This window comes from Agrobacterium tumefaciens, from assembly GCF_009649785.1.
GTDB classification, from domain to species: domain Bacteria; phylum Pseudomonadota; class Alphaproteobacteria; order Rhizobiales; family Rhizobiaceae; genus Agrobacterium; species Agrobacterium tumefaciens.
Map to the genome: position 1 here is coordinate 1 of NZ_WJOK01000012.1, position 112,188 is coordinate 112,188.

The window sequence follows — 112,188 nt, forward strand, 5'->3', positions numbered from 1 at the left end:
ATTTTATTTAAATAAAAGATGCGTATGATAATTTGTGGAAAAAATATTCAATAACGAGATTTTTGCAGGTATTTTAGTCCAAAATAAGATCGGGCGACGATTGGATCGCCGCCCGTTTCTGCATTCAGCGTGTCAGACGGTGTCCTTGCCCGCGACCTTCAGTGCGAAGGCATATTCGAAGGCAATTTCTTCCAGCCGCTGGAAACGGCCCGACTTGCCTCCATGGCCAGCCGCCATGTTGGTCTTAAGCAGGATCGGGGCTTCCCCCGTCGTCTTTTCGCGCAGTTTCGCCACCCATTTGGTCGGTTCCCAATAGGTCACGCGCGGGTCGGTGAGGCCGGAAAGCGCAAGCAGCGGCGGATAGGGCTTTTCCCCGACATTGTCATAGGGGCTGTAGGCGGCGATCCACTGATATTCCTCTTCCGATTCCAGCGGATTACCCCACTCCGGCCATTCCGGCGGGGTTAGCGGCAGCGTGTCATCAAGCATGGTCGTCAGCACGTCCACGAAGGGAACCGCAGCGATGATGCCGGCAAATTTTTCCGGGGCCATGTTGGCGACGGCGCCCATCAGCATTCCCCCTGCCGAACCGCCTTCCGCGATGATGCGGTCGTAGGAGGTAAAGCCTTCCTTGACCAGATGATCGGCAGCCGCGATGAAATCCTTAAACGTGTTCTGTTTGTCTTTCATCTTGCCGGTTTCATACCACTCGAAACCCTTGTCCTTGCCGCCGCGAATGTGGGCGATGGCATAGATGAAGCCACGGTCTGCCAAAGACAGCGTTGTGGTGGAGAAGGAAGCGGGAATGGTGATGCCATAGGCGCCGTAGCCATAAAGCAGGCAGGGGGCCGAACCGTCGAGCGCTACATCCTTGCGGTAAAGCAGCGAGACCGGCACCAACTCGCCGTCATGGGCAGGCGCCATGATGCGGCGGGTAATGTAATCGTCGGGATTATGGCCGGAAGGCACTTCCTGCGTTTTCAGCAGCGTGCGGTCGCGCGTCACCATATTGTAGTCGAACAACTGGCTTGGCGTCGTCATCGAGGAGTAGGAGAAGCGGATGACATCGGTGTCGTATTCTGCAGCGCCATGCAGGCCAAGCGAATAGGCTTCCTCGGCAAAGGCGATGGAATGTTCCTCGCCCGTGCGGCGATCGCGGATAACGATGCGCGGCAGGCCGTCGCGGCGCTCCAGCCAGATCAGATGGCGGGCATAGGCATCGACGGAGAGAATGAGGCGACCCGGCTCGTGCGGCACGACCTCCTTCCAGTTTTCCTTGCCCGGCGCGGTCACCGGCGCTTCCATGATGCGGAAATCCTTGGCATCGCCGTCATTGGTGAGGATGTAGAAGACATCGCCGCCTTCGCACATCGAATATTCGATACCTTCCTCGCGCTCCGCAACCACGACAGGCTCGGCCATCAGGTCCTTGGTGGAAAGAATGCGGTACTCGCTGGTCTCATGGTCGTGAATGTCGATGAAGATGAAGTCGTCGAGCACGGACGCGCCAACGCCCATGAAGAAGCCGGGGTCCTTTTCCTCATAGACCAGCCGGTCGGCCGACTGCGGCTCGCCGATGATGTGGTGGAAGACCTTCGAGGGGCGGTGGTTTTCGTCCTGTAGCGTATAGAAGAAGCTCTTGCCGTCAGGCGCCCATGCCCCGCCGCCGCCGGTATTTTCCACGACATCGGCAAGGTCTTCACCGGTTTCGAGATTACGGATGCGCAGCGTGAAATATTCCGAACCCTTGTCGTCATAACCCCAGATGCCGTGACTGTGATCGGAAGACTGGTCGAGGCCGGCAAGACGGAAATAATCCTTGCCTTGCGCTTCCCTGTCGCCATCAAGCAGCACGTGCTTTTCGCCGCCATCACGCGGGGTGCGGAAATAATGCGGTTGCTCGCCGCCGGTCACGAACAGCGTGCCATAGGCATAAGGTCCATCATTGACCGGAACAGAGGAATCATCCTGCTTGATCCGGCCTTTCATCTCCTCGAACAGCTTTTCCTGAAGCGCCTTGGTGTCGCCCATTGCGGCTTCCATATAGGCGTTCTCGGCCTCCAGATGGGCGCGGATGGCAGGGTCGAGCAGGGTAGGGTCCTTGAACATGGCCTGCCAGTTATCGGCCCGGAACCATGCGTAGTCATCGGTGCGGGTAATGCCGTGATGCGTATCCTGGACGGGCCGTTTTTCGGCGGTCGGGGCGGCGGGCAGGTTCTTGAAAATCGGCAAGGGAAACTCGCTTTCGTATGAAAAATGCGTGGGCGGCACCCAAGATGTAGAGTGCCCCTCACCACCGATCAAGTTTCAAATCTCCACAGGTGAAATGAGGCTTGGGCACAATTTCGTCAGTTTTCGATCACATTTTGGCAATATCCGGCAAATCAGCGATGATACGCGCCTGCCACCGGCCTGCCGTGCATCGATAAGAACAAACGAAAACTGACAGGATCCCATGCGAAAGTTTCTTCCCGCTGCTCTTTCTGCGTTTTTCCTTGCCTTGCAGGCATCTACACCCGCTTTCGCAATAGACGCCAACGTCATGCGGCAGCTGAACGTGCTCGCCCCCGAGGAGCGTCTGGAGCAGCGTTGCGACATAGAGGCGATGGAGCGGATCGCGACGGAGCAGAAGGGCATGAAGCCGGATAAGGTCATTGCCTATACCTTCGGTGATCCCGAGGTTGGCAAGAATTCGATCAAGGCGTCGGGTGCAGTCTTCAGAAGCGCCGGTGAATGGTACAAGCTCAAATACAAGTGCCAGCTGAAAAGCGACAGCCTCTCCATCCAGTCCTTCGATTACCGTGTCGGCGACAAGATTCCCGAAGAGCAGTGGAAGAAGTTGTATCTTTATGACTGATCGGAGAATTCTTCGTCCGCGGTCGCCGGTTTAAACCCCGCTTTTCTTGCCGCCCTGCCAATGGGTCTGTAACGCTGTCCTTCGATCGAATTGAGGGGCGAGAACATGGCGAAGCAATTCAAGGGACTTTCGGCTTTTCCGATCACGCCCGCTGACGAGGCCGGGCAGGTGGATAGCCAAGCCTTTTCCGCCCTCGTCGAGCGGCTGGATGCGGCGGAGGTCGATTCCATCGGTATTCTCGGCAGCACCGGAACCTATATGTATCTGTCGCGTGCCGAGAGGCGGCGCGCGGTCGAGGCGGCCCATGCCGTCCTCAAGGGCAGGCGCACATTGATTGCAGGCGTCGGCGCGTTGCGCACCGATGAGGCCGTGGCGCTGGCGAAAGACGCCGAAGCTGCCGGTGCCGATGCGCTGCTTCTGGCGCCCGTTTCCTATACGCCGCTGACTCAGGAAGAGGCCTATCACCATTTCGCCGCCGTCGCCGGCGCAACCGATTTGCCGCTCGCCATCTACAACAACCCGACGACGACGCGATTCTCCTTCAGCGATGAGCTTTTGGTCAGGCTCGCCTATATCCCGAATATCCGTGCCATAAAGATGCCGCTGCCGGCCGATTCCGACTATTCGGGAGAGCTTGCGCGGCTGCGGCCGAAACTGACGGATGATTTCGCCATCGGTTACAGCGGCGACTGGGGATGTGCGGAAGCAACGCTTGCCGGTGGCGATGCCTGGTACAGCGTCGTTGCGGGCCTGCTGCCGGTTCCGGCATTGCGGTTGATGCGCGCCGCTCAGGCCGGGGATGCGGAGGAGACGCGCAGGCTCGATCTGGCCTTCCAGCCGCTCTGGGCGCTCTTCAAGGAATTCGGCAGTATCCGCGTGATCTACGCCGCCGCCAATGCTTTGTCGGTAACGGCATGCGAGCCGCCCCGGCCAATCCTGTCGCTCACCAGCGCGGAGCGCCAGCGGGTGGAAGAGGTGCTGAACGCTCTGTCAACGCTGGAAGCCGCGCCATAATTCGGGCGTTTTGCAGGCGGATTGCCACATCTTACCCTTCGGAAACTGAAAAATGCTGCGTAGCCTGCCCTTTGCCGCTCTCTTCCTGTCGCTCTCCACGGCCGCCTTCGCGGGGACGGGTCTCGTCGAGCCGACGCTGAAAATGACGCCGAGGCATGACGGCAGGGTGCGGGTGGCGATGACTCTGGACGCCTGCATGGGCAAGACCGACCATCGCATTCTCGATACGCTGGTGCAGGAAAAGATACCGGCGACGATCTTTGTCACTGCCCGCTGGCTGAAGCACAATAGCGAAGCACTTGCCGTAATGATGGCGCATCCGGATTTGTTCGAGATCGAAAACCACGGCGAAAACCATGTGCCAGCGGTGGACAAGCCCGTTGCCATCTACGGCATTGCCGCTGCCGGTTCGGAAGCGGCAGTCGAGCAGGAGGTCGAGGGCGGCAGGCAGGCAATTGTCGCCATGACCGGTCTTCAACCGCAATGGTTTCGCGGTGCGACGGCGAAATATACCACCTCGTCCATGGCTACCATCAACAGGCTCGGCATGCGGGTGGCGGGTTATTCCGTCAATGGCGATGGCGGCTCGCTTCTGGGCGCGGCCGCCACGGCAAAGCACATCGCTTCGGCCAAGGACGGCGACGTCATCATCTCCCACATCAATCAGCCTACCCACGAAGCGGGTGAGGGCGTGGTGAGGGGACTTCTGGCGCTGAAGGCGCGCGGCGTGGTGTTCACAAGGCTGGACGACCCGTCGTTTACGCCGCCGGGTAATTGAGCGGGGCGGCTCTCTCCTCATTCCTGTAACAAGCACGGGAGCGAGGGAAATGAGCATCTCACATCCACGCCCGTTTTTCGGCGGCATACCGCGCAAATTTGCGCTAGCATCCTCCCATGCTGTTCAAACGCCCCGACACCGAAACCCTATATTCCGCCCTTGTTAACAAGGACCCCGCCTATGAGGGCGTGGCCTATGTGTGCGTGACCTCGACGAAGATTTTCTGTCGCTTTACCTGTACGGCGCGAAAGCCGAAGATCGAAAACTGCCGGTTTCGCGAAACCATCGCCGAATGTCTGGAAGCTGGCTTCCGCCCCTGCAAGCGCTGCAAGCCGATGCTTTCCTATGGCACGGCGGATGAAACCGTCACCACCCTTCTGACGGCGCTGGAAAGCGAACCGGCGCGGCGCTGGCGTGAGGAGGATGTGGTGGCGATGGGCCATGACCCTTCCACCGTGCGCCGCACCTTCAAACGCCGTTTCGGCATGAGTTTTCTGGAAATCGCAAGGTTGCGGCGGCTGGGAGATGCGGCGACAAGCCTCGCATCAGGAGAAGCCGTGATCGGCGCGCAGATCGATGCCGGATATGAATCCGGCAGCGGTTTCCGCTCGGCCATCAACCAGTTCTTCGGCACCTCTCCCGCCGCCATGAAGGGCAAGGGGTTTCTGAAGGGCGACTGGATCGACACGCCGATCGGTCCGATGCTGGTGGTTGCCGATGATCACGCCCTGCATCTTCTAGAATTTGCTGACCGGCCAGCGCTTCCGGCCGAATTGAAGCGGCTGAAGGCCCGCACAGGCGCGGATATGGTGCTGGGCAGGACGCCGGTCACCGGCCAGATCGCAGCAGAACTCGCGGCCTATTTCGCCGGGCATTCGGCTGACTTCGAAACCCGGCTTGCCGGACACGGCACACCCTTCGAGCGCGATGTCTGGCACGCATTGCGGGAGATACCGGCGGGAGAGATCGTCAGCTATTCTTCGCTTGCGACGTCGATGCAACGGCCATCCGCCGTGCGTGCCGTCGCCCGCGCCAATGGCGCTAACCAGATTGCCATCGTCGTTCCCTGCCACCGGGTGCTGGGCGCAGATGGCAGCCTGACCGGGTATGGCGGTGGGCTGTGGCGCAAGAAATGGCTGATCGAGCACGAGCGGCGCATGGCCGATAAGCTCCGCATCCCTCTCGCCTCCTGACCGGCCATCAGGCCGGCAGGTTTGGAACGATGCGGCGTGAAGGAAACAGCTCGCGCGTTACTGTCATGGCGATCAGCGACAGCGGCAGTGCCAGCATGGCGCCCGCAGCACCCCACATCCACGTCCAGAAGATGATCATCACGAAGACGAGGAAGGGGTTGATCTCCATGTTGCGGCCCACCACTGCCGGAAAGGCCAGGTTTTCCATCAACAGGTGAATGGTGAAGAAGATCGCGGATGGCAGCAACGCCAGCACCATGTTGTCATGCGTGATGATGCCTGCCACCGCCAGCGACACCGTCATGGCGGTGATGCCGAGAAATGGCACGAAGCTGGAGAGAAAGGCGAAGAGCCCCCACAGAAGCGGCATGGCCAGCCCGCCGAAATAGGCGATCGCCACCATCGTCACGCCCAGCGCCGCATAGATCAGCGCTGCCGTGGCAAAATAGGTGCCGAGCACTTCTTCCACCGAAGCGATGATCCGAATGGCCCTCAGCCGCTGGTGCCGGGCCGGAAAGGCCATGATGATCGCCTTGCGCAGCCGCAGGCGGCTGTAGAGGAACATCAAAAGCGCGGCGAGGAAGATCATGCCCTGAACGACGGCGGGGGTGACGTTGGAACCGAGCAGGGAAATGATCTCGCCGCTGCGCGAAATCAGCGACTCCATCGAAATCGACCCCATGCTGAAGGTCGCTGCCGAAATGTTCAGCCATCGAATGCTTTGAAGATAGGGCAGGAAGCGGTCCATACTGCGTTCGATCAGCGCTGGTCCTTCGGAGGCGAGCTGCGACAAAGGGTCTATCAGCGAATTGATCACGAAAAACATCACGGCCGCGACAAGGCCGGAGAGAATGACAGCCACACCGGCTCCGGGAATGCCATAGGAACTGAGCTTTTCCGCCGCGATGCCGAGGATCATGCCCACGACAATCGCCAGCACCACCGGTATGAGGATCAGAGACAATTCATGAATGACCGCCATCATGACGACGAGAAAAATGCCGATCACCGACCATGCAACGGCCACATCGAGCGCTTCTCGGCCGAGCGGTTGCTGGCTGCGCGCGTCGTCACGGTGCGAGCCGGACGCCAGACCCTCGAAAGGGTCGGCTCTCGTCGACGGAGCGTTTGCGGCGCGCCGCCCGATATTGCCCAATATGCCGGTATTTTCCGGCCTGGCATTCTCATTCATCGAACTGTCCCCCAATAAGACATCAAACGTTCGAAAAATGAGGCGGTTCCGGAGCGGCAAAAATTTCTGCCGCCCCGTGGTCTTTACGCGGAAAGCTTCAGGCCTATGCCCCACGGATCTTTGAGAACAATACCGTCGCTCTGCCGTTCCGTAGCTATTTCCAGCCGGTCGAGAGCGGCCATTGCAGTATCGAGCGCCGCACTATCGTTGAACTTCAGCGAGTAGCCCGAAAGGCCGGTCATGTTGTCCTTGCGGGCCGTGGCGCCGCGGCTGTTCCAGATATTGGCGGCCACATGGTGATGATAAGCGCCCGAGCCGAAGAAGCTGGCACCCGGATAACGCGCCATGATCTTCAACCCCAATACATCCTGATAAAACTCATCTGCCTGCGGAATATTGCCGACCTGCAGATGCATGTGGCCGATGGCCGTTCCATCGGCAGCGCCCTCGAACGCCGTTTTCGGCGCACTGTCATACAGCGCCTGTAGGTCGAGGCGGAGCGTGGCCATCTCCACCGTGCCGTCCTGCTGGTAGGTCCATTCCGAGGGCGACCGGTCGCGATAGACCTCGATGCCGTTGCCTTCGGGGTCGGCCAGATAGATTGCTTCACTCACCAGATGGTCGGATGCGCCCTGAAGCTGGATATTGTTGTGCGCGGCATGGGCCAGCCAATGGGCCAGATCCTCGCGGCGCGGCATCAGGAAGGCGGTGTGGAACAGGCCTGCGGCATTGCGCGGCGCGCGTTCAACCGTGCCGGAGGTGGAAAGTGTCAGCAGCGGTTGGCCGTTGACGCCCAGAACCTCGCCGCTCGGGCTTTTTTCGATGACGGAGAGGCCGATGATTTTCTGGTAGAATTCCGAAATGCGCGGCAGATCGTGAACGACAAGATGAGCCTGACCGACATAAGCCGGCCGCGTCAGGGCGAATTGTTTGATTTCACTCATCATAATCTCCATATTGAATCCGGCGTGCTGACGACGCGGATTTGCGCGTCTGCATCAGCCGACGCCGCTTTGCGGCGTTCATTTGTGGTGAATATGGGCGGGTTTTGTCGTTCAGCAAAGATCGCCATCTGGCGATTGACCGTCCACTATTCGTTGACAATGGCCCTGTTGCTGCTCCGACGCAGCTTTGACTTCAATCAAGGCGAAGGGCGCATCGGCAGGGAAATATGAGCCCGACACGTGAACGGCAGATTACGCCAAAGGAGATAGCCATGTACAAGAAAATCATCGTACCGGTAGACCTCAGCGCCATCGACAAGGGAGAGAAGATTCTCGCCAAGGCCAAGGCGCTGCTGGATGCCGATGGCGAGATCGTCCTCATCAATGTGGTTGAGGAACTGCCCGGCTATATGGCGATCGACCTGCCGGTAGACCTCATCGAAAATGCCATCAAGGATGCCAAGACGAAACTTGCGGATATTCAGGCGAAGGCCGGCTTCAAGGGCAAGCACGAAATCAGAAGCGGCGCGCCGGCGCGTGAAATCATTGCCGCTGCCGAAGAGCACAAGGCCGATCTCATCATCATCGCATCGCATATGCCTGACTTTACCAATTATTTCATCGGCGCCACCGCCGACCGCGTGGTGCGCCATGCCAAGTGCTCGGTGCTGATTGACAGGTAAAGTGAGTTGAAATCTTGGGGTTGCGGGCGATTTTCGCCCGCACCGGCTGGAGGAGAAGACCATGAATGTCGAAAGTTACGAGAAAATCCTGCGCGACCGCCAGCGCGAGCTTTACAGCCGCCTGCACAAAATCGAGGCGGATTTCGAAGAACCGCGCAACCCCGATGACGACGACCGCGCCGCTGAACGCAGCAATGACGAGGTGCTTGATGAAATAGGGCAGGTGGGCCAGGACGAGTTGCGCGCCATCGACGCCGCACTCGACCGCATCGCGAACGGTACCTACGGCACCTGCGTCAAATGCGGCAAGAAAATTTCGGAAGACCGCCTGAAAGCCGTGCCCTATACGCCGTTCTGCCAGGAATGCGCTGCGGCCTTGTGAGGGCGCTCCTTTTTCCCTCCTCATTCCTGTGACAAGCGCAGGAATGAGGGAAACGGCGAGGCCACCGCTCAACCTCTCCTTTCGCAACAGCCCGGAACGCAATTTGATCGCCGTTAACCGGCTGCTGTCTTGTTCCTGTCTAATATTGCCGTCATGCTTGGCCACAAGCAGGCAAACGGGAATGGACTATGAGTAACGTGTGGCGGTTTGGTCGCCAGTATGATTTTCACGAGATTGTCGCCGATGGTATCGTCCACGGCGTGGGTATCGTTTTTGCGCTGGTGGGCGCCACGGCGCTGATTTTTTACGCGACCGTCTGGGGCAGCCTCAGCGCCATCGCGGCCGCCTGGATTTACGGAATCGGCCTTGTCGCCTGCCTTTCCGTGTCCTTCACCTATAATATCTGGCCGCATTCCAACGTAAAATGGTTCCTGCGCCGGCTGGACCACTCGGCGATCTTCATCCTGATCGCCGCCACCTACACGCCGTTCCTGATGCGCGGTATCCACGAGCCGCTGATTGCCACCATGCTGGCGCTGATCTGGCTTGCCGCCATCTGTGGCATATTGCTCAAATGCCTGTTTCCCGGCCGTTACGACCGGGTCGCCATAGGCCTTTATCTCGCCATGGGCTGGAGCGGCATCATGGTGGTGCAGCCACTCTCGACGCATCTGGCCCCCGTCACGCTCTGGCTGATTGTCGCTGGCGGTGTCATCTATTCGCTCGGCGTGGTCTTCCATGTCTGGGAAAAGCTGCGATTCCAGAACGCCATCTGGCACGGTTTCGTCGTTGCCGCCGCCGTTGTCCACTATTTTGCCGTGGTCACTTCCTTCAGCCTCGTTCCCATGTCTTCCTGAGCTAGAGAGCACTGGACAGCCATCCGCGTCATCGCCTAATGCTCGCCTGAAGGTCGTGCCCCGGAACGTCGGGCGCGCGATGCAGACAAGAATGAGGGCGAACGATAATGAGTTTGGAACTGCGCGATGCCACCGTGGACGATCTTTCCGGCATCATGGAGATTTACAACGACGCGGTCCTGAACACGACGGCGATCTGGAACGAAGTGCTGGTCGATCTGGAAAACCGCAAGGAATGGTTTTCCGCCCGCAAGTCACGCGGCTTTCCTGTGATAGTCGCGATTCTTGACGGCAAGGTTGCCGGCTACGCTTCCTATGGCGACTGGCGCGCCTTCGACGGCTATCGCCACACCCGCGAACATTCGGTTTATGTCCACAAGGACGCGCGCGGCCACGGCATCGGCAAGCGGCTGATGCAGGCGCTCATCGACCACGCCTCCGGCAACGATGTGCATGTGCTGATCGCCGCGATCGAATCGGAAAACGCCGCCTCCATCCGCCTGCACGAAAGCCTCGGTTTCACCGTTGCCGGCCGGTTTTCGGAAGTGGGCACCAAGTTTGGCCGCTGGCTGGACCTGACCTGCATGGAGCTTAAACTGAACTAGTATGTGAGCCGGGATTTCTCTTAGGCAGGGCGCCGGGCGAAGGCCAGCATGACACCGAAAGCCATCATCATCGAGCCGCTGATCCGGTTGACGCGCTTCAGGGCGCGCGCATTGCGCATAAGACCGGACAGTCGCGAACCGACAAAGGCATAAACGGTGATCGCCACCACCTCGAGCAGCAGGAAAATTGTGCCGAGCGTGGCGAAGCTCTGCCAATAGGCGTCCTGCTGGATGAACTGCGGGAAAAAGGCCGTGAAGATCAGGATGGCCTTCGGATTGCCGGAGGCGACAAAAAACTCCTGCCGCAGATAGGTCTTGAGAATATTTCCGTTGCCCGAGGAGATATCGGGAGCGGTGACATCCGCCCTTGAGCGGATGAGCTTGAAGCCGATCCACAGCAGGTAGAGAACGCCGATCCATTTGATCAGCGAAAACATCATTTCGGAAGCCATCAAAAGTGCGCCGAGGCCCAAAGCGGCGATCGCGATCATGCCCGCAAACGCAACCAGCCGGCCGCTCGCGGCCATCATTGCCGTTGCCATGCCGTATCGCGCACCAACCGTCATCGACAGGAGATTGTTGGGCCCGAACGCCATGTTCAGGGCAAAGCAGGCGGGAATGAATATGAGGATGGTTTCGAGCGCCATGATGGTGATCCGGAAGGAGTGAGATCGCGATAATCTCACTCTCCGGTCCGGCTGTCGAGACGGTCATTTTCTTCGCAACAAGGCCGGCAGGCAGCCGGCCGTTACCCGTCTCTCATCAGATCGGTTCGAAGACCATCGAATGGCCGTTGATGCAATAACGCAGGCCGGTGGGCGGTGGGCCGTCCGGGAAGACGTGGCCGAGGTGGCCGCCGCAATTGGCGCAGCGGATTTCGGTGCGCACCATGCCAAGCGTCGCATCGCGATGTTCCGTCACCGCACCCGGTTTCACCGGTTCGAAATAGCTCGGCCAGCCGCAACCTGCATCGAATTTGGTATCGGAGAGGAACAGCGGTTCGTCGCAGGCGGCGCAGCGATAGAGGCCTTTCTGGAACGTGTCCCAGTAGGGACCGGTAAATGGGCGCTCGGTGCCGTGTTCACGCAGGATGCGATATTGCTCCGGCGTCAGCTGCTCGCGCCAGTCGGCATCGCTCTTGTTCACTTTCGGGGATGTCAGATCGCTCATGGAATGATCCTTTCTGTTCCTGCCAGAAATAGGCATCGGTGCTGCAGATTGAAAGAGGGCAGCTGTCATAACGAGTACGTTATGGGCAGGTATGAGAGTCGATTTGGGTTGAGATGGCGGTGTCTATGCCTTAACTGAAAAATACGATTTGAAAAGAACGCCATTCATGGGCGTACAGGGGTAGGGGAAGCCCTGGGAGATGTGAATGACATCAGATGTCACGCAGCTGACATTCCTGTCGCTGTTTTTGCCGTTTCTGGCAGCGCTTGCCGCACCGATGCTGGTGAAAAGATTAGGTCACAATGCCGTCTGGATATTGGCGATCGCGCCCGCGCTGGCTTTTGTCCACTTCGCACTGATGCTGCCGCAGGTGGCGGCTGGCGGCGTGGTCACGGGCGGTTACGTCTGGGTTCCAAGTTTCAACCTCAGCTTTTCGTGGTTCATCGACGGCCTGTCGCTGACCTTTGCACTTCTGATCACCGGTATTGGTCTGCTGATCGTGCTTTATGCCGGCGGTTACATGAAGGGGCATCCGCAGCAGGGCCGCTTCCTGTCTTTCCTGCTTCTGTTCATGGGCGCGATGCTGGGCGTCGTGGTTTCGGACAGCCTGTTGATGCTGTTCGTTTACTGGGAACTGACCTCGATAACCTCGTTCCTGCTGATCGGATTCGACCATGCGCGCCCGGCCGCACGCCGTGCCGCCTTACAGGCGCTGGTGGTAACGGGCGGCGGCGGTCTGCTGCTGCTCGCCGGGTTGATCTTCATCTGGGACATGAGCGGCATGACGCAATTGTCCATGCTGGTGCGTGGCGGCGATATATTACGCGACAGCCCGTTCTATCTGGCTGCGCTGCTGCTGGTTCTCGGCGGCGCGTTCACCAAATCGGCGCAGTTTCCGTTCCATTTCTGGCTTCCCAACGCGATGGAGGCACCAACGCCGGTTTCGGCCTATCTGCACTCGGCAACCATGGTGAAGGCCGGTGTCTATCTTCTGATGCGCCTCAACCCCGTTCTCGGCGATACCGCTGCCTGGCAGATCCTGCTGCCGTTCTTCGGCGGGTTGACCATGCTGACCGGCGCGCTGCTGGCCGTGCGCCAGACCGACCTGAAGCTGATGCTGGCCTATACCACCATGTCCTCGCTCGGTCTGCTGGTGATGCTGACCGGCTTCGGCTCGGACCACGCGATCGAGGCGGCTGTGCTTTATCTGGTGGCGCATTCGCTTTTCAAGGGCGCACTGTTCATGGTTGCCGGCATCATCGACCACGAGACCGGAACCCGCGATGTGACGAAGCTCGGCGGCTTGCGAAAGGCCATGCCGATCACCTTTGCGGCAGCGCTGGCAGCGGCCATCTCCATGGCCGGCCTGCCGCCCTTCTTCGGCTTTCTCGCCAAGGAAGAGATTTATTATGCGCTGGCGCATGGCAATCCGCGTGCCGTGCTGTTCACCGGCATCGCCATTCTCGGCAATGCGCTGATGTTTGCCGTCGCTTTTGCCGTGGCGCTGAAACCTTTCCTCGGCAAGCCCGTGAAAACCCCGAAACACGCGCATGAGGGACCACTGCTGCTGTGGCTCGGCCCGGCGCTGCTGGCGATAAAGGGGCTGACCATCGCTCTCTTCGCTGGCCTTTCGCATTTTTACATTTCGACGCCGATGGCAAGCGCGATCGCGGGTGAGGCGCGCCCGGTGGAAATCTCGCTCATTCCCCATATCGGCGTGCCGCTCGGCCTGTCGCTGCTGACCATCGCGCTCGGCATCGTCCTCTATATGCAGCTTTCCGCCGTTCGCGGCCTGATGGTGCGCACCTTCAAGGCGCTGGGTGCAGGGCCGGACAGGGGCTTCGATGTTTTCATCGAAACGCTGGTCAAAATCTCGTTCCATGTTGTCAGGCTTATCCAGCCCGGCAGGCTGGAATTTTACGTCACCGCCACTTTCGCCGTCATTGCCGTCGTGCTGCTTGCGCCGCTGTTTCTCTATGGCGAACTGCCGTCCATGCCGGCGTGGCCGCACGACATTAAAATCCATGAGCTGACCTTCATTGGCATCGCGGTTGCGGGCCTTGTCGCTGTGCTCACGGCGTCCAGCCGGCTTACGGCCATCATCGCGCTCGGCATTCAGGGGTTTGCGGTGGCGGTCATCTTCCTGCTGTTCGGCGCGCCCGATCTGTCGTTTACGCAATTCATGGTCGAAACCCTCTCCGTGGTCATTCTGACGCTGGTCATGACAAGGCTTCGCCTGTCGCCGTCAGACCACCGCGGCCCTGGCCAGAAGCTTCTGGACAGCACCATCGCCATTGCCTGCGGAACCGGCTTTGCCCTGTTCCTGATGCGGGCGACGGAAGCGTCGTTCGATAATCGCCTCACCGATTTCTACAACACCTATTCCAAGGTCATCGCCCACGGGGCGAATGTGGTGAATGTCATCATCGTCGATTTCCGCGGCACGGATACGCTGGGCGAGATTGCGGTGGTGATGATAACAGGCCTGGCCATTCTCGCGCTCATCCGCATCCGCCCGGCTGCTGCCATCAAGGGACCAGCAAAAATAGCGAAGAAGAAGGGAGCGCGGGCTTGAACACGCTTATCCTGCGCACCGTCGCCCCCGTGGTCACCAGCCTCATGGTGCTGTTTTCCATCTTTGTATTGCTGCGCGGCCATAACGAGCCGGGCGGCGGTTTCATCGGCGGGTTGATCGCGGTCTCGGCGCTGGCGATCTACGGCATCGCTTATGGTGTGGCCGCAGTCCGGCGCGCCATCGTGTACCATCCGCTGTCCATTGTCGGCGCGGGGCTGCTGTTGGCGATGTTGTCTGGTCTCGTCTCGATTGCAGCCGGCGTGCCCTTCATGACCGGGCTGTGGGTCTATCCGAGCCTGCTCGGTGTGGAAGTGCCACTCTCCACCGTCATGTCCTTCGATATCGGCGTTTATCTCGTCGTGGTCGGTGCCATCACCTCCATTGCGCTGGCTCTGGAAGAAAGGGATAGCGACTGATGGAAGCTGTTTTCTCCATTCTCGTCGGCATCTTCTTTTCGGTGGCGATCTATCTCATGCTCTCGCGTCACAGCATCCGCATGCTGCTCGGCATCGCCATTCTCGGCAACGCAGTCAACCTCCTGCTGTTCACGGCGGGAAGGCTGACGCGCGAAGTGCCGCCGATCATTCCGCCCGGCATGGACACGCTGCCGGCGGGTGCCGCCAATCCGCTGCCGCAGGCGCTTATCCTCACGGCAATCGTCATTTCCTTTTCCTTCTTCTGTTTCCTGCTGGTGCTGACCTGGCGCGCGTTCCAGGAATTGCAGACCGACGACACCGACGAAATGCGCACCGCAGAACCGGCAGGCGAGCCTTTGCCGCCGCTCGGTTATTGAGCGGGGCGGGGCACAGACACATGGCTTCATCCACCACTTCTGCAATATCAGATCTTTCCGCAGCGCTTGTCACGGCACCCGTGCCGCTATCCGACTGGCTGATCATCCTTCCTGTCGCGCTCTCAATAGGCGCAGGTGCGGTGCTGATGATGCTGCGCCACACCATGCGTCTGCATGCGCCCATTGCAATCACGGCACTTGTTCTGCTGGTACTGCTCGATGCTGCGCTTCTGTGGAAGGTCGTGACCCAAGGGCCGTTCACCATGGTCATGGGCCGCTGGCTGCCACCCTTCGGCATTGCCTTTACGGCTGATCTGACTGGCACGCTGCTGTCGCTCGCCGCCGCCATCGTAGCGCTGGCCGGTGCCATCCACGCCAGCGCCGATATCGACGCCAGCGGCAGGCGATACGGTTTTTATCCATTCCTGATGCTGTTGATGGCGGGTGTCACCGGTGCGTTCCTGACCGGCGACCTCTTCAACCTCTATGTCTGGTTCGAGGTGCTGCTGATCTCGTCCTTCGGCCTCATCGTGCTGGGCTCCACGCGCGAGCAGATCGATGGCGCGCTGAAATACGCCATCCTCAACCTCATCGGCACGACGCTGTTCCTGATCACGGTCGGTTATCTCTATGCCATCTTCGGCACGCTCAATATGGCCGATATCGCGCTGAAGGCGACGCAGCTGCGCGGCACAGCTCCGCTGATGACGCTTGCCAGCCTGTTTGCTCTCGCCTTCGCCATGAAGGCGGCGGCCTTTCCGGTGAATTTCTGGCTGCCCGCCTCCTATCACACGCCGCGCATCGTCGTTTCCGCCCTGTTCGGCGGCCTGCTTACCAAGGTCGGCATCTACGCGCTGCTGCGCGTCATGGTCATGCTGTTTCCGGTCGAGCGAGAGGAGCTGAGTATCGTCATCGCCATCTCTGCGGCGCTGACAATGGTGCTCGGCGCCATGGGTGCGCTCGCACAGAACGATATCCGCCGCATGCTCGGTTACATCGTCATATCGGGCATCGGTTACATGATGGCGGGCATCGCCATCGGCACGCCCTCCGGCGTTGCTGGCGCGATCTTTTACGCGCTGCACTCCATGGTGCTGATGACGGCGCTTTATCTCGCCGCCGGCCACGCCGCCCGCCTTGGCGGCAGTTTTACCCTGACTTCGCTCGGTGGCCTTTATCGGCAGGCGCCGTGGTTTTCGGGCCTCGCGCTCGCCTTGTTTTTCGCCGGTTCCGGCCTGCCGCCGTTTTCCGGCTTCTGGCCGAAGGTGGTTCTCGTCAAATCGGCGATCGATATCGGCGCCTGGTGGCTTGCCGCCGCCCTTCTCCTGTCCGGCTTCATCGCCACCATCGCCTTCGGGCGTGTCTTCCTCTTATGTTTCTGGCGCCCGGCAGTGGCCTCAACCGGCCAGGCGCCGTCGCTGCCTGCGTCGCCTCTGGCGGCCCCTTCTTTCGTCCCGCTGGTCGGGCTGACATTGCTGGTGGTATTCTTCGGTCTGTTTCCGGAAAGCCTGCTCAATCTCAGCCAGCAGGCGGCGGCGGGGCTTGGCAACCCCGAAGCCTATATCCAGTCGGTGTTTCCCGAAGGGAGCAGACCATGAGCCGCTACATCCTGTTACTGCTCTTCGTTGGCGTATGGCTCGCCGTAAGTGGCAGCGTCACGCCGGCGAACATTCTCTTCGGCCTCATCGTCTCGGCGCTGGCTCTGGGCCTTATCCGTCACCAGATCCCCAAGGGCGGCCGTCATCGACTGCGTCCGGTCCGCGTGCTGTCGCTGCTGCTGCTGTTCTTCAAGGAGCTGGCGCTGTCGGCCTGGAAGGTGGCGGTGATGGTGACGCGGCCGAAGCTCGATGTGCAGCCCGGTATCTTCGCCTATCCGCTCAGGCTGACGACGGATTTCGAGATCACGCTGCTTGCCAATCTCATCACGCTGACCCCCGGCACACTTTCGGTCGATGTTTCCGAGGATAAAACAACGCTCTACGTCCACGCGATCGATTGCAGCAATATCGAAGCCGCCAAGAATGACATCCGAAACGGCTTCGAAAAAAAGATCATGGAGGCGTTTCAGGGATGACGCCGGAACTCATAGTTTCATTTGCAACTGTACTTGCCACGGTTGTACTGTCCGCTGCCTTTTTGCTGACAGTATATCGCGTCGTCGTCGGTCCGACCTTGCCGGACCGAATCGTCGCGCTCGACATGCTGGTCGGTATCGCCATCGGCTTCATTGCGGTTATCGCCATCCGCACCGGCGTCGATCTTTATGTCGATATCGCCATTGCGCTCGGACTGGTGGGTTTTCTCGCAACGGTGGCTTTTGCCCGCTTCGTCCTGTCGCGCGGTGCAGATGGCAGGCGCAGGACAAAGGCTGTTCTCGACGGCGAGCGGGCATCGGAAGTTGTTGAAAAGCCTGACAAACAAGTATCCAGGCGTGGAAAAAGAAGGGGCGGTCGATGATGGGCTGGATCGTGGCTATTCTGGTTGCGGCACTGACGGTCTCAGGTGCCGCCTTCTCGCTGATTGCGGCAATCGGGCTTAATCGCCTGCCGGATGTCTACACCCGCATGCATGCGGCTTCCAAGGCGGGAACGGTGGGTTCGGGCCTGTTGCTGCTGGCTGTCGGCATTCATTCCACGGAAATATCGACGCTGGCACGGGCACTTGCCGGTTTCTTTTTCTTTGTTCTGACAGCACCGGTCTCCGCACATCTTCTTGCAATGGCTGCACACAAGGCAGGTTATCCACTTGCTGATAAATCGGTAGTTGATGACCTAAAGAAAATTTGAAGTTGAATTACCCCCTAATAATGGGGGGTCTTCGTTTTGCATTACTACTTGGCATAGTATTTTATTACCCGTGATTTTTTGTATTCCAATTAGACTGTTTTGAACTGAAAAAATCATAATAGGAATTTGACTTTTGCTGTTTTGATGCTATCCAAATTAAGTGTAAAATTGCTTATTGCGATTTGCATCTAGCCTCTTCATGGTCGGCGTAGGCATTTTATTAATGTCTAATCTATGGTTGATCAGACCTTTGTTGGCCATGTCGCGGGCTACAAGTTGAATCTCGGATCAATTCGTTTCCGGTTTCGCTTGAAATCTAGGGGTAGATTTCACGTTGGTTTCAACAGGGCGAAGGAGGGGCACCGGGTAACTTCACATCGCTCGATGCGGCGTTCATCCGTGTCTGGAGATAAATAACAGGAGATACTTAAATGACGGAAACTGCATACGGTAACGCCCAGGATCTGCTGGTCGAACTGACGGCGGATATTGTGGCTGCCTATGTTAGCAACCACGTCGTTCCGGTAACTGAGCTTCCCGGCCTTATTTCGGATGTTCATACGGCACTCAGCGGAACATCGGCACCGGCATCGGTGGCGGTCAATGTTGAAAAGCAGAAGCCTGCTGTGTCGGTTCGCAAGTCGGTTCAGGACGATCATATCGTCTGTTTGGAATGTGGTGGCTCGTTCAAGTCGCTCAAACGCCACCTGACGACGCATCACAGCATGACGCCGGAAGAATATCGCGAAAAATGGGATCTGCCGGTCGATTATCCGATGGTTGCTCCCGCCTATGCCGAAGCCCGTTCGCGGCTCGCCAAGGAAATGGGTCTCGGTCAGCGCCGCAAGGCGAACCGTTGATTTTCTAAGACGGATTGTGTCGCGGCTGTATTTTCTCCCCGTCCGGGGAAAGATGGCCCGAAGCGCCGGATAAAGGGGACCTTGGCAGCATATTGCTGGCCTTGCCCCTTAACTCGCCGCCGTGACCTTTTCCCTTAGCAGGAGATGGCGGCAGGGCGCGCATGCCCGCTCCATACACAACTTGCACCATAGTGTTATGTCCAGCTGGTCCTTAGACCGGCTTTTTTATTGCCGCGCGCAATTTCGACAGAGGAAAAAAATCCTTGTCTAGGCGTCACCTTTATTCAAAAACAAAGCGAAATCAACTGCATGTTTTTCGACGCCAAATTTGCCCTTCCCCGCGTCCATCCTCAGGTGTATGAATTAATTCCTATTCGTAAAGGAGTTGCATATGCCTTCGGACATATCGTCTTTGCCTGCCCCCTTTCGGCCCTGTGTGCAGGTTGCCGATAGCAATTTCCGCCGTTTTCCGCCTGCTGCCGGGCGGGATGAGATTTCCCGGATTTGCCGGCTGGTCCGGCAACTGGCCGGGGAAATGGTGCAATTAACCGGCGATCGTGTGGCTGCGCGCCGGGACAGGCGGCGCACCGAATGCCATATCCGCCAGATCGCCATGTATGTGTGCCATGTGCAGCTCGGTATTCCCATGTCGGATATCGGCCCGTGTTTCGGCAGGGACAGAACGACAGTCGGCCATGCCTGCCAAGTGGTTGAGGATCGTCGCGACGAACCCGCCTTTGACGAGTTCGTCGCCACACTGGAGCGGCTTTCCGGCAGCATTTTCAACGTGATGAAAGGTGTTCGGGATGAGTGAGACAAAAAGCGCTCCATCGATACTTCCCGATACTGTCCTGTTGCGGCTCCTGCGCTGCATTGCTGCGGGCACGGCTGAGATATCGGAGGATCGCGGCGATATGGTATTGCAGCGACCGGAGGCCGGGAACGGCAGGAGAGGGCGTCCAGCGTTGCGGTTTCCGGCCGCCACGGTGCAGCTCGCCCTCTCTTCGGGGCTGATCGAAAGACGCGAAAACACACTCTCCGCCGCGCCGCCGCTCGCCTCCTATTTGAAGCGCGCTATAGCCAGGGATCGCGACGAGATTTTTCAGGAACAGCACTGGGATTTGCAGACGGTGGTTCTGGATGTCGGCAAGGACAGGCAGCCGGCCCGGCGCAACCTCAATAGCTCGCCACTGACAGGCCTTTCACGGCTGAAGGAAAAGGATGGCACGGCATTCTTCCCCAGCGACGCCTTGCAGGCGGGCGAACGCCTCGCCGCCGATTTTCACCGCGCGCAATTGAACCCGAAGGTGACGGCAACATGGGAGCCGAAAATTGCAAGCCGCACGAAGGGGGAGGCGGGTGGCAAGCTCGATCTTACCGATGCGGCGATTTCCGCACGGACGCGGTTTTCCCGTGCAGCAGATGCTATGGGGCCTGAACTTTCAGGTGTCGCCATCGATATCTGCTGCTTTGAAAAGGGGCTGGAGGCCGTAGAGCGCGAGCGGCAATGGCCGGCGCGTTCGGCAAAACTGCTGCTGCGGGCCGCTCTGCTATCGCTTGCCCGGCATTATGCGCCGCAAGCGCAACGCAGCAGAAGGACAAGCCACCATTGGGGCGACGAAGATTATCGCCCGCCGATGGCGCCAACGATGGCAACAGAATGAAGGCTCAGGCGGTCAGAAGTCTCGCTTCCTCGCGGATACGTTTGACCATGGAACGCAGGCCATTGGCGCGCTGCGAGGACAAATGTTCCACCAGCCCGATCTTGTCGAACACCTCAATGGCGTCGAGGCCGGCGATTTCGGAAGCTTTTTTACCGGAATAGACGGCAAGAACGATGGCGACGAGGCCGCGCACGATATGCGCATCGGAATCGCCCTCGAAGGTCATGAGAGGATCTTCCGCACCATCGCTGTGGCTGACGAGCCAGACCTGGCTTGCGCAGCCCTGCACCTTGTTCTCAGGCGTGCGCTTGTCTTCCGCAAGGTCGGGTAGCGCCTTGCCGAGTTCGATGACGTAACGATAGCGATCCTCCCAGTCGTCGAGGAAGGCGAAATCGTCAAGGATCGTATCGAGAGAGGCCATGTTGCGCGCCGTATCGTTCGTTATTGCCATGCTTTGCTACGATATAGGGCAAGTGCAGACGGTTTTGAACCATGCGGACCATGAAAAAGCCCACGGAAAACAGGTTTCCGTGGGCAAGTTTGGCAGGCAGTCACGCAGGCGGACATATCCGGCTGCAGAGAAGGGGCGGCGCGGCGTTAGGCGGCGCAAAATATCAGGGGGTGGGGCGCTTCTGCGGCAGGGGAATGATGGTGCCGGTCTTCAGCATGTCGGCATTCCCAGGGAATTCGACGCTGATCGCCGGTGCTGCGGCCAGTTTTTCGCTCTCGCTGGCGAGTTCGGCTGCGGGTGCCGTTTTATCACCGGATGCAAGCTGCGCGTCGAGCAATTCATAGGCGACCTTGGCGCCTTCCTTTGCCCGTTCACCGAGCGCGTGGAAGGTTTCGGCGCCCTTGACGCAGACGTCGGGTTTTTCGATGCAGATGGCGCTGACATAACGATAGGCCTCACCGGCTGCCGAAACGGCGCTGGGAATATCGAATGCCGAAGGTTCCTTGGTCGGATCGTTGCTGCTACCGAAATAGGACAGCGCGACCAGCACCAGCGAAAACCAGAATGTTCCTTTGATCAGAAACCACATTGTCAGACTACCCTGCCAGATGATCTTTGTTTTGAAGCCCCGCCCGTTTTGGGTCATCGGCCTTTGTCCCGTTTTTCGGGCTTGGAGAGAAGCTACAGGCGACCGGCGAACAGCCAATTGCAAAAAGCCGCGCAATTTAATTCAAATTGTATCTATTCTCCTCGCATCGGGACCGGCTCCAGCAATTCCGTCGCATTTTAACAGTCCATGTTAAGCATAATTGCGACAGATGCCGTCTGTTCCGGGCAAAAGTGGTCACCCGTGCCGCCACAAAGGTTAACGCGATGGCAAAAATAAAGCGAAATCCGTCGCTTACCCGTCATTAACCATGATTGGCAAAGCTTGGTTGAAATGCTCCGTAATGGGACTGCGGCGCATTTCGAGGCTGTTTGGTGCCGTTCTTTTTATCCATTCCTTAAGCCGCGGGCTTCTATTGTCGGAGCCGTTAGATCCGTCTCAGGGATTCAGGTTTGGTATTGCGTAATATGAGAAAAAAAGCGGTCGCATTGGTCGACCATGCCGCAGGCAGATGGCTTGCGCGTATGGAGGAGGACGCCGAAAGGCGCGCCGGCACCGTTGCGCGCCTGCGCCGCCTGTTTGCCTTCAGCGCCGTCGGCTTTCTGGTCGTTCCCGCCCTGTTCAGCCTCGTCTTCAGCCCCGCCATCGCGCTGCCCATCGGCGCCGCTCTGGTGCTGGCGCTGTATCTGGCCGCAGCCGCCCTGTTGATCGCCTTTTCGCGTCCTGCCCGTGGCGCAGCGTCCCTGTCCGCTCAAGCCGGCGACGATGACCTCGTTGCGGCATCGCAGGTGCCCGGCCTCGTACTCACCATCAATGAAAACGGCCTCGTCGAGCGCGTCTCCGGCCGCGACCTTGAAACGTTTCCAGCCGATCTTCAGGCCTGCAAGGGCCATGTCTTTGCCGAATATGTTTATGTTTCTGATCGCATCGAGCTGATGCAGGCTTTCGACCTTCTGCGGCAGGGCGAGGAAAAGTCCAGCGTGGAACTGCGGTTCGAAACCGGCGCGAAATCGCGCCAGGCGCAGTTCATCCACGCGCGTATGGAAATGACGGCGATCCGCAATGCGGCTGGCAGGCTACGCCGCGTCGTCGCCCAGCTCTCCGACGTTACCGAGATGGAGCTTCTGCGCCGCGATGTCGCCCGCAAGGCGGCGGAGGCGGAATCGGCCAACGACGCCAAGTCGCGGTTCCTCGCTGCCGTCAGCCACGAACTACGCACCCCGCTCAACGCCGTCCTCGGCTTTTCCGACATTCTGGCGGGCGAATATTTCGGCCGGCTGGAAAACGACCGCCAGCGGGAATATGTCGGCTTGATCCGCCAGTCCGGCGCGCATCTCCTGTCGGTGGTCAACACCATGCTGGATATGAGCAAGCTGGAAGCAGGCCGTTACGAGCTGATGATGGAAAGCTTCCCGATCGGCGAAACCATCTCGTCCTGCGAGGCCATGCTCGGCTTGCAGGCGAAGGAAAAAGGTCTGACATTGACCAGCCGCATCCAGCGCGGTATCGGCGAAATCTCCGCCGACCAGCGCGCCATCCGCCAGGTTCTCATCAATCTGGCCGGTAACGCCATCAAGTTCACCGATGCCGGCGGTGTAGTGTCGATCGATGCTGCGCGTGAAGGCAGGATGCTGAAACTGACGGTCAGCGATACCGGCATCGGCATCGCATCCGACAAGATTGAACTCCTGGGCCAGCCTTTCATGCAGGTCCAGAATGAATATACCCGTCGCTATGAGGGCACGGGTCTGGGATTGTCCCTGGTCAAGGGTCTGGTAGCACTGCATGGCGGCACTTTCGCCATCACCAGCCAGCCCGGCGCGGGGACGGTCGTAACGATCATGTTGCCTGCCGACGGTTCCGGCATGGCGGGTGGCGAAAACGCTGAAACCGAATGCATGGTGGAGTTTCCGCCGCGCATCAAACGGCTCGGCGAAATGGCCGCGATTATGAAGAAGGATGGTGACGATGGCCCCGCGAAAGCGAAAATCGCCTAAGAAAACAACGGCCCAGATTGGCGCCGGGATTGTTTCCTTGGTGGTTTCGGCCATCGGGCGCGAACTCCTGCGCCGTCCCAAACTGGTGGGCGGCTCAGGCGCCTTCGTGGTCGTTTTCGGTTTTGTCGCCGCCAACGCGCTCTGGTACCAGCCGGGCGTTCATCCGTCTCCTTTTCTGCGTACCCGCGATGCGGCAAACCCGAACGGGATTGCCGGCTATCGCGCGGCAGAGCCGCTCGGCACGCAGGGCCATGTCACGACCTTCCGCATAGAACGCCCGAGCGAAACCGAAACGGCGCAGCAACCGGCGGCCGCAACGGCGACGCCTGCGACATCGGTTGCGGCGGAAAACCAGAAGCCGCAGCAGATCGTTGCCGATATTCAGGCCGAACTTAAAAAACGCGGGCTTTACGAAGGCGAGGCGGACGGCAAGATGGGACCTCGCACGGCTGCCGCCATCATGTTCTTCGAAGAAACACTCGGCATGGAACAGACCGGCGAACCGACGACACGGGTGCTGGCGGCGCTCAGGATCGACGGCGCAACCGTCGCCGCAATTCCGAAGGATCGGCCTTCCGACGCCAACACCGGCGGCGGCGTTGAGATCGACCCGGTCGCGGCCGCAATCCGCAAGGCTGAAGCGCCTCATCCCAAGGCCGAACCGGTCTCATTGAACAGCGCTGCCGCCGCTTCAAAGCCGGTGAGCCGCGATCTGATTGCAAAGATCCAGCAGGGACTGATCAATATCGCCTATGCCGATGTGAAGGTGGACGGTGTGGCCGGCGAGCAGACCCGCAACGCCATCCGCCATTTCGAAAAACACTACCGCCTGCCGGAGACCGGTGAACCGAGCGAAGCCGTGCTGAAGAAGCTGAAATCGATCGGGGCGCTTTAGGGGACTGGGTCTCAACTCTCTCCATTCTTGTGACAAGCGCAGGAACGAGGAAAGAAGAGAGCGTAACAACACGGACAGGCAGCGGCCTGGCGCCTCCATCGAAAGCACCCCCAATGCGCCTCAAATCCGAAATCTTCGTATCAGCCCTTATCCGCCGCGTGTTTTCCGCTGGTGGCTTTGCCGCTGTCGAAAAGAAGGGTGCGGAAGAGGCCGGTGCGATCTTCATCCGCCAGCGCCTTCGTGATGGCCGCGAAAACCTCTACGGGCCTGCGCCGCAGAGTTTTGCCGAGGACGAGGAAGTCCGGGCCGAACGCCGTTTCGAGACGCGCCTTGCGGGTGTGGAGGGGGAGGAAAGTGCTGCTCTTCTCGAAAGGGAGCGGCGCTTCGACAGCGATCTATGGGTCGTCGAGATCGAAACGGACGAGATCGGCACTCTCCTGACGCTGGTAGACCAACCGAAGATTTAAAGCGTGCAGCAGCTTTGCGCCCGGAATTGCTCCGGGCGAGGGGGGGCCGCCTTAACCCTCACGTCCCCGTTCTGTGAATGACAGGTGCGCTGTGGTTCGGTCGTTCGCGGCCGTGGGTGTAGCTGTCGGCGCGCCGCCAGCTTTCCACCCGCTCTTCGCATTCAATGATTTCGAGGCGGTCGAGCATGGCCTCGGCGCGGCTCATGTCGCCTTCGGCGGCGGCAAGATGCGGATAGAAGCATTGCAATATGAAGGCGGCTTCGGAAAATTCCATGCCGAGCCCGATCAGGGTGGTGGCGAGCTGCGTGCCTGATATGTCGAGCATGATGCGCTCCGACAGCCAGTAGCTGGACGACAGCGAATCCGCCAGCGTCACCGCAAACTGCCGCGCATCACGCTCGCGCGCGAACCGCACGAGCAGCGCTTCCTGCACGTCACTCAGGCGGCGCAGGCCAAGAACGTCGCTTTCCGGGCGGCTGAGCTGATGCGCCATCCGTTTGATGCGCTGGCGCATTTCCTCTTCCACGGCGGTGGATTTGATCTGGGCGTCTGCCGGCTGCGCAATGGCTGGCTCCGGCATGGCGGGAGGCGTCGCGTCATCGGGTCGCTTCAGGTCTTCCATGTGCCGCAGGCCGACTAGCGCGTCGATGACGGTCGGCGACAGGTCCTCGCGCCGCACGATGGCGCGGGCATGGGCGGCCCCTTGCGTGCGGGCAATGGTGATCAGCGTGTCGTCATCAAGGCACTTCGACGAAATCAGGAAGGGGGCGGCAATGGAAATCGGCTGGCAGGCGATGAAGAAGGCAACCGCCGAAGGCACGTTGGGATGCTGGGAAAGCGCTGCAATGGCTTCCCGCTTGGCCTCTTCGGTGGAAGCGTTGAAAAGCGGCATGAAAAGCTCGGCAAACTGCCGAAGGTCCGTTTTTGACGGATGGGGAACAGTCTCAAAATTCGTGACAGTGGCCATTAGCACCACATCTTTCTTCCTCACGGCTCTTGGCCTCTCAAGTTCTCGAAACCGGTCGGTCAACGCACTACCCAACAAAAACGCAAACACAATATCGGTTCAAATTAGAGCAAATCCGTTGACACCCTGTTAACTATGGGGGGTGGCAAGCGTTATTGTGCGTTTATCAACAAGGAAATTTTAAAACCTTCGTGACGGACAAAACGTCATGGAACCTTGCCGTCTCGCCTTTGTTTTCAACGGGTGCAGCTTTATGAAGGATAAGTTGGCGCCCGGCGATTAGGGTTAACGGATCATTAACCTCTGTCTGTTTCTAATTTCATGGGCAGTATTAGGATTCCATGTTATTCTGATTGATAGAATAATTTCGAAAATGGCATGCCGAAGCCTTGATATGCGCACGACACCTTGCAAAATCGCCATCGATTTTTGGGTCGTGCGAAAACCAGTCTGTGGGCTGGATTATGCGCAATGTGATGGTGATGAAATTCCCGACGCAAGACGAGGCTTGCGCGGTTCCCATGGGCAACATTGACTCCCGAAGAGGAGACGAGCATGGCAGTTATTATTCCAATCGCCGAGGCCCGACGAAGCGTGCGCCCGGCCGGAATGTCCGGCAAGGTTATGGGCCCGGCAAAGGTCGTGCTGTTTACCGGCGTGCGTTATGAAAAACGCGATACGGAACCGGCTGGCAAGGATGCGCGCAAGCGCAAGCCCGCACCGGAAACCGCCTTCAAATCCTGATTACGCTTGGTTGACCGGCGCTATTTCCACGGTGTCGGCTGGCATTTCGCCTCGTTCAGGAACCGTTCCGCTTCCTCCCCGAAGCTCGGCTGCGGCACCATGGTCCGCAACACCACATACCCTTCCGTCTGATCCGATTCCGCCAGAATGGCCTGTGAAAGCGATGGCGGCTGCGCCTTGCGAATGGCCGCGATCTGCACCGAATCCGCCACCAGAATATCCATCACCCCGCCTGCGGACGTGCGGTCGTTCATGCTGAACACCTCGTTCGACGCCTTGTCGTAAACCGCGACCGACCAGAAGGGCACCGCGCCGATGGCCGTCAGCCTGACGGGCTTTTCCTCGATATTGAAGGTGCAGACGGCAACTCGCATGAAGGGATCGCCGCTTCCCAGTGTCTTTTTCTCCGTCGTTTCTTCGAGAAGATGAAACTGATGCGGCTTACCTTCCGCCAAGGCGCGGGTATAGGCGTCGCGATTGCTGAAATGCGGTATCGCCAGAAGAATGACGACATGCAGCACGGCGGCGGCGACAAGGCCGGTGAGGATGGCGAGCAGGGTCCTAAGCATTGCCACACCCCAGCTTGCGGATTTGCGGCATGGCGATGTCGATAAGGCCGGAACTGCCGGCAACCGGCGTGTCGAGCAGCGTCATGACCAGCTTGAATGTCTGCCCCTGCGGCACGGCCAGCCAGTTATAGGTCTGGGCATCGGGTGCAATGGTGATGTCGATGCCGCCATCGGCACTGCGCAGCAGCGTGCGCGAATTGAGCGCAAAGGGTCGTCCGGCATCTTCCGCCAGAACATTGCCCTGCTGGTCGGCGGTATAGAGCGTCCAGAACCGCGAGGGCGGCACGGCGCCCGCCAGCTGGTAACGGCATTCGCCGGTCAGGCGCTGGCCGTCGCTGTCGACGGAGGCGGTGAAGGCCAGTCCCTCGGCCGTTCCATAAAGCAGCTTGCCGGCATCGGCGCGGTGCGACTTGGCGTAGGGATCGGCCTCGATCGTCTGCGCTTCCGGAAAGGCATCCCATGAGCCGATGCGGATCGAGCCGAAGCCGGATGTCGCCTCAAGTGCTGCCAGCGTCGCGGCAATGCCGCCGCCAAAGGCGATCAATAGGGCGATGCCGACAAGGAATGGAACTCGAAACACGCTGTTTTCCCGTTTTTGAACAGGTCGAGGACTATCACTGATTCCCTGTTTGGAAAATGGTACGCCTTGTTTAGTCTTGATGGAAATGACCAGAAGAGGGATTCCACCATGTCGCGACAAGCCGCCATCGACCACGCCACCCGCTTTTTCGACGATGGCAGGTTCGAGCAGGACTTGGCGCGGCGCGTTTCGCTCCGCACCGAAAGCCAGGATAAGGCGCGCGGTGCCGAGCTGGCGCTCTATCTGGAGTGCGAAATGCAGCCCGCTTTCACCGCCATGGGGTTTTCCTGCACGATCCTGCGCGACCCGGCGGCGGATTTGCCGTTTCTGATCGCCGAACGTTTCGAGGATGAAGATCTGCCGACCGTGCTGGGTTATGGCCACGGCGATGTGGTGCGTGGTCTTGATGACGGCTGGGCAGAAGGCCTTTCGCCTTTCGTGATGTCCGAGCGCAATGGCAGGTGGTACGGGCGCGGCACCGCCGACAACAAGGGGCAGCATTCGGTCAACATGGCGGCGCTGAAAGCGGTGCTGGAGACGCGTGGAAGACTTGGGTTCAACGCCAAATATCTGATCGAGATGGGCGAGGAGAGGGGCTCTCCCGGCTTGAGGGAAGTTTGCCGGGACTATAGCGAGCGGCTGAAAGCCGATCTTCTGATCGCCTCCGACGGCCCGCGCCTGAATGCGGAGCGGCCGACCGTTTTTCTCGGTGCGCGCGGCGGCATTACCTTCGATCTGGTGATCGAGGCGCGGGAAGGCGGCCATCATTCCGGCAATTGGGGCGGGGCGCTGTCCAACCCCGGCGTGCAGCTGGCGCATGCCATGGCAAGCCTCGTTGGCCCATCCGGGCAGATCCGCGTGCCCGAACTGGTGCCGGAAGAACTGCCGCAGGCGGTGCGTGACGCGCTTGCCGATTGCGAGATCGATGGCGGACCGGATGGTCCGAAAATCGATCCTGACTGGGGCGAGCCCGGCCTTTCCACCGCCGAGCGTGTGTTCGGCTGGTGCGCGCTGGAGGTGCTGGCCTTTGAGACCGGCAATCCGCGCGCGCCGGTCAATGCCATTCCGCCACGGGCATGGGCGCGGCTGCAATTGCGCTTCGTTGTCGGCATCGATCCGGAAGCCGCGCTGCCCGCCATCCGCCGCCATCTCGACCGGCAGGGGTTCAGCATGGTTCGGATCGTACCCGCCGGCGACGAGATTTTCCGCGCCACGCGGCTCGATCCGCAGGACCCATGGGTCGGCTTCACTCTGAGTTCCATGGCCCGCACGACGGGCAAGACACCGGCACTTCTTCCCAATCTGGGTGGCTCGCTGCCCAACGATATCTTTGCCGATATACTGAAACTGCGCACCATCTGGGTGCCGCATTCTTATCCCGGCTGCTCGCAGCATGCGCCGAACGAACATTTGCCGAAGGAGATTGCCCGCGAGGCGCTTGCCATCATGGCCGGGCTTTACTGGGACCTCGGAGAGGGAGAAACCCCTCCGCTTTAAGCGCCCATGACCAGCTTGAAGGCGATGGCCCACATGGTGAAGGCGATAACCCCTTCGAGGATGCGCCAGGCGGACGGCTTTTCGAAGATCGGGCGCAGCCAGCGCGCGCCGTAACCCAGCGAAAAGAAGAACAGCAGGGAGCCGGTGGCGGCACCCGCCGCGAAGGTTTTTTCAAAGCCGGGAAATTGCGTGGAGATGGTGCCGAGCAACACGACGGTATCGAGATAGACATGCGGGTTGAGAAAGGTCAGCGCCAGGCAAATGGCAAGCGTCTGCCACAGGCTCGCCTCCCGCCTTTCCGCCACCGAAAGCACCTCCGACGAACGCAGGGCCGAATGTAGGCTTTTCGCGCCATACCAGATGAGAAACGCCGCACCGGCATACCGCATGATGGGATCGAGCGCCGGCATGACGGCGCTTATCCGCTGAAAACCGAAGACGCCGACGGTGATCAGCAGCGCATCGGAAATCGCGCAGGTGGCACAGACGGCAAAGACATGGGAGCGCGCCAGCCCCTGCTTCAGAACGAAAGCATTCTGCGCGCCGATGGCAACGATGAGGCTGAGACCCATCGTCAGGCCGGTGAAGAAGATTTGAATGTCCATGTGCTGGCTGCTGCCTTTTGTCTCTGCCTGTGCGGATGGATGATGCCACCGCTTCCAGACCGAGTGCTTTGATATTTCCCTCACATGGTTTAATCAAATTAAACAAACTCAGTTCAAGTAAGTAAAACTAATGACGGGCAAAAACTATGCGACAGGGCGATTTCATGTGCGGGCACCTCGCCTGACCCTCATTCCTGTGACAAGGACAGGAATGAGGGAAGAGGAGAGTGCTACTGCTACTGCCCGGACGCTTCCCGTCAACCACGCCCATATCAATCTTTACAAGGAGGCCTTTGATGCTGGACTATCCTTCCATGCGCGCCGTGGCGCTCGTGGCCCAGACCGGCAGCTTTGAGAAGGCGGCACAGGTGCTGTGTGTCACGCCCTCGGCCGTTTCCCAGCGTATCAAGCAGCTGGAGGAGCGCCTCGGCGTGGTGCTGATCGTGCGCGGTAATCCTTGCGTGGCGACGGAAAAGGGCGAATGGCTTTGCCGGCACATGGACCATGTCGGCATGCTGGAAACCGAACTGTTCCGGCAGCTTCCGGTTCTTTCGGAAGCGGGCGCGGCGGCAGAGCGTGTCACACTCAACATTGCCACCAATGCCGATAGTCTCGGCACATGGTTTCTCGACGCGGTTTCGAAATTCACCGGTGGCAGCGACTATCTCGTCAACATCGCGGTGGACGATCAGGACCATACGGTGGAATGGCTGCGCGGGGGCAGGGTGCTCGCCGCCGTCACCGCCCATGCCAAGCCTGTGCAGGGCTGCCGGGTCTTGGCTCTCGGTGTGCTCAGATATCACGCCACCGCCAGCCCGGCTTTCATGGCGCGCCATTTCTCCGATGGCGTCACGCCCGCCACGCTTGCCCGCGCGCCGGGGCTTACCTTCAACCAGAAGGACAGGCTGCAGGCCAGCTGGATCAAAAAAGCGCTGGGTGAGGATATATCCTATCCCACCCACTGGCTGCCCTCGACCGACGGTTTCGTGAAGGCAAGTCTTGCCGGCATGGGCTGGGGCCTCAACCCGGTGCAGCTGGTGGGAGAGCACCTTGAGGCGGGGCGGCTTGTGGAAGTCGTTCCCGGCACACCGCTCGATATCCCGCTCTACTGGCAGGTCAATCGGCTCGCCGCTGAACGCCTCGGCACGCTCACCGCCCATGTGGTGGAAACAGCACGGGCGGCGCTTCTTTCCTGAGGCAGATCAAATAGTCTGCCATTCGCTCCAGTTCAACACGCGCGGAATCTGCGGTTTTGCTTCGCCGCCAAGAAACGCGATATATTCCAGCGAGTGGCCGTCGGGATCCTTGAAATAGACGTTGGCTGCCGGCATCCATGGAAAGACGACGGGCTCGTCGATCTCGTTTTCGCCGTCAAAACCGAGCGGCGTTACGCCGTTCCGGCGTAGATAGTCCGGTGCGGCGAGAAGCTGATCAAAATCGACGCTGAAGGCGATGTGCAGTCTCATATTGATGGGTGCGGAATGGATGGACCATAGGCCAAGCATCGAATGCCCACGTTCGCCGGTCCAGAAGAACGCCACATTCCGTTCAGGGAATCGTTGTGCCAGCTCCAAGCCGACAACATTACGATAAAACTCAACCGAGCGTTCCAGGTTCGAAACCGTCAAATGCGTCTCGAACAATGCTTTTACTTTCACCATTTCCTGTCCTCAATTGCCTTAGCGCTGCACCTTTCGGGCATTCGCTTTCTTGCAACCGGACTGTGCAACCTCAACCATGATTGAGGTCAAGCACCAAATATGGATTTTTCTAAAGCCGAGTGCAGGCAGCAATCTGGAGGGAAAAACGCCTTCAGCATTATGAGCCAAGGTTGCCAAGCCGTCACCGCCGGGCCGCATCCCCCGGGCCATCCCGCAATGACGCATCCGCAACCTTTTGCGTCGTGACGGTCAAAGGCGTGGCTTCCTTCATCTTCTTGGCGATGGAACGGATGACGCGGGTTGCTTCGGCTGAGAGCGAGCGTGGGCGGGTGAGTGCCGGCATGGCGGGTGCAGCGGTGGCGGATGCGGCAGCGACCTGGGCCGAAGGCTGCGGGCGCGCGCCTGTCGGCAGCGGGTTCTGGATGCCGGGAATGGGGCGCAGCTCCATGCCTTGATGGGCGTAGTCCATAAGCCGCTTGAAGGTCATGGCGGGAAGCGCGCCGCCGGTCATGTTGTTCATCGGCGTGAAATCGTCGTTTCCGAACCAGACCGCCGTGGTGTAATTGCCGGTGAAGCCCACATACCAGGCGTCGCGGTAAGCCTGCGACGTGCCGGTCTTGCCGCCGGAAACGATGCCGTTTTCAAGCGCGCCGCGCCGGGCCGTTCCCATCACGGGAATGGTGACAAGCATCTGGTTCATCTTCGAATTGGCCTCTTCGGAAAGCACCCGCTTGGCGGGTTCCTCGTCACGGCCGAAATCGTAGAGAACCTTGCCCTCGTAATCCAGCACCTGCTCGATGCCGTGGCGGCGCGATTGCATGCCATCGGCCGGGAACACGGCATAGGCCGTCGCCTGATCGAGAACCGTCAGTTCCGATGTGCCGAGCGGAATGGTCTTGTCGCTGCGCAGCGGCGTGGCGACGCCCATCGCCTTGGCGGTGTCGACGATCACCTGCGTGCCGAGCACGTCTTTGGCGAGACGCACCGGCACGGTGTTGTAGGATTTGGCAAGCGCCACCTGCAACGTCACTTTGCCGGCGTAGGAGCGGCCATAATTCTGCGGAGACCAGCCGCGCCAGGTCACGGGCGCGTCGGAAATCAGCGTCTCCGGCTTCATGCCCTTTTCCATGGCGGCCGAGTAGGTATAGACCTTGAAGGAGGATCCCGGCTGGCGCAGCGCCGCCGTCGCGCGGTTGAACTGGCTTTCGCCGTAGTCACGCCCGCCGACCATGGCGCGCAACGCGCCGCCGTTTTCGATCATCACCATCGCGCCCTGCTTGACGCGGTAGCCCTCGCCATACTCGCGCAGCTCCATTTCCATCGCCTGCTCGGCTGCCTGTTGCAGCCCGGTATCGATGGTGGTGCGCACGACGACGGTATGGTCCTTGAACCTGCCCTGCGCCGCCAGCCGCTGTACCTCGTCAAACGCCCAGTCGAGGAAATAATCCGGGGCCTTCACATCGGCGCGGTCAATGACGGTGGCCGGATTGCGCCGCGCGCCGATCACCTGACCCTCGGTCATCAGCCCGCTCTGCACCAGGTTGGAAAGCACGGTGTTGGCGCGCGCACGTGCGGCGGGCAGGTTGACATGCGGTGCGTATTTAGCCGGCGCCTTGAACAGGCCGGCGAGGATGGCGGATTCGGCAAGCGTGACATCGGTCAGGTTCTTGCCGAAGTAAAATTGCGCCGCCGCTGCTGCCCCGAACGTGCCGCCGCCCATATAGGCGCGGTCGAGATAAAGGCTGAGGATTTCCTTCTTCGACATGTTGGCCTCGAGCCACAGCGCGAGGAAGGCTTCCTTGATCTTGCGCTCAAGCGAGCGCTCATTGGTAAGGAACAGGTTCTTGGCAAGCTGCTGCGTCAGCGTCGAGCCGCCCTGCACCACGCCGCCGGCGCGGGCATTCTCGCTCATGGCGCGTGCAAGGCCAATGAAATCGATGCCGAAATGGTCGAAGAAACGCCTGTCTTCGGTGGCCAGAACCGCCTTGATGAAATGATCCGGCATCTGGTCGATCGGGACGGAATCCTCATGGATGATGCCGCGATGGCCGATGGTGTTGCCGTAACGGTCAAGGAAGGTCACGGCAAAATCACCGCGATAACGCCAGTCCTTCTTGGTCTCCTCAAAGGCGGGCATGGCAAGCGCCAGAAGAACGACACAGCCGGCCGTTCCGAAGGTCAGCGCGTCGCATGTCAGGTTGACGAGAAGCTTCTTCCAGCCGCGCACATGCAGTTTGCGCGAGGCAATGGTGACGTCTTCCCAGAAATCCACCAGCCTTGCCGCAGCCGTCCACAGGCCGGAGTCGATAAAGCTATCGATTCTCAGCAGGATGTGCCGCTTTTTGCGACCGTTTTTATCGTCTTTTTCTTCCTGCACCTGGCGATGTTTTCCTGTTCAACGCAACGCGGATTGTCGATGTTTCTGCGCTTCATCCAATTCCGGACGCAAAACCATGACATGGTTCTGCTGGAATTGCTTGACGCGGCGGCCTCTCGCGGGTCAATGACCCTTTGCCACTCGCCAAAATGCTAAAATATCGTACAAACCAGCCCTTGGCGATACGATATTAAGGATTAGGGATCGGTTAAACCTTGCCCTCCAAGAGATCAAAATGGAACGGAAATGTTAACGATGAATGACGCGCCGTTCTGGAAAACCAAATCACTGGAAGAGATGAGTGGCCAGGAATGGGAAAGCCTGTGCGACGGCTGCGGCCTGTGCTGTCTGAACAAGCTGGAAGATTGGGACACCGGCGAAGTGGTGTTCACGTCGGTCCGCTGTCAGCTGCTCGACGGTGAAAGCTGTCGGTGCTCCGACTATGAGAACCGCCGCGCCACCGTGCCGGACTGTATCCAGCTTGATTTGAAAAAGGTGCACGAAATCGGCTGGCTGCCGCCCACCTGCGCCTACGCGCTGGTACGCGATGGCAAGGATCTGTACTGGTGGCACTATCTCGTCTCCGGCGACGTGAACACGGTGCATCAGGCCGGCATTTCCGCGCGCGGCCGCACCGTCAACGAGCTGGACGTGGAGGTTGACGATTTCGAGGATTATGTGGTGGACTGGCCGCTCACAGTGGGTGAGACGGCGGGCGAAAAAGAGAATAGCTGACGGAAGTCGCCAATTTTCGTGTTGGTCCTATTCCTGCCCCATCGTTTTCTTAAGGCATGTTTCGGAAGAACGGCATGCCTGAAACAAGGGCCGCCGTTCATCCATTCCGGCATATGATCCGCAGAATGCGGACGAGGGACATCAAAACGCATGCGCTATCGGCTGCCCGCCATCGTTCTTTCGTGCATTGCCCTTCAGGGTATTCTGCCGCTTTCCGCCTCCGCCCAGCAATCGCAGGCTTTTGAATGCACGCTGGTCACCTCCATCGAGACCGGCGCTGTCATCAACCAGCAGGGCGCCTGCGATCAGCGCGTGGCGCCGGCCTCCACCTTCAAGGTGCCGTTGGCTCTGATCGGTTATGACGCCGGCATCCTGCTGGATGACAAGACCCCCGCATGGGACTGGAAACCCGGCACGGAAGCCCGCGCGCAGGACCGCAAGACGGTTGATCCGACCATATGGGAGCAGGATTCGGTGCTGTGGTATTCGCGCGAACTCACCCGCCGTCTCGGCCCGGAAAAATTCGCCGCCTATGTCAAACGTCTGGGTTACGGCAATGCCGATGTATCCGGTGAACCCGGCAAGAATAACGGTCTCACCCATTCCTGGCTCGGCGCTTCCCTGACCGTTTCCCCGGTCGAGCAGGTGGGCTTCATCCGCCGCCTTCTGGCCGGAAATCTGCCGGTTTCGCGCGACGCGCAGGCAAAGACGCGGGCGATCGTGCCGGTGTTCGATGCGCCGGAGAGCTGGAGCGTGCACGGCAAGACCGGCACGGGCTTCATGCGCGACGAAAAAGGCAACCCCGACCGAAGCCGCCCCTTCGGCTGGTTCGTTGGCTGGGCGGAGCGCGAAGGCCAGCACATCGTCTTCGCAAGGCTTCGCGTTGCCGACAAGCCGTCGAGTGAACCGCTCGGCCCCGCAGTGCGCGACGCCTTCCTGCGCGATATTGCCCGGCTGGCAGTGCACAGATGATTATACGGCTGGCCAGCCCCAAGGAAAAGCGGACATGGCGGATGCCTCCAACGATGTGATCAAGCTCTACACCGACCATGGGGCCGATTTCGACAGGCTGCGCGGTCGTTCACTCGCCGAAAAACCCTGGCTGGATCGGTTCACGTCGCTTTTGCCGCAGGGCGGATCCATCCTCGATATCGGCTGCGGTTCAGGCGAGCCGATCGCCGGCTACTTCATCGGCAACGGATATGACGTGACCGGCATCGATACGTCATATCCCCTGATAGAAATTTGCCGCACCAGATTTCCGGAAAAGCGCTGGGTGGTCGCCGATATGCGTGAACTCGTGTTGAGTAGCCGCTTCGACGGGTTGATTGCCTGGCATAGTTTTTTCCATCTGAAGGCCGACGATCAGCGCCGCATGTTCGGTATTTTCCGGCAGCACGCCAATGACGGCGCCGCACTGATGTTCACGGCCGGGCCGGGACACGGGGAAGCGACGGGGACCCTTCAGGGAAAGCTGCTTTACCATGCCAGCCTCGCTCGCGAAGAATATGAAAGCCTGCTTGCCGCGCACGGGTTTCGACTTCTCGACCACATCGTCAACGATCCCGATTGCGGTGGGGCGACGATTTATCTCGCCAGACGTGTGGCGGCGTAACCATCGAATTCAGAGCCCTGCCAAGCACTCACGATTGTGTGTGCGATAAAAAATGTCGTTATCCCTTGACCTTCCCATGATGGGAATCCTTACATAGTAGCCATAAACGGGCGAAAGTCGCCCTGAGGGAAGTGGCATTATGAATATCGGACAGGCTTCGGATGCATCCGGCGTTTCCGCCAAGATGATCCGTTATTACGAGCAGATCGGCCTCATCACCCCCGCCGCCCGCACCGGCAACAACTACCGGGTCTATGGCGAGCAGGACGTGCATAATCTTCGCTTTATCAAGCGGGCGCGCACGCTTGGCTTCTCGCTGGAGGAGACGGAAACGCTCCTGAAACTCTGGCAGGACAAGAGCCGCGAGAGTTCGGCGGTGAAGGACATTGCGCTCGGCCATATCGCCGATCTCGAACAGAAGATTGCCGAGATGAAGGGCATGGTGAAGACGCTGTCCCACCTTGCCCATTGCTGCGGCGGCGACCACCGGCCGGATTGCCCGATCCTCGATGATCTAGCGGCAGGCGTCGAAAAGGCCGCCCACAAGCCTGCGAAGGCCCACTGACGGCCGCATCCCGCCCCGCCGCCAGTCCCTAAACCTCGTCGAACGCACCGCCTTCGCGCGAGGGATTGCGGTCGATCACGCGCTCTTCCGCGTCATCGGGAAGGGCCTCGTCGCTTTCCTGATAGGGGTCGTCTTCGCTCTCGGCCTCTTCTTCCTCGATTTCATGTTCGATGGACTGCGGAATTTCTCCCTTTGCCGGAAGGGCGTCGATATCGAGATCGAGCAGTTCCTCGTCCATGGCGTCTTCGTTGAGAGGTGTGATTTTCTTGCGGTCCATGGTGGTATCCTTTCTGTCTGGTCATTGCGCAAACGACCGGGGAGGCAGAGGGTTCCTGATGCCTGCAAGTTCGCTCGAGCGGAATAGGTAAAAAGGCGCCTTGACCTCAATTTTGCTTGAGGTTCTAGTTTGCCCGCCGTATCGCAAGAATGGAAAGGATACGGCTTTGACGAGTATGGAAATGACGGAGAAAAATAGCTGGTCGGAATTGCTTGGTGGGGCGAACCTCTCGCTTCTGACCGTCATTTCCTCCGGTATCGGCCTGCATGCCTTCAACCAGTTTGCAGTAGTCACGGCCCTGCCGGTCGCGGTGCGCGAGATTGGCGGCGCGGCCTTCTATAGCTGGGCCTACAGCCTCTATTTCGTCGGTTCCGTGGCAGGCGGTGTCACCGCCGTTCTGTTTCGCGAGCGTTTTGGCGCACGCAGCGTTCTATTCCTGTGCTGCCTTATCTTTTCCTTCGGCTCCGTCATGTCGGCACTCGCCGACAGCTTTTTATGGGTCGTCATCGGCCGGGCGTTGCAGGGACTTGCCGATGGCCTGATCGTGGCGGTGTGTTACAGCCTCATACCTGCCGGCTTTCGCTCGGCTCTACTGCCGAAGGTCTTTGCCATCGAGGCGGCCATCTGGGCGGTCGCGTCCTTCGTCGGGCCGCTCACCGGCGGTTTTGCCACGGAGCACATCTCCTGGCGCGCCACATTCCTCTTGTCTGCGCCGCTGATCGTGCTGCTGCTGGCCTATACGGCGATTGCGGTCTCGGCGGAACGGTCGGTCGCGACCTCGCGCAAGCCGATGGTGCCGCTGCTCCTTTGCCTTGTTGGCGCATTGGCTTTCTCCGCACCCTCCGCCTTTGAGGATGCCGGTCTGCGCATCATGTCGCTGCTGGTTGGTGCGGCACTGTTGTGGGCGTCGCTGAAGGCGGGCATCCGGCCTTCCACCGGCCTGTTCCCCAGGGATTCCTTCCGGTTGAAAACGGTACTTGGCAGCGGTTTCTGGGTGCTGTTCCTGATGTCCTATGCCCATGCACTCGGCAGCGTCTATCTCGCTTATGTCGCCATCAATCTCTGGCACCATGAGCCGACCTTCGCCGGTTTTATCGTCGTGACGATGCCGCTTGCCTGGAGCTTCGTGGCAATGCTTATCGGCAGCCTGCGTTCGGGCCGCCTGCGGCAGCTTTGCCTGCATTACGGACCCTACCAGATGGTGCCGGGCTGTGCGCTGCTCGGGCTTGGGCTGGCGACGGGGAACTGGCCGGAAATGCTGATCGGGCAGATATTGATCGGTTCAGCTTTCGGCATGTCCTGGGCAGGCATCAGCCAGGCAGCCATGGAAGCCGCGCCGGAAGAGGAACGCAAGATGACGGGCGCGCTGCTGCCTACGGTCGCGACGCTGGGTGCCGCCGCCGGTGCGGGTGCAAGCGGCACCGTCGCTGCCGCGAGCGATCTAGTTCTGCAGATCGATCGTGCGGATGTGACGATGCCGATGCTCTATCTCTATGGGCTGGGTGTCATCGTCTCGCTTCTGGCGATCCTGACAACCCGCGGGTTGCGAAGCGGACAGCGCTGACGCCTCTGCGGCGTGTGTGCGGTTAAGACTGCGTGGTGGCGATGGTGATCGCCGCCAGATACACCACGAAAGCCATGATCGCGACTGCGCCAATAATGATGACGACACCCTTGCCCGCGCGTTTTTTCTCGGTCTTGTTTTCGTTGGCTTCTGTCGGAAACAGGATGGGATCGCGGGAATCGCTGATTTTTGTCATGCCGTTTCTCCTTTGAGCGGTTGCTGCTTATCAACAGCAGATCCGCCAAAAGGTTCCTCACGGACGCAGCGCCCAGCTGGTGGCGTGCACTACAGCCCCCGGCGCTGCCTTGAGGAGCGCTGAACGCACGGGCTCGAAACCCTCTATGCGTTTTGTCCCCACATACCGGCCCCGGTTGGCGAACACTTCGATGGATCCGTAGTCCAGAAAGACGCGGATGTGCGAGGCCCTTGCTCCTCTGGCGATATAGTGCGGCGAGGGGCCATCGCGCCCGTCATCATGGCGGATCCACAGGCCCGTTTCATCGGCGATGAGGCCCAGTGTGACCACGGGATGATCGAGCACCAACTCGAACGGTGTGCCGGGCGAAGCAAGCTCGATCAGCATCTCCACCGCACCGTTGATGAAAGTGACGCGCTCCCCGGCCGCCAGCCGCGTGCGATCGACAATATGGCTTCGCAGGCTTTCCACCGCACCGATGGGCGGGGTCAGTAGCTCGCCGTTCGAATAGTGGATCCGGCGCGGCAGCGTCATGGATGTCGGGAAATCGATCTCCGGATTGGCATCCGCCCAATTGGCGAGCCAGCCGATGCCAATGATGCTGTCGCCATCCAGAAACGCCTGGAAGGCGTAATTGTCGGTGCCGAAATCCAGCTCCTGCCCAAATTCCTTGGTGAAGACCTTGCCGTCGAACCAGCCGACATCGGCCATGGTCAGGTTCTTGCGGCCGGTTTCAGGGTCTTCGGAATGCATCAGCCCATAGACCAGAACCCAGCGCGTGGATCGGGCATTGGCCGGGCCGTCGAGCGGCAGAAGGCAGGGGCATTCAATGGCAGTGGTCTTGTAGCGCGTTTCCACCCAAAGCTTGCCCACATAGGTCCAGCCTGACGCCGCCGTCGGGTCCAGCGTCTCGTAAAGCAGGATGACGCCGCCACCGTCGCTCTGACTTCCGAGCAGCATTTTCCAAAGTCCATCCGGGCCGCGAAAGACGTAAGGATCGCGGAAATCCGGCGTCAGCCCCTGTCCGTCCGGGCGATGGCCGAGAATGACTTCGGCCTGTCCGGCCATGATGAGATCGGAAGAAGTGGCGGTGAGCTGGATCTGCTGTTCGGGAATGCGATCCTGCACCTGCTCGGTGAAGAACACGCGGATGCCCGAACCTTCGACCAAAGGAATTGTCGAGCCGGAATAAGCGCCGCCGCGCTTGTCCGGCCGCGTCGTCAGGTCCTCGGAAGGGAAGAGGAAGATCGGCAGATGCCGCCAGCGCAGGTAATCGGAGGAAACCGCGTGGCCCCAATGCATGGTGTTCCAGCGCAGCCCGTGTGAATAATGCTGGTAGAACAGATGCGGCCGTCCTTCGAACCGGCCAAAGCCGTTCGGATCGTTCATCCAGCCGAAGGGCGGGCGGAAGTGGTAGCTGTCAGGCAGTTCCGGTGCGGCATTGTCCGGCTTGGTATGGACGACGGTTATGCCGGTTTCCAGCACGTCGGCGGCGGTGAACCAGTAGATGACGGAAACGGCGGTCGTGACAGTATCGTAGCTTAGTTCCACATGGCCGCCGCCGAAGACCTGATAGATTCTAAATCCGAACTCTTCCGTGTTGAGGCTTGAAACCTCAGCGAATTTTCCATTCGCATTGGAAAAGGAGACGGCGCCGGGTTCCGCCGGTTTTTTCGCCTTCAGCCATACATGGAAAGTGGCGTTAACAGGCAGATCGGTGTGCAGGATGCGGATTGCGCTTTCCGGCTCGGCGGCTACGGCTTCAACGACGGTCATTCCCGTTCCTTTCGTTGCGGCTAGTTTGGTTCAGGAAACGCAACGAATGGGACGAAAGAAAGTTCAACCGCCAGAGGTTTCGCCGTCGCCAGCCTCGTATTTGCCATCCAGCTCGAACACCAGCCCGTCTGGATGATAGAAGGTGCGGCCTTCCCCGGAGAAGTAAGCCGCAACGATCTGGTTGGTCAGCCGCGAGCCGAAACCCGTACGCGTCGGCGTCCTGACCGCAGGTCCGTCCGTCTCGCGCCAGCGCAGTTCGAAGCGGTCATCCTCGTCCAGCGTCCAAAAGATTTCGATTTTGCCGCTCTCGTTGGAAAGTGCGCCATATTTCATCGCGTTGGTGGCCAGTTCATAAATGGCCAGAGACAGGCCCAGCGCCTGTTGCGGCGCGATTTCCATGTCCGGTCCGGAAATCGTTACGCGCGCCTTGTCGTCGAGATGCGGATAAACGGACTCGCGGACAAGCGCGGAGATGCTGGCACCCTTTCCCGAAGCATGAATGAGGTTCTGGGCGTTGCCGAGTGCTGCGATACGTCTTTTGATGGTGTCGCGCGCATCCTCAAGCGTCTGCGAATGGCGCAGAGTGGCGCTGACGACCGCCGTGGTGATCGCCATCGTATTCTTGACCCGGTGGACGAGTTCGCGCCGCAGAAGATCCTCCCGGCTGCGGCTCTGCACCGCTCCGGTCGTGTCGACGGCTATGTCTATCAGCCCTGCGATCTTGCCCTGGTCGTCGTAAAGCGGGCTGTAGGAAAAGGTCCAGTAGGTGTCTTCGGGGTAGCCGTTGCGGTCCATGACGAGATGCATGTCCTCGGCGAACGTGCCCTTGCCGGAGAGTGCCTGATCCACGAAGGGTTTCACATCGTTCCAGACATCGGACCAGATGATGTGAAACGGCTTGCCGAGCGCACCCTCTTCCTTCAGCCCAAGAAACGGGCGGTAGGCGTCGTTGTAGACGATGTTGAGGTCAGGCCCCCAGAACAGACAGATTGCATGGCCTTGCTTGAGGATCATCTGCACGGTGGTTTTGAGTGATACCGGCCATGTCTCTATCGGCCCCGTGCTTGTCGACGCCCAGTCGAAGCGGCGGATGGCCTCGCCCATTTCACTGTCGTCATAGGGGAACTCTGGCACGAATTTATCCTGCTTGCATTGCGGCTCATTCATTGGATGTTTGTATGTTCAAATATACCTGTAGTTCAAATTGATTTTTCCAAACTTCGCTGCGGCTTCCCGTAATTGTGGCTATTCACCCCTCGCAACCGGGCGGAAAAAGGGCCATATCAGGTAAAAGCAGGGAGTTTACCCGTGATCACATTCGACAATTCCTATGCCCGCCTGCCGGAAAGGTTCAGCGCCGCCGTCTTGCCAACGCCGGTGAAGGCGCCACGCCTCATCGCCTTCAATCGCGCGCTGGCAGACGAGCTTCTTCTCGACGTCTCAGGCCTCGACGACGACAGGCTGGCGGCGATCTTTTCCGGCAATGTGGTACCGCAAGGGGCCGAGCCGCTGGCGATGGCCTATGCCGGCCACCAGTTCGGCGGTTTCGTGCCGCAGCTCGGCGATGGTCGTGCCATTCTTCTCGGTGAAGTCATCGACAAACACGGCAAACGTCGGGATATCCAGCTGAAGGGCTCCGGCCCGACGCCGTTTTCGCGAAGGGGCGACGGGCGCGCGGCGCTCGGCCCGGTGCTACGCGAATATATCGTCTCCGAGGCAATGTTCGCGCTCGGCGTTCCCGCGACAAGGGCGCTCGCCGCCGTCCTGTCCGGTGACAGGGTGCAGCGCGAGGTGGGTCTGCCGGGCGGGGTTTTCACCCGTGTTGCGGCAAGCCATATCAGGGTCGGCACCTTCCAGTTCTTCGCCGCGCGCGAGGATGATGAGGGGATCAGAAATCTCGCGGATTATGTGATTGACCGCCACTATCCCGAAGTGAAAAACGCGGACAATCCCTATCTCGCCCTGTTGCAGGGCATCGCTCAGAGGCAGTGCGAACTCATCGCCCGCTGGATGATGGTTGGCTTCATCCACGGCGTGATGAATACCGACAATATGGCGATCTCCGGCGAGACGATAGACTTCGGTCCATGCGCCTTCCTTGACGAATACAATTCTAACAAGGTGTTCTCCTCCATCGACGCACAGGGGCGCTACGCCTTCAACAATCAGCCGGGCATCGCCCAATGGAACATTGCAAGGCTGGCGGAATGCCTGTTGCCGCTGCTTGACCCTCAAGTGGAGAAAGCAGCCGAACTCGCAAACGCCGTGCTCGCTGATTTCGCCGCCGCGTTTCCCAAGCGCTGGCTTGCCGGCATGCGCGAAAAGCTTGGGCTGACGGGCGAAGAGGAGGGCGATATCGAGCTGGTGCAGGCGCTTCTTTCGCTGATGCAGGCATCGGAAGCCGATTATACGCTGACCTTCCGGCGTCTCTCTCACGCGGTAGAGGGCGATGCCGAGCCGTTTCGCGGCATGTTCATCGATATCGCGGCGGCGGATGCATGGCTGGCGCGCTGGCAGGAGCGGGCCGGGCGGGAAGAAGTCTCTGCCTCCGAGAGGTCGCGGGCGATGCTCGCCGTCAACCCGGCCATCATTCCCCGCAACCACCGCATCGAGGAACTGATCGAGGCGGCGGTGGAAGACGGCGATTTCGAACCGTTCCACGCCATGCTGGCGGCGATTGCCGCGCCATTTGAGGAACGGCCGGACAATTTCGTCTACATGCAGCCGCCGATGAGCGATGAAAAGGTGTTTCGGACCTTTTGCGGGACGTGATTTGGGAGAGGCATTCCGCCGCTCGTCGTCATGCTCGGGCCTGTCCCGAGCATCTGCGACCTATCGATTTCGTGAGACGTTAGATCCTCGGGACAAGCCCGAGGATGACAGTGTCGGGGCCGATTGCTCCCCTTAACTCACCCAACCCGGGCCAGCGGCTCATGCGCGCCGTAATATCTTCCAAACCGGTTTTCCAGGAATTTCGGCAGGGCCACTTCTTCCTGCCGGACAAACCCCTTCTGCGGCAGGGCGCCTTCCGCAAGCAGATCGAGAACCGTGCAGATACCGGCTGCGGTGGTGATCTGGATTGCGCTCATCATCCGGCCGGAAACGGGGCCGGCATAGACCTTGTTGGCATAGGTTTCCTGCAGGAAACGGCCGTTGCGGGTGCCGCAGACGGTAACGAAGACAATGACCACGTCCTGCATGGTGCCGGGCAGGGCGTTTTCGAAAAGGTCCTTCAGCACATCGCGGCGGTTGCGCAGGTTGAGGTCGTTCAAAAGCGCCTTCATGATCGCGACATGGCCTGGATAACGGATGGTGCGGTAATTCATCGTCCGCACCTTGCCTTCCAGCGTCGCACATAGCGTGCCGAGGCCGCCCGAGGTGTTGAAGGCCTCATATGTCACGCCGTCGAGCGAGAACTCTTCGCGCTCTTCCAGCGCCGGAACGGCGGTGAGGCGGCCTTCGACGATGGCTTCGCAGGGCTCGATATACTCGTTGATCAGCCCGTCCGTGCTCCAGGTAAGGTTGTAGTTGAGCGCATTGGACGGATATTGCGGCAGCGCGCCGACACGCATGCGCACGCTGTCCAGCTTGTCGAACCGGGCGGCAAGATCTGCGGCGACGATGGAAATGAACCCGGGGGCAAGACCGCATTGGGGAATGAGCGCTGTCTCAGCCGTTTCCGCCAGTGCCTTGACCTTGCGGGTGGATTCGACGTCTTCAGTCAGATCGAGATAATGCGTGCCGACTGTAACCGCAGCTTCCGCAATGCCCGCCGTCAGGTGGAAGGGGGCAGCGGAAAGCACGGCGAACTTGCCTTTCAACAGCGCTTCCAGCGCCGGACGGTCGCCAATGTCGACGATTTCAGTATCGACACGCTCATGCGCCGGCACATTTGTCAGCTGGTCTGCCGAGCGATCGGCAACCGTGATGCGATAATCGCCCGTGACAGCCAGCATCCAGGCGATGGCTGAACCGATATTGCCCGCGCCGATGACGACGATGTTTTTCATGTTTTTGTTCCCCGCAGTAAATTCATATGCCTCTGCGCACCAGATGCGCTTCATAGACAGAATGTCAGCTTTTTTGGACGATTCGCAGCTTCACTATGTGCGGATAGCGGGTTAATATTGGACAATTAGACGACAGGATTGGTCATTATGACGATTGCCGACAAGGACCGGGCGCTGCTGGCCCTGCTTTCCGAAAACGCCCGCATGCCGGTGGCGGAACTGGCCCGCAAACTCGGCCTTTCGCGCACCACCGTGCAGGCTCGCATCGAGCGGCTCGAGGCCGAAGGGGTGATCACCGGTTATGGCCTGAGACTTTCGGAAAGCTATCTTTCCGGGCTGGTGCGCGCCCATGTGCTGATCACCATCGGGCCAAAGGCGCTGCCCGGCGTGACGGCGGCGCTCACCGCCATCAAGGAGGTGACAACGCTGCATTCGGTCAGCGGCACTTTCGACCTGATCGCCATTCTGGCAGCACCTTCCATTCTCGACCTTGACCGGTTGATCGACAGGATCGGCGCGCTGGACGGCGTGGAACGCACGCTATCGTCGATCATTCTTTCCACGCGGATTTCTCGGTAGGCGTTGGAGGATTTGGCAGGCGAAAGGCGGACGAGTGCGCGCAATGCTCTCGTCTCCCTCATTCCTTTGACAAGCACAGGAATCAGGAAGGTGGGGGTCTGCCTTACCCTAACCCACCCCTCTCGTCATAAGCCTTCTGCGCCGCCAGCACCGCGTCCATATTGCCCTCCGCCCAGTGGGCCAGTGCCGCAACCGTGTCGGTCAGCGTGCGCCCGAGCGGCGTCAGGGAATATTCGACCGTGACCGGCACCGTCGGAAAGACCTGCCGCGAAATCAGGCCGTCGCGCTCGAGCTTTTTCAGCGTCTGAGACAGAACCTTCTGCGAAATGCCCTTGATTTCCCGCCGCAGCAGGTTGAAGCGCACCGCGTCCACCCGCAGCTTGTCGAGGATCAGCAGCGCCCATTTGTCAGCGATCCTGTCCAGCACCATGCGTGTGGGGCAGCGATCCTCGTAAACGTCATAGACATGTTCCATGGGTCTCATCCCGCTCTGAAAAGCCCGGGTCGGTTTCCTTGAGGATACCAGATAACCGGAAAGTGCTCTCTTTTCCTGATTTCGAATACGCAGTACGTATGTTTTCGAAACATGGTTTCTACTAGATACTACGGAGATTTGAGATGACTGGCAAGATACTCGTAATCGGTTCCACCGGCACCATCGGCACGCCGCTGGTAAAGGCGCTTCTGGCCAAGGGCGAAAGCGTGAAAGCGGCCTCGCGCACCGGCAAGGCAGCCGAAGGCGCGGAAGGGGTGCGCTTCGATTACACCGACGCCTCGACCTACACGGATGCCTTCGATGGCGTCGATCGTCTGTTTCTGATCCTGGCTGGCGGGCGTCTGGATGCAATCGACGCGCTGACGCCGGTTGTCGAGGAAGCTGCCCGCCGCAATGTGAAGATCGTGTTCCTCAGCGTCTTCGGCGTCGATGCCGACGATTCCATTCCCTATCGCCAGGTGGAACTGAAGATCATCGCTTCCGGCGCGCCTTACGTCATTCTGCGCCCCAACTGGTTTGCCGATAATTTCCACACCTACTGGAAGGCCGGCATCGAACACGGCCAGATCGCCGTTCCGGCAGGCGAAGGCAAGTCGAGCTTCATCGACGTGCGCGATATCGCCGACAGTGCAGCGTCAGCGCTGACCTCGACGGATTTCGACAATAAGGCGTTCAACCTGACCGGGCCGAAGGCTTTGAGTTACGGCGAGGCGGCCGCGATCATCTCGCAGGCCATCGGCAAGCCGGTCGGCTATAGCGCGGTTTCGGACGATGTTTTCATCGGCATTCTGACCGGCGCTGGCGTTCCGAAGGATTACGCCACCTTCCTCGCGTCGATCTTCTATCCGGTGCGCGAAGGCTTGACGTCGGCGGTCACCGGTGATGTCGAGACTTTGACCGGCCACGCACCGCGCTCGCTGGAAACCTATGTGGCCGACCATGTGGCCGCGCTGAAGGACTGACGCTCAGAAACGACACACCCGTCGCGTCACGCCGGATCGGTGGAGCCGCGGCGGGCCTTGAACAACATCTTGAGCCGCTGGATATCATCCGCATTCCAGCCCTGCGGTGCGGTTACCTCCATCCACGCATCGATATAGTGCTCCGGCGCGTAGACATGGCCGTAACCGATCGGCGCCGTGGTGGCGGCGGCAACATCAAGACCGAGCTGCAGCAGGGTCACGACGGGGAACCAGCGGAAGGATGTGGAGACGTCAGGGCCGTGATGAACCATCCATTGCGGTCGCCGGTAAAGCGATGCGGCCTCGAAGAAGGTGATCGGGTCGCTGGCATATTGCAGATAGACGATGCGCATCGGGCCCCACTTCGCATCAGGCATATGCGCAGTGGTATATTGGTTGGCGAAGCGGATGACCGAGGAATCGCGGAAACGCGGCAGCCATTCCGGCGTACCCGCCACGCGCCCATTGGTGGCCATGCGCCATGTGGGGCTGGAAAAGGGCGGACCGCTCCACAGCGCACCCTGGAACGGGTCCGAGAGCACGTCGTAAAGATCGGATGATTTCTGCGAGTTCAGCGAACCGAGGCTCAGCCCGTGCAGATAGAGTTTCGGGCGCGTCTCCTTCGGCAGGGTGGTCCAGTAACCGTAGACGGCCTGAAACAGCGCGCGCGCCGTTTCCACACCGTAATCTGGTTCGGTCAGAAGCGCGATCCAGCTGGAAAGATAGGAATATTGCACGGCAACGCTGGCGATATCGCCGTCATGCAGATATTCGACCGTATCAAGCGCTTCCGGATCGATCCAGCCGGTGCCGGTGGGAATGACGACCAGCAACACCTTGCGCTCGAACCCGCCAACCCGCTTCAGCTCTTCCAGCGCAAGTGCTGCCCTTTCCTCGGGCGTTGCCGCAGAATTCAGGCCTGCATAGACCCTGAGCGGTTCCCTGGCCGGGCGGTGGGTGAAGGCGGAAATCTCCTGTGCCTCCGGCCCGCCGGCCACGAATTCGCGGCCTCTGCGGCCAAGCGATTCCCATGTCATCAGGGAAGCGCTGCTGCCGGTTTTGAGCGCATCGGAAGGGCGCGGTACATCCGGCTCGATCAGCGCATCCACCTGTTTCAGCGAGGAATCGGCAAACTTCAGGCCGATATCGAAGATCAGACCGTTCAGCAGCATCCATGACAGCACGATGGCGGCGGCTATACCGAGCACATTGGCGAGCCGGCGCGGCAGGAAGTGACGGCTGCGCACCGAGAAGAATCGCCGGATGAGCTGGAAAAGCCGTCCAGCGCCGATGAGGAGGGCGGAGACCAGCACCGAAACGCCGCCGGTCTTGGTGGGGTGGGCGCTGGGCAACGGATCGAGCTCCATCAGGATACGGATGGAATTCTGCCAGTCTTTCGCCTGCCAAAGAAACGCGATCGCCGTTATCGCGCTGGCAAGGGCGATGAGAAAGCGGATGCTGCGCCGGTTATGGCGCGAGGGGTGGGGCAATTCCAGATAGGTCCATATGGCGGTGAGCGCCACGCCGATCAGATAACCGATGGCAAAGGAAAATCCGCACAGCACACCCTGCATCAGCCATGTGCGCGGCAGAAGAGACGGCGTGAGCGAAGCGCAGAACAGAATAGTGCCAAAGACGATGCCGGTTGCCGAAAGACCCGCAAACAACCGCCCAACCCATTGTTTCAACAACTTGACTTGCCCCTTTTTCCCGCCGTCTGGCACGAGTGTAGTATGCGCCGGGCGAGGGTGCAAACCCTGTTCGCAGGACAAAAATCACAATTATAGGAAAATAATCCTTTACAGCGTGACGGTGGTTTGATAGGTTTAGGTCACAGTCGGAGATTTGCGGCTGAGCGGCAAAGGTCGGTTTAGCCGATGCTTTTCCGCGACACGTCATTTCTCTCGCAGGTCCACCTCATGGCAAATATCCGCAATTGCGATCTGGCGCTCCACGGCGTCTGGCAGGAAAGCTGCGCCTATGGCGGCGAGGGCAGGCTGGAGGCCGCACCCGAGATAAAATCGCGGGCCGACAAGCTGGCTGCCGAAGATGCGGCGCGCAATGGCAATCTGCGGCAATTGCTGAACGAGCTGACGGTGGAGATGCGCGAACAGTTCTGCATGTACCGCAACCTGCGGCAGACAAGCGAAGCGGCATTTTTATCAACGGTGGAGGATGCCTCGGGCAAACAGGCGCGCGCCGACGTGAAGGCCGCAACGGATCAGCTTTCGCTGATTGTGCGCACACTGGAACGGATCGATGCCCTGCAACGGGTGCTGGCAGAAGAGAGGCAGGCTCTTGCCGGCGAGGACGAAGCCGATACCGAAGATTACGAAATGGCGGTGGCGCATTTCCTCAAACGCATCGACGAACTGGCAGAACAGAAATGCCGCGCGAGGCTGGAGGCAGATCTGGCTCGTAGTGCATCTACAGAAGCTGACACATGACGGATGTTTCGAGCGAACCCCAACTGCAAAAGCAGGTCTTCACCCTTCTGCGCGACTGGCGTTTCATCGGCAACCTGCCGCAACAGCCGCCTGAGGGTGACTGGCGGACGTGGCTTCTGATCGGCGGGCGCGGATCCGGCAAGACCCGCGCCGGGGCCGAATGGGTGCACAGGATTGCGTCCGCCGGCAAGCAATCTGATTTGCGCATCGCGCTTGTTGCGGAAACCCTGGGGGATGCCCGTGAGGTGATGATCGACGGCATTTCCGGTATCTGCCGTATCGCCCGCCGTTGCCGCCCCGCCTTCGAGGTATCGCGCCGCCGGCTCATCTGGCCAAACGGGGCCATGGCGCAGGTGTTTTCCTCTGAAGACCCAGAAAGCCTGCGCGGCCCGCAATTTTACATGGCTTGGGCCGATGAACTTGGAAAATGGAAATATCCGCAGGAAACATGGGACATGCTGCAATTTGGTCTGCGTCTGGGTGAGGCCCCACGGCAATTGGTGACGACGACGCCACGGCCCATTCCGCTCCTGAAGGCGCTTCTCGCCGACCCTTCGAGCCGGGTGGCCAAAATGCCGACGGCGATGAATGCGCAAAATCTCTCACCCGGTTTCCTGAAAGCCATGCACGACCGTTACGGCGGCACGCGGCTGGGGCGTCAGGAAATCGGCGGCGAACTGATTGATGAGCGCGAAGGCGCGCTGTGGAAACGTGCCGATCTGGAAGCGATTGTGGAAACTGACCATGAGCCGCTGGCGCGGATCGTGGTCGCGGTAGACCCGCCCGCCGGTATCGGTGAAAATTCCTGCTGCGGTATCGTGGCGGCCGGGCTTGGCATATCAGGCAAGTTGGTCGTGCTTGCGGATTGTTCGGTGGAAGGTGAAACACCGGCCGGCTGGGCGCGGGCCGTTGTCGCTGCCGTTCGCCGTCATGAGGCCGACCGGGTGGTGGCGGAAGTCAATCAGGGCGGCGAGATGGTGCGGGCAATGTTGCAGAGCATAGACGCCAATCTGCCGCTGACCCTGGTGCGGGCAAGCCGGGGAAAGTTCACCCGCGCCGAGCCGGTGGCGGCACTCTACGAACAGGGCAGGGTGCACCACGCCGCACGGTTTGAAAAACTAACCGACCAGATGGCGGATTTCGGACCCGACGGTCTTTCATCCGGACGCTCGCCCGACCGGCTGGATGCGCTGGTTTGGGCAATAACGGCGTTGACGACGACTGTGGCGAGTGAGCCGAGGGTGCGCGGAATGTGATATCGGCGATTATTGGCCCCATGAATGAGAGCCAATTGCCCATCTAGCCGATGCATATTGGTTCTTCTCCCCGGCGGGGAGAAGAAATCCGGGTCGCCGTTAACGCCCAAAATCGGACGTCTGGCAGATCCTACTTCTTCGGAGACTGCGCGGGTTTCGGCTGAGAACCGGTTTCGCGCATCTGGCGCCACTCGTTTTCGAGCCGGTCATAAACGGTCTGGGGGATTGTCGCTGTCATGGTGGCATTCCTCCTTGAATGGTCAACGCTGCGGAAGTGCGCGGTGAATGGAGTTAGCGCGCTAAGGTTCCGCAACTCAAGGAATTTTTTACCTCAAAACCCCGGTCAGCGGATTAAAATCGATTAGGATTTTTTCAAATCGATTTAGTTCTGACGGCCGTCATGTGGAAAAAACAAAGGGTGATATCGCCCCCGATTTTCAGGAGCCGGCTGTGGCCTATGACGAGGCGCGATTCTTCGCGTCGGTGCGAATTTCCATCTACGGTGGTCGCCTGCGAGCTGCACAGCTTGACGGGACGAAGACGATCCTGGCCGGCTTCGGCAAGGCCCTGCCGGGCGGTGATCCCCGCTGGCTCGCCTACATGCTGGCCACCACTTTTCACGAGACGGCTGCGACCATGCAGCCGGTGCGCGAGACATTGGCGGCAAACGATGCCGAGGCTATCGCAAGGCTGGACCGGGCCTTTGCAGCAGGCAGGCTGCCCATGGTGCGCAAACCCTATTGGCGGCCAGACGCCGACGGCAAAAGCTGGCTCGGGCGCGGTTTCGTGCAACTGACGCATCGCCGCAATTACGAGGCCATGTCGCAGCTGACCGGTGTGGACCTTCTGGAGCGTCCCGAGCGCGCCATGGAACCGGATGTGGCAACCGCGATCCTGATCCACGGCATGATAGCCGGCAGCTTTACCGGCCGGAAACTTGCCGATGTGTTCGAGGGCAAGCGTGAGGATTGGGAGGGCGCGCGCGCCATCATCAATGGCCGCGACCGGGCGCGGCTTGTCGGGGACTACGGCCGGGCATTTCATCGCGCCCTTTTGGCGGCGCGGATTGAACCGGCGCGGGCCAGATGATAACCCGTTAGCATGCGCCGCAAGGGCCAATTTCGAATTTTGCATGACAGGTGACACCGTGATCCGCCATATCGTTTTTTTCACCGTTCCCGAGGAAAACCGCGACGCCGTGCGCAAGGGGCTCTCCGGCCTCACCGCCATACCGCATTCGCTGAAGCTCGAAATCGGCGAGAATGTGAAGAAGGACCAATGGGGCAATTCGGTCGATTTCATCGTCTATGGCGAGTTCGAAAACGAGGCGGCGCTCGCGGCCTACAAAGCCGACCCCGCTTATGATCTTTCGACGCGTACGGTGAAGCCGCTGCGCGAGACGCGGGTTGCCGCTGATTTCAACAGCGATACGGCAGTGAAAGCGCCAATCCGGTAAGTTTCGTCAAGACTCGGGCTCTCGATCCTCATTCCTGTGCTTGTCACAGGAATCCAGTCGACGCGCGTCTGCACGGCGAAACGAGTGCTTTCAGTCCAAAAACTTGGGCTGGCTGAATCCCTGTGACGAGCACAGGGATGAGGGCCTGGCGGGAAACTGAGCCCGCATTAAAACAAGGATAATTCCATGCGATTTCCGTTTTCCCTGCCGTGGCGGCGCCCGGCGGATGGCAGAGCCGTGCCTGAACGCAAGACAGCGGCGGGCGGCTTCATGGCGGTTGCGGCGCAGGGTGGGCAGGCATTCTGGACCGGCCGCTCCTATGCCGCACTCGCCCGCGAGGGCTTCATGAAAAACCCGGTAGCGCACCGCGCCGCCCGCATGGTGGCAGAAGCCTCCGCATCGGTGAGCTGGCTGCTTTACGATGGCGATGAGGAGATCGGCGATCATCCGCTGCTCGCACTTCTAGGCAAGCCCAGCGCTCATATGGGTGGGCCGGACTTTTTCGAGACGCTGTATGGCCATCTGATGTTGGCTGGCAACGCCTATATCGAGCCGCTAGTGGTCGGCGAACGACTGCGCGAGCTGCATCTTCTACGGCCGGACCGGGTGAGCATCATCGAAGGCGAGGATGGCTGGCCCGTGGGTTACGATTATCGTGCCGAGGGCCGCGCCATCAGGCGCATTGCTGCTGAACGAGACGGGCTGGGGCTGCTGCACCTGAAGCTTTTTCATCCGCTGGACGATCGGGCCGGGTTCGCTCCCCTTGCTTCGGCGGGCGCGGCTCTCGATCTCCACAATGCCGCAAGCCAGTGGAACAAACGTCTGCTCGACAATTCCGCTCGCCCTTCCGGTGCACTGGTCTATCAGCCGAAAGAGGGTGGCAATCTCTCCACCGAGCAATATGAGCGGCTGAAGCGCGAGCTGGAGGAAGGTTATCAGGGCGCGATGAATGCAGGCAGGCCGCTTCTTCTGGAAGGCGGTCTCGACTGGAAGGCCATGGGGCTTTCGCCGCGCGATATGGATTTTCTGGAGGCGCGCAACGGTGCGGCACGCGACATCGCGCTTGCACTCGGCGTACCGCCAATGCTGATCGGCATTCCCGGCGACAATACCTATGCCAATTACCAGGAGGCAAACCGCGCTTTCTATCGTCTCACCGTGCTGCCGCTCGTCAACCGCACGGCGGCACGGCTCTGCGGCTGGCTATCGCCGATTTTCGGCTCCGGGCTGCGGCTGGAACCGGATCTTGACAGGATCGCCGGTCTTGCCGGTGAGCGGGACGCTCTGTGGACAAGGATCGGCGCAGCGTCGTTTTTGACCGACGAGGAAAAGCGGGAGGCGGTGGGGTATTAGCCACCGTGCTTGAGCCACCGGGCTGCGTCTTCGACCAATTTCTGAACCAGCGGAATCGTTTTGTGAGGTTCGCCGTTCAAGCGATTCTGAAGACTCGCGAAATGGCGTTTTGAAACTGCACACCCGACCTGCGGGCGACGCGTTGCGTCTGTCCGATTTTTCACATCCTAAACCGGAATGATTACCCATGTCTGAATTCGCCAATGAAGGCGGCATCTGGGCCGCCCGCATCACCGGTGCCGTCGCAGGCGCGGGTGTGTCGCTCGTCTACCTCCTGCCGAAAAGCAAACGCGAGGCGGCGAGCCGTTTCGTGACCGGCGTCTCCTGCGGCATGATCTTCGGCGGCCCCGTGGGCCTGTGGATCGTGCAGCAACTCGAGATTGCCGGCGCGCTTTCCGGCCGGGAAATCATGGTGGCGGGCTCCGCCGCTGCCAGCATGGTGGCCTGGTGGGGGCTTGGCCTGCTGGTGCGCGTGGCCGACCGCTACAACGCCCGTCCGCGCGCTTAGCCTCGACGCGGCACCCCTTTTCACATCGTAGGAGTTTCCCATGCACGTCTATCGCGGGCCGCGCCCCGCCACGCGCAAATTCGCCAATCTGGAACTGCGCGGCATAGCTGGCGACGGCACGTTTTCCGGTTATGCCAGCGTCTTCGGCGAGGTCGATCTCGGCCGCGACGTGATCGAGCGCGGCGCTTTCCGCCGCTCCATCGAGGAACGCGGTGCGGGCGGTATCCGGATGCTCTACCAGCACGATCCGGCCGAGCCGATCGGCGCATGGCGCACCATCCGCGAGGATGAGCGCGGGCTTTACGTGGAAGGTGTTCTCGCCCCCGGCGTCGCCCGTTCGCGCGAGGTCCATTCGCTGATGAAGACAGGCGCGCTGGACGGGCTTTCGATCGGTTTTCGCACGGTACGTTCCAGCAAGGAGGGGCGCTCCGGCAAGGCGGCACGCTCTGGCGTCAGGCGCATTCTTGAGGCCGATCTCTGGGAAATCTCTGTGGTGACCTTTCCGATGCTGCCGTCCGCGCGGGTATCGGATGTCAAACACGCCCGCTTCTTCCGCGACCGCGAAACCGAGCTGGTGCGCACCATGCGCCGCGCGGCGCGTTCGCTTTTCGACACAGCCTTCAAACGCTGACTTCCTCCCAAACACTTCCGAAAACAAGGATGGCGACATGACAGACCAGATGACAAAATCGGCCGCAATGACGGTTGCGCCGCAGGTGAAGGCCGTGCCCGATACGATGACGGCGGCCTTCGACGAGTTCATGGAGGCCTTCGAGACCTTCCGCGACACCAACGACCAGCGGCTTTCCGATATCGAACGCAAGATGGGGTCCGACGTCGTGACCCGCGACAAGCTCGACCGCATCGACAAGGCGCTCGATGACAACCGCAAGATCATGGACGATCTGGCGCTTAAGAAAGCGCGCCCGGCGCTCGGCCGCAAGCAGGCGCATTCCCTCGATACGGATGAGCACAAGGCCGCCTTCGAGGCCTATATCCGCCGGGGTGAGGAGGGCGCGCTGCGCGATCTAGAGGCCAAGGCCTTTGCCGGATCGACAGGCGCCGATGGTGGTTATCTGCTGCCCACCGAAACGGATGGCGAGATCGGCCGCCGCATGACGGCGATTTCACCGATCCGGTCGCTTGCGACCGTGCGGCAGGTTTCCACTGCCGTGCTGAAGAAGCCGTTTTCGCCGGGTGGATTTGCCACCGGCTGGGTTTCTGAAACTGCGGCTCGCCCCGAGACGACGACACCGAAGCTCTCCGAACTTTCCTTCCCGACTATGGAACTCTACGCCATGCCTGCCGCAACCCAGGGGTTGCTGGATGATGCGGCCGTGGATATCGAGGCCTGGATCGCCTCGGAAGTGGACATTGCCTTTGCAGAACAGGAGGCAGCGGCGTTCATCGCCGGCGACGGTACCAACAAACCGAAGGGTTTCCTCTCCTATACGGCCGTCGCAAATGACAGCTGGAGCTGGGGTAATATCGGTTATGTCGCCACCGGTGTTGCGGGTGGCTTCGCCTCCGCGGGGCCAATGGATGTGCTGCTGGATGCCGTCTATGGACTGAAGGCAGGCCACCGCCAGAACGGCAACTTCGTGATGAACCGCAAGACGCAAGGCGCGCTGCGCCGCTTCAAGGATACCAGCGGCGCCTATCTCTGGCATCCGCCCGCTGCCGCCGGGCAGGCCGCCTCGCTGATGGGCTTTCCCGTGATGGAGGCCGAAGACATGCCGAATGTCGCGGCAAACAGCTTCGCCATCGCTTTCGGTGATTTCCGCGCCGGTTACCTCGTGGTGGACCGCACCGGCGTGCGCATCCTGCGCGATCCCTATTCGGCAAAACCCTATGTGCTGTTCTACACCACCAAGCGCGTGGGCGGCGGCGTGCAGAACTTCGAGGCGATCAAGCTGGTGAAGTTCGGGGTGAATTGACCGCAATCTTCCCCGTCACCCCGGACCAAGTCGGGGGTGACGGCGTGCGGATGCTACATTTTCGCCAAACGCTTTCGGCCGGAATTCTTTCTGTCCCATATCCGGAGACCCCATGACCTATGCCCTCATTCATCCGCCGCAGGCGGAGCCGCTGACGCTTGCCGAGGTGAAGGCGCATTTGCGTCTCGACGGCGGCGACGAGGATGCGCTGCTGGCTGCGCTGATCCGTACCGCCCGCGAGCATCTGGAACGTACGACAGGACTTTGCCTGATACGCCAGACCTGGCGGCTCTATCTCGACCGGTGGCCGCCGAGTGGCATGATTCTGATTGGTAAGGGACCGGTGCAAACCATCGAAACGATTCTGGTTTTTGACGGTCAAGGGCGCGCGGCCGACATCACAGCCGCCGACAGGTTGCTTGACGGCGAGGCGCGCCCGGCGCGGCTGTGGCTGCGCGACCCGCCAGCCCCCGGACGGGTGATGAACGGCATCGAGATCGACTTCATTGCCGGTTACGGTGAGGCGGGAACCGATGTGCCCGATACGCTGAAACGCGCCATGCTGATGCATGTGGCCCAGATGTTCGCCTTCCGCGGTGCCGTTGCTCCGGAGAATCAACCCGCAGCGGTTCCGGCCAGTTACGAGCGGCTGGTGTCGCCGTTCTGCCGTGTGGGGCTCTGAGCCATGAACCTCGTTTTTCTCGACCCCGGCAAGCTTACGGCGCGGTTGGAGCTTGAGGTGCGCAGTGAGGTACCGGATGGGCAGGGTGGGGCCGCGGAAAGCTGGAGTTTCCTGCGTTCGCTCTGGGCGGCTATCGAACCTGTTTCGAATGCCTCGCATGAGCGGGCCTCGGCTGAGGGCGTAACAATCACCCACCGCGTCTGGCTGGTCTGGCGCAGCGACATTGTTGCCGGCATGCGCTTTCGCAAGGGACGGCGCATTCTGGCGATCCGGGCCGTGATGGATCCGGACGAGACCCGCCGTTTCATCGTCTGCCGCTGTGAGGAGGAAAGCCCGTGAGTGCCGCAAATGTGCTTCTACAGGCGATTTTCGCAAGACTTTCCGGCGACGCTGCTCTGACGGAGCTCATCCCCGGCGGTATCGTCGACCGGCTTTTGCCGCGCGCCGTCCTGCCCTTGATCGTTATCGGCGAACTTGAAAGCCGCGATTACTCGACGGCGACGGAAAAGGCCGAAGAACATTTTCTGTCGCTGGACATCTGGAGCGATGCCAATGGCCGCAGGTGCGCGGGTGAGATTGCCGGGCGGGTGAAAACCCTGCTCGACGATGCCGCCCTCCCGCTTGTCGGTATCTCGCTCGTCAATCTGCAGCTTCTCTCGAGCCGTTCGCGGCGCGAGCCGAAGACACGGAACTTCCTCGCAGAAATGCGTTTCAGGGCGGTAACGGAATAGGGTCGGTTCAGGAATTCTGTTTGCGCACGGTGCGCCAGAGCACGATCAGCAGCAGAAACGAAATGCTGATCAGCACGGCGGCGATGGTGAGCATGGCCGCCACCCCGCCGCGATCCAGCGCCAGCGTGAAAATGACGGGCGCCACGGCAATCGCAAGGTTCTGCGGCAGGGAGATACGCGCGGCCTGAAGGCCATATTGTTCCGGTGAAAATACCGCGAGCGGCAACACCGCGCGACTGACGGTGAGCACGCCCGCGCCAAAGCCGAAGAAAATGATGAAGCCGATGAAAGCGGGCATGGCCGGGGCAAAAACGAGCAACAGCACGAAGGATGCGAGCAGCATACCTAAGCCGATCATGCAGGTGACGAAGGGATTGCCGTGTTTTCCAAGCAGAAAATCCAACCCGCGCGCCATGATCGCAAGCACGCTGCGCACGGCTGCCAGTTGCACGGCGAGCGATTGCGATGCGCCGGCATGGACCAGCAGCAGAGGCAGGAGCGGCGAAAAGCCAAAGGCTGTGAAGGCGCTAAGCGTCGTCATTGCCGCCAGAAGCAGAAAGGCGCGCCGCGTATCGACAGGCGATGTCGAGACCGCAGCGCCTTTCGAAGTGCCCTGAGTATTGCTCGTCCTTCGTCCGGGAAGGACAAAAACATAGAGTGGGAGAAGCACGAATATCTGCAGACAGGCATATACCAAAAGGGTGCCGCGCCAGCCCAGGTGCTGATCTGCGACGGTGGTGACGGGCAGGAAAACCGCTGCCGAAAGTCCGGTAAACACCATCAGAAGCGTCAGCGACCGGCCACTTTCCGCGCCGACACGTTCCACCACAGCCGTATGGGCCGCCGTCGTCAGGCCGCAGGTCGCGGCCAGACCCATCACGATCCAGCCGAGGACGTAGCTGATCACGCCGCCCGCAAAGGCGAGCACGACAAAACCCGCCGTGAAGAGCAACGAACCCGCCACAAGAACAGGGGCGGCACCACGGCGCACCAGCGTTCTTCCCAGAAGCGGGCCGCAGAGGGCGCTGATCGTCATCATGACGGTGAGACCGGCAAAAACGACCTCGTTTGCGATGGCCAGTTCCTGTCCGATGCGTGGCCCCAGTATGGCCAGCATGTCGAAACCGGTGCCCCAGCTGACGACCTGCCCAACCGCAAGCACGCCGATAAGGCGCGCGCGAGACGTGAAGGGGGTGGCATCAGACATGATGAAAATCGCGGGTGCGAGATGCGGGAATGCTCTTGGTAGCAGGCCAGTTGCGACCCGGCAACATCAAACGAGACGACATCAATCGAAACGAGAGGGAGAACACCATGGTGGCGCACAAGGGCAAGGACCTGCTGCTGAAGTTCAACAACGCCGGCTCCTATGTGACCGTGGCGGGGCTCAGAACCAAGCGTCTGGCCTTCAACGCGCAGGCGGTTGATATTACCGACGGCGAAAGCGCCGGGCGCTGGCGCGAGCTTCTGGCCGGCGCCGGCGTGCAGCGGGCATCGCTGACGGCGTCGGGCATCTTCAAGGATCAGGCAAGCGATGCACTGGTGCGTGGCGCATTTTTCGCCGGCTCCATTCCGGGCTGGCAGATCGTCATTCCTGACTTCGGCACGATCACCGGGCCGTTCCAGATCGTCGCGCTCGAATATTCCGGTCGCCACGATGGCGAAGTGCAATTCGAGACCGCGCTGGAATCGGCCGGTTTCCTTAATTTCGGAGCACTTTGATGCCGCAAGGGTTACGTTACGGGCGGGCGAACCGCCATCGCGGCGAGATCGAGGCGCTGATCGATGGCGAAAGGCGCGTTCTTTGCCTGACGCTCGGCGCTCTCGCCGAACTCGAAACCGCCTTTCAGGCCGATGATCTCACCGCGCTCGCCGAACGTTTCGCAGCCGGACGTATGAAGGCGGCCGATATGATACGGGTGATCGGCGCCGGTCTGCGCGGCGCGGGCAACGTGTTTTCCGATGAGGACGTGGCCGCAGCCACGGTGGAAGGCGGCGTTGCCGGCCACGCCGCCATCGTCGCCGATCTCCTGACAGCCACCTTTGCCGGTTCGAGGGGCACACCGCCGGACCCTTGAGTGCCGCAGCAGGTGAGGTGGGCGATCTGACGCCGCGTCCTTTTCCCTGGGAGGCGGTAATACACACCGGTTTCCACCTGCTGCGGCTTTCCTCCGAAACCTTCTGGCAGCTGACGCCAAGGGAATTCTTTGCCATGACCGGCGGTATCCGCCCCGCTTTCCACACCCTCGACCGCCCGGCGATGGATGCGATGATGCGGCGGTTTCCGGATGGGTGAGTGTGGTTTGCTATTTTGGGGGACCTGCATCTTTCGTGAAAACCACCAGGCAATTCAAACATCTACGGCTCCGTTTTGAATCAGAAAGGCAAGCGTGATGGCAGGCGAAGTATCGATTGCGGACAGTCGCGAGGAAGCGGAAGCGCTTTCGGAGGTGATGGGTGATCTCGAACGGCGTTCCGAGCGGTTCGGGGCGGCGTTGACTTCTGCCATGCAGGCCGCGGTGACGGGCGGCAAGGGGTTGGATGAAGTGTTGCGCGGGCTTGGCGAACGGCTCTCCGGCATTGCGCTTTCCGCCGGGCTGAAGCCGCTTGAGAACATGATCGGCAATGCCGTAGGCGGGCTTTTAAATGGCGGCGGTTCGCTGTTTGCTTTTGCCGATGGCGGGGTGCCGGGACGCAGTATCACGCCCTTTGCCGATGGCGGTGTGGTCGCAAGCCCGGCCTTCTTCCCGATGGGCGGCGGGCTTGGCCTGATGGGCGAAGCGGGTGCCGAGGCGATCCTGCCGCTGAAGCGTGGTTCGGATGGGGCGCTCGGTGTTGCCGCACCGGGGGGTGGCGGCGGCGCGCAGATCGTTTTCAATGTGACGGCGACGGACGCGGCGAGCTTCAGAAAAAGTGAAGGCCAGATCGCCGCCATGCTGGCGCGCAGCGTCGGGCGTGGCCAGCGCGGCCTGTGACGGATTGAACCTCCTCCCTGCAAGACCTCTGTGTCGAGCGTGACCCTTCCATCTTTCCCAGACTATCAAAACGAATCCAGGAACAACGACATGGCGGCATTTCATGAAGTGCGGTTTCCGCTCAGGCTGGCGCTTGGCGTAAGCGGCGGGCCGGTAAGGAGAACCGATATCGTCAACCTTTCCAATGGGCGGGAGAACCGCAACCAGCGTTGGAAGAATGCCAGACGCGCCTATGACGCAGGATCGGGCATTCGCTCCGTTGCCGATCTTTACGAGGTACTGTCCTTTTTCGAGGCGCGGCGCGGTGAACTCCATGGTTTTCGGTTTCGCGACCCGGTGGATTTCAAATCATGTCCGCCGGGCCAGACACCTGCTGCAAGCGACCAGAAGATTGGCACCGGTGACGGCACGACGACGGCTTTTCAGCTGGTGAAGACCTATGCCGATGCGGGCGGTTCCTTCACCCGGCGGGTGGCGAAGCCGGTCGAGGCTTCGGTCATCATCTCAGTCGATGGGGTGAAAGCCGTTTTGTCGGATTTTTCGGTCGACCACGCGACCGGTACGGTGACGTTTCGCGCCGGTAAGGCGCCGCCTGCCGGTGCCGCAATCCGGGCCGGTTTCGAATTCGACGTGCCGGTGCGATTTGCAATCGACCGCATCGACGTGAACCTTACCGCCTTCGAGGCGGGCCGCATTCCCTCCATTCCATTGATGGAAATCCTGCCATGAAGACCATTCCTGCCGCATTTGCCGAGCATCTGGCGGGCGAGGCCACGACCACCTGCCATTGCTGGAAAGTGACACTGAAGGACGGCGAGGTCATCGGTTTTACCGACCATGACGGGACCCTTTCCTTCGCCGGTACTGCCTACCTGGCCGCAACCGGCTTTGGTGCGAGTGACAGCGACCGCGAGGCCGGACTTGGCGCGAGTGCGGGCGAAGTGACGGGCGGCTTTTCCAGTGAGGCGATTTCCGAAAGCGATCTGGCCGCCGGACGTTTCGATGGTGCGCAGGTGGCGCTCTACCTCGTCAACTGGCAGGTGCCGGAACAGCATGTGTTGCTGAACATGCGCGAAATCGGCGAGGTGACACGGGCGGGCGGAGCGTTTCGTGCCGAGCTGCGCAGCATCGCCCATCGTCTTTCCCAGCCGCAGGGCAGGGTCTATGGGCGGCGCTGCGATGCCGCCCTTGGTGATCGGCGATGCGGCGTCGATCTCAATCGATTTACCGGCACCGGCAGCGTTGCGGGCACGGACGCGGCGGGCAACCTGCTGGTAACAGGGCTGGACGCTTTCGCCGATGGTTTCTTCAGCCGTGGGAAATTGCAGTTTCTGAGCGGCCAACTTGCCGGCAAGGGTTTCGATCTCGACGGCCACGAGAAACGCGATGGCGGCACGCTTCTGTCCTTTTGGCTCGCTCCGGAGCAACCGCCGCAGCCGGGTGATGTTTTTTCCGTCATCGCCGGTTGCGACAAGAGTTTTGCGACCTGCAAGGCGAAATTCGCCAATTACCTGAACTTTCGTGGCTTTCCGCATCTGCCGGGGGCGGATTTCGCCTATTCCTACGCCAGCAGCGGCCAGACCCATGACGGCGGGGCGCTGTTTCCATGAGCAGTACCTCAGAAAAAGTGCTGGCGCTCGCGCAAGGCTGGATCGGCACGCCCTACCGGCATCAGGCGTCGTTGCAAGGCGTTGGCTGCGATTGCCTCGGCCTTGTCAGGGGCATCTGGCGCTCGCTTTACGGCGAGGAACCGGAACTGCCGCCGCCCTACACACCAGATTGGGCCGAGCGGGGCGGCGAGGACCGGCTGCTGGATGCCGCGACACGTTATTTTTCGGCGGTGCCTGATATGGAAGAGGCGATGCCGGGCGACCTGCTGCTGTTCCGCTGGCGGGCCCATGCAGCGGCCAAACATCTCGGCATTCTCGCCGGGCCGCAGCATTTCATCCATGCCTATGAACAGGCGGCAGTGGTGCGCTCGGCGCTGGTGCCCGGCTGGAAGCGACGTATTGCCGGCGTCTTCCGTTTTCCCGAATCCTGACATTTTTCGAGGCGACCATGGCGACCATTCTCTTTCAGGCGGCGGGTGCAGCACTCGGCGGCGTTTTCGGCCCCGTGGGTGCCATCATCGGCCGCGCGGCTGGCGCGCTGGCAGGCCATGCCGTCGACCGCGCGCTGCTTTCGAACGGGCGGACGGTGTCCGGCGCCCGGCTTTCCACAGCGCGTATTCCGGGTGCGGACGAAGGCGCGGCCATCAACCGGCTTTACGGCACGGCGAGGATCGGCGGTACGCTGATCTGGGCGACGCGCTTTGAGGAAAGCGTCGAGGTGACGCGTCGTGGCGGCAAGGGCAATCGCGGCCCGAAGGTCGAGACCTTCCGCTATTTCGCCAATCTCGCCGTCGGGCTGTGCGAGGGCGAGGCGGCCATGGTGCGGCGCGTCTGGGCCGATGGGCGGGAACTGGACCTGAGCGCCATCGAGATGCGCTTTTATCCCGGCAGCGAGACGCAATTACCGGATCCGCTGATCGAGGCAAAACAGGGCGCAGGCAATGCACCCGCCTTTCGCGGTTTGGCCTATGTGGTGTTCGAACGCCTGCCGCTTGACAGCTATGGCAACCGCATTCCGCTGATGCAGTTCGAGGTGGTGCGACCGGTCGGCCGGCTGGAAAAAGCCATCCGTGCCATCACCGTCATTCCCGGTGCGACGGAACACGGTTACGCCACGGCGCAGGTTTCGGAACGCACCGGCATGGGCGAAAGTCGCATCATGAACCGCAATTGCCTGACGGCCTTGACCGACTGGCAGGCCGCGATCGACGAATTGCAGGCGCTGTGCCCCAATCTGCAAAGCGTGGCGCTGGTGGTGAGCTGGTTCGGCACCGACATGCGCGCGGGCGAATGCCGCATTCTGCCGGGTGTGGAAGTGGCGGGTCGCGACAGGGAAAGTGCAGCATGGTCCGTCGCCGGTGTTTCGCGCGGGCAAGCGCATCTCGTCAGCCATCACGGCGGCGGCCCGGCCTATGGTGGCACGCCGGATGATAAAAGCGTTGTGCAGGCGATAGCCGACCTCAAGGCGCGTGGTCTGAAGGTTTGCCTTTACCCATTCGTGATGATGGATGTGCCAGCCGGCAACGGCCTGCCGGACCCCTACGGCAAAGGCGAGCAGGACGCCTATGGCTGGCGCGGACGCATCACCTGTTTTCCGGCACCGGGCCTGGCAGGTTCGCCCGACCGCAATGCAGGCACGCGCACGGAGATTTCCACCTTCTGCAACCGCACTGAGGGGTATCGCCGCATGGTGCTGCATTATGCGGCGCTGGTGGCGCAGGCGGGTGGGGTGGATGCCTTCCTGATCGGCTCGGAGCTGCGCGGGCTGACAAGCCTGCGCGACCATAACGACGCCTTTCCTTTCGTGGAGGAACTGGTGCGGCTGGCGGCGGATGTGCGCGCCGTTGTCGGGTCGGCAACGAAACTGACCTATGGCGCGGACTGGAGCGAATATTTCGGCTATCAGCCGGCGGACGGTTCCGGCGACGTGTTCTTCAATCTAGATCCGCTGTGGGCAAGCCCTGATATCGATGCCATCGGCATCGACAACTATATGCCGCTTTCCGACTGGCGCGACGAGGATGCCGCAAACGGCAATCCTGATGGTATGAGCGGCCCGGACGATGCTAACGCCTTCCGTCGTGCCATCACGGCGGGCGAGGGTTTCGACTGGTATTACGCCAGCGATGCCGACCGCGCGGCGCGGCGGCGCACGCCCATCACCGATGGTCTCAAGGGCAAGCCGTGGGTATTCCGCTACAAGGACCTGCGAAGCTGGTGGCGGAATGTCCATTTTGACCGGGTGCGCGGTGCTGAGAAATTGACGCCAACCGCATGGGTGCCGGGGTCGAAACCGATCTGGTTCACCGAGCTCGGCTGCCCGGCGGTGGACAAGAGTGCGACGCGCCCGAATGTCTGTCCCGATCCGAAATCGGCGGAAAACGCTTATCCCTATTTTTCCCGCAGAAGCCGCGCCGACAGCCAGCAGCGACGGTTTCTGGAGGCGCATCTCGACCACTGGAGGGGGAAGGGGGATGCGGCGATGGTGGATCATAACCGCGTCTATATGTGGACCTGGGATGCGCGGCCGTTCCCCGCCTTTCCGCAGAACGGCGCGGCCTGGAGCGATGGGGCCAACTGGCGTACCGGCCATTGGCTGAACGGCCGGCTTGGGACTGCCACACTTGCCGATACCATCGCCGCGATCCTGACGGACCATGGCTTTTCCGGCTTCGACGTCTCCGCCGTCAGTGGCGATCTGACGGGATATGTGCAGGGCGACGTGACCTCGGCCCGCAACCTCCTGGAGCCGCTGATGGCGGCGTTTCAGGTGGATGTGGCCGAGGACGGCGGAACCCTGCGCTTCCGCTCTCGCAATACGGCGGTTCTGCCCGTGCGTGACGCTGCCGTGCTGGCCGATCTGGACGACGAACCGCTGTGGTCGGAAAATCGCGGCCATGACAGCGATTTCGCCGCAGAGGCCGTGCTGACCTCGTTCAATCCGGCGCTGGACTACGAGCAGGCGAGCGTGCGTTCGCGCCGTATCGACAATGCCGGCCGCCGCGTCATGCGGCTCGACCTTAACGCGGCACTCCCGGCGGAAATAGCGGAAGTCGCGGCTGAGGCCCTGTTGCGTGACAACAGGCAGGCGCAGCGCACGCTGCGTTTTGCGTTGCCGCCCGCAGATATCGCTCTGGAACCCGGCGATTGCATCCGTCTCCCGCAGAATGTGTTTTCGGAGGTTCCGGCAGGGAGGTTCCTGGTCAGCCGGATTGAGGACGGTACTGTACGGCAGGTGGAGGCGCGCGCCTTTTCCGCCGCATCCGCTGCTTTTTCGGGCGCTGTGGATGAGCGTCGTGTTGGCGTGGCAAAGGGCGCGGAAGGTTTTGCCCCGGAGGTGCTGTTTCTCGACCTGCCGCGCCATGACGGCACAGCGTCTGAAAATTCGGCGCAGATTGCCGTTTTTGCACGGCCATGGCGGCCAATCGTCGTTTCGTCCTCCGCCGGCACGGAGGGCTACCGGCAGCGCGCCGTGCTTGACCGGCCCGCGATGATCGGCACGTTGGCCATGCCGCTGACATCAGGCCCCTCCGGCCGTTTCGACCGGCAAAACACCATCCTGATCGATCTGCCATCCGGCGAGCTTTCCTCGGCCACGGAGCTTTCGGTGCTGAACGGCGAGAACCGCATGGCGGTGAGGGCCGCAAACGGTGTTTGGGAGATCATCGCTTTCGCGCGCGCAGAGGAAATTGCGCCCGCGCGCTGGCGGCTTTCCGCTTTGTTGCGTGGGCTTGGCGGCACGGAAGATGCGTTGGCCATTGGCGCGCCGGTGGGCGCCCCTGTTGTGGTGCTGGACGCGGCGGTGCAGCCGCTCGGTCTTGCCGCGACCGAACGCGGACGGCGGCTGAACTGGATCGTCGAGGCTGCGGGAATGGCGGGCGCCCCCGCCGGTCCTTTTGTCTTCGAGGGTGGCTTGCGGGCTGAAACGCCGCTCGCGCCGGTGCATCTTGCGGCCGAGCGACGCAGGGACGGCATTTTGCTGCGCTGGGTGCGCCGAGGCCGGATGGAGGCCGATGGCTGGGACGCGAGCGAGATACCGCTGGAAGAGCCGTTCGAGCGTTACCGCGTGGAGGTGCTGGATCGCGAGGCCGTTCGACGCACGGCAGAGGTCTCCGAACCCTTCTGGCTGTACCCCAAAGCGGGCGAACTCACAGATTTCCCGACCTTGCGGGATCACATTTCCGTGCGTGTCCGTCAGCTCGGCCGCGCGGTGCCTCTGGGAGTGGCGGCGCACGCCGTTCTCCCACTCTGACAACCACCTGAAAAACAACGCAAAGGACGAGATTATGGATAGTACCAAGGCATGGTATCAATCGCGCACTATCTGGGGCGCCCTGGTTGCGGTTTTCGCACCGCTTTTCAGCGTCGCTGGTCTTGATCTTCCCGCCGGCCTGCACGGCGAGCTGGCGGAGGGACTGGTGACCGTTGCGGGCGGAATTGGCGGCCTCGTCGCACTTTACGGCCGCCTTTCGGCAACCCGTGCCATCCGCTGACGCCAGTAGCGCCCATACCGTCCCCGCCGTGCGTCGTGGCGTCGGGGGCGGCATTCATTTGCCATTCAGACGCTTTGCGCTACATATTCGGTCACAATACGGTTCGAGACGCAGCCGATTTTTTTGGAAGATTTGTGCAATGGCATCACCTCTCATCATCGCGACGCTTGCAGCCGGGCTTTCCGGTTTCACGGCGCCCGAGGCTGATTTGCAGGGCCATTACATTCTGGCTGCAAGCGATTGCGGCGCGGCCGTTGCCCGCGTGGTGCGCGAAACCGGTGGCCAGCTTCTTTCGGTCTATCCCTCCGGTGACGGTCAGTCCTGTGTAGTTACCGTTCTCGTCCAGGGTAATGGCGAGCGCCCGCGCAAGGTAACGATGCGCGTGCCGATGTAGCCTTGCCCGCATCGCCGAAATATCGGAAAACAATCCGACACAGTTAGCATGACCGGCGACGCGCGCGCGGGCCGGGACGTAAGGAAAGGGCGGATAATGCGTATTCTCGTGGTTGAGGACGATGCCAATCTCAATCGTCAGCTGACCGACGCGCTGAAAGAAGCCGGTTATGTTGTCGATCAGGCATTTGACGGCGAGGAAGGCCATTATCTCGGCGATACCGAACCCTATGACGCGATCGTTCTCGATATCGGCCTGCCGCAGATGGACGGCATCACCGTCGTCGAGAAATGGCGCGCGGCGGGCAAGGCCATGCCGGTCCTCATTCTCACCGCCCGTGACCGCTGGAGCGACAAGGTGGCGGGCATCGATGCCGGTGCCGACGATTACGTGACCAAGCCCTTCCATGTGGAAGAAGTTCTTGCCCGCGTGCGTGCGCTCATCCGCCGCGCCGCTGGCCACGCTTCCTCCGAACTCGTCTGCGGACCGGTCAAACTCGATACCAAATCCTCCAAGGCAACGGTCAACGGCGTGACGCTGAAGCTCACCTCGCATGAGTTCCGCCTGCTTTCCTATCTCATGCATCACATGGGCGAGGTCGTCTCGCGCACGGAGCTGGTCGAACATATGTACGATCAGGATTTCGACAGGGATTCCAACACGATCGAGGTGTTTGTCGGACGTTTGCGCAAGAAGCTCGGGGTTGATCTGATCGAGACCATCCGTGGCCTCGGTTACCGGATGCAAGCGCCGGCAGATGCGAAGTAGCTCTCTTACCGCCCGCGTTCTTCTTCTCGCCTCCGCCTGGTCGGCGCTGGCGCTGGTGGTCATTGCCGTCGTGATCTCGACGCTCTACCGGCAGGGCGTGGAGCGCAGCTTCACCGATCTTCTGCGGGCGCAGCTTTATAACGTCATTAATTCCGTGACGATTTCGAACGAGAATACGCTGGCCGGCAGCCCGCAGCTCGGCGATCTCCGGTTCTCGCAGCCCGATACCGGCTGGTACTGGGTGGTGGAGCCGCTCGGCAATTTCCAGACGGCACCGCTGGTCTCCTCTTCGCTCGGCGTCGCGTCCTTGCCGGTGCCGAGCATTATCGATGCTCCCTTCGATAACAGATACGAGCGTTTTTATGCCGTGACCGACGAGGCGGGCAACAAGGTGCGGGTGGCGGAAACGGAAGTCGTGCTGGATGGTGAGGGCCGCGCGGCGCGTTTCCGCGTTTCCGGCAACCTCAACGTCGTTGAAGACGATGTGCGCAATTTCTCCAACAGCCTTTATCTGGCGCTCGCCGTCTTCGGTGTCGGCAGTCTGGTCGTCAATGGCCTTGCGATTCTCTACAGTCTGCGGCCGCTCGATCAGGCCCGTCTGGCGCTCGGAAAGATCAGGGGCGGGGAGGCGGAAAGCCTCGAAGGCGAATTCCCGCGCGAAATCCAGCCATTGGCGAACGAAGTCAATGCGCTGATCGACAGCAACCGGCGCATCGTCGAGCGCGCCCGCATGCAGGTCGGCAATCTCGCACATTCGCTGAAAACGCCGATTGCCGTGCTGCTGAACGAGGCCCGCACGCTGGAGCCGCAGCATGGCGATCTGGTGCGCGCGCAGGCTGACGCCATGCAGGCGCAGGTGCAGTCTTATCTTTCGCGCGCCCGCATTGCCGCCCAGCGCGGCTCGATTCTTGCCCGTGTGGAAGCGGAGCCGGCGCTGGAACGGCTGGTGCGCGTCATGCGCCGCCTCAACCCCGACAAGCAGTTCGAGCTGAATTTCGAGCATCCGGGGGCGGTGCTGGGCATGGAACAGCAGGATCTGGAGGAGATCGTCGGCAATCTTCTCGAGAATGCCGCGCGTTTTGCACAGACCAAAGTCGTCGTCACGCTTGCGACCGGCACTCACCCGTCCTCCGACCCCGAAATGGGCCGGCGCTCATGGGTGGAGTTGATCGTGGAGGATGACGGGCCGGGGCTGGAGCCCGGGCAGATAAGCGAAGCGATGAAGCGCGGCAGGCGGCTGGACGAAAGCCGTCCTGGCACCGGCCTCGGATTGTCGATCGTTTCCGAAGTGGTGTCTGAGTACCATGGCCACTTTTCCCTCTCGCGCAGCGGGATAGGTGGCCTGAAAGCCGATCTGATTTTGCCTGGCCTCTCGAAAGAGCTTGCGTGAGGCAAGAAAAAAGGCAAGAAATTCAATGCCGATATATAACGCGCGGTGCGGTAAGGAAAAGAGGACAGGGTTTGGTTGACGTGTATGATGGCTGCCGCTCCGTGACGATGCGTTCGCTGGTGTCACGCCCGGCACTTCTCTCGATCCTGTGCGTATCGATGCTGAGCGCCTGCACCACCACGGGCACCCGCTCGGCCGGTGGCAGCCTGTTCGGCGGTTCGGCACAACCTTCAACACCGTTCCTTGCCAACATGCAGGGCGGCATTGTCGGACGAAGCGGTCTGCAGCTCGAAAAGGGCGACCGCACCAAAGCGCTGGAGGCCGAATATCGCGCACTGGAAACCGCCCCGGTCGGTACGCCGGTGACATGGACCGGCGACGATGCCAGCGGCCAGGTGGTTGCCAATGCGCCCTATCAGGTGGGCAACCAGAATTGCCGGCAATATTCCCACACGCTGACTGTCGATGAAAAGGAAACCCGGGTTCGCGGTGCGGCCTGTCGCAATGCCGATGGCAGCTGGTCTCCTTTGACGTAAATCAAGGTCATGGACCTTTCCGAGTGACAGGAAGGGCTATAGCGGTGCACCTGGACGCCGGGCGGTGCGGCGTGATGTCTCAAATTCGCGTCATCTCCGCGCTTCATGTTTCCATGTGCCGTGCATTCGAGTAATTGAGCCTTATGTTCTGGATTGTCGTTGCGATATTGACGGCGGCTGTCGCCATCGTCCTGATGTACCCGCTGATGCGGAAGACCGAGGTGTCGCAGACGCGCCGCGACGGCGAGGTTGCAGTCTATCGCGACCAGCTTGCCGAACTGGACCGCGAGCGTGCCGCTGGCCTGATCGGCGAGACGGAGGCGGAATATGCCCGCGCCGAAATCGGCCGCCGGCTGCTTGCCGCAGCCGATACCCGTCAAGACGCTGAAAGCAGCGCCCGGCCGCTGCGGCACAATCTCGCCGTAACCCTGATTACCGTTTTGCTGCCTGCACTTGGCCTCTGTCTTTACATCTGGAAGGGAAGTCCGGAAGTGCCGGACATGCCGCTCGAGGCACGTCTGGAGCAACCCGGTAACGACATGAACCTTCTGGTCGCCCGTGCCGAGCGGCACCTAGCCGAAAACCCCGACGACGGTGCAGGCTGGGATATCCTGGCGCCGATCTATTTCAAGACGATGCGGCTTGGCGATGCCGAGCTTGCCTATCGCAACGCGCTTCGTCTGCAAGGGCCGAGCACAGAACGGCTGACGGGACTTGGCGAAACACTGGTGGCGAGCAATGACGGCATCGTCATCGAGGCTGCGCGTGAGGCCTTTGCCGAAGCCGAGCGGCTGAAACCCGGCAATCCACGCGCCCGCTTTTATCTGGCGCTGTCGCTGGAGCAGGCGGGCAAGGCGCAGGAGGCACGTGCGGCCTTTGCAGCACTGGCGGCGGATGCACCAGCCGGTGCGCCATGGTTGCCGCTGGTGCGGGAACATATCGCCAGAACCGGCGGCGAGGCAGCGCCCGGCCCGACCGCAGGCGACGTGGCGGCAGCGAAAGACATGACGCCCGCCGACCGGCAGGCGATGATCGAGGGCATGGTGGCGAGCCTCGACGCCAAGCTCAAGGAAAATCCCGGTGATTTCGAAGGCTGGATGCGCCTCGTGCGCGCCTACTCCGTCTTGAACAATGCAGCGAAGGCGGGCGAGGCACTGAGAGCCGGTTTGCAGGTTTTCCCGCCTGAGGGCGAAGAGGGTAAGCAGCTACTGGCGCTGGCGAAGGAATTGGGAGTTTCCGCCGGACCCGTTCGCATGGACGGGCAAGGGCGCGCGATGCCGCAGGGAGTGACGCAATGACCCGCAAACAGAAACGGCTCGCAATCATCGGCGGCGGCATGAGCTTCATCGTCGCGGCCGTGCTGCTCGTCATGTTCGCCTTCGGCCAGTCCATAGCCTATTTCTACATGCCGGCCGATCTGGAGAAGACGCCGGTCAATCCTGGCACCCGCATCCGCCTTGGTGGGCTGGTGGCGGAAGGCTCCGTCAAGCGCGGGGAGGGCCGCACGGTGAGCTTCACAGTGACTGACGGTGAAGCAAACGTGCCCGTCAGCTATACCGGCATTCTGCCCGATCTTTTCCGCGAGGGGCAGGGCGTGGTGACGGAAGGCGTTTTCGATGCCGCGACCCATGGCTTTGTTGCCGACAGCGTTCTGGCCAAGCATGACGAAAACTACATGCCGAAGGAAGTGGCCGACCGGCTGAAAGACAAGGGCCTGTGGCAGAACACCGGAGAGGGCGGGCAACCTTCCGGCGCAGCGCCTTCTCCTGCGGGGGCTTCAGCCGACAAGACCGGAGCGATAAAATGATCAATGAGATCGGCCACTACGTTCTGGTTCTGGCACTCGCCGTGGGGCTGATCGTCTCGACGCTGCCGGTGATCGGCGCGCGCCGCAACGACCGGGCGCTGATGGATATTGCCTCGCTCGGCTCCGTCGTGATGTTCCTGCTCGTGGCCTTGTCCTTTGCGGCGCTGACGCGGGCCTATGCGGTCTCGGATTTCTCCGTGCGCAACGTCTGGGAAAACTCCCATTCGCTGATGCCGATGCTCTACAAGTTGACCGGCGTCTGGGGCAACCATGAGGGCTCCATGCTGTTGTGGCTGCTGATCCTGGTGTTGTTCAGCGCGCTCGTTGCCGTCTTCGGTCGCAACCTGCCGGAAACGCTGAAAGCCAATGTGCTGTCCGTGCAGGCCTGGATTTCCGTCGCGTTCCTGCTGTTCATCCTGCTCACCTCCAATCCGTTCATGCGTCTGGAGCGGGTGCCGGCCGAAGGGCAGGACCTGAACCCTGTCCTTCAGGACTTCGGCCTCGCCATACATCCGCCGCTGCTTTATCTCGGTTATGTCGGCTTTTCCGTCTGTTTCTCCTTCGCCGTCGCTGCACTTCTGGAGGGCCGGATCGATGCGGCCTGGGCGCGCTGGGTAAGGCCGTGGACGCTCGCCGCATGGACCTTCCTGACGGCAGGTATCTCCATGGGATCTTACTGGGCCTATTACGAACTCGGCTGGGGCGGCTGGTGGTTCTGGGATCCGGTTGAAAACGCCTCCTTCATGCCATGGCTTGCGGGCACCGCACTGCTGCATTCGGCACTCGTCATGGAAAAGCGCGAAGCGCTGAAAATCTGGACCGTGCTTCTGGCGATCATGACCTTTTCGCTGTCGCTGCTCGGCACCTTCCTCGTGCGCTCCGGCGTCTTGACCTCCGTGCACGCCTTCGCCACCGATCCGAGCCGCGGCATCTTCATTCTCGGCATCCTTACCGTTTTCATCGGCGGAGCTTTCGCGCTGTTCGCATGGCGGGCGCCCTCGCTGAAGGTGGGTGGATTGTTCGCGCCGATCTCACGCGAAGGGGCGCTGGTCCTCAACAATCTGATCCTGACGGTCTCGACCGCAACAGTACTGATCGGCACGCTCTATCCGCTCATTCTCGAAACGCTGACAGGCGAAAAAATCTCGGTCGGCGCGCCGTTCTTCAACCTCACCTTTGGCCTCCTGATGATCCCGGTCCTGATCGTCACGCCCTTCGGGCCGATGCTCGCCTGGAAGCGCGGCGATCTTCTCGGCGCTTTCCAGCGGCTTTATGTGGCGGCCGCCATTGCAGCCCTTGCCGGGCTGACGCTCTGGTACGTGGAGAACGGCGGCCCGGTGCTCGCCGCACTTGGCATCGCAGCCGGTTTCTGGCTGATCTTCGGGGCGCTTGCCGATCTCTGGTATCGGGCCAATTTCGGCAAACTGGCCTTCGGCATCGCTTTTCGACGCCTCAAGGGCCTGCCGCGTTCGGCCTTCGGCGCCGCACTTGCCCATATGGGGCTTGGCATCACCGTGCTCGGCATCGTCACCGTCACCACCTTCGAGACCGAAACCGTTCTTGAAATGAAGCAGGGCATGGAGGCGAAGGCGGGCGGCTACAGTCTCACCTTCGATGGCATCCGCCATGCCGTCGGCCCTAATTTTACCGAGGATCGCGGCCATTTCACCATACGCAAGGCGGGTGTGGAAGTGGCCGACGTCTGGTCCTCCAAGCGGCTCTACACCGCACGGCGAATGCCGACCACGGAAGCGGGCATTTTGACGTTCGGCCTCAGCCAGCTCTACGTCTCGCTCGGTGACCCGATGGCGGATGGCGGCATGGTAGTGCGCATCTGGTGGAAACCCTTCATCCTGTGCATCTGGGGCGGCACGCTGTTCATGATGGCCGGCGGTTTGATATCGCTCTCCGACAGACGGTTGAGGGTGGGCGCACCGAGCCGCAAGGCGAAGCCGGCAAAAACGGCCGCGATGCCGGAGGCGGCGGAATGAGGGAGGTTGTGGCGGGGCTCACGCTCCTTCTCGTTCTCATGTTTACGTCATGGCCGGCCTTCGCCTTCAACCCGGACGAGGTGCTGAAAGACCCCGCACTGGAACAGCGCGCCCGCAATCTAACGTCTCAACTGCGCTGCATGGTCTGTCAGAACCAGTCGATCGATGACAGCAATGCCGAACTGGCACGGGACCTGCGCGTTCTGGTGCGGGACAGGCTGGTGGCAGGCGATAGCGATCAGGCTGTAGTCGACTACGTCGTGTCTCGTTATGGCGAATTCGTGCTGCTGAAACCGCGTTTCAGCCTGCGCACCGCACTTTTGTGGGGCGCGCCCATCGTTCTGGCGCTTGCGGGAATATTCGCCATCCTCGTTTTTTCGCGTCGGCGCGCCACCCAGGAGCGGCCGGAAAAACTGAGCGCGGACGAAGAAGAGAGAATTCGTAATCTCATTGAAAAATAACCGATTTTCATATCCGTCCTCGGTTCTTTTTCAACATTACGGTTTTTTCATTCGTCAGACACTTCGCTGTAAGGTGTCGCCTACTATATCTTCATCATCCACCGCTTCTCCCCCGGTCAAACGGGTTCCAGTCTGAATGAAGAAAGAAGGTACACCATGTCTCACTCGCAAAACGGACGCTCCTCGCTGAAGACGGTTCTGAAGGCAACGACCGTTGGCGGTCTTGCCGCGCTGATGCTTTCCACAGGCATCGCCGCACCGATCGTTCATTCCTTTGCCGCTCCGGTGGAGGTGACTGCGCCGCAGGTTCCGAGCTTCGCCAATGTGGTCGAGGCTGTTTCGCCCGCCGTCGTCTCCGTTCGCGTCCAGTCGAACGTGCAGCCCGCTTCCGATGATTCCAGCAACTTTTCCTTCAATTTCGGCGGCCGTGGTCTCGACCAGCTGCCGGACGACCATCCCCTGAAGCGCTTCTTCAAGGAATTCGGCGGCCCCAACCAGGACCGTCCCGACCGTGGTCCGAACCGTCACCGTGACGGCAAGGGTCCGCTGCGCCCCGTCGCTCAAGGATCCGGCTTCTTCATCTCCGAAGACGGTTATGTCGTCACCAACAACCACGTTGTCGATGACGGCTCCGCCTACACGGTGGTGATGAATGACGGTACCGAACTCGAAGCCAAGCTCGTTGGCCGTGATCCGCGTACCGATCTGGCGCTGCTGAAGGTCGATGTGAACCGCAAGTTCACCTATGTGCAGTTTGCCGACGATAGCAAGATTCGCGTCGGTGACTGGGTCGTAGCCGTCGGTAACCCCTTCGGCCTCGGCGGCACGGTAACCTCGGGCATCGTTTCCGCCCGTGGCCGCGATATCGGCTCCGGCCCCTATGACGATTACCTGCAGATCGACGCCGCCGTGAACCGCGGCAACTCCGGTGGTCCCGCCTTCAATCTCAACGGTGAAGTCGTTGGCATCAACACCGCGATCTTCTCGCCATCTGGCGGCAATGTCGGTATTGCTTTCGCCATCCCGTCGTCCGTTGCCAAGGACGTGATCGCCGACCTGCAAAAGGACGGCAAGGTCGAACGCGGCTGGCTCGGCGTGCAGATCCAGCCCGTCAGCAAGGACATTGCCGAGTCGCTTGGTCTTGCCGAAGCGAAGGGCGCGCTCGTCGTCTCGCCGCAGTCCGGTTCGCCGGGCGACAAGGCTGGCATCAAGCAGGGTGACATCATCACCGCCGTCAATGGCGACCCGGTCAAGGATGCCCGCGATCTGTCGCGCCGCATCGGCAGCATGACGCCAAACAGCAAGGTTGAAATCTCGCTCTGGCGCGGCGGCAAGTCGCAGTCGGTCACCGTGACGCTTGGCGATCTCGCAAGCGACGATGCCTCCAAGGCAACGCCGGGCCAGGAAAACGACAGTGGCAGCAAGCCTTCCAGCGCAAAGGTGCTGTCGAGCCTCGGCCTGACGGTTGCGCCCGCTGACGACGGCAACGGCCTTGCCATCACTGATGTCGATCCGGACAGCGACGCCGCTGCCCGTGGCCTGAAGACGGGTGAGAAGATCACCTCCGTCAACAACCAGCAGGTGGCTTCTGCCGCCGATATCGAGAAGGTTCTCGAGCAGGCGAAGAAGGACGGACGCTCCAAGGCGCTGTTCCAGATCCAGACGGACAGCGGCAGCCGCTTCATCGCACTGGATATCGACCAGGGTTGATAATCTGAGATGCGGCGCCGGTTCTTCTTCGAGCCGGCGTCGCTCGGGACTGTCTCTCACCTTGAGGGCGGGACAGAGTATGTGGAACGCGCGTGCCGCTTGTTTCTTCTCCGCTAGGGAGGAGAAGGTCGCGGCAGCGGGATCAAGGGCAAGGCCAGCGATAGACCGCGCCCTTGCCCCCTTATCCGACCCTTCGGGCCACCTTCCCCCCGGCGGGGGAGAAGACAAGGACCCACAAAGCCGGTCCAGTCAGCACCGAGGAGGAAATCTCATGGAAAACAAGGTTCAGGAAATGTCTGTCGCATCTGTTTCCGGTTGTGCGGAAAAGGGCGAGGGCGCTATTGTCCCGCACATGAAGATTCTTGTTATTGAAGACGATCTCGAGGCTGCGGCCTATATGACCAAGGCGTTCCGGGAAGTCGGTATCGTTGCCGATCACGCGAGCGATGGTGAAAGCGGCCTGTTCATGGGCTGCGAGAATTCCTATGACGTGATGGTGATCGACCGCATGCTGCCGCGCCGCGACGGACTTTCCGTCATCAGCGAGCTGCGCCGGCGCGGCATCGAGACGCCGGTTCTCATTCTTTCGGCTCTTGGGCAGGTGGACGACCGCGTGACCGGCCTGCGTGCTGGCGGCGATGATTATCTGCCCAAACCCTATGCCTTTTCCGAACTTCTCGCACGCATCGAAGTGCTGGGCCGCCGCAAGGGCAAACCCGAACAGGACATGGTCTACCGTGTTGGCGATCTCGAACTTGACCGGCTGTCCCACGATGTCCGTCGCGGTGGCAAGGAAATCCTGTTGCAGCCGCGTGAGTTCCGCCTGCTGGAATATCTCATGAAGAATGCCGGCCAGGTGGTGACCCGCACCATGCTTCTGGAAAACGTCTGGGATTATCATTTTGACCCGCAGACCAATGTCATCGACGTGCATGTGTCCCGCCTTCGTTCGAAGATCGAAAAGGACTTCGAAAAGCCGCTGCTGAAGACCATTCGCGGCGCGGGTTACATGATGAAGGACGAGGGCTGATTGGCGAAAATGGTCCGCCTCAGAATATTGTTCCGGTCAACAGCGGTGCGCCTTTCTGCGCTTTATATCCTGCTGTTTGCGCTCTGCGCAGCCTTCCTGGTCTTTTATGTCACCGCCCTTTCCGAACGGCTGCTGAACCAGCAGACGCGTGACGCGGTGCTGCAGGAAGTGTCGGATGTGCAGCGCATCTACAATCGCGGCGGCATCAACCCGCTGTTGCGGATGATGGAGCGCCGTGCCCGCCAGCCGGGGGCGAGCCTTTACATCATCGCCGGCCCCAATGGCGAAATCCTTGCAGGCAACGTCGCTTCCGTGCAGCCCGGCGTGTTTGACAAGGAGGGCTGGACGGGTTTCCCCTTCCGTTACGAACGTTATTCCGAAAGCGGCGACAGCGTGCAGCATATGGCGACCGCCAATGTCTTCATGCTGGACAACGGCCTGCGCATCCTGATCGGCCGCGATCTCGGCGAGCCCACCAAATTCCGGGCGCTGGTGCGCAATGCGCTGATGGTGGCGCTTGCCATCATGAGCGCCGGTGCGCTGCTCATCTGGTTCGGCATCGGCCGCAATGCCTTGAAACGCATCGACCGCATGTCGGCAGCGACCAAGAAGATCATGGCCGGCGATCTTTCGCAGCGCCTGCCGCAGGGCCGCTCCGGCGACGAGTTCGATCGGCTGTCCGGCTCGCTCAACGCCATGCTCGGCCGTATCGAAAAGCTGAACGAGGGCTTGCGGCAGGTGTCCGACAACATCGCCCACGACCTCAAGACACCGCTGACGCGGCTGCGCAACAAGGCAGCCGCCGCCTTGGATGATAACGACGAGACGAAACGGCGCGCGGCACTCGAAGGCATCATCGCCGAATCCGACCAGTTGATCCGCACCTTCAATGCATTGTTGATGATTTCCCGCGTCGAGGCCGGCTCCATCGCCGCCGAAATGACCGATGTGGACATGTCGGCAATCGCCGCCGACAGCGCCGAACTTTACGAACCGGTAGCCGAGGACGCGGGACTTACGCTTGAGGCCGAGATCGAACCCGGTCTTTCGGTGCAGGGCAACCGTGAGCTGATCGGCCAGGCGCTTTCAAACCTCATCGACAACGCCATGAAATATGCCTGCGAATGCGAGGGCGACAAAAAACTCATCGTGCGTCTGGTGAGCGAACCGGACGCCATCGTGCTGTCCGTCTCCGATAACGGCCCCGGCATCCCCGCCGACAAGCGCGGCGAGGTGCTGAAACGTTTCGTGCGGCTGGACGAAAGCCGCTCCAAACCCGGCACGGGGCTCGGCCTGTCGCTGGTGGAGGCCGTGATGGAATTGCACGGCGGATCGCTTGCGCTGTCGGACACCGACACTACGAATTCCGTCTGCCCGGGCCTGACCGTTTCGATGATCTTTCCCGTTTCGACCCAGTAAGCCGCGCTATCCAACGCCGCTGCCACCAGCACCGGCTGGTCACCGCGATTTGTGCGGAAATTCGTTCACCTCCGAGAAATAATCGTCTCTCGAGATTGAATTGAAAGATGATCGGAAGAATATCTTATAAGGTTCTACAGCTGGACTTTATGAGGGGATCGCATCGCGATCGGCAAAAGGACTTATGATCGATGGCAAACATGGCCCCCTTGGTTGGCGACCACCATGGACCGATCATTCTGTTCGATGCCGAATGTGTGCTGTGTTCCGTGAATGCGCAATTCGTACTGCGGCATGACAAGGCCGGATATTTCCGGCTGGCCTCCATGCAGGGAGCCGTCGGCACGGAAATCTACCGTCGGCACGGAATGGACCCCAAAAATCCGGTCAGCCTGCTCGTCGTCGATGGCGACAGGGTGCGACAGGATAGCGACGGCGTTCTTGCTATCTACGAGGCGCTTGGAATGCCCTGGCGGCTGCTTGGCATGTTGCGCGTAATTCCCGCATTTCTGCGCGATCCCGTCTATCGTTTTGTCGCCCGCAATCGCTACCGTTGGTTCGGAAAACGTGCGCAATGCTGGGTGGCGCCGCCGGAATACAGGGACAGGATTCTCTGAACTTAGCGACGATCCTCCGCCCAGGGCAGGCGACAATTTCAGGCGGCGGGACAGACACGTGACGGCGTTGCGGAGATGGTTACGCATCCCCGCAACGCCACGTCGCCATCGGCTCAGAACGTATAAGCCACGCCAATCATCGCGAAGGGCTGGATGTCCTTCTTGGAGAGCGGGCTGTCCTTCGCATCGCCCAGCAGGAAGCCAACACCGCCGGCGCCGGTGATCGACCAGTTCTCGGTCATAAGGTAAGTGAGGGAGGCGCTGGCGTCGATGCGCTTGAAGCCTGCCTTGGCGTCATAGCGGCGCAGGCCGGAACGGGCGGATTGGGCCGAGGTGACGCCGAAATAGGATTTCATGTGCTTGTCGTCCGCCCAGGTGGCGGAGAGGTCCGCGCCAAGGATGAACTGGTCGACTTTGTGCGAAACGCTGGCGCCGACGGTTGCGGTCAACCCTTCGCTGCCGCTGATGGTCTTGTCCACCTTCGCATAGACCTCGAAGGGATCGATGCCATAAGCGATAACACCGCCGACCACGCCGCCCGCCTTGATGTCACCCATTCCGCGAAGATTTTTCTTGTCGTCCTTTTCCTTGCGCCCGGCTTCCCAGCCGCCCTTGACGCCCAGTCTGAAGCCGTTGCTGTTCAGCAGGTTGACGGTGACGCCGCTGAAATCGATGCTCAGCGTATCTCCATACTCAACGGAAACCAGGGGAACCGCGCCTGCTTCCAGCTTGTCCGAGCCCTCATATTTGGGAGCGTAGGCAGCACCCACGCCAAGTGTGATTTTCCACTCACTGGAACTGCTGTAGCGGGCATTGTCGAAATTGCCCTGCGGTTCGGCGAACCTGTCCGATTTGCCGAGATCAGCAGCGAGGACGGGCGTGCAGACGGCCTGCGCCAGGGGCAGCGCGGTCAGGCACAACGCCATTGCACGCAGGTTCTTTTGCCATTTCACTGTAAAAATCTGTTTCATGATCATATCCGTTGCAGCATCAAGCGTTGCAAAACCTGGGAGTCGGGTTTCGTTGAGCAGGACGCTACGTGGGCATAATTGCGGAGACATTACGCGAGATTGCCGGCCACGACTGAAATGGCGCTTCCGCAGGCCAGACCGCGGAAAAGATCGGCAAAAACGGTTTTCCTGATCGCAAAGCGCCACGCATTTGTTACAACGCGGAGTGTATGCGCCCGGAAGCTTCGACAATGCGTGGCGGCAGGACGATTTTGCGGGGAGCGATCCTCCCTGAGAATCAGGCACGGTCGAAGCGCAAGGATGGGTCGCTCGGGAGAGGGAGAGAGACAGTGACGAAACGGGAAACCGCTGAAAGGCGGCTGAGCGAGGTTCTGCCGGGAGTTATCCGCCCCTATACGCAGACGGAACTGAAATCCGTTCTCTCCACGCTGAAGGATATCGCCAAGGGCGAGCCAGCTGTGGCCGCGCTTCTTGCCGCCGAAAGCCCGCTGAAGGACTTCATCGCTGCGGCTTTCACGCTGTCGCCCTATCTGCGCGACATGGCCGCGGCGGATGAGGGGCTGCTGACGCTCGCGATTTCGAAGCCGCTGGAGCCACTACTGGCCGATCTCGTCCGTGAAGCGCGCGATTGCTGGAAGCCGGGGCAAGAGGGCGGCGTGCCCGTCGAAAACGAGGTGATGTCGCGCTTGAGGATCGCCAAGCGTCGGCTCTCCTTTGTCGCTGCGCTTGCCGATCTGGCGCGCATCTTCACTGCCCGCGATACCACGCGCTGGCTGAGCGACATGGCGGATGCTTCGCTGTCGGCCGCCATCGACCACCTGCTGCTTGTCGGCCATGAGACCGGCAAGCTCAAACTTAAGAACGTTGCCGCGCCAAGCGAAGGTTCCGGCCTGATCGTGCTTGGCATGGGCAAGCTCGGCGCTCGCGAACTGAACTATTCCTCGGACATCGACGCAGTGGTGTTCTTCGAACCCTCTGCTGGCATTATCGATGATCCCTATGCTGCGACAGAGAATTTCGGCCGCATGATGCGCCGCCTCGTGCGTATCATGCAGGAACGCACGGCAGACGGTTACGTCTTCCGCACCGATTTGAGGCTCCGGCCAGACCCCGGCTCGACGCCGCTCGCCATTCCCGTGGAAGCGGCGCTGCTTTATTACGAGGGCAGGGGCCAGAACTGGGAACGCGCCGCCTATATCAAGGCGCGGCCGGTGGCCGGCGATCTGAAGGCCGGTGACAATTTCCTGCGCGAACTGACGCCTTTCATCTTCCGCAAATATCTCGATTACGCGGCGATTGCCGATATTCACTCCATCAAGCGGCAGATCCATGCGCATAAGGGCCATGGCGCGATTGCGGTTAAGGGCCATAACGTCAAGCTCGGACGCGGCGGCATCCGCGAGATCGAGTTCTTCGCGCAGACGCAGCAGCTGATTGCCGGCGGCCGTATGCCGGCGCTCAGGGTCCGCGCGACGCAGGAGGCGCTTGCGGCGCTCACCGAAGCGAAATGGATCGATGCCGAAACGCGCGACAGCCTGACGGACGCCTACTGGTTCCTGCGCGAAGTGGAACACCGCATTCAGATGGTGCGCGATGAGCAGACCCACGTGCTGCCCGACACCGAAACTGAACTGAAGCGCATTGCCTTCATGCTCGGTTTTGAAGATACCAAGGCGTTTTCCGAGAAGCTGGAAAAGGTGCTGCGGCTGGTGGAGCGCCGTTATTCGGCGCTGTTCGAACAGGAGACGAAACTCTCCGGTGAGGCAGGCAATCTGGTCTTCACTGGGCAGAAGGACGATCCAGATACGCTGAAAACCCTCTCAGCACTTGGTTTTCAGCGGCCGGAGGATATTTCCCGCGTCATCCGCACCTGGCACAATGGCCGGTACCGGGCGACGCAATCGGTCGAGGCACGCGAGCGGCTGACGGAGCTGACGCCGGATCTGCTGCGCGCCTTTGGCGAAAGCAAGCGGGCGGATGAGGCGCTGCTGCGCTTTGATAATTTCCTCTCCGGGCTACCGGCGGGCATCCAGCTCTTCTCGCTGCTCGGCAACAATCAGGCGCTGCTGTCGCTGCTGGTGACGATCATGTCGTCGGCCCCGCGCCTTGCCGAAATCATCGCCGCCCGCCCGCATGTTTTTGACGGCATGCTGGACCCGGCGCTGATGAGCGACGTGCCGACGCGCGAATATCTTGCCCAGCGCATGGGCAATTTCCTCTCCAATGCCCGCCACTACGAGGATATTCTCGACCGGCTCCGTATTTTCGCCGCCGAGCAGCGCTTTCTCATCGGCGTGCGGCTGTTGACAGGCGCGATCCGTGGCGAGATCGCCGCCCGCGCCTTTACCCATCTTGCCGATCTGGTAATTGAAGCGGCCCTGAATGCCGTTCTCTCGGAGATGGAGACGGCGCATGGGCCATATCCGGGCGGGCGCGTGGCCGTGATGGGCATGGGCAAGCTCGGCTCCTTCGAGCTGACCGCGGGTTCGGATGTCGACCTCATTCTCCTCTACGATTACGACGATGCCGCCCATGAATCGATCGGCGCAAAACCGCTCGATGTGGTGCGTTATTTCACTCGCGTCACCCAAAGGCTGATTGCCGCACTATCGGCGCCCACGGCCGAAGGTGTGCTTTACGAGGTGGACATGCGTCTTCGCCCCTCCGGCAACAAGGGGCCGGTGGCGACGCGCATTTCCGCCTTTGAGAAATACCAGCGCGAGGAAGCCTGGACCTGGGAACATATGGCGCTTTCCCGCGCTCGCCTGATCTGTGGCGAAGCCTCGCTGATGGAAGATGCGCGCGGCATCATCGCCTCGGTACTGTCCCAGAAGCGCGATGTGGCGAAAGTCTCAGCCGATGTGCTGGAAATGCGAAGCCTCATCGAACAGGAAAAGCCGCCGGAAAATATCTGGGACTTCAAGCTCATCAATGGTGGGCTGATCGACCTCGAATTCATCGCCCAATATCTGGCGCTGGTCGGTCCCGCCAGGGGTCTCCAGCCGCACGAACCGGGTCGCAACACGGCAGAGGCATTGCAGGTGCTGGCCGCCCCGGTGATGGAGCAGCAATCCTTCGACGACTGCATGGCGGCGACGGCGCTTTACACCGAGATATCGCAGATCGTGCGGCTGTGCATCGACGGTGCTTTCAATCCGAAGGAAGCGCCTGCCGGTCTTATCGATCTGGTTTGCCGGGCCGGGGATTGCCCGGATATTTCCACGCTGGAGGGCGAGGTGAAGCGGCTGGCGAAGGTTGTCAGGAAGGCGTTTGTGGCAACGGTGAAGAATGGCGGGTGATGGTGGGTATCGCGCGTTCTGCCGTCACTTACTGCAACGCAGCGGGCACAGCCCGATATTCCTCAATGCACCGTACCACAGCACCCTGCCGCATGCGGGATGATAATCGTCACCACCGTGCCCCTGCCTTCGCAGGAGCGGATTTTCATCGTGCCGCCATGCAGCCTGACGAGCGAGCGCGAGATGGCGAGCCCGAGGCCTGAGCCGCCCTGGCTTTTGGCGTATTGGCTCTGCACCTGCTCGAAGGGCTGGCCAATCTTGTCGAGCGCCTCGGCGGGAATGCCGATGCCGGTATCGGCGATGGTGAGGATCATGGCGGCCTGATGCACATGGGTGCGCAGCGCTACGCGGCCGCCATTACCGGTGAACTTCACGGCATTGGACAGAAGGTTGAGCATGATCTGCTTCATGGCGCGGCGGTCGCCCTGCATCGTCAGCCCGGCGCAGACCTTCTGCTGCACGGTGATGTTCTTCTGTTCCGCCTGGATGGCGGTCAGCCGCAGGGTTTCCTCGATCAGCGGCGCGAGATCGATTGTCTCGCGGTTGATCCGCATATGGCCGGCTTCGATCTTGGACATATCGAGAATGTCGTTGATGACATTTAGGAGGTGCTTGCCGCTGTCGTGGATATCCCGGGCATATTCGGAATATTTCGGCGAGCCGACCGGCCCGAACATCTCGTTTTGCAGGATGTCGGAAAAGCCGAGAATAGCGTTGAGCGGCGTGCGCAGCTCATGGCTCATATTGGCGAGGAATTCGGACTTTGCGAGGTTTGCCGCCTGGGCGCGCTCTTTTTCGGCGAGATAATTGGCGTTGGCGTCTGAAAGCTCCGTCTTCTGCCGCTCCAGCTTATGCTGCGAGGCGGAAAGATCGCCGATGGTGGCCATCAGCCGGCGTTCGGAGTCACGCAGGCGCTCCTGATGGCGCTTCAGAAGCGTAATGTCGGTGCCGACGGAGACGAGGCCGCCGTCACGGGTGCGGCGTTCATTGATCTGTAGCCAGCGATCATCGGCAAGCTGCACTTCCGTCATGCGCGAAAGGCCAGACTGATCGGGGTCCGCAACGCGCCGCTCCACGACCGGGCGCGCCGCAGCCGCCTGCACGGCGCTCTTTTCGGTGCCCGCTACCAGAACGCTGTCCGGCAGGCCGTAAGCCTTCTGGTAATGGGTGTTGCACATGACGAGACGGTCATTCTTGTCCCACAGCACGAAGGCTTCCGAGGTGGATTCGATGGCGTCTGCAAGGCGCTGGTCTGCCTCGGCATAACGTTGCGCAAGGCGGTGCTGCTCGGTCACGTCCATGGCGATGCCGATGACGCGCGGGCCGTTATTGGTGCGGATGACCTGGGCACGGGCGCGCAGCCAGACATAGTGGCCTTTCGCGTGGCGCATGCGGAAGATCTGGTCGATCTGGCGCAGATCACCGCAGCCGACAGCACGGGCAAGCTCGTAGAGGTTCCCATCTTCGGAATGCATCATGCGCGCCGCATCGGAAAAGGACAGCGGTGCGGCCTTCGGCGGTCTGCCGAGGATTTCGTAGAGCGAGCCGGACCAGAACATGCGCCGCGTGGAAAGATCGAAGTCCCACAGGCCGCAGCGGCCACGTGACAGCGCCGTCTCCACCCGCAGGTTCGATTCAGCGAAGATGTCGTCAGCGTCGCGGGCGCGTTTGACCTGCATGTAATAGGCGTAGAGCACGACAAGAAGGATCGAGGAGATTCCGGCAAACAGCGTCACGTTCATGGCGATTTCGCTGCGCCAGAAAGAACGGATCGGCTCAAGCGAGCGCGCCGCGATGACCATGCCTCCATCGTCGCCGAAGGGGATCATCGTCGCATAATGCGGCTGGTTGTCGATATTCGTTTCGATGGTGCCGGGCGCGCCGGGAAAACGCTGAACAATGGCGATTTCGGGAAGCAAAGCCGGCAGGGAGGTGCCGATGTAAAGCGTGGCGCCCTTGCCGGCGCCGGCGAAAATCCGGCCGTTGCTGCCCGACAGAAGCACCATCGTGCCATCAGCAAGGCTGCCCGAAGGCAGCGCTGCGGCAAGGCTCGCCTCTGCGCGGGTGCGCTCTTGCGAGGCAAAGACAATACCGTTGTTGATAAGGGCTGCTTTGGCCGTCAGCGCTGTCAGTGCGGTAGAGTGGCGGGCTGCCTCTTCCATGCGGCTATATTCGGCAACGATGCCCAGCATGCGTGACGCCGCGATGACGACGAGAAATGCAAGAATGAGAATGGGAATGAGGCGCTTCAGCAGGGTCTCGACCTGCGGCATCGGGCGGTCGGAGCCGTTCATCAAACCCATCAGGTCGCTGGAAAGCCTTTCGCCCCAGGCCGCAAGATCAGAAAATTTGGCATACGGCCGCTCATCGCCCGCAGTCGCCCGCCGCACGTTCGTCATTGTCCCGCCTTCAAGATATCCCCACTGATTCGAAGCGCCGCCGCTCGAATAGGCATAGTGAATCAAATGCGATTCGCCGTGTCCAGAGGCAAAAGTTAAAAGAATTTTAACCCCTTGAACCGACTCCGTATTTTTTCGGGACAGCGCGTTACGGTCTTCACAGCGGCGGCAGGCATTGGAAAAACCGACACCCGGATGGCCGGTCTGGGACGTCCGGTGTGTTACGGCCGGTGGTTCTCAAGCCCTGTCGAAAGCTTCGAGAGCAGGTCCAAGTGCGCCGAGAACGCCGTTTCCGGAGGCAGGAAGCCCGGTCAGCACCGCGCTGATGATATCGTCACGGCTTGCGCCATGCGCTTTGGCTTCCAGCACATGAAATGCCACGCCGCCTTCCAGCCGCAGTGCGGCGAGAATGCCGATATAGACCAGGCATTGCGTCTTGGCATCCAGCGTGGACGCCGCACCCAGCCCCTGAACGGCCTGAAGCCAGACAGCCTGATGGGCCGGGGCCTCGGTGATGAAACGCTGGAACGAATTGCTGGTGTTGGAAATATCCGTCATTTGAAGTCCCTTTCCGCTTGCGGCCGCGTTCCGGCCTGTCGCTGACGATTGTGTCGCGCAATGCGTTGCGCCGCCTTGACGGAAATCAAGACGGCGCACAGGCATTGTCCGGAATAGGGGAGTTGGCGAATGTTCGCCGGGTATTATCCTTTCAGAATACGCCCGACGATATCGCTGACATCCGTCGAAAGACCTTTTGCTTCGGCGATCGTCGAAAGTGCTGCCTTGGCGTGTTCGGCGCGGCTTGCTTCCAGCGACCGCCAGGAGCGCATGGAGGTGAGAATGCGCGCGGCAAGCTGCGGGTTACGCTTGTCGATGGCTATGATCTGCTCGGCGAGGAACCGGTAGGCGGCACCATCGGCGCGGTGGAAACCGGTCGGGTTGGAGAAGGCGAGCGTGCCCACCAGCGACCGTACCCGGTTGGGATTGGAGGCGATGAAGTGTTTAGATGTCATCAGCGCCTTGATACGTTCCAGCGCGCCGTCGCCGGGAATGGCGGCCTGCAGCGAGAACCATTTGTCGAGAACCAGCGCATTGTCGGCAAAGCGGGCTTCGAAGGCGGCAAGCGCCTCCTTTGTCTCCGCGCTGTCGGGGAAACGTTGGGTCAGCACACCAAGCGCATGCGCAAGATCTGTCATGTTGGTGGCGCCGGCATAGGCCTTTGCCGCCCTGTCAGGCGTTCCCTCGGCAAAAGCAAGGAAGCTCAACGCGCCGTTGCGAAGCGAACGCCGTCCGGCGCTGCCAGCATCGGGGCTGTAGGCTTCACCATTTCCGTCACTGTCGGCGAGCCGGCGGAGCGTCTCGATACCGGCCGTGGCAATGGCCTTGATCGTCGCGTTGCGTGCCTTGTGGATGGCGTCCGGGTCGGTATTGCCGCCCAGTTCGCGAGCGATGTCCGTTTCGCTCGGCAGCGCCAGCGCCTGTGCGCGGAAAGCGGGTTCAAGCGAAGCGTCGCCGACGATTTCGATCAGCGTTGCGATAAGGTCGGCGTCCGAGCGTACTTCTTGGCCGTTCTGCACGGCCCTGGTGGCCGCAATCAGCGCCGGCAAAGCGAGATCGGTAAGCGCCTGGAAACGGGCAAACATATCCGTCTCGTGCCGGGCGACCTGCACCAGATCGGCAGCACTCTGTTCGAAATGCAGGTTGATCGGCGCCGAGAAGCTGCGGTTGAGCGACAGCACTGGGCGCGATGAAATGCCGGAGAAGGAGAATGTCTGGTTGCGTTCGGTCAGATGCAGCACGCCGTCGCGGTATTCGCCGCCCGTGACAGCCTGCGGCTCGGCGATCTGGCCATTGTCGAGAATCAGCGCCAGCGACAGCGGAATATGACGCGGTTGCTTCACCGGTTGGCCGGGCGTTGGTGCGACGGTCTGTTCCAGCGTCAGCCTGAAGGTCGCCTTGGCGGCATCGTAGGCGGAGGAAACGGAGACGAGCGGCGTGCCGGCCTCGGTGTACCACAGCGAAAACTGCGACAGGTCGCGGCCGCTGGCATCGGCAAAACTCTTGACGAAATCCTCAACAGTCGCCGCTTCGCCGTCATGACGTTCGAAATAAAGGTCCATGCCTTTCTTGAAGTCGTCTTCGCCAAGGATCGTGGCTATCATGCGGGTGACTTCGGCGCCCTTTTCATAAACGGTCGTCGTGTAGAAGTTGTTGATTTCGCGATAGGTATCGGGGCGTGGTGGATGGGCCAGCGGACCGGAATCCTCTGGAAACTGCTCCGATTTCAGGTGACGCACATCGGCGATGCGCTTGACCGGGCGCGAGCGCATGTCGGCGGAAAATTCCTGGTCGCGATAGACCGTCAGGCCTTCTTTCAGGCACAGCTGAAACCAGTCGCGGCAGGTTATGCGGTTGCCGGTCCAGTTGTGGAAATATTCATGCGCGATGATGCGCTCGATATTGGCGTAGTCCGCGTCGGAGGCAGTTTCCGGGTCGGCCAGCACGAATTTGTCGTTGAAGACGTTGAGGCCCTTGTTCTCCATCGCGCCCATGTTGAAATCGGACACGGCGACGATCATGAAGATATCGAGGTCGTATTCACGGCCGAAGCGTTCCTCATCCCACTTCATCGAGCGCTTCAGCGCATCCATGGCATAGGCCGCGCGCGGCTCCTTGCCATGCTCGACATAGATCTTCAGCGCCACTTCGCGGCCGGAAAGGGTGGTGAACGTGTCTTCCACCACGCCGAGATCGCCGGCGACAAGCGCAAAGAGATAGCTGGGTTTCGGGTGCGGATCGAACCAGGCTGCAAAGTGGCGGCCTTCATCGTAATTGCCGCCGCCGAGGAAATTGCCGTTCGACAACAGCAGGGGATTGCCCTCCTTCGCGGCGATGATCGTCACCGTATAGGGTGCCAGAACATCGGGCCGGTCCGGGAAATAGGTGATGCGGCGGAAACCCTCCGCCTCGCACTGGGTGCAATAAACGCCGTTGGTGCGGTAAAGCCCCATCAGCTGCGTATTGACCTGCGGATTGATGTAATTGGTGACACAGATCTCGAAGGGCGTCTCCGCAGGCAGATCGCGGATCGTCAGGCTATCAGGCGTCGCGTCATATTGGCTTGCGGGAATGTCCACCTGATCGAGCAGGAGGCCCGAAAGTGTCAACTCGTCGCCATCGAGAACGAGCGGCGCTGACACATCGACGCCCTCTCGGCGATGAAAGATCAGACGGGCTTCGACCTTGGTATTCTTGGGGTCGAGTTCGAAGGTGAGATCCACCCGCTCCAGAACGAAATCGGTGGGGCGGTAATCTGCCAGGTGAACGATCTGGCCCGTGTCTGTTCGCATGACTGTTCCTGAATAACTTTGTCGTTGTCCTCCGGGCATCATGTCGTCATAAGGCCCGGATGTAAAATAGGTAGAGTATTCGTCACAATCATGTGCGCATCGGGAGGACGTTCTGTCCTGCCATGGAAGGCTTTGCCGGCCCTGCAGACGATCCTGCCGCTGCCGGACCTGCGGACCATGCCAGCAAATGTTGAACGATTGCTGAAATTGTATTTTATTTTCTTCAAATTTTAGCGCGTGTCGCTTTTGGTCTGATTCTCACGTCGCCATCAGGGCTGAAGGCCTGAACAATGGGGGTGAGGAGGCCACAAGCCGGGGAAAGCAATCCTGCGCCTCACCAGATCAACGGAATTCATGGGTAAATAACATTTTTTGTTGTAAAGCGCTTCGGGAATGCTCTAGCCTTGGGCAAATCCAATTCCCCCGCGTCGTCCTGCCCCGCATGAACAATCTCCCGATGGCGTGTTTGCGCAGCCGATATGAGTAACTGCCGATGAACGCCGAACCGACAAATCCCTTTCGGGGGATAAGCCTGAAGCTGATTTCGGTTGGCTTTTTTCTGGTGATGCAGACTTGTATCAAAGCCTCCGGTCCCGATGTGCCTGCCGGTCAGATCACTTTCTTCCGCTCCGCTTTCGCCATCATCCCCATCGTCGTTTATCTTGCCTGGCTGCATGCGCTGACGAGCGCGCTGCACACCAATAATCTCATCGGCCATTTCAAGCGCGGGTTTCTCGGCATTCTCTCCATGGCCTGCGGGTTTTACGGGCTGACGCTGCTGCCGTTGCCGGAATTCATCGCCATCGGTTATGCCTCACCGCTGCTGGCCGTCGTGTTCGCCGCCTTCATCCTGCGCGAGAAGGTGCGCATCTACCGCTGGAGCGCGGTTTTCGTTGGCATGATGGGCGTGCTGGTTATCCTGTGGCCGAAGATGACCCTGTTGCGTGAAGGCGGTTTTGCCGCGGGCGAGGGGCTGGGCGCGATTGCCGTGCTATGCGGGGCAGCACTTGGCGGTCTCGCAATGATCCAGGTGCGGCAACTGGTGGAAACGGAAAAGACGCCGACCATCGTTCTCTATTTCTCGCTCACGGCCACCTTGCTGTCGCTCGTCAGCGTACCCTTCGGCTGGAGCGCTCTGGATACCAAGCAGGCCGTGCTGTTGATCACCAGCGGCATTTGTGGCGGCGTCGCACAGATCTTCCTGACGGAGAGCTATCGCCACGCGGAGGTCTCCACTATCGCGCCCTTCGAATACAGCTCCATCGTTTTCGGGATAGCGGTCTCCTATATCCTGTTCGGAGACATTCCAACGCTCACCATGCTGATCGGCACGGCAATCGTGATTTTCGCCGGCATCTTCATCATTTTCCGCGAGCACCAGCTGGGCCTGGCGAGACGCGCGGCACGCAAGGCCTCCACGCCGCAGGGGTAACGCACCAAATTTGGCGGAGGTCGCAAACATGCGGCATCGTCGGCGCCAGAGCCGTTGTCGTTTCGGCGCCTAGTCCCGCAAATGCAAAAGGCGCCTTCCCGAAGAAAGACGCCAGCGCGCAATCAAAGATATGGACCGGTTTTACACCGGCCTGAGTGCTCTCAGCGCTCGCGGAAATCCGCAAAGACAGCTGCAGGACGTGTGACGCGAACCTGCTGCATGGCAGCACGTGCGGTCATCTGTTCGTTAGCGGCAGCGCCGAAACGATGGTAACCCTGACTGGATCGAGGGCCGAGGCCCGCCAGTCGGAGCGTTTCAAAGCCGGAATGTACCGGACGGAAGCGAGTGGTCATTGCCTTGGTTCCTTAAACCGAATTCCTCCCAAGACACAGGCTGGCTTATCGCAGTGCAGCATGGATTCGGCAAGCCGGGTCAGCGCGCCGCTGTTATGCGTAATACGCATGGCTTTTTTCATACTTCATTTACTCTGAGTAAGAATCAGGCAATCAGCCTTCGGAGATTTTTGCCTGAAACGCCAATAAATCCTGCCATGCCAATGACTTGCTGGCAGGTGCGTTTAGAAGTTCCTGCGGATGCAGGCTCGCCAGCGCCGGTAAAACCAGGTGCCCGGCTGCGACATCACGCCACTGTCCGCGCAGCGTATGGATCGTTCCGGTGCCGCCGAAAAAGAAACGTGCGGTCAAGTTGCCAAGAAGCAACAGGTGTTTCGGCTCCGTAAGTGCGATCTGGCGCTCGATGAAGGGGCGGCAAATATCCATTTCGGCCTGAGTCGGCGGGCGGTTGCCCGGTGGACGCCAGGGCACGACATTGCCGAGCATGATGCGTGCGCGGTCAAGGCCGATAGCGGCCAGCATACGGTCGAGCAGCAGCCCGGTCTTGCCGGCAAAAAGCTGGCCCTCGCGGTCGTCATCCGCATCCGGCATCGGGCCGATGACCATGACGGCGCAAGCAGGGTCGCCTTCGGTGAATACCGTGTTGCGGGCGCTGTTCTTGAGGTTACAGCCGCTGAAACCCTCAAGCGCGATTTTCAGTTCGGAAAGCGACCTTGCGCTTTCAGCCGCAAAACGGGCAGCCGCCACGGCCTGTTCGTCCGGCATGGCAACATTCTGCTGAAGTGCCGGAGCAGGCGGCGCGCCTCTCGTCGGCGCGCTGCGACCTGCCGTCTGCCGCTGCGGAGCATCGGCACGACGCTCCGTGCCGCTGTCCATCTGGTGTGCGGGCGCAGAGCTTTCCTGACGCACTGCCGGTCGGGCAGGGCGGGAGGCGGCAAATTCGGCGAAACGGTCAACAGGTCCGTCTTCCAGCAACCAGTCCACGCCCGCATCCGCATGGAAATGCAGAAGCGCGGCGAGTTCGGCCGGGGAGAGGTCGTGAGCGGCGATCATGGGGTGAAATTATCCCATGTTCCCCGCCCGGGGAACCCGTAAATCACGCTGTCCAGCGCTGAATGTCACCGCTTTCGCCGATCATGGCCAAACCATGGGCAATCGAGAGCAACTCGCCGCCGGTTTCGATCCGGTCCGCGTCGAAACGACGGGTGAAAAGCTCGCGCACCGCCGGCACGAAGGAGGTGCCGCCGGTGAGGAACACCTTGTCGATTGCCTCAGGCGCGACTTGCGTCTTCTCCAGAACCTCGTCCAGCGCCCCCTCGATCTTGGCGAGGTCGTCGGCGATCCAGTTGTTGAAGTCGCTGCGCTTGACCATTTTGCGGCCGGCCTTGCCGAGCGGCGCGAAGTTGAATTCCGCTTCTTCGGCCGAGGACAGCGCCATCTTGGTGGCGGAAATCGACTGATAAAGCGGATAACCCTCGTCATGCTCCACGAGATCGATGAAGAGTTCGAGCTTGTCCGGCTCCAGCGCCGAGCGCACCAGCGATTTCAGATCGGTGAATTCCTTCGAGGTCTTGAAGATAGACAGCTGGTTCCAGCGACCGAAATTCACGTAGTAGCCGGAAGGCACGTCCAGCACCTTGTCGAAGCTCTTGAACTTGCTGCCCTTGCCGATTTCCGGCGAGACCAGATTGTCGATCATGCGGAAGTCGAAATGGTCACCGGCGACACCGACGCCTGAATGGCCGATGGGGGTGGCGGAGAGCTTGCCAGCATGGCTCTCGAAGCGGATCAGCGAATAGTCGGTGGTGCCGCCGCCGAAATCCGCCACCAGCACATTGGCGTCCTTCTTCAGGCTCTGGGCGAAATAATAGGCGGCCGCCACCGGCTCGTAGACATAGTGGATTTCCGGAAAACCGGCACGCGTCAGCGCTTCGTTGTAGCGGGAGAGCGCCAGCGTCTCATCCGGATTGCTGCCGGCGAAACGCACGGGGCGACCGGCGATGACGGTCGAGACGTCGCTTGGCCACTCTGCGCCCGCATAGGTTTTCAGCTTGCGCAGGAACACGTCCATCAAATCCTCGAAGCTCTGGCGCTTGGCGAAGATCAACGTACCCTGGAAGAGCGGCGAGGCCGCAAATGTCTTGATCGACTGAAGGAAGCGGCAATCGCCCGCATTGTCGATGAATTGCCTGATGGCTGCGTGGCCCGCTTCCACGTGCAGGGCAGCCGCACCAAGGCCCGAATCCTTCATGAAGGAGAGCGCGGTGCGCATGCTGTCATCCGTGCCAGCGCTGCTGGTAAACTGCATGGAGCGGCTTTCGCCGCCGCCGTCGGAAAGAGCCATGACCGTGTTGGTCGTGCCGAAATCGAGGCCCAGTGCCCGCTTTTGCGTCATCGCCATATCCTTGTCGCCGATAGAAATGCTCGCCCGGCCCAAAGGCGGCCCGGCGTGAGAATAAGGGACGCATTTGGCATCCCGATGTCAGAGGAGGGCGGTTGATTGCACAGGCCCGGCAGAATGGCAAGCGCCAGTTCTCGGTTTATTAAAACATTAGAATAAAGTAATTTTCCGTTATAAATACAGTTTTGCGATGCAAATTAAATATTTTTTCGCAATCGCAAAGTATAGATAAAGGCTATATCCTCAGGGAGCTTTCTTAATTGTAGCTGTCGCGTTGTAACCCGGAAGTCCAGATGTCCCGCAAGCAGGCATGTTCCGCCCTCCAAGATGTGCCGCCCGGGCCGGAGGTCCTCATTCGCGGCGACGTGGAAATTTTCCATTCCCAGCTTATGAACCTCATGGCGTCATCGCAGCAGGGTTATGCCCTTTTCGATGGCAGCGATGAGTTGCGCTTTGCCAATGCGGCCTTCCGCGAGGCGCTGGGCATGGCTCCGGACGGTTTTCCGAACTGGATGGAGCTGATGCGCGGCGGGTATCGCAGCTCGACAGGAACGGCGGTCGAAACCACCGATTTCGAACTGTGGTTGCGCTCGGCGCGGACTAGGCGCGGCAAGTTGCCTTACCGCACCATCGAAACCAGCCTGAACGATGGACGCTGGATGCTGACGACGGAAACGACGCTGCCGGGCGGCTGGATGTTGTGTGTCGTGACCGATGTTTCCGAGCTTGGCATCCAGTTGCGCGATCTGCGGCAGGAGCGCGACAGGGCGCTGAAATCGGCGCTGAGCGACGAACTCACAGGCCTCGGCAACCGCCGCTATGCCATGGATATCCTCAACCAGATGCTTGGCCCCAACAAGGCGCAGGCGCTTGCGGTGATCATCATGGATATCGACCATTTCAAGGCGGTGAACGACCGTTTCGGGCATGCCTGCGGCGATCTCGTCCTTAAGGATTTCGCCACCCGGCTTTCCGCCGCGATCGGCCGGGACGATCTGGTGGGGCGGATCGGCGGTGAGGAGTTTTTGCTCGTTCTCAGCGGTTCGCGAATGCTGAGCGCGGAAAGCACCATGCAGAAGCTGCTGGCGACGTTGACCGAGGCATCGCCGCTGAGCGATGTGCCGGATTTCCGTGACAGCTGTTCGGCTGGCATTGCCTTTGCCGATCCCGGCGAGAGCGCGAGCGATGTGCTGCGCCGCGCCGACACGGCACTCTACGAAGCCAAGAATACCGGCAGAAACCGCTTCGTAGTCTACGGAGCGGCCTCTTGACCGCTCCGGCGTCGCACCGGCGTCAGTTCGATTTCGCCGCGCCGCCATCCACCCGCAGCATTGTGCCGGTGATGTAGCTTGCCGGAACCGAGCAGAGGAAAGCCCCGGCGGCGGCGAATTCTTCCACCGTGCCAAGCCTGCCTGCCGGAATGCTCTTGACCGAAGCCTCGCGGATTTCCTCCATGCTTTTACCCAGGCGCTTGGCATTGGCGCCATCCAGCTCGTCGATGCGGTCGGTATGGATGCGGCCGGGCAGAAGAAGGTTGGAGGTGATGCCGAAACCGGCCACTTCGCTCGACAATGTCTTGCTCCAGCCCACCAGCGCCCCACGCAGCGTGTTGGAGAGCGCCAGATTGGGGATGGGTTCGAACACGCCGGAGGAGGCAACGGTCAGGATGCGGCCAAAGCCCTGTTCCTTCATCTGCGGCAGCAGCGCATTGGTGAGCGTGATGACGCGCAGCACCATCGACTGGAAGAAGCTCTCCAGCTTCTCGGTCGTGATCTCCTGCGCAAGACCCGGCGTCGGGCCACCGGTGTTGTTGACGAGAATGTCAATGCCGCCGAGCTTGTCGTTCACGGCCTGAACCATGGCCTCGACGAAATTGTCATCGCCAAGATCGCCCCGCACCCAGTCGGCCTTGCCCTTGCCGAGTGCATTGATCGTCTTGCAGTTCGCGTCCAGCTTTTCGCTGCTTCTGCCAACGAGAAGAACATTCACGCCTTCATTCGCCAGCGCCGTGGCGATGCCCAGCCCAAGGCCGCGAGAGGAGGCGAGAACGAGGGCGCGTTTGCCGGAAATGCCGAGATCCATGGGTTTTGTCCTGTCTTGTTTGCAGCAGATCAAAGAATCGAAGCGTGACTACAGGCGAAAACCGTCCACAGTTTTCGCTATCCCGCTCCATCTGTGCTGTTTATAGGAAGGCGGCGCCCGCTTTTGAAGGTTAAATACGCGTCATGACCGAACAATCTCTGCTGAAATTCTCAATTGCCATCACGGTTCTTCTGGCCGCGTTCGGCATTGGTGCAGGCCTGTTTTCCGGCTCTTTCGCGGTGGTGTTCGATGGCGTTTATGCCCTGACGGATGCCTTCATGACGGTGCTGGCGCTACTGGTGGCGCGGCTGATCGCGGCTTCCGCCGCCCCGCGGCCCGGTGGCCGGCTGGCAGAGCGTTTCACCATGGGCTTCTGGCATCTGGAGCCGATGGTCCTCGGCCTCAACGGCACGCTTTTGATGGGCGCTGCGATTTATGCCCTGATCAACGCCATCGACAGCCTGATGGACGGCGGCAGATCGATCGAGTTCGATTACGCCATCATCGTCACCTTCGTCAGCTTTGCCGTTTCGCTCATCATGGCATGGTTCGTCAAACGCCAGAACCGCAGACTGAAATCGGCCTTCGTGGCGCTGGACGCCAAAAGCTGGCTGATGAGCGCGCTCCTGAGCGCGGCCCTGTTCCTCGCCTTCGCCATCGGCTACGGGCTGACGGGAACGGCGCATCAATGGATCGCGCCCTATATCGACCCCGCCGTTCTGGCGCTGGTCTGCCTCATCATCATTCCCATGCCGCTCGGCAATGTGAAGCAGGCGCTCGCCGACATCCTTCTGGTGACGCCGTTTGAATTCAAGCAGCATGTGGACAGGGTAGCGGCCGAGACCGTCGAAAAATTCGGCTTCGCCTCGCACTATTCCTATGTCGCCCGCGTGGGGCGAGGCCGCCAGATCGAACTCTTCTTCATCGTCCCGAAAAACTGGCCACCCCGGCGTCTCGAAGAATGGGACGCGATCCGCGACGAGATCGGCGATGCACTCGGCGGCGAGGGGACGGATCGATGGCTGACGATTGTGTTTACGACGGATGAGGAATGGGCGGTTTGATGGTGGGGAGAGTGATTGTAGCTAAGTCGGCTTGTGGCCCGAAGCGGACATCAGGTCAGCTTGCATTCCTATCTTTCAGCCAAAGCCCGAATTCCTGAACGACTGCGACAACTTTACCCAGACGGCGTCCTTCTTCGGTGAGCGCATACTCCACCTTTACGGGAACTGTTGGGTAAACGGTTCTGGCAATCAAGCTGGCGTCCTCCAATGCACGGAGGTCTAGGCTCAGCATCCTTTGAGAAATTCCCGGTATGAGCCTCCTGAGTTCGTTGAACCGTTTTGGACCATCGATGAGATAGGATGCGATTAGCAAACGCCATCTTCCGCCCAGCAGATGCATTGCGAGCTCAACGGAACAACCGGTGACGGTGTCCTTCAAATTCGCACCTCCTGAAAACCGGTATAATTTATGTACCTAGATGACATTATTTTGCGTTCTTACATTTCTCTACCGCGTCAACTAAGTGGATTTTGGTCCTCGTGCAACATGTCGCGAGGTACTGAAATCCTGGAGACGATTAATGAAACTCTACTACATGCCCGCCGCTTGCTCGCTCTCACCACACATCGTTGCCAACGAACTGGAGTTGGATATCGAATTTGTCAGGGTGAACTTCAAAGATCATAAGACTGAAGGGGGCCAAGATTATTACGACATCAATCCCAATGGCTACATTCCGGCCCTGGACGTGGGGAACGGCGCGATGCTTTTCGAGGGGCCAGCCATCGTCCAATACATGGCCGATCTGAAGCCTCAATCCGGCCTCGCTCCCGCCAACGGCACTTTCGAGCGTTACAAGCTGCAGGAGATGCTGAGTTTCCTATCGACCGAAATCCACAAGGGCTTCATTCCACTTCTTTATGCGAAACAGGCGGGTGCATATCTCGAAACAGCAACGCCGAAGCTGGAAAAGCGCTACGCATGGATCGACAATTTGCTGGCATCGCAGCGTTTTTTGATGGGCGAGAATTTCACGGTCGCCGATGCATATCTGTTCGCTCTGACAAGCTGGGGACAAGCGTCATGGCTGAAGTCATACTATGGTGCAGATATCCATTTCGACGATCTTCTCAACCTCAGAGGCTGGTATGAACGCGTAAAAGAACGGGATGCGGTGAAGCAGTCCATACTTGAAGAAGGCTTATCGCTGAGCTGAGTTCATCATTCTTTCCAGCACGCTATATGTCCGCAATTGGCGCTTCCGCGCCAAGTCGGCCGTTGGCCCATAGCAGATGTTGACAGAGGTGTTTCGCCACACTGTACTGGCTGCCATCGCAGATGAATGCAGCCACAAGGTTAGCCAGATGCAAATTAGGAATGCCTCGAAAGAGGATGCGCTCCGGTGCGTGGAGCTTGTCGAAGCAAGACGTAAAGAATACGAGAACTACGAGCCGCGCTTTTGGAAAAAAGCCGCTAACTCAGCTGCTTCGACTCTTTCATGGTTTGAAAAACTGTTCTCTGATGAGCACAACGTGTCTCTTGTCGCCGTTGAGAACACACTGATCGTCGGTTTTCTTATCGCGCGAGAGTTTCCAACTCCGCAAGTATACGATCCGGGTGGGGCGACCGCTTTGATCGATGACTTCTGCGTTGCTGCTAAAGATCGTTGGCACGACGCGGGTGCAGCATTGTTGCAGCGCGCAAAATCGGAGCTAAATCGGCGGGGGTTCGCACAAGTTGTGGTAGTTGGCGCTCAACGGGATGCCGCCAAAACTGCGTTATTGAGCCAAGCCAACCTTTCATTAGCTTCGACATGGTGGACATCAGAAGTGTAGCATTTCCCGAAATTGCGGGCATTCCTTAACTCAACGGCACCCAGCCATAAGTTGGACTCTCCGTTGCCGGAACGGCCGCTTCTGGTGCACTCTCGCCAAACTGGCCGCCGCCCCGAGCGGCCTCAAACCTCATCTTTTAAAGAACAGGCTCGAAAACACAGTTGACCACGCCAACGTTTGCCACGAACTTGCAAAGCTCAGACATGGATGGAGTTATGTGATGGTGCGGTCGGTCATCGAGTTGCGGAACGTCGCCGGCACTGAGGCAGCAATGGGTTGGGCTGGCGGCCATACGGTGGTCATCGATCGGCCGGAAGGCAAGGCCGGGGGATTGGGTCTCGGTTTCAATGGCGGCCAAATGCTCGCTCTAGCAATAGGAGGCTGCTACTGTAATGACCTACGCTATGTCGCCCATGAACGTGGCGTGAAAATCGAACAAATTGCCGTAACAGTGACACTTGACCTAGAGGGTGTACCGCTGGTCGCCACCAAAGCCGTGCTATCTGTAAAGTGCGAGACATCGGACGGCTCCGATCCGAAAGCCTTGATCGATCATGCGTGGTCGGTGTGCACAGTCGCCAACTCCCTCAATCGCGGGATCCCGACGATAATACAGGTCGCATGACCGTTTTTGGCGCTTTTCAGCCTTTTCGCGCTACCTGCTACAGATTGAGTTGAGGCCGAAACATCTTCGCTGTTGTCCTACGGTCAATCGTCCCCACTAGACTTTGAGTCCGTCTCGGATGGCGTGGGCAAGATGTGAGGCACCGCTGCGAGAATGACCAAGACGATCGCGGTCGATAAGACGGCCGTTACCTCCATTCCCAGGCCGGCCATTACACCAATCGCGGCTGTCGCCCAGATACTGGCCGCTGTGGTGAGCCCTTCTACCTCCCGCTGCGCCGAGCGGATTATGATAGCACCCGCGCCGAGGAAGCCTATTCCTTGAACGACACCCTGCAGTACCCGTGACAGATCGCCGATCTGCATGCCGCTCTGCAGTGGACCTAAAACGAAAAGTGCAGCACCGACGGCAACCAACATGTGAGTCCGCAAGCCAGCACTTCTGCCCTTGCTCTCGCGTTCGAACCCGAGAACCCCACCGAGTACCGCCGCGATCACAAGGCGCACAGTGATGCGAGTTATGGCCGACGCGTCTGGAACATCAGAGAATTCTTTGACTAACGTCCCCCAAACTTCGTCTCCCACGGTCGCATCCTTATGTCGTTCGCAAATTTGGCATGTAAACGAGGTGCCATACAAACGCTGCGTTGGCAACTTCACTGCCGCCATCGTCACCCGTGAGGGTAACTTTTGTGCCGATAGGGGGAATAACAGCCGTCTCGCACCGTCAATTGCCGCGGGATGCCTTCCCCCAACCGTCCAGCGGAGCGATTGCTCGTGCGAGCGCAAGCAGCAAGCACCGGGATGTAAAGCCATGTCTGCATTTAGGTACGGGCAAACACGGTGTCTGTGACTGGAATGAAGGCGCGAAGCGGAAGACGACCTTCGGCCCGGAGAGGAAGTCGAGCTCGGTCCTGAACGTCCATTGACAACTGACCCTGTTTGGAGTGGCAAATAATCGCTACTTTATGGGCTCAATTTGGAAAGCGTCCGATAAGATGGAACAATCGCAATACAGCACCGCGTCCCGTTTGCCGACAGTAGAAGAGTACCTGCATCTTCGTTCTGTCGCCGGGCTAAGTGCGTTTTCGCCAGAGGCTGCCCGGTTAGGGCTAACGGGTACGGTTTACTCGGTCGTTGTCATGCATCGAGGCGCGGCAATCGGGATGGGGCGATTGATCGGCGATGGAGGCTGCTTTTTCCAGGTTGTCGACATCGCTGTTCATCCCGACCATCAGGGACGAGGACTGGGGAAAACCATCATGCAGACAATCATGTCGTATGTCTCGCGAAAGCTGCCCGTCTCGGCCTATGTCAGTCTGATCGCCGACGTTCCGGCGAACAAACTCTACGAAAAATTTGGCTTCAAAGAAACTGCTCCGCGATCGCTGGGAATGGCATATCGGGTTACTTCGGCTGAACCTTGAAACGAGCTTGCAAGACGGCCACAATTGGCGCAAAGCGGAAGACGGCAGTCGGCCCTGAGCGGACGACCATCAATGAATAGTCGCCATCGGTGCGAACACGCGGGTAAGGAAATTGCGGAGAATGGGAGTGACCTGATCGCGGGGAAGCCGATGACCGCCATCAAGCGCGTGAAAACGTACAGGGACCCCCGACCTTGCAAGAGCCTCGGAAAATCGTTCAGCCTGATCGACCGATGCACGATCATCATATTTGCCGTGGAGAAGTAGGGTTTCTGATCGGATGCTATGAGCATGATAGAGTGCGGATCTATCCAGGAAGGCCTCGTCTGAGATACCTGCTTCGTTTCGGATAGCCTCTTGCAGGCCTCGTGCACTTGTCTTGTAGGCGTCTCTCAAGTCATAGACGCCTCCAGTCAGTATGATCGCTTTGAGATCGGCCACCTTGGTTGCCACCATGGCAGAGGCGACAGCCCCACGGCTGTTGCCATAAAGTACGATACGCTCTGGATCGACCGATGGCTGCCGCTTGAGGAAATCCAACGCCGCGACAATCGCTTTCTGTGTCGACGGTCCGCAGAAATCCGCTGGTCCGTCCGATGTGCCGAAACCAGGCTGCGATACGGCGGCCGCTGTTATGCCGAGGCGCGAGGAGAACCGGACGAGCGATCCATCTTCGACCGCTTCCTGTCCACCTAAAAGAAGTCCTCCCTGATTACCGTGAACGAACAGTATCGCTCCGTTTCGTCGATCCGAAGCACGCGCCTGGAATAGCTGAACACGAGCGCCATCGCCCCGATCTATGGTGTGTTCTGTTACCTCAGCCATGGCGGTCACCCCGTTGCAACTGCGGGTGAGGATACGGCGTGATGTCCTACCGTCAAGGTCCCCAAATGGCGCTTCTGCGACATGACAGCCTTGGGCCGATTGCGAACATTACGAGATGGCGAGCCCGGCGCTAGGCGATTTTGAGAGCGTCAAGGTCACCATTACTCAGAGATGCTAAATTGGCTTCAATCTTCTCGATTGGCCAGTCCCACCAAGCAATATGAAGCAAGGCATCTATCACCTCAGCGGGATAACGCATCCTAATGACGGTAGCGGGATTGCCGCCAACCACGGCGTAAGGCGGGATATCGCGAGCAACGACCGAGGCTGCGGCCACGATAGCACCCGCGCCAATGCGCACACCAGGCATGATAGCCGCGTTGTGGCCGATCCAAACGTCATGACCGACGACCGTGTCTTTGACCGGCAGTTCCTTGTAGCCAAACGTCTCGGGCTTGAAGATTCGAAATGGATATGTCGTGAAACCAGTCATCGGATGATTGGCCGAGCTGGTTATGAAGTAGCAACCCTTAGCAATCTGTACAAATTTGCCGATCAGCAGCCGCTCGCGACATGTGTGACCGAGATAAGGGGCCAGTATCTGGGCTGTCTCTTCTGGGGTTCCAGAATGCGTGAAGTAGCTGTATTCGCCGACCTCGATACGAGGATGGTCGACGACGTTCTTTAGATACACCGTGTCCGAATAAACCCTGCCGTCAGGCAGGGTGATGGGATGGATTGCGTCGGGATCGAGGAGCGACATGGTGAACCTTTTACTGCCCATTCCGACGCTACACGAGGTCGGGCGCGTTGAGTAGGCTAGATTGACGTGATCGGAATGACGATATCCCTTCCAAGCCACGGAAGCCACCGTGCCGCCTTTATCGCTGCCATGAATGGTTTTTATAATGGCTTGGCGAGTGTTTGTGCGCCAATGACCGCTTCTGGCGCACAGGTGACGTGTTACGCCGCTGCGAAGCGTTGCCTGCTTTCAGGCGCGTCCCATGATGGCCTCTGTGACCGACACGAAGGCGCTTTGCCGACTGGCCGGAGCCGCCCCATTATCGCCGTTCACTATGCGGGCTGACTTCCCGGAAGCAATCATCGCGGGGGGGCCTTAGCTGTAAAGGTAGCGACGCATGCAATAGAGCAGCGTTGCCATTTCCGCGTTCTCGCGCAAGTCGATCGCGCGCCTGAAGAGGAACCGATGGGTCGCCTCGTCGACGCCATTAGTTAGCTCGCATTCAAAGGTGAACCGATGCGTCTGTGAGGATCGGCTGGTTTAGCGAACGGAAGCTTCCGTGAACTTAATGCGGGCCGAACGACCGATTGAAGCCGCTTTGCCAGCTTGCCAGACCCGATCCCATTCTGGCCGTTTGGCGCCAGAACGCCAACGCCCAAAAGCTGCCGCGAGCAACTAATCTAAAAGCTTGCCTTGCGCTCCGTCCTTATGCCGCGCTCGCAGCTTCCCCAAGGTCTCGTGTGAGAAACATGACGGTCGCCAAATCGAACGTTCCTCTGGGAAACTCTCCCAGATTGTGCCACTCGACACGAGCATCGGCGGTCGTGCCCTGGAAAGTGGCCTCAGTATTGGCCGAGAGGGCAGGAGCACTGTCGGGAACTAATATCCTCTGCCTCATGGTCGTGGTTTGCTCTGGGCCGGCGGTGAGCCGAACTTGCGGGAATAGGCGCGGGAAAATGCGGCGGCGCTGCCGAAGCCGACCCCGGTGGCGACCGATTTGACACTTCGTCCGGCGCGCAGTTCTGCTCGTCCAAGCGCCAGGCGCCAGCCATTGAGGTAGGCGATAGGCGACTGGGCAACGGTTTGCGTGAAGGTGGAAATGAATTGTCCGCGCGACATATCCGCTATGGCGGCAAGGTCCGCAATCCGCCAATTTCGCGCCGGATTGTCATGTATGGCCACAAGGCTGGGATGCAGTGCGGGGTGCGCCAGACCCGCCAGTAATCCCGCATCGACCGTGCCGATCGCTATTGCCTTGCGGATCGCAAGCACGACGATGATCTCGCATAGACGCGCCTCGATAGTACCGCCACCACAGCGGGCGACCTCGACCTCGGCCACCATCAGTTGACACAAACCGCGCAATTCCGGTTCGTTGGCCAGTGAAAGGCACAATTCGTCTGGCAGTGCACCGACCAACGGATTGGCACTACCGCCAAAATCCACTGTGGCGCCAGCGCATATAGCTGCGCCATCCGGCAGCGACGCCGTGGATCTGGCGCGATAAAGCAGATGGGTCGGTTCACCTGCGCCATGGACATTGATGATCAGGAGGTTAGCGGCTTCAGCACAATCGCAACGTGATGCGCCAAGATGAAAGGCTTTCAGGAAAGCCGTCAACCGATCATGTTTTCGCCCGGAATCTGAACTTTCAGTCATGTATTTCCTCCCTTTCCTGATCGCAAATCTTGTATCCTTCTTGAGCGAAGCACGCCAGCACGTCTAAACAGACAAGAGACAGCATGACACAGGATTCTGCAGCTAAATTTGACGCCTCCCGCGCAGGGGAATACGCACGACAGAGCAGGATAGCGCTGGCCGGATATGACGCCTGCCACGAGCTTTCCGCCTGCATGCTGTCGGCAGCTCTGGGCGAAGGAACGGCGGCACGGGTTCTGGTTGTCGGGGCCGGCGGTACGGCGGGCGAAATCATCGCCGCCGCTCGGCTGGAACCGCAATGGTCCTTTGTCGCCGTCGATCCTTCAGCACCGATGCTCAACCTTGCACGCGATCATCTGGTCAGGGCCGAAGTGTCTGACCGGGTGGAGACCGTCCTCGGAACCGTCTCCGATCTGGATAGAGCTCCATCGTTTGACGCTGCAATCATGATCGGCGTGCTGCACCATTTGCCAGGGAACGCCGCAAAGCAGGATGTTCTGGCGCAGATTGCAATGCGGCTGTATCCTGACGCGCCCCTGATTGTGGCGGGGAATTATCGGGCGTATGCGTCGCAGCCCCTGCTCATGGCAGCATGGGCAGCACGCTGGCGTATGAACGGCGCCGGGCCAGAAGAGGTCCAGGCCAAAATGGGCAAGATTCTGCAGGGTGCGGAGCCACCCCGATCGGAAGACGAGGTCATTTCATTGCTGGAAGGCGTTGGTTTCAACGAACCGCTTCGGTTTTTTGCAAGCCTGTTTTGGGGAGCATGGCTGGCCCGACACGTGGGGAACGCTAAGTGAGCGCCATGATCTGCTCCATTTGCAGACAGTTTGGACCAAAAAGACAAGTTTACTCTAAGCCATCCGGTATTGGCAAATTGTCAGCCGGAACCCTGATGGCTCAACGTAACGCCGGGGCGAAAAACGTCGTATGAGCACACTCGCGCAGCTAGAGGATAGCTTTCAGGCATTCGAAGCGACAACGCGAGCGACTTGAACGAAGGCGTATATCCGGAAAAGGCCGATGCGCCGAAATACACGGTCCCGCTCGGCTCGGTGCCCTTGGCTCATATGATAAAAATCGGCGAGGCTGCATGCAACCTCGCCGTATCTGGCCGTTGACTTGCGCGTTCTATTTACGCGTAAAATTCGGGAGCCTTCTTGAAGTTCGCCCAGGCGTCAGGGTCATGGCCGGTGACGACTGTTGCATCATGCTTTTCGGCATAGGTGCGGAGCTTCTGAACAGAACGGACCGTGTCAACGGTCGAGGCAAGGAACCCAGGCAAAGCCTTCTCTTCCCAGTGGTCCAGTGTGTAGGCAGCATCGATCGTCAGGAGAAGCGGTTTGCTGTTTGGCAGGCGCACCAGGAAGGACTGGTGGCCTGGCGCATGACCGGGCGTGAAGATCGTGGTGAGCGTGCCGTCGCCGTAAACGTCGTAATAATCGTCCTGCGTACCGTTGAGGAACTGCCACTTCAGACCCGGCTTGTCGAAGTCCTTGCGGATATAGCCGCCGCCAGCAAACCAGTCGGGCGTAAAGGCATATTCGTATTCAGAGCGCTGCACGATGTGGGTTGCGTTGGGGAAGCGACCGATGGCGCCGGTATGATCGAGATGCAGGTGCGACTGCACAACATATTTGACATCGGCCGGATCGAAACCAAGCGCCTTGATCTGGTCAACGCAGCCCTGGTCCTTGTCCAGCACTGGCCAATAGACATCGCAGATGCCGCCCCAATGGCCACGCGGATCCGTTGCAACTTCAATCGCGTTGCCGCCGTCGATCACGGTGTGCCCGGCCGGATGGGTAATCAGGAAAAACGGAACGGGGATCTCATAGTCTGCACCGTTCCCCTGGTTCATCTTGATGTTGTGTACCTTGCATTTCAGCGTACCCGACTGAAGCATGTAAAGTCTGATATCGGTCACTCGTTTTCCTCCCTTGGGACTGAAGATATTGCTGTAAGAAATGGGTCAGAACGCCTCGCGGTAGAGCGCAAGCGCATCCTCTTCGCGGACTTCAACCGGATTATTGACCAACAGACGGCTCTGTTTCATTGCGTCGGACGCAAGCATGGCGAGCGTGTTGTCCGTCACGCCGACATCGCGCAGACGCCGCGGCGCGCCGCTTTCGTCCATCAGCGTTTCCATATGCTGAACGAACGCATCCGAACGGGTTGCCGCATCCCCTTCACCCGGAACACCCAGCACGTCGGCAAGCTCCGCATAAAGCGACGCTGCAGCCTTCGCGTTAAAGCGTAAAACCGGCCCCAGCATCAGGGCATTGGAAAGCCCGTGTGGCACGTGATAATGGCCGCCCAGCGGATAAGCGAGCGCGTGCACGGCGGCCACCGGTGAGTTGGCGAAAGCCTGACCTGCCAATGTCGCACCCAACAGCATGCCTTCACGGGCTTTCCGGTCGGCCCCGTTCCTGCAGGCGGCGATCAGGTTTGCACCGAGCAGACGCAGTGCCTCGCGCGCCAGAGCATCTGATAGCGGGTTCTTCTTGTGTTTGCTGGTGTAAGCCTCGATGGCATGCACCATGGCATCGATACCGGTGGCAGCCGTATGGACCTGCGGCAGTCCCACCGTCAGTTCAGCATCCAGAAGAACGAAATCAGCGTAAAGCTGCGGGGAAACGACCCCCATCTTGGTGGTTTCGCCCGTGGTGATGATCGAGATGTTTGTGACTTCCGAACCTGTACCGGCCGTGGTCGGCACCAGCACGAGCGGCAGGCGTGATCCCTTTACGTTGCCGATCCCGTACATGTCGGCAAGCGTCTGGTCGGAGACCAGAAGGACAGCCACGAGCTTGGCGATATCGAGCGATGAGCCCCCGCCAAGACCGATGACGATATCGACGCCGATCTGCCTTGCGGACTCGACGCAGTCGGCAACGATATGCTCTGGCGGATCAGCAACGACCTTGTCGAAGATCGTGACGTTAAAGCCGCTGGCCGCAAGGGCGTCAGCAATCGGCTCGATGAGGCCGGCCTTGATGAGACCTGCATCGGTAATCAGCAGCGCCTTGCGCGCCTGAAACCTGCCGGAAAGAATCTCTCCGAGGCGCTGGGCGCCACCCCAGGCAACCTGCATGGAGGGAACGGTGCGGAATTCGAAAGGGTTGATGGTCATCTGATCCTCCCAGCGTGATCTCAGCCGATGGCCGAGCACAGGTATTTGATTTCAAGATATTCATCGATGCCGTAGTGCGAGCCTTCGCGGCCCAAGCCGGACTGCTTCACGCCACCGAATGGTGCGACTTCGTTGGAGATGAGGCCTGTATTGTGGCCCACCATGCCGTATTCGAGCGCTTCTGCGACACGCCATGTCCGGCGGACATTCTCGGTGTAGAAATAGGCCGCCAGACCAAATTCGGTGTCGTTCGCCATGGCGACCGCTTCGTCTTCCGTCCCGAACCTAAAGAGCGGGGCGACGGGTCCAAAGGTCTCCTCACGGGCAACCTTCATGGCCTGGGTTGCACCGGTCAGAACCGTTGGTTCGTAAAACGTGCCTCCAAGAGCATGGCGCTTTCCGCCGGTGACGATCGTTGCTCCCTTGCCAAGGGCATCAGCAACGTGATCCTCGACCTTTGCCACGGCATCCTGGTCGATCAGTGGACCGATCAGAACACCAGGTTCGGTGCCCTCACCGACGGACAGGCTTTCGACCCTTTTGACCAGCTTTTCCGCGAATGCGTCGTAAACACCATCCTGGACATAGATCCGGTTGGAGCACACGCAGGTCTGTCCGGCATTGCGGTATTTCGAAACGATCGCGCCCTCAACGGCCGCATCCAGATCGGCATCATCAAAGACGATGAAAGGCGCATTGCCACCAAGTTCCAGCGACAGTTTCTTGATCGTCGGGGCCGATTGCGCCATCAGCAGACGACCGACTTCGGTCGATCCGGTAAAGGAGATCTTTCGCACCGTGTCGCTTTCGGTAAACACCTTGCCGATATCGCGTGCGGCGCCCGTCACCACCTGGAAGACACCGGCGGGAACGCCCGCTTCTTCGGCAAGAACACCCAGAGCAAGTGCGGTGAGAGGGGTCTGCTCAGCCGGTTTGACGATCATCGTGCAGCCTGCGGCAAGTGCCGGGGCCGCCTTGCGGGTGATCATCGCGGCCGGGAAGTTCCATGGCGTGATCGCGGCGCAGACGCCGATCGGCTGCTTCAGGATGGTAATGCGCTTGTCCGTGGTCGGCGAAGGAATGGTATCGCCATAAACACGTTTGGCTTCCTCCGCGAACCATTCCACGAAAGATGCCGCATAAAGGGCTTCGCCCTTTGCTTCCGCAAACGGCTTTCCCTGCTCGGCAGTCATCAACGCACCAAGATCGTCAGCGTTAGCCACCATGAGATCAAACCATCGACGCAATATGGCAGCGCGGTCCTTCGCAGCCCGGCGGCTCCACTCGGAAAATGCCTTGCCTGCTGACTCGACTGCAGCTTCAACCTCATCTGCCGACAATGAAGGAACGTGACCGATGATCATCGAGTTGGCGGGATTTTCGACCGCAATCGTCTTGCCATCCGCAGCTTTCAGCCAGCGACCATTCACCAGGCAGGCATCACGCAACAGCGCCGCATTTTTTAGCTTGATCATCCACCTCTCCCGCACTAAAGTTCAACTAATTGAACTTGAATCATTAGAGTGAACTATGGGCCAAAGGGGCCAAGTGTGTCAAGGAAGGTGCATGGCTGAAGATCAACAATCGTCGCAAATATCAGACACTGTACCGGCACTCAGACGCGCCGTGCGTATTCTGGATCTTGTGGCAGGTTCCCCGCGGGACCTTACAGCCGCCGAGCTGACACGATTTCTGGATTTGCCCAAAAGCAGCGCGCATGGCTTGCTTGCGGTGATGACTGAGCTTGATCTTCTGGCGCGATCTGCCGATGGAACCCTGCGTATTGGACCCCACTCGCTCAGATGGGCGAATGGTTTTCTGTCGCACCTCGATATCGTATCGACATTCAACGACCATCTCGCCCAGCGCCACGACCTCGATCCCTACACGGTGACCCTCACCGTCCGCGAGGGTGGCGAAGTCGTTTACATCGGCTGTCGCAACTCGGCTCAGCCGCTTGGACACACGTTTCGGATCGGTATGCGTCTGCCGGCGCCATTTACGGCCACCGGGAAGATCCTCCTGTCCGATCTGGGGCCCGGTGAATTGAGGATGCTGTTCTCTCAATTTCCACAGCCTCTGACATCAAGGAGCGTTGCTGGCCTTTCGCAGCTTGAAGAGGAACTGGCTCTGACGCGCGCTCGCGGCTACTCCATCGACGATGGTCAGATCCGCGAAGGTATGCTTTGCATTGGGGCTGCCATACGCGATTACTCGGGAGCCGCATCTGCCGGCATTGCAATCAGTCTGATCCGCAGCGAAGCCAGCGACGAAAAAATCGCTAGCCTTGGTGAGGAGCTTCGCACCACAGCCAACGCGCTTTCAGAAAAGCTTGGGTACCGATCGCAGAAAGACTAGTCGTAACCCGTAGCGGTATAGTCGATGCCGACCAGCCCAGCTTTGCTGTATGCGCCAGTGCACCGATACCCCAGGTAGCCCCTGTCCCAAGTACGGCTGCGCCGAGCGCAGTTCGGGTCGAGAACATAAAAGACTTCATCGATGTATTGAGCACCAAGGGAAAAGACCTCGGCCCGCAGATGCACGATCCACCGCGTTGCCTTATTCCTGGCTGGGACGAAGCCGAACAATGGGTTGTCATCACAAGACGACTCCTTCGGAGCGTGTCCTGGGTGTCGCGCCTACCCGGATAAGACGGCGCCTGTAAGCTTAGGCACCGTTCCAGCCGATATCTCGCCTGGAACAGTGGGACAGGCTAATATCCGGTCATCTCCAGATAGCCTTGTCCCGATGTGCTTCCATCAAACTCTATTGGCCCCTCCCAGTAGGGGGTTGACGTCGCCATCCAGGCTTTCTCGTTCAGGGGCTTCGTCTTTATGTCGAGGCCACGGCTGGGTATCTTCACGCTCCATTCGACCGGAATGCTCTTGCCGTTGATATCCGCGGTTCGCAACGGACTGAGCAAAACGTCGTCCGGATCGACGGGAGACGCCCTGCCATCGGCGGAAATCCAGTTGGCGGAGATGTAGCCGCTTTTGTCGTCACGCAGACGGAAGGCCATGAGTTTTTCGCCGGATTCAAGGTGAAGGGAAAACCAGTCCCATCCCGTCTGGCTCGAGGCTAGCGGTTGCGACGACCATTCCCGATCGAGCCACGCCTCGCCCGTTACCTCATGGGTTTCACCATCAAGAAAGACGCTGCCGCTGACACTGTAGAATGGCTGGGAGTAATAATAGCTTGCTTGGCCCTCTGCCGATTTAACCGAGTAGCCGTTGTCCCCCTGACGCACCAAAGGCCCGTGGGCTTGAAGTTTCAGACGATACCGGAAGCTCTCGCCACTGGCGTTCAAATCAAGCTGATCGAGGTCGTCCCGTGCATTGTCAGTTCCTGCCTTCATTTGCCAATTGTCAATCCAGGCGTCGAAGGGTTCGCCTTTGACCCCCGCCTGTCCCACGCCTCCCCGCGCCAGCCGTTCGGCAACATGGTGACGGCTGGCAGTCGTCACGGCTGCGTGGCCAATCCAAATTTGAGGGTCGGACCATCCGGGGCGCTCGACAGGTTCAAGCGCAGAACGAAAGAGTGTCCATTGGACGCCCATGCGCCGTCCATCGGCCGTCTGCAGATTTGCAGTAACGTACCACCACTCGATCCTGAAACCGGGATGTGCCTTGTGGTCTTTTGGAAAGACGATTTCAACGCCGCGTGTGGGAATGCTGAAGCCTTCGGCATTTGACCCGAGGCCCGCAAAGCCTTGCCCCATGACCGGCGTGGGCAAGGAAGTGCATGAACCGCAAAGGAGCAGGAGGACGGCTTTAGCGTTCACTGGCGAATATCCTCAGAAGATCGGCCGGCGCGGTTTTAGCAAGCCGTCGAACAGGGATCAGGACCGAAATGATGGCGGCGAGCAGGGCAACAAGACCCAGCCTCAGCCAGTCTAGCGGAAACAGGATCAGCGGCAGTCGCCATCCAAAAGCCTCCACATTGATGATTGCCAGCAAAACCCAGGCCAGTCCCAGCCCGACAGGAATGGCGGCAATGAATGTCACAAGCCATAGAGCAAGAGTTCGCAGGACCTCCAGCATCGCAAGGTCGCGGCGACGAAGTCCAAGTGCCCAGACAGGAGCAAGCTGCGGCAATCGAAGCGAAGCGAGCGTAAGCTGGCTCGAAAACATGGCAAAACCCGCCACCGCGAGCGTGAGCACATTAAGCGCGCCGGTGACCGCAAACGTCTGTTCGAAGATTGCAGCAGACTGCCGTTTCAGCGAGGCCTGGTCGACAATATTGGCTTCGGGTAGCCCGAACTCCGTCATGAGGCGTTGTCTGAAGCCCGCAACCTCCTGTGGCTGCATGCGAAGGCCGTATCTCAGCTTTTCCACGTCCCGGTAGTGCTGGACAAGGGCATCAAGACCAATGATGATTTCGCCCCTCGGATTGCCATAGTCGGAAAACACCCCGACGACGCGGGCTTTCCAGCCACCTGGCATTTCTATCTCTGCGCCGGGCGACGCCTTTCCTGACCTCCAGAACTGTTCGTTGACCAGTGTACCCTTCCCGCTCGCAATCTCGTCCCATATTGCGGGCCCGCCCGAAATCAACGGCCAATGATCCCTGTATGTCGCATCGTCAGCGACGCCGAAGATGCGGACCTTCTGCCCCGAAATTTCCCCTTCCGTACTCCAGATGGGCAGAACCGCCCTTGCGTGGTGGGGAAACCACTGCCGCAGACGCGCAGCTTCAGCCTCGTCACGGGCCGTCACATAGACCTCTGCGGCCAGGCGCTGATCGAGCCATCCCACAAAGGTTTGCCTGAAGCTTGAGACCATGGTGCCGACCCCGATATTGGCCGACAAAGCGAGCAGCAATGCCATCAGCGCAAGGGAAAGACCTGGCAGCTGCTGGCGCGTATCGGCGAAAAACCAGCGGGTCAGTCCGTGTCCGGAGATGTGTTCGGCCACTCTCATGCCCAGTGCCAGCAAGGTTGGAAGAATGAGTGCAGCGCCCAGAAGAAGCGCTGCAAGCACTGCGAAACCTGAAATGAGACCGCCGCCCAGCAGCACAAGCGCGCCGGATACAAAAAGCAGAACCATCCCGGCGGCCGCCTGATGGAGGAGGCTTTTCGTGGACACCATCGCCCACGCCCTGCCCTGTGCCGTGGACAGTATCGGCATCCGCCAGACGCGGAGGAGATGTTGAAGCGAGGAGAGCCCGGTCCCCACCAGCGCCATTGCAAGGCCGGCGATCCACCATTCAGGCCGCAGCGAGAGTGAACCGGCAACACTGGCCCCGTAAAGGCCACGCAAGGTCGCGGCCACGCCCGGCAATAGAGCCGATGCGACAACGTAGCCGACGACAATGCCCAGCGCTCCCGATACCAGCGCAAAGAGCGCGGTTTCGATAACCAGCATCGCGGTCAGGGAGCGAAGCGAGACCCCGAGCGACCGTATGGTCCTGAACGTGCCACGCCGTTGCTCGAACGACAGGCCCGTTGCGGAATACACGATGAAGAGACCGACAACGAAGGCAAGAAAACCAAAAGCCGTCAGGTTGAGATGAAAACTGTCCGTGAGGCTTGCGACGTCGGGCCTGCTTCTTGCCTGTTCGAGGGAAAGTTCAGGGGCTATGTTTCCGATCGTCGGAAGATCGGGGTCTTGCGATGGCGAAACGATAAGCCGGCTCAGTTCACCATTGCGTTTCAACATGCGGTCAGCCGTGGAAATATCGACGAATGCTGCGCCATCGGGGAGATCCGCTCGTGCCTTAATGGTAAGGCCAGAGGTATCTTTCAATGTGGCAGCCGTTGCAGGCGAAACGATCATCTGTCCGGGCGTCTGAATGAATTCCACCAGCCCGGACGGATCAGATGGTGCAGGCACCATTCCGTCCGACGGCATGGTCAGGGGGTCGATGCCGATAAGCCTGATACGCGTCGTACCAAACCTGTAATCGCCTTCAATGATCGGAGAGACGTGCAAACCCGCCCTTCGAAGCCGGGCATATGTTTGCGAGGAAATTCTGCCGCCGTCCTTTGCCACCAGTTGATCCAGCTGGTTTTGCGCCAGGACCGAGGCCGCCCGGTCATAACTTGCTCTGGCTTCGGCATTGATTGCCTGGACCGCGCACCAGAGGCCGGTTGCAAGCGTGACGCCGACAATGAGAGTGAGAAGCTGAAGCGGTCGGTAGCGCCAGTGTGAGAGCAGCGCCCGGAAAGCGGTCCAGTTCATTGCGAAACCTTCCCGCCACTCAGCGCGATACGCCGATCGAGTTTTACCGCCAACCGGCTGGAATGGGTCACCAGGAGGAGTGTGATCTGCGCGGACTTTGTCAGTCTCAACATAATATCGATGACGATATCAGCCGTCGCCTCGTCGAGATTACCTGTCGGCTCATCGGCAAGAATGAGGGGCGGTCTTGCCGCAAGCGTACGTCCGATCGCCACCCTTTGCTGCTGACCGCCGGAGAGCTGTTCGGGATAGCGTGCAAGCAGCTCTCCGATCCCCAGCGCCTCGACCAGGCTTTTTTCCCAGACCGGGTCGAAACGGCCCGCCAGCCGGGCGTGAAACGAGATATTGGATCCGAC

Annotated in this window: 115 protein-coding genes (1 of these 115 only partly in view); 75 read left to right on the plus strand and 40 right to left on the minus strand. The window is 60.2% G+C overall.

What is annotated here, in order from left to right; genetic code table 11:
- Positions 1-132: 132 nt before the first annotated feature.
- A complete protein-coding gene (locus GH784_RS14145) occupies positions 133-2,232 on the minus strand; it encodes a S9 family peptidase (protein WP_065702805.1) in 2,100 nt (699 codons plus the stop codon).
- Between the two features lie 223 nt (positions 2,233-2,455).
- On the opposite strand from GH784_RS14145, the gene GH784_RS14150 reads away from it, so the two are divergent.
- The 4 genes from GH784_RS14150 (at position 2,456) to GH784_RS14165 (ending at position 5,842) form a co-directional block, all read left to right on the plus strand.
- Complete coding sequence (locus tag GH784_RS14150) at positions 2,456-2,857, plus strand: DUF930 domain-containing protein (RefSeq protein WP_003511997.1); 402 nt, start codon at positions 2,456-2,458, stop codon at positions 2,855-2,857.
- 105 nt (positions 2,858-2,962) lie between these two features.
- Positions 2,963-3,871, plus strand: coding sequence for a dihydrodipicolinate synthase family protein (locus tag GH784_RS14155; protein ID WP_065702647.1), 909 nt, complete (start codon positions 2,963-2,965; stop codon positions 3,869-3,871).
- Positions 3,872-3,923: 52 nt separating this feature from the next.
- A complete protein-coding gene (locus GH784_RS14160; RefSeq protein ID WP_013635693.1) occupies positions 3,924-4,649 on the plus strand; it encodes a polysaccharide deacetylase family protein in 726 nt (241 codons plus the stop codon).
- Between the two features lie 116 nt (positions 4,650-4,765).
- Entirely contained in the window at positions 4,766-5,842 is a 1,077-nt protein-coding gene (locus GH784_RS14165) for a bifunctional transcriptional activator/DNA repair enzyme AdaA (protein WP_003512000.1), read from the plus strand.
- A 7-nt stretch (positions 5,843-5,849) separates the two neighbouring features.
- Here the strand turns inward: GH784_RS14165 and GH784_RS14170 are convergent, their stop codons facing one another.
- The gene (locus tag GH784_RS14170; protein WP_013635695.1) at positions 5,850-7,034 is read right to left on the minus strand and encodes an AI-2E family transporter; all 1,185 of its coding nucleotides are present in this window, start codon (positions 7,032-7,034) and stop codon (positions 5,850-5,852) included.
- Positions 7,035-7,117: 83 nt separating this feature from the next.
- Positions 7,118-7,978, minus strand: a complete 861-nt coding sequence (locus GH784_RS14175; RefSeq protein WP_065702645.1) for a VOC family protein — start codon at positions 7,976-7,978, stop codon at positions 7,118-7,120.
- On the opposite strand from GH784_RS14175, the gene GH784_RS14180 reads away from it, so the two are divergent.
- The 5 genes from GH784_RS14180 to GH784_RS14200 all read left to right on the plus strand — a co-directional run bounded on the left by GH784_RS14180 (position 7,961) and on the right by GH784_RS14200 (position 10,505).
- On the plus strand, positions 7,961-8,209 hold the full coding sequence (locus GH784_RS14180; RefSeq protein ID WP_141680483.1) for a hypothetical protein: 249 nt from the start codon (positions 7,961-7,963) through the stop codon (positions 8,207-8,209). The two genes, GH784_RS14175 and GH784_RS14180, sit on opposite strands and share 18 nt — an antisense overlap.
- A 41-nt stretch (positions 8,210-8,250) precedes the next feature.
- A complete protein-coding gene (locus GH784_RS14185) occupies positions 8,251-8,661 on the plus strand; it encodes a universal stress protein (RefSeq protein WP_065702644.1) in 411 nt (136 codons plus the stop codon).
- Between the two features lie 61 nt (positions 8,662-8,722).
- Positions 8,723-9,043 (plus strand): TraR/DksA family transcriptional regulator, encoded by a 321-nt coding sequence (locus GH784_RS14190; RefSeq protein ID WP_003512004.1) that lies wholly within the window; start codon positions 8,723-8,725, stop codon positions 9,041-9,043.
- 188 nt (positions 9,044-9,231) lie between these two features.
- Positions 9,232-9,900 (plus strand): PAQR family membrane homeostasis protein TrhA, encoded by a 669-nt coding sequence (gene trhA, locus GH784_RS14195; RefSeq protein WP_065702643.1) that lies wholly within the window; start codon positions 9,232-9,234, stop codon positions 9,898-9,900.
- A 107-nt stretch (positions 9,901-10,007) separates the two neighbouring features.
- On the plus strand, positions 10,008-10,505 hold the full coding sequence (locus GH784_RS14200; RefSeq protein WP_003512007.1) for a GNAT family N-acetyltransferase: 498 nt from the start codon (positions 10,008-10,010) through the stop codon (positions 10,503-10,505).
- Positions 10,506-10,525: 20 nt separating this feature from the next.
- Here GH784_RS14200 and GH784_RS14205 read toward each other — a convergent pair whose 3' ends face one another.
- Complete coding sequence (locus GH784_RS14205; protein WP_065702642.1) at positions 10,526-11,152, minus strand: LysE family translocator; 627 nt, start codon at positions 11,150-11,152, stop codon at positions 10,526-10,528.
- Between the two features lie 115 nt (positions 11,153-11,267).
- The gene (msrB, locus tag GH784_RS14210; RefSeq protein WP_003512009.1) at positions 11,268-11,675 is read right to left on the minus strand and encodes a peptide-methionine (R)-S-oxide reductase MsrB; all 408 of its coding nucleotides are present in this window, start codon (positions 11,673-11,675) and stop codon (positions 11,268-11,270) included.
- Between the two features lie 205 nt (positions 11,676-11,880).
- Between msrB and GH784_RS14215 the strand changes: the two genes are divergently transcribed.
- The 10 genes from GH784_RS14215 (at position 11,881) to GH784_RS14260 (ending at position 20,353) form a co-directional block, all read left to right on the plus strand.
- Complete coding sequence (locus GH784_RS14215; protein ID WP_065702641.1) at positions 11,881-14,250, plus strand: putative monovalent cation/H+ antiporter subunit A; 2,370 nt, start codon at positions 11,881-11,883, stop codon at positions 14,248-14,250.
- The gene (locus GH784_RS14220; protein ID WP_065702640.1) at positions 14,247-14,666 is read left to right on the plus strand and encodes a Na+/H+ antiporter subunit B; all 420 of its coding nucleotides are present in this window, start codon (positions 14,247-14,249) and stop codon (positions 14,664-14,666) included. The genes GH784_RS14215 and GH784_RS14220 overlap by 4 nt, the downstream gene beginning before the upstream one ends.
- On the plus strand, positions 14,666-15,043 hold the full coding sequence (locus GH784_RS14225) for a Na+/H+ antiporter subunit C (RefSeq protein WP_003509263.1): 378 nt from the start codon (positions 14,666-14,668) through the stop codon (positions 15,041-15,043). Before GH784_RS14220 ends, GH784_RS14225 begins: the two co-directional genes overlap by 1 nt.
- A 20-nt stretch (positions 15,044-15,063) precedes the next feature.
- Entirely contained in the window at positions 15,064-16,641 is a 1,578-nt protein-coding gene (locus GH784_RS14230) for a Na+/H+ antiporter subunit D (protein ID WP_003512023.1), read from the plus strand.
- Positions 16,638-17,117 (plus strand): Na+/H+ antiporter subunit E, encoded by a 480-nt coding sequence (locus tag GH784_RS14235; protein WP_013635705.1) that lies wholly within the window; start codon positions 16,638-16,640, stop codon positions 17,115-17,117. Before GH784_RS14230 ends, GH784_RS14235 begins: the two co-directional genes overlap by 4 nt.
- Complete coding sequence (locus tag GH784_RS14240) at positions 17,114-17,500, plus strand: cation:proton antiporter (RefSeq protein ID WP_065658150.1); 387 nt, start codon at positions 17,114-17,116, stop codon at positions 17,498-17,500. The genes GH784_RS14235 and GH784_RS14240 overlap by 4 nt, the downstream gene beginning before the upstream one ends.
- The gene (gene mnhG, locus GH784_RS14245) at positions 17,497-17,829 is read left to right on the plus strand and encodes a monovalent cation/H(+) antiporter subunit G (protein ID WP_003512029.1); all 333 of its coding nucleotides are present in this window, start codon (positions 17,497-17,499) and stop codon (positions 17,827-17,829) included. The genes GH784_RS14240 and mnhG overlap by 4 nt, the downstream gene beginning before the upstream one ends.
- A gap of 431 nt (positions 17,830-18,260) precedes the next feature.
- Positions 18,261-18,689 (plus strand): MucR family transcriptional regulator Ros, encoded by a 429-nt coding sequence (ros, locus tag GH784_RS14250; protein WP_003512037.1) that lies wholly within the window; start codon positions 18,261-18,263, stop codon positions 18,687-18,689.
- A 391-nt stretch (positions 18,690-19,080) separates the two neighbouring features.
- The gene (locus tag GH784_RS14255; protein WP_003512040.1) at positions 19,081-19,503 is read left to right on the plus strand and encodes a helix-turn-helix domain-containing protein; all 423 of its coding nucleotides are present in this window, start codon (positions 19,081-19,083) and stop codon (positions 19,501-19,503) included.
- On the plus strand, positions 19,496-20,353 hold the full coding sequence (locus GH784_RS14260; protein WP_065704181.1) for a DUF6456 domain-containing protein: 858 nt from the start codon (positions 19,496-19,498) through the stop codon (positions 20,351-20,353). Before GH784_RS14255 ends, GH784_RS14260 begins: the two co-directional genes overlap by 8 nt.
- A gap of 4 nt (positions 20,354-20,357) precedes the next feature.
- Here the strand turns inward: GH784_RS14260 and GH784_RS14265 are convergent, their stop codons facing one another.
- Entirely contained in the window at positions 20,358-20,774 is a 417-nt protein-coding gene (locus tag GH784_RS14265) for a SufE family protein (RefSeq protein WP_025592801.1), read from the minus strand.
- 193 nt (positions 20,775-20,967) lie between these two features.
- Positions 20,968-21,393, minus strand: a complete 426-nt coding sequence (locus GH784_RS14270; protein ID WP_025592804.1) for a DUF5330 domain-containing protein — start codon at positions 21,391-21,393, stop codon at positions 20,968-20,970.
- Positions 21,394-21,878: 485 nt separating this feature from the next.
- Between GH784_RS14270 and GH784_RS14275 the strand changes: the two genes are divergently transcribed.
- The 3 genes from GH784_RS14275 (at position 21,879) to GH784_RS14285 (ending at position 24,770) form a co-directional block, all read left to right on the plus strand.
- On the plus strand, positions 21,879-23,408 hold the full coding sequence (locus GH784_RS14275) for a sensor histidine kinase (protein ID WP_003512044.1): 1,530 nt from the start codon (positions 21,879-21,881) through the stop codon (positions 23,406-23,408).
- Positions 23,380-24,303, plus strand: coding sequence for a peptidoglycan-binding domain-containing protein (locus tag GH784_RS14280; protein WP_065704182.1), 924 nt, complete (start codon positions 23,380-23,382; stop codon positions 24,301-24,303). The genes GH784_RS14275 and GH784_RS14280 overlap by 29 nt, the downstream gene beginning before the upstream one ends.
- 113 nt (positions 24,304-24,416) lie before the next feature.
- Positions 24,417-24,770 carry a DUF1491 family protein gene (locus GH784_RS14285; RefSeq protein ID WP_003512046.1) on the plus strand — a complete coding sequence of 118 codons (354 nt, stop codon included), beginning with the start codon at positions 24,417-24,419 and terminating at the stop codon, positions 24,768-24,770.
- Positions 24,771-24,828: 58 nt separating this feature from the next.
- Here GH784_RS14285 and GH784_RS14290 read toward each other — a convergent pair whose 3' ends face one another.
- Positions 24,829-25,737: a DUF2336 domain-containing protein gene (locus GH784_RS14290; protein WP_003512047.1), complete on the minus strand. Its 909-nt coding sequence runs from the start codon at positions 25,735-25,737 to the stop codon at positions 24,829-24,831.
- A 555-nt stretch (positions 25,738-26,292) separates the two neighbouring features.
- On the opposite strand from GH784_RS14290, the gene GH784_RS14295 reads away from it, so the two are divergent.
- Positions 26,293-26,481 (plus strand): hypothetical protein, encoded by a 189-nt coding sequence (locus GH784_RS14295; RefSeq protein ID WP_065704961.1) that lies wholly within the window; start codon positions 26,293-26,295, stop codon positions 26,479-26,481.
- Between the two features lie 20 nt (positions 26,482-26,501).
- Here the strand turns inward: GH784_RS14295 and GH784_RS14300 are convergent, their stop codons facing one another.
- Both GH784_RS14300 and GH784_RS14305 read right to left on the minus strand, forming a co-directional pair.
- Positions 26,502-27,050, minus strand: coding sequence for a DUF1254 domain-containing protein (locus GH784_RS14300; RefSeq protein ID WP_013635715.1), 549 nt, complete (start codon positions 27,048-27,050; stop codon positions 26,502-26,504).
- Positions 27,043-27,630, minus strand: coding sequence for a DUF1214 domain-containing protein (locus GH784_RS14305; RefSeq protein ID WP_003512054.1), 588 nt, complete (start codon positions 27,628-27,630; stop codon positions 27,043-27,045). The genes GH784_RS14300 and GH784_RS14305 overlap by 8 nt, the downstream gene beginning before the upstream one ends.
- Positions 27,631-27,738: 108 nt before the next feature.
- On the opposite strand from GH784_RS14305, the gene GH784_RS14310 reads away from it, so the two are divergent.
- Positions 27,739-29,127, plus strand: a complete 1,389-nt coding sequence (locus GH784_RS14310; RefSeq protein WP_065704959.1) for a M20 family metallopeptidase — start codon at positions 27,739-27,741, stop codon at positions 29,125-29,127.
- Here the strand turns inward: GH784_RS14310 and GH784_RS14315 are convergent.
- A complete protein-coding gene (locus GH784_RS14315; RefSeq protein ID WP_003512058.1) occupies positions 29,124-29,732 on the minus strand; it encodes a LysE/ArgO family amino acid transporter in 609 nt (202 codons plus the stop codon). The genes GH784_RS14310 and GH784_RS14315 overlap by 4 nt on opposite strands.
- A 296-nt stretch (positions 29,733-30,028) precedes the next feature.
- On the opposite strand from GH784_RS14315, the gene GH784_RS14320 reads away from it, so the two are divergent.
- Complete coding sequence (locus GH784_RS14320) at positions 30,029-30,928, plus strand: LysR family transcriptional regulator ArgP (protein ID WP_065661233.1); 900 nt, start codon at positions 30,029-30,031, stop codon at positions 30,926-30,928.
- Between the two features lie 6 nt (positions 30,929-30,934).
- Here the strand turns inward: GH784_RS14320 and GH784_RS14325 are convergent, their stop codons facing one another.
- Positions 30,935-31,393, minus strand: a complete 459-nt coding sequence (locus tag GH784_RS14325; protein ID WP_065704957.1) for a VOC family protein — start codon at positions 31,391-31,393, stop codon at positions 30,935-30,937.
- Between the two features lie 181 nt (positions 31,394-31,574).
- Positions 31,575-33,770: a transglycosylase domain-containing protein gene (locus tag GH784_RS14330; protein ID WP_065704955.1), complete on the minus strand. Its 2,196-nt coding sequence runs from the start codon at positions 33,768-33,770 to the stop codon at positions 31,575-31,577.
- A gap of 255 nt (positions 33,771-34,025) precedes the next feature.
- Between GH784_RS14330 and GH784_RS14335 the strand changes: the two genes are divergently transcribed.
- From GH784_RS14335 to cueR, 4 genes are all read left to right on the plus strand, one after another.
- Positions 34,026-34,505 carry a YcgN family cysteine cluster protein gene (locus GH784_RS14335; protein WP_019564095.1) on the plus strand — a complete coding sequence of 160 codons (480 nt, stop codon included), beginning with the start codon at positions 34,026-34,028 and terminating at the stop codon, positions 34,503-34,505.
- A gap of 150 nt (positions 34,506-34,655) precedes the next feature.
- Positions 34,656-35,477 (plus strand): class D beta-lactamase, encoded by an 822-nt coding sequence (gene blaOXA / locus GH784_RS14340; protein WP_003512067.1) that lies wholly within the window; start codon positions 34,656-34,658, stop codon positions 35,475-35,477.
- Between the two features lie 34 nt (positions 35,478-35,511).
- A complete protein-coding gene (locus GH784_RS14345; RefSeq protein ID WP_065704952.1) occupies positions 35,512-36,120 on the plus strand; it encodes a class I SAM-dependent DNA methyltransferase in 609 nt (202 codons plus the stop codon).
- Positions 36,121-36,259: 139 nt separating this feature from the next.
- A complete protein-coding gene (gene cueR / locus GH784_RS14350) occupies positions 36,260-36,685 on the plus strand; it encodes a Cu(I)-responsive transcriptional regulator (protein WP_003512071.1) in 426 nt (141 codons plus the stop codon).
- 28 nt (positions 36,686-36,713) lie between these two features.
- Here the strand turns inward: cueR and GH784_RS14355 are convergent, their stop codons facing one another.
- Positions 36,714-36,962, minus strand: a complete 249-nt coding sequence (locus tag GH784_RS14355; RefSeq protein WP_003512073.1) for a hypothetical protein — start codon at positions 36,960-36,962, stop codon at positions 36,714-36,716.
- A gap of 175 nt (positions 36,963-37,137) precedes the next feature.
- Here GH784_RS14355 and GH784_RS14360 point away from each other — a divergent pair, with 175 nt between their 5' ends.
- Positions 37,138-38,526, plus strand: coding sequence for an MFS transporter (locus GH784_RS14360; protein WP_019564092.1), 1,389 nt, complete (start codon positions 37,138-37,140; stop codon positions 38,524-38,526).
- Between the two features lie 22 nt (positions 38,527-38,548).
- Here the strand turns inward: GH784_RS14360 and GH784_RS14365 are convergent, their stop codons facing one another.
- From GH784_RS14365 to GH784_RS14375, 3 genes are all read right to left on the minus strand, one after another.
- Positions 38,549-38,722, minus strand: coding sequence for a hypothetical protein (locus GH784_RS14365; protein WP_003512077.1), 174 nt, complete (start codon positions 38,720-38,722; stop codon positions 38,549-38,551).
- 57 nt (positions 38,723-38,779) lie between these two features.
- On the minus strand, positions 38,780-40,498 hold the full coding sequence (locus tag GH784_RS14370; RefSeq protein ID WP_065704951.1) for a glycoside hydrolase family 32 protein: 1,719 nt from the start codon (positions 40,496-40,498) through the stop codon (positions 38,780-38,782).
- A 63-nt stretch (positions 40,499-40,561) separates the two neighbouring features.
- Positions 40,562-41,632: a sensor histidine kinase gene (locus GH784_RS14375; RefSeq protein WP_244517176.1), complete on the minus strand. Its 1,071-nt coding sequence runs from the start codon at positions 41,630-41,632 to the stop codon at positions 40,562-40,564.
- A gap of 177 nt (positions 41,633-41,809) precedes the next feature.
- Here GH784_RS14375 and GH784_RS14380 point away from each other — a divergent pair, with 177 nt between their 5' ends.
- Positions 41,810-43,270, plus strand: a complete 1,461-nt coding sequence (locus GH784_RS14380) for a protein adenylyltransferase SelO (protein ID WP_065705010.1) — start codon at positions 41,810-41,812, stop codon at positions 43,268-43,270.
- A gap of 137 nt (positions 43,271-43,407) precedes the next feature.
- On the opposite strand, the gene GH784_RS14385 is transcribed toward GH784_RS14380, so the two are convergent.
- Positions 43,408-44,508: a saccharopine dehydrogenase family protein gene (locus GH784_RS14385; protein WP_003512083.1), complete on the minus strand. Its 1,101-nt coding sequence runs from the start codon at positions 44,506-44,508 to the stop codon at positions 43,408-43,410.
- A 147-nt stretch (positions 44,509-44,655) separates the two neighbouring features.
- Between GH784_RS14385 and GH784_RS14390 the strand changes: the two genes are divergently transcribed.
- Positions 44,656-45,087, plus strand: a complete 432-nt coding sequence (locus GH784_RS14390; RefSeq protein ID WP_065704947.1) for an Lrp/AsnC family transcriptional regulator — start codon at positions 44,656-44,658, stop codon at positions 45,085-45,087.
- Between the two features lie 103 nt (positions 45,088-45,190).
- Here the strand turns inward: GH784_RS14390 and GH784_RS14395 are convergent, their stop codons facing one another.
- Complete coding sequence (locus tag GH784_RS14395) at positions 45,191-45,562, minus strand: winged helix-turn-helix transcriptional regulator (RefSeq protein ID WP_065704945.1); 372 nt, start codon at positions 45,560-45,562, stop codon at positions 45,191-45,193.
- Between the two features lie 143 nt (positions 45,563-45,705).
- On the opposite strand from GH784_RS14395, the gene GH784_RS14400 reads away from it, so the two are divergent.
- Positions 45,706-46,545, plus strand: coding sequence for an SDR family oxidoreductase (locus GH784_RS14400; RefSeq protein ID WP_065704943.1), 840 nt, complete (start codon positions 45,706-45,708; stop codon positions 46,543-46,545).
- Positions 46,546-46,571: 26 nt separating this feature from the next.
- On the opposite strand, the gene GH784_RS14405 is transcribed toward GH784_RS14400, so the two are convergent.
- Positions 46,572-48,212, minus strand: coding sequence for an alpha/beta hydrolase (locus GH784_RS14405; protein ID WP_065704941.1), 1,641 nt, complete (start codon positions 48,210-48,212; stop codon positions 46,572-46,574).
- A gap of 252 nt (positions 48,213-48,464) precedes the next feature.
- Here GH784_RS14405 and GH784_RS14410 point away from each other — a divergent pair, with 252 nt between their 5' ends.
- From GH784_RS14410 to GH784_RS14460, 11 genes are all read left to right on the plus strand, one after another.
- On the plus strand, positions 48,465-48,992 hold the full coding sequence (locus tag GH784_RS14410) for a hypothetical protein (RefSeq protein WP_013635731.1): 528 nt from the start codon (positions 48,465-48,467) through the stop codon (positions 48,990-48,992).
- Positions 48,989-50,248: a DNA-packaging protein gene (locus GH784_RS14415; protein WP_065704938.1), complete on the plus strand. Its 1,260-nt coding sequence runs from the start codon at positions 48,989-48,991 to the stop codon at positions 50,246-50,248. The genes GH784_RS14410 and GH784_RS14415 overlap by 4 nt, the downstream gene beginning before the upstream one ends.
- A 450-nt stretch (positions 50,249-50,698) precedes the next feature.
- A complete protein-coding gene (locus GH784_RS14420) occupies positions 50,699-51,337 on the plus strand; it encodes a lysozyme family protein (protein WP_065705008.1) in 639 nt (212 codons plus the stop codon).
- Between the two features lie 43 nt (positions 51,338-51,380).
- A complete protein-coding gene (locus GH784_RS14425) occupies positions 51,381-51,704 on the plus strand; it encodes a Dabb family protein (RefSeq protein WP_003512096.1) in 324 nt (107 codons plus the stop codon).
- A 186-nt stretch (positions 51,705-51,890) separates the two neighbouring features.
- Complete coding sequence (locus GH784_RS14430; protein WP_065704936.1) at positions 51,891-53,057, plus strand: phage portal protein; 1,167 nt, start codon at positions 51,891-51,893, stop codon at positions 53,055-53,057.
- Between the two features lie 187 nt (positions 53,058-53,244).
- Entirely contained in the window at positions 53,245-53,565 is a 321-nt protein-coding gene (locus GH784_RS14435; RefSeq protein WP_003512100.1) for a DUF6107 family protein, read from the plus strand.
- A gap of 40 nt (positions 53,566-53,605) precedes the next feature.
- Positions 53,606-54,196, plus strand: a complete 591-nt coding sequence (locus tag GH784_RS14440) for an HK97 family phage prohead protease (protein WP_065661221.1) — start codon at positions 53,606-53,608, stop codon at positions 54,194-54,196.
- A 37-nt stretch (positions 54,197-54,233) separates the two neighbouring features.
- Positions 54,234-55,502, plus strand: a complete 1,269-nt coding sequence (locus tag GH784_RS14445) for a phage major capsid protein (protein WP_111829002.1) — start codon at positions 54,234-54,236, stop codon at positions 55,500-55,502.
- A 112-nt stretch (positions 55,503-55,614) separates the two neighbouring features.
- Positions 55,615-56,184 carry a head-tail connector protein gene (locus GH784_RS14450; protein ID WP_065704931.1) on the plus strand — a complete coding sequence of 190 codons (570 nt, stop codon included), beginning with the start codon at positions 55,615-55,617 and terminating at the stop codon, positions 56,182-56,184.
- A gap of 3 nt (positions 56,185-56,187) precedes the next feature.
- Positions 56,188-56,523 (plus strand): phage head closure protein, encoded by a 336-nt coding sequence (locus GH784_RS14455; RefSeq protein ID WP_065704929.1) that lies wholly within the window; start codon positions 56,188-56,190, stop codon positions 56,521-56,523.
- Positions 56,520-56,915 (plus strand): DUF3168 domain-containing protein, encoded by a 396-nt coding sequence (locus tag GH784_RS14460; RefSeq protein ID WP_065704927.1) that lies wholly within the window; start codon positions 56,520-56,522, stop codon positions 56,913-56,915. The genes GH784_RS14455 and GH784_RS14460 overlap by 4 nt, the downstream gene beginning before the upstream one ends.
- 7 nt (positions 56,916-56,922) lie before the next feature.
- Here the strand turns inward: GH784_RS14460 and GH784_RS14465 are convergent, their stop codons facing one another.
- Positions 56,923-58,122: an MFS transporter gene (locus GH784_RS14465; protein ID WP_013635740.1), complete on the minus strand. Its 1,200-nt coding sequence runs from the start codon at positions 58,120-58,122 to the stop codon at positions 56,923-56,925.
- Between the two features lie 107 nt (positions 58,123-58,229).
- Here GH784_RS14465 and GH784_RS14470 point away from each other — a divergent pair, with 107 nt between their 5' ends.
- The 21 genes from GH784_RS14470 (at position 58,230) to GH784_RS14570 (ending at position 78,116) form a co-directional block, all read left to right on the plus strand.
- On the plus strand, positions 58,230-58,637 hold the full coding sequence (locus GH784_RS14470; RefSeq protein WP_065704925.1) for a phage major tail protein, TP901-1 family: 408 nt from the start codon (positions 58,230-58,232) through the stop codon (positions 58,635-58,637).
- Positions 58,637-58,993 (plus strand): gene transfer agent family protein, encoded by a 357-nt coding sequence (locus GH784_RS14475; RefSeq protein ID WP_065704923.1) that lies wholly within the window; start codon positions 58,637-58,639, stop codon positions 58,991-58,993. Before GH784_RS14470 ends, GH784_RS14475 begins: the two co-directional genes overlap by 1 nt.
- The gene (locus GH784_RS14480) at positions 58,990-59,211 is read left to right on the plus strand and encodes a rcc01693 family protein (protein ID WP_038490369.1); all 222 of its coding nucleotides are present in this window, start codon (positions 58,990-58,992) and stop codon (positions 59,209-59,211) included. The genes GH784_RS14475 and GH784_RS14480 overlap by 4 nt, the downstream gene beginning before the upstream one ends.
- A 97-nt stretch (positions 59,212-59,308) precedes the next feature.
- Positions 59,309-59,890, plus strand: coding sequence for a phage tail tape measure protein (locus tag GH784_RS14485; RefSeq protein ID WP_065704920.1), 582 nt, complete (start codon positions 59,309-59,311; stop codon positions 59,888-59,890).
- A 90-nt stretch (positions 59,891-59,980) separates the two neighbouring features.
- Positions 59,981-60,619: a TIGR02217 family protein gene (locus GH784_RS14490; protein ID WP_038490375.1), complete on the plus strand. Its 639-nt coding sequence runs from the start codon at positions 59,981-59,983 to the stop codon at positions 60,617-60,619.
- On the plus strand, positions 60,616-61,500 hold the full coding sequence (locus GH784_RS14495) for a DUF2163 domain-containing protein (RefSeq protein ID WP_065704919.1): 885 nt from the start codon (positions 60,616-60,618) through the stop codon (positions 61,498-61,500). Before GH784_RS14490 ends, GH784_RS14495 begins: the two co-directional genes overlap by 4 nt.
- On the plus strand, positions 61,497-61,931 hold the full coding sequence (locus GH784_RS14500; RefSeq protein ID WP_065704917.1) for a C40 family peptidase: 435 nt from the start codon (positions 61,497-61,499) through the stop codon (positions 61,929-61,931). The genes GH784_RS14495 and GH784_RS14500 overlap by 4 nt, the downstream gene beginning before the upstream one ends.
- Before the next feature lie 17 nt (positions 61,932-61,948).
- Entirely contained in the window at positions 61,949-65,752 is a 3,804-nt protein-coding gene (locus GH784_RS14505; RefSeq protein WP_153793533.1) for a baseplate multidomain protein megatron, read from the plus strand.
- Between the two features lie 34 nt (positions 65,753-65,786).
- Positions 65,787-65,993, plus strand: coding sequence for a hypothetical protein (locus GH784_RS14510; RefSeq protein WP_019564069.1), 207 nt, complete (start codon positions 65,787-65,789; stop codon positions 65,991-65,993).
- 139 nt (positions 65,994-66,132) lie between these two features.
- A complete protein-coding gene (locus GH784_RS14515; RefSeq protein WP_003497070.1) occupies positions 66,133-66,387 on the plus strand; it encodes a hypothetical protein in 255 nt (84 codons plus the stop codon).
- Positions 66,388-66,483: 96 nt separating this feature from the next.
- Entirely contained in the window at positions 66,484-67,155 is a 672-nt protein-coding gene (locus tag GH784_RS14520) for a response regulator transcription factor (protein ID WP_003512135.1), read from the plus strand.
- Complete coding sequence (locus GH784_RS14525; protein WP_003512137.1) at positions 67,145-68,545, plus strand: sensor histidine kinase; 1,401 nt, start codon at positions 67,145-67,147, stop codon at positions 68,543-68,545. Before GH784_RS14520 ends, GH784_RS14525 begins: the two co-directional genes overlap by 11 nt.
- A gap of 107 nt (positions 68,546-68,652) precedes the next feature.
- Positions 68,653-69,081, plus strand: a complete 429-nt coding sequence (locus GH784_RS14530; protein WP_025592860.1) for a membrane protein — start codon at positions 68,653-68,655, stop codon at positions 69,079-69,081.
- Between the two features lie 143 nt (positions 69,082-69,224).
- Positions 69,225-70,379, plus strand: a complete 1,155-nt coding sequence (ccmI, locus tag GH784_RS14535) for a c-type cytochrome biogenesis protein CcmI (RefSeq protein ID WP_019564067.1) — start codon at positions 69,225-69,227, stop codon at positions 70,377-70,379.
- On the plus strand, positions 70,376-70,888 hold the full coding sequence (gene ccmE / locus GH784_RS14540) for a cytochrome c maturation protein CcmE (RefSeq protein WP_003512141.1): 513 nt from the start codon (positions 70,376-70,378) through the stop codon (positions 70,886-70,888). Before ccmI ends, ccmE begins: the two co-directional genes overlap by 4 nt.
- Complete coding sequence (locus tag GH784_RS14545; protein ID WP_065704913.1) at positions 70,885-72,879, plus strand: heme lyase CcmF/NrfE family subunit; 1,995 nt, start codon at positions 70,885-70,887, stop codon at positions 72,877-72,879. The genes ccmE and GH784_RS14545 overlap by 4 nt, the downstream gene beginning before the upstream one ends.
- Complete coding sequence (locus tag GH784_RS14550; protein ID WP_025592862.1) at positions 72,876-73,340, plus strand: cytochrome c-type biogenesis protein; 465 nt, start codon at positions 72,876-72,878, stop codon at positions 73,338-73,340. Before GH784_RS14545 ends, GH784_RS14550 begins: the two co-directional genes overlap by 4 nt.
- Before the next feature lie 156 nt (positions 73,341-73,496).
- A complete protein-coding gene (locus tag GH784_RS14555) occupies positions 73,497-75,050 on the plus strand; it encodes a Do family serine endopeptidase (protein WP_003512147.1) in 1,554 nt (517 codons plus the stop codon).
- Between the two features lie 271 nt (positions 75,051-75,321).
- A complete protein-coding gene (locus GH784_RS14560) occupies positions 75,322-76,080 on the plus strand; it encodes a response regulator transcription factor (protein ID WP_013635754.1) in 759 nt (252 codons plus the stop codon).
- 9 nt (positions 76,081-76,089) lie between these two features.
- Positions 76,090-77,499, plus strand: coding sequence for a sensor histidine kinase (locus tag GH784_RS14565; RefSeq protein ID WP_003512151.1), 1,410 nt, complete (start codon positions 76,090-76,092; stop codon positions 77,497-77,499).
- Between the two features lie 191 nt (positions 77,500-77,690).
- Positions 77,691-78,116: a thiol-disulfide oxidoreductase DCC family protein gene (locus GH784_RS14570; RefSeq protein ID WP_065704910.1), complete on the plus strand. Its 426-nt coding sequence runs from the start codon at positions 77,691-77,693 to the stop codon at positions 78,114-78,116.
- 113 nt (positions 78,117-78,229) lie between these two features.
- On the opposite strand, the gene GH784_RS14575 is transcribed toward GH784_RS14570, so the two are convergent.
- Positions 78,230-79,093: a MipA/OmpV family protein gene (locus GH784_RS14575; protein WP_065688146.1), complete on the minus strand. Its 864-nt coding sequence runs from the start codon at positions 79,091-79,093 to the stop codon at positions 78,230-78,232.
- 323 nt (positions 79,094-79,416) lie between these two features.
- On the opposite strand from GH784_RS14575, the gene GH784_RS14580 reads away from it, so the two are divergent.
- On the plus strand, positions 79,417-82,386 hold the full coding sequence (locus tag GH784_RS14580; RefSeq protein WP_065704908.1) for a bifunctional [glutamine synthetase] adenylyltransferase/[glutamine synthetase]-adenylyl-L-tyrosine phosphorylase: 2,970 nt from the start codon (positions 79,417-79,419) through the stop codon (positions 82,384-82,386).
- 62 nt (positions 82,387-82,448) lie between these two features.
- On the opposite strand, the gene GH784_RS14585 is transcribed toward GH784_RS14580, so the two are convergent.
- The 3 genes from GH784_RS14585 to pepN form a co-directional block, all read right to left on the minus strand.
- Entirely contained in the window at positions 82,449-84,785 is a 2,337-nt protein-coding gene (locus GH784_RS14585) for a PAS domain-containing sensor histidine kinase (RefSeq protein ID WP_019564062.1), read from the minus strand.
- Between the two features lie 237 nt (positions 84,786-85,022).
- Entirely contained in the window at positions 85,023-85,343 is a 321-nt protein-coding gene (locus GH784_RS14590; protein WP_065704906.1) for a carboxymuconolactone decarboxylase family protein, read from the minus strand.
- 143 nt (positions 85,344-85,486) lie between these two features.
- Complete coding sequence (gene pepN, locus GH784_RS14595; RefSeq protein ID WP_065704904.1) at positions 85,487-88,135, minus strand: aminopeptidase N; 2,649 nt, start codon at positions 88,133-88,135, stop codon at positions 85,487-85,489.
- 493 nt (positions 88,136-88,628) lie between these two features.
- On the opposite strand from pepN, the gene GH784_RS14600 reads away from it, so the two are divergent.
- Positions 88,629-89,567 (plus strand): DMT family transporter, encoded by a 939-nt coding sequence (locus GH784_RS14600; protein WP_003512165.1) that lies wholly within the window; start codon positions 88,629-88,631, stop codon positions 89,565-89,567.
- A gap of 161 nt (positions 89,568-89,728) precedes the next feature.
- Here GH784_RS14600 and GH784_RS14605 read toward each other — a convergent pair whose 3' ends face one another.
- From GH784_RS14605 to GH784_RS14620, 3 genes are all read right to left on the minus strand, one after another.
- Positions 89,729-89,920 carry a hypothetical protein gene (locus tag GH784_RS14605; protein ID WP_003497027.1) on the minus strand — a complete coding sequence of 64 codons (192 nt, stop codon included), beginning with the start codon at positions 89,918-89,920 and terminating at the stop codon, positions 89,729-89,731.
- A gap of 153 nt (positions 89,921-90,073) precedes the next feature.
- Positions 90,074-90,973 carry a uracil-DNA glycosylase gene (locus tag GH784_RS14615; RefSeq protein WP_153793534.1) on the minus strand — a complete coding sequence of 300 codons (900 nt, stop codon included), beginning with the start codon at positions 90,971-90,973 and terminating at the stop codon, positions 90,074-90,076.
- 43 nt (positions 90,974-91,016) lie between these two features.
- Positions 91,017-92,315 carry an Hsp70 family protein gene (locus tag GH784_RS14620; RefSeq protein WP_065661577.1) on the minus strand — a complete coding sequence of 433 codons (1,299 nt, stop codon included), beginning with the start codon at positions 92,313-92,315 and terminating at the stop codon, positions 91,017-91,019.
- 299 nt (positions 92,316-92,614) lie between these two features.
- On the opposite strand from GH784_RS14620, the gene GH784_RS14625 reads away from it, so the two are divergent.
- Positions 92,615-93,592, plus strand: a complete 978-nt coding sequence (locus GH784_RS14625) for a sensor domain-containing diguanylate cyclase (protein ID WP_065704899.1) — start codon at positions 92,615-92,617, stop codon at positions 93,590-93,592.
- Between the two features lie 22 nt (positions 93,593-93,614).
- Here the strand turns inward: GH784_RS14625 and GH784_RS14630 are convergent, their stop codons facing one another.
- On the minus strand, positions 93,615-94,403 hold the full coding sequence (locus GH784_RS14630) for an SDR family oxidoreductase (RefSeq protein WP_013635763.1): 789 nt from the start codon (positions 94,401-94,403) through the stop codon (positions 93,615-93,617).
- A gap of 143 nt (positions 94,404-94,546) precedes the next feature.
- Between GH784_RS14630 and GH784_RS14635 the strand changes: the two genes are divergently transcribed.
- The gene (locus GH784_RS14635) at positions 94,547-95,467 is read left to right on the plus strand and encodes a cation diffusion facilitator family transporter (protein ID WP_003512170.1); all 921 of its coding nucleotides are present in this window, start codon (positions 94,547-94,549) and stop codon (positions 95,465-95,467) included.
- 55 nt (positions 95,468-95,522) lie between these two features.
- Here GH784_RS14635 and GH784_RS14640 read toward each other — a convergent pair whose 3' ends face one another.
- Positions 95,523-95,846 (minus strand): winged helix-turn-helix transcriptional regulator, encoded by a 324-nt coding sequence (locus GH784_RS14640; RefSeq protein WP_003517287.1) that lies wholly within the window; start codon positions 95,844-95,846, stop codon positions 95,523-95,525.
- A 142-nt stretch (positions 95,847-95,988) separates the two neighbouring features.
- Between GH784_RS14640 and GH784_RS14645 the strand changes: the two genes are divergently transcribed.
- From GH784_RS14645 to GH784_RS14655, 3 genes are all read left to right on the plus strand, one after another.
- A complete protein-coding gene (locus tag GH784_RS14645) occupies positions 95,989-96,624 on the plus strand; it encodes a glutathione binding-like protein (protein ID WP_003517288.1) in 636 nt (211 codons plus the stop codon).
- A gap of 76 nt (positions 96,625-96,700) precedes the next feature.
- Positions 96,701-97,243 carry a GNAT family N-acetyltransferase gene (locus GH784_RS14650; RefSeq protein WP_112153477.1) on the plus strand — a complete coding sequence of 181 codons (543 nt, stop codon included), beginning with the start codon at positions 96,701-96,703 and terminating at the stop codon, positions 97,241-97,243.
- A gap of 220 nt (positions 97,244-97,463) precedes the next feature.
- The gene (locus GH784_RS14655) at positions 97,464-97,868 is read left to right on the plus strand and encodes an OsmC family protein (RefSeq protein WP_003517291.1); all 405 of its coding nucleotides are present in this window, start codon (positions 97,464-97,466) and stop codon (positions 97,866-97,868) included.
- An 83-nt stretch (positions 97,869-97,951) separates the two neighbouring features.
- Here GH784_RS14655 and GH784_RS14660 read toward each other — a convergent pair whose 3' ends face one another.
- Positions 97,952-98,683 carry an MgtC/SapB family protein gene (locus tag GH784_RS14660; RefSeq protein ID WP_323131475.1) on the minus strand — a complete coding sequence of 244 codons (732 nt, stop codon included), beginning with the start codon at positions 98,681-98,683 and terminating at the stop codon, positions 97,952-97,954.
- Between the two features lie 182 nt (positions 98,684-98,865).
- Between GH784_RS14660 and GH784_RS14670 the strand changes: the two genes are divergently transcribed.
- Positions 98,866-99,294, plus strand: a complete 429-nt coding sequence (locus GH784_RS14670; RefSeq protein ID WP_026330850.1) for a GNAT family N-acetyltransferase — start codon at positions 98,866-98,868, stop codon at positions 99,292-99,294.
- A 69-nt stretch (positions 99,295-99,363) separates the two neighbouring features.
- Here GH784_RS14670 and GH784_RS14675 read toward each other — a convergent pair whose 3' ends face one another.
- From GH784_RS14675 to GH784_RS14690, 3 genes are all read right to left on the minus strand, one after another.
- Positions 99,364-100,119: an alpha/beta hydrolase family protein gene (locus GH784_RS14675; protein ID WP_111795143.1), complete on the minus strand. Its 756-nt coding sequence runs from the start codon at positions 100,117-100,119 to the stop codon at positions 99,364-99,366.
- 130 nt (positions 100,120-100,249) lie between these two features.
- Entirely contained in the window at positions 100,250-100,882 is a 633-nt protein-coding gene (locus tag GH784_RS14680) for a CatB-related O-acetyltransferase (RefSeq protein WP_003517299.1), read from the minus strand.
- A gap of 873 nt (positions 100,883-101,755) precedes the next feature.
- Positions 101,756-102,520 (minus strand): AraC family transcriptional regulator, encoded by a 765-nt coding sequence (locus tag GH784_RS14690; RefSeq protein ID WP_060642116.1) that lies wholly within the window; start codon positions 102,518-102,520, stop codon positions 101,756-101,758.
- A gap of 83 nt (positions 102,521-102,603) precedes the next feature.
- Between GH784_RS14690 and GH784_RS14695 the strand changes: the two genes are divergently transcribed.
- Positions 102,604-103,320, plus strand: a complete 717-nt coding sequence (locus GH784_RS14695; protein ID WP_111791112.1) for a class I SAM-dependent methyltransferase — start codon at positions 102,604-102,606, stop codon at positions 103,318-103,320.
- A gap of 335 nt (positions 103,321-103,655) precedes the next feature.
- Here the strand turns inward: GH784_RS14695 and attM are convergent, their stop codons facing one another.
- Genes attM through GH784_RS14710 form a run of 3 tightly spaced genes read right to left on the minus strand, consistent with a single transcriptional unit; the run spans position 103,656 to position 107,128 of the window.
- Positions 103,656-104,447: an AttM family quorum-quenching N-acyl homoserine lactonase gene (gene attM, locus GH784_RS14700; protein WP_003517310.1), complete on the minus strand. Its 792-nt coding sequence runs from the start codon at positions 104,445-104,447 to the stop codon at positions 103,656-103,658.
- Between the two features lie 45 nt (positions 104,448-104,492).
- A complete protein-coding gene (locus GH784_RS14705) occupies positions 104,493-105,653 on the minus strand; it encodes an iron-containing alcohol dehydrogenase (RefSeq protein ID WP_065662712.1) in 1,161 nt (386 codons plus the stop codon).
- A gap of 20 nt (positions 105,654-105,673) precedes the next feature.
- Complete coding sequence (locus GH784_RS14710; protein WP_065662711.1) at positions 105,674-107,128, minus strand: NAD-dependent succinate-semialdehyde dehydrogenase; 1,455 nt, start codon at positions 107,126-107,128, stop codon at positions 105,674-105,676.
- A 55-nt stretch (positions 107,129-107,183) separates the two neighbouring features.
- On the opposite strand from GH784_RS14710, the gene blcR reads away from it, so the two are divergent.
- The gene (gene blcR, locus GH784_RS14715) at positions 107,184-108,011 is read left to right on the plus strand and encodes an IclR family transcriptional regulator BlcR (RefSeq protein WP_080802676.1); all 828 of its coding nucleotides are present in this window, start codon (positions 107,184-107,186) and stop codon (positions 108,009-108,011) included.
- Positions 108,012-108,366: 355 nt separating this feature from the next.
- Here the strand turns inward: blcR and GH784_RS14720 are convergent, their stop codons facing one another.
- The 3 genes in view from GH784_RS14720 to GH784_RS14735 are tightly spaced (each overlapping or abutting the next) and all read right to left on the minus strand, a layout consistent with a single transcriptional unit that may run on beyond the window.
- The gene (locus GH784_RS14720) at positions 108,367-109,434 is read right to left on the minus strand and encodes a lipocalin-like domain-containing protein (RefSeq protein ID WP_112153479.1); all 1,068 of its coding nucleotides are present in this window, start codon (positions 109,432-109,434) and stop codon (positions 108,367-108,369) included.
- Positions 109,424-111,832 carry an ABC transporter permease gene (locus GH784_RS27155; RefSeq protein WP_162696158.1) on the minus strand — a complete coding sequence of 803 codons (2,409 nt, stop codon included), beginning with the start codon at positions 111,830-111,832 and terminating at the stop codon, positions 109,424-109,426. The genes GH784_RS14720 and GH784_RS27155 overlap by 11 nt, the downstream gene beginning before the upstream one ends.
- A protein-coding gene (locus GH784_RS14735) for an ABC transporter ATP-binding protein (protein ID WP_065660657.1) crosses the window boundary here: on the minus strand, positions 111,829-112,188 show its 3' portion. It continues 300 nt past the right edge of the window; the window shows 360 of its 660 coding nt (coding positions 301-660); its start codon lies off the right edge, out of view; it ends in the stop codon at positions 111,829-111,831. Before GH784_RS14735 ends, GH784_RS27155 begins: the two co-directional genes overlap by 4 nt.

Excerpts from the sequence above, each read along its gene's own strand:
- GH784_RS14435 (WP_003512100.1), top strand. The coding sequence starts at position 53,245 with ATGTCTGAATTCGCCAATGAAGGCGGCATCTGGGCCGCCCGCATCACC.
- GH784_RS14600 (WP_003512165.1), top strand. The coding sequence starts at position 88,629 with ATGAACGCCGAACCGACAAATCCCTTTCGGGGGATAAGCCTGAAGCTG.
- GH784_RS14270 (WP_025592804.1), bottom strand. The coding sequence starts at position 21,393 with ATGTGGTTTCTGATCAAAGGAACATTCTGGTTTTCGCTGGTGCTGGTC.
- GH784_RS14325 (WP_065704957.1), bottom strand. The coding sequence starts at position 31,393 with ATGGTGAAAGTAAAAGCATTGTTCGAGACGCATTTGACGGTTTCGAAC.
- trhA (WP_065702643.1), top strand. The coding sequence starts at position 9,232 with ATGAGTAACGTGTGGCGGTTTGGTCGCCAGTATGATTTTCACGAGATT.
- GH784_RS14450 (WP_065704931.1), top strand. The coding sequence starts at position 55,615 with ATGACCTATGCCCTCATTCATCCGCCGCAGGCGGAGCCGCTGACGCTT.
- GH784_RS14165 (WP_003512000.1), top strand. The coding sequence starts at position 4,766 with ATGCTGTTCAAACGCCCCGACACCGAAACCCTATATTCCGCCCTTGTT.
- pepN (WP_065704904.1), bottom strand. The coding sequence starts at position 88,135 with ATGCGAACAGACACGGGCCAGATCGTTCACCTGGCAGATTACCGCCCC.
- GH784_RS14155 (WP_065702647.1), top strand. The coding sequence starts at position 2,963 with ATGGCGAAGCAATTCAAGGGACTTTCGGCTTTTCCGATCACGCCCGCT.
- GH784_RS14505 (WP_153793533.1), top strand. The coding sequence starts at position 61,949 with ATGGCGACCATTCTCTTTCAGGCGGCGGGTGCAGCACTCGGCGGCGTT.
- GH784_RS14345 (WP_065704952.1), top strand. The coding sequence starts at position 35,512 with ATGGCGGATGCCTCCAACGATGTGATCAAGCTCTACACCGACCATGGG.
- GH784_RS14490 (WP_038490375.1), top strand. The coding sequence starts at position 59,981 with ATGGCGGCATTTCATGAAGTGCGGTTTCCGCTCAGGCTGGCGCTTGGC.
- GH784_RS14620 (WP_065661577.1), bottom strand. The coding sequence starts at position 92,315 with ATGACGCAAAAGCGGGCACTGGGCCTCGATTTCGGCACGACCAACACG.
- GH784_RS14695 (WP_111791112.1), top strand. The coding sequence starts at position 102,604 with ATGACACAGGATTCTGCAGCTAAATTTGACGCCTCCCGCGCAGGGGAA.
- GH784_RS14150 (WP_003511997.1), top strand. The coding sequence starts at position 2,456 with ATGCGAAAGTTTCTTCCCGCTGCTCTTTCTGCGTTTTTCCTTGCCTTG.
- GH784_RS14615 (WP_153793534.1), bottom strand. The coding sequence starts at position 90,973 with ATGATCGCCGCTCACGACCTCTCCCCGGCCGAACTCGCCGCGCTTCTG.
- GH784_RS14520 (WP_003512135.1), top strand. The coding sequence starts at position 66,484 with ATGCGTATTCTCGTGGTTGAGGACGATGCCAATCTCAATCGTCAGCTG.
- GH784_RS14265 (WP_025592801.1), bottom strand. The coding sequence starts at position 20,774 with ATGGCCTCTCTCGATACGATCCTTGACGATTTCGCCTTCCTCGACGAC.
- GH784_RS14335 (WP_019564095.1), top strand. The coding sequence starts at position 34,026 with ATGAATGACGCGCCGTTCTGGAAAACCAAATCACTGGAAGAGATGAGT.
- GH784_RS14415 (WP_065704938.1), top strand. The coding sequence starts at position 48,989 with ATGACGGATGTTTCGAGCGAACCCCAACTGCAAAAGCAGGTCTTCACC.
- GH784_RS14355 (WP_003512073.1), bottom strand. The coding sequence starts at position 36,962 with ATGGACCGCAAGAAAATCACACCTCTCAACGAAGACGCCATGGACGAG.
- GH784_RS14530 (WP_025592860.1), top strand. The coding sequence starts at position 68,653 with ATGCGTTCGCTGGTGTCACGCCCGGCACTTCTCTCGATCCTGTGCGTA.
- GH784_RS14300 (WP_013635715.1), bottom strand. The coding sequence starts at position 27,050 with ATGCTTAGGACCCTGCTCGCCATCCTCACCGGCCTTGTCGCCGCCGCC.
- GH784_RS14470 (WP_065704925.1), top strand. The coding sequence starts at position 58,230 with ATGGTGGCGCACAAGGGCAAGGACCTGCTGCTGAAGTTCAACAACGCC.
- cueR (WP_003512071.1), top strand. The coding sequence starts at position 36,260 with ATGAATATCGGACAGGCTTCGGATGCATCCGGCGTTTCCGCCAAGATG.
- msrB (WP_003512009.1), bottom strand. The coding sequence starts at position 11,675 with ATGAGCGATCTGACATCCCCGAAAGTGAACAAGAGCGATGCCGACTGG.
- GH784_RS14590 (WP_065704906.1), bottom strand. The coding sequence starts at position 85,343 with ATGACGGATATTTCCAACACCAGCAATTCGTTCCAGCGTTTCATCACC.
- GH784_RS14585 (WP_019564062.1), bottom strand. The coding sequence starts at position 84,785 with ATGACGAACGTGCGGCGGGCGACTGCGGGCGATGAGCGGCCGTATGCC.
- GH784_RS14485 (WP_065704920.1), top strand. The coding sequence starts at position 59,309 with ATGGCAGGCGAAGTATCGATTGCGGACAGTCGCGAGGAAGCGGAAGCG.
- GH784_RS14190 (WP_003512004.1), top strand. The coding sequence starts at position 8,723 with ATGAATGTCGAAAGTTACGAGAAAATCCTGCGCGACCGCCAGCGCGAG.
- ros (WP_003512037.1), top strand. The coding sequence starts at position 18,261 with ATGACGGAAACTGCATACGGTAACGCCCAGGATCTGCTGGTCGAACTG.
- GH784_RS14230 (WP_003512023.1), top strand. The coding sequence starts at position 15,064 with ATGGCTTCATCCACCACTTCTGCAATATCAGATCTTTCCGCAGCGCTT.
- GH784_RS14705 (WP_065662712.1), bottom strand. The coding sequence starts at position 105,653 with ATGACCATCAACCCTTTCGAATTCCGCACCGTTCCCTCCATGCAGGTT.
- GH784_RS14630 (WP_013635763.1), bottom strand. The coding sequence starts at position 94,403 with ATGGATCTCGGCATTTCCGGCAAACGCGCCCTCGTTCTCGCCTCCTCT.
- GH784_RS14260 (WP_065704181.1), top strand. The coding sequence starts at position 19,496 with ATGAGTGAGACAAAAAGCGCTCCATCGATACTTCCCGATACTGTCCTG.
- GH784_RS14360 (WP_019564092.1), top strand. The coding sequence starts at position 37,138 with ATGGAAATGACGGAGAAAAATAGCTGGTCGGAATTGCTTGGTGGGGCG.
- GH784_RS14290 (WP_003512047.1), bottom strand. The coding sequence starts at position 25,737 with ATGGCCACTGTCACGAATTTTGAGACTGTTCCCCATCCGTCAAAAACG.
- GH784_RS14320 (WP_065661233.1), top strand. The coding sequence starts at position 30,029 with ATGCTGGACTATCCTTCCATGCGCGCCGTGGCGCTCGTGGCCCAGACC.
- GH784_RS14255 (WP_003512040.1), top strand. The coding sequence starts at position 19,081 with ATGCCTTCGGACATATCGTCTTTGCCTGCCCCCTTTCGGCCCTGTGTG.
- GH784_RS14440 (WP_065661221.1), top strand. The coding sequence starts at position 53,606 with ATGCACGTCTATCGCGGGCCGCGCCCCGCCACGCGCAAATTCGCCAAT.
- ccmI (WP_019564067.1), top strand. The coding sequence starts at position 69,225 with ATGTTCTGGATTGTCGTTGCGATATTGACGGCGGCTGTCGCCATCGTC.
- GH784_RS14240 (WP_065658150.1), top strand. The coding sequence starts at position 17,114 with ATGACGCCGGAACTCATAGTTTCATTTGCAACTGTACTTGCCACGGTT.
- GH784_RS14625 (WP_065704899.1), top strand. The coding sequence starts at position 92,615 with ATGTCCCGCAAGCAGGCATGTTCCGCCCTCCAAGATGTGCCGCCCGGG.
- GH784_RS14295 (WP_065704961.1), top strand. The coding sequence starts at position 26,293 with ATGGCAGTTATTATTCCAATCGCCGAGGCCCGACGAAGCGTGCGCCCG.
- GH784_RS14410 (WP_013635731.1), top strand. The coding sequence starts at position 48,465 with ATGGCAAATATCCGCAATTGCGATCTGGCGCTCCACGGCGTCTGGCAG.
- GH784_RS14510 (WP_019564069.1), top strand. The coding sequence starts at position 65,787 with ATGGATAGTACCAAGGCATGGTATCAATCGCGCACTATCTGGGGCGCC.
- GH784_RS14650 (WP_112153477.1), top strand. The coding sequence starts at position 96,701 with ATGTTGACAGAGGTGTTTCGCCACACTGTACTGGCTGCCATCGCAGAT.
- GH784_RS14495 (WP_065704919.1), top strand. The coding sequence starts at position 60,616 with ATGAAGACCATTCCTGCCGCATTTGCCGAGCATCTGGCGGGCGAGGCC.
- GH784_RS14365 (WP_003512077.1), bottom strand. The coding sequence starts at position 38,722 with ATGACAAAAATCAGCGATTCCCGCGATCCCATCCTGTTTCCGACAGAA.
- GH784_RS14575 (WP_065688146.1), bottom strand. The coding sequence starts at position 79,093 with ATGATCATGAAACAGATTTTTACAGTGAAATGGCAAAAGAACCTGCGT.
- GH784_RS14500 (WP_065704917.1), top strand. The coding sequence starts at position 61,497 with ATGAGCAGTACCTCAGAAAAAGTGCTGGCGCTCGCGCAAGGCTGGATC.
- GH784_RS14280 (WP_065704182.1), top strand. The coding sequence starts at position 23,380 with ATGGCCCCGCGAAAGCGAAAATCGCCTAAGAAAACAACGGCCCAGATT.
- GH784_RS14205 (WP_065702642.1), bottom strand. The coding sequence starts at position 11,152 with ATGGCGCTCGAAACCATCCTCATATTCATTCCCGCCTGCTTTGCCCTG.
- GH784_RS14455 (WP_065704929.1), top strand. The coding sequence starts at position 56,188 with ATGAACCTCGTTTTTCTCGACCCCGGCAAGCTTACGGCGCGGTTGGAG.
- GH784_RS14655 (WP_003517291.1), top strand. The coding sequence starts at position 97,464 with ATGGTGCGGTCGGTCATCGAGTTGCGGAACGTCGCCGGCACTGAGGCA.
- GH784_RS14570 (WP_065704910.1), top strand. The coding sequence starts at position 77,691 with ATGGCAAACATGGCCCCCTTGGTTGGCGACCACCATGGACCGATCATT.
- GH784_RS14175 (WP_065702645.1), bottom strand. The coding sequence starts at position 7,978 with ATGAGTGAAATCAAACAATTCGCCCTGACGCGGCCGGCTTATGTCGGT.
- GH784_RS14390 (WP_065704947.1), top strand. The coding sequence starts at position 44,656 with ATGACGATTGCCGACAAGGACCGGGCGCTGCTGGCCCTGCTTTCCGAA.
- GH784_RS14400 (WP_065704943.1), top strand. The coding sequence starts at position 45,706 with ATGACTGGCAAGATACTCGTAATCGGTTCCACCGGCACCATCGGCACG.
- GH784_RS14515 (WP_003497070.1), top strand. The coding sequence starts at position 66,133 with ATGGCATCACCTCTCATCATCGCGACGCTTGCAGCCGGGCTTTCCGGT.
- GH784_RS27155 (WP_162696158.1), bottom strand. The coding sequence starts at position 111,832 with ATGAACTGGACCGCTTTCCGGGCGCTGCTCTCACACTGGCGCTACCGA.
- GH784_RS14315 (WP_003512058.1), bottom strand. The coding sequence starts at position 29,732 with ATGGACATTCAAATCTTCTTCACCGGCCTGACGATGGGTCTCAGCCTC.
- GH784_RS14200 (WP_003512007.1), top strand. The coding sequence starts at position 10,008 with ATGAGTTTGGAACTGCGCGATGCCACCGTGGACGATCTTTCCGGCATC.
- GH784_RS14605 (WP_003497027.1), bottom strand. The coding sequence starts at position 89,920 with ATGACCACTCGCTTCCGTCCGGTACATTCCGGCTTTGAAACGCTCCGA.
- GH784_RS14670 (WP_026330850.1), top strand. The coding sequence starts at position 98,866 with ATGGAACAATCGCAATACAGCACCGCGTCCCGTTTGCCGACAGTAGAA.
- GH784_RS14160 (WP_013635693.1), top strand. The coding sequence starts at position 3,924 with ATGCTGCGTAGCCTGCCCTTTGCCGCTCTCTTCCTGTCGCTCTCCACG.
- GH784_RS14430 (WP_065704936.1), top strand. The coding sequence starts at position 51,891 with ATGCGATTTCCGTTTTCCCTGCCGTGGCGGCGCCCGGCGGATGGCAGA.
- GH784_RS14545 (WP_065704913.1), top strand. The coding sequence starts at position 70,885 with ATGATCAATGAGATCGGCCACTACGTTCTGGTTCTGGCACTCGCCGTG.
- GH784_RS14560 (WP_013635754.1), top strand. The coding sequence starts at position 75,322 with ATGGAAAACAAGGTTCAGGAAATGTCTGTCGCATCTGTTTCCGGTTGT.
- GH784_RS14185 (WP_065702644.1), top strand. The coding sequence starts at position 8,251 with ATGTACAAGAAAATCATCGTACCGGTAGACCTCAGCGCCATCGACAAG.
- blaOXA (WP_003512067.1), top strand. The coding sequence starts at position 34,656 with ATGCGCTATCGGCTGCCCGCCATCGTTCTTTCGTGCATTGCCCTTCAG.
- GH784_RS14680 (WP_003517299.1), bottom strand. The coding sequence starts at position 100,882 with ATGTCGCTCCTCGATCCCGACGCAATCCATCCCATCACCCTGCCTGAC.
- GH784_RS14370 (WP_065704951.1), bottom strand. The coding sequence starts at position 40,498 with ATGACCGTCGTTGAAGCCGTAGCCGCCGAGCCGGAAAGCGCAATCCGC.
- blcR (WP_080802676.1), top strand. The coding sequence starts at position 107,184 with ATGGGCCAAAGGGGCCAAGTGTGTCAAGGAAGGTGCATGGCTGAAGAT.
- GH784_RS14275 (WP_003512044.1), top strand. The coding sequence starts at position 21,879 with ATGAGAAAAAAAGCGGTCGCATTGGTCGACCATGCCGCAGGCAGATGG.
- GH784_RS14555 (WP_003512147.1), top strand. The coding sequence starts at position 73,497 with ATGTCTCACTCGCAAAACGGACGCTCCTCGCTGAAGACGGTTCTGAAG.
- GH784_RS14385 (WP_003512083.1), bottom strand. The coding sequence starts at position 44,508 with ATGAAAAACATCGTCGTCATCGGCGCGGGCAATATCGGTTCAGCCATC.
- GH784_RS14645 (WP_003517288.1), top strand. The coding sequence starts at position 95,989 with ATGAAACTCTACTACATGCCCGCCGCTTGCTCGCTCTCACCACACATC.
- GH784_RS14635 (WP_003512170.1), top strand. The coding sequence starts at position 94,547 with ATGACCGAACAATCTCTGCTGAAATTCTCAATTGCCATCACGGTTCTT.
- GH784_RS14550 (WP_025592862.1), top strand. The coding sequence starts at position 72,876 with ATGAGGGAGGTTGTGGCGGGGCTCACGCTCCTTCTCGTTCTCATGTTT.
- GH784_RS14285 (WP_003512046.1), top strand. The coding sequence starts at position 24,417 with ATGCGCCTCAAATCCGAAATCTTCGTATCAGCCCTTATCCGCCGCGTG.
- GH784_RS14445 (WP_111829002.1), top strand. The coding sequence starts at position 54,234 with ATGACAGACCAGATGACAAAATCGGCCGCAATGACGGTTGCGCCGCAG.
- GH784_RS14425 (WP_003512096.1), top strand. The coding sequence starts at position 51,381 with ATGACAGGTGACACCGTGATCCGCCATATCGTTTTTTTCACCGTTCCC.
- GH784_RS14310 (WP_065704959.1), top strand. The coding sequence starts at position 27,739 with ATGTCGCGACAAGCCGCCATCGACCACGCCACCCGCTTTTTCGACGAT.
- GH784_RS14660 (WP_323131475.1), bottom strand. The coding sequence starts at position 98,683 with ATGGCTTTACATCCCGGTGCTTGCTGCTTGCGCTCGCACGAGCAATCG.
- GH784_RS14465 (WP_013635740.1), bottom strand. The coding sequence starts at position 58,122 with ATGTCTGATGCCACCCCCTTCACGTCTCGCGCGCGCCTTATCGGCGTG.
- GH784_RS14675 (WP_111795143.1), bottom strand. The coding sequence starts at position 100,119 with ATGGCTGAGGTAACAGAACACACCATAGATCGGGGCGATGGCGCTCGT.
- ccmE (WP_003512141.1), top strand. The coding sequence starts at position 70,376 with ATGACCCGCAAACAGAAACGGCTCGCAATCATCGGCGGCGGCATGAGC.
- GH784_RS14565 (WP_003512151.1), top strand. The coding sequence starts at position 76,090 with ATGGTCCGCCTCAGAATATTGTTCCGGTCAACAGCGGTGCGCCTTTCT.
- GH784_RS14395 (WP_065704945.1), bottom strand. The coding sequence starts at position 45,562 with ATGGAACATGTCTATGACGTTTACGAGGATCGCTGCCCCACACGCATG.
- GH784_RS14525 (WP_003512137.1), top strand. The coding sequence starts at position 67,145 with ATGCGAAGTAGCTCTCTTACCGCCCGCGTTCTTCTTCTCGCCTCCGCC.
- GH784_RS14170 (WP_013635695.1), bottom strand. The coding sequence starts at position 7,034 with ATGAATGAGAATGCCAGGCCGGAAAATACCGGCATATTGGGCAATATC.
- GH784_RS14225 (WP_003509263.1), top strand. The coding sequence starts at position 14,666 with ATGGAAGCTGTTTTCTCCATTCTCGTCGGCATCTTCTTTTCGGTGGCG.
- GH784_RS14690 (WP_060642116.1), bottom strand. The coding sequence starts at position 102,520 with ATGACTGAAAGTTCAGATTCCGGGCGAAAACATGATCGGTTGACGGCT.
- mnhG (WP_003512029.1), top strand. The coding sequence starts at position 17,497 with ATGATGGGCTGGATCGTGGCTATTCTGGTTGCGGCACTGACGGTCTCA.
- GH784_RS14215 (WP_065702641.1), top strand. The coding sequence starts at position 11,881 with ATGACATCAGATGTCACGCAGCTGACATTCCTGTCGCTGTTTTTGCCG.
- GH784_RS14710 (WP_065662711.1), bottom strand. The coding sequence starts at position 107,128 with ATGATCAAGCTAAAAAATGCGGCGCTGTTGCGTGATGCCTGCCTGGTG.
- GH784_RS14235 (WP_013635705.1), top strand. The coding sequence starts at position 16,638 with ATGAGCCGCTACATCCTGTTACTGCTCTTCGTTGGCGTATGGCTCGCC.
- GH784_RS14475 (WP_065704923.1), top strand. The coding sequence starts at position 58,637 with ATGCCGCAAGGGTTACGTTACGGGCGGGCGAACCGCCATCGCGGCGAG.